Origin of the sequence: Shewanella scandinavica, assembly GCF_031932065.1 — a bacterium.
Lineage (GTDB): Bacteria > Pseudomonadota > Gammaproteobacteria > Enterobacterales > Shewanellaceae > Shewanella > Shewanella baltica.
Window position 1 is genome coordinate 57,672 of the sequence record NZ_JAUOES010000009.1, and the last position, 115,343, is coordinate 173,014.

Consider the following 115,343-nt stretch of genomic DNA (forward strand, 5'->3'; position numbering starts at 1 on the left):
TTGATTTATGGCTGGGGACGATTAATTATCAAAACGCGTAGCAGACCAGACACGGCCTTCACGCTTAAGTAGCACTACTTGAGTGCCAGAGGCAAACTCGATGCCCGAGGTTTCAGGCTCGACTAAGACATAATGTTTTTGTTGGTGTTTATCACGCACAACGGCTTCAGAGGGCATGCCTTTGATGGCGCAGCCTAAGGTAATAGTCGCGACATAGCCGCTCAAATCATCAAGCGAAATCGCGCTCGATTCATTTTTCGGCAGATGTTCGGCCAGCACTCGACCGAAATAACGGCAAGAAAAGGCACTCGCAACTATGGCTATGGGTAAAGTGAACAATTGCGGCAGTAAAAGGCCAGCGACATTGAAACTGATAAAATTGACGATATAGCCCGCTATCGCAAAACTGGTCAGCGCGAGCACAAACCAAATCAATAACGGCAGTCGATTGAGGCACAGCCAACCGGCAATACCAGTAAGTCCGCCGGGGCTCACATCTGCGTCATAATCCGCATCGATAGGCACCCATTGGTCTAGCGCACTCATCATGCTTAAGCCAATGACTAACGCGAAGGCTTCAAACACACCGAGGGCCAGAACACAGGCAAAAGCTATCGTGTAAGGTAAATTAGGCTGTTCAACTAAAAACGCCCACATAGTCATCTCCTTGAACAATATAGCATTCCATTTATTTCACTGTAATTATCGACTTATGCGCCACAGAATAGCAAGCCAAGCCTTATTTCCAAACTAAAAATTTACCCTAAAATGGATTTTCACTGTAACCCTGCTGCGCCAAAATAGCGTGGGCTGTCATCGCCGATAATGCCATATCAACACCAGGTAATAATGAGGTATTGGTTAAATCAAAATAAGCGGCGCTCTGTCCGCAGATATAAAACTTCACGCCGTGATCAACTAGAGCCTTAACCAAAGCGCGATTGGCGTTTACGGCACCTGAATGCTGCTTGGCATAAAAAACATCATCAGCTAAATCGCTGATGCCGCCACCGTGCACCACCATAGCCAGTTCGATATCAGTTTCTTTAACGCCTGCCGCCACATGCATATTGATAAAACGCGCTAAACTTTCGAGCTGACGATTCGTCTTGCCCACATCGGCCGCCTTACTCATATCAAAAGCCACTTTAAACTTCATGCCCTTAGGAATAGGCATCATGCTGTCGACTTTGGCAATCTGACCAAACTCAGGAATAGCAGGCCCTGCGACAAATTTATCGGCACCCGCCTGCGCCGTCGAAGCGATAGCGGCGAGGGTCAGGCACAGCGCGGCCTTTAGCGTTTTAGTGCTATATGATTTTGACTTCATTGTATTATCATCCTGTTATTGTTATTTATTCGCGCAGGTTTTATGCGCCAGAAGGGAAATCCCATGGGCACACCTAAGACTAAAGTACCAACGCCAAGTTACGACAAACTGACGGCACATTTCCAGAAAATTTCTCACTTTGAACATTTCAGCGCTTTGGGTGACTGGGATCAAGCGGCCATGATGCCTATGGGCGGTGGTCAAGATCGCGGCGATGCAATGGCAGAACTGGCGCTGCATATCCACGGTCTCAAAACATCAGCCGCCATAGCCGAGCACTTACACTGCGCGGCGGATGAATCACTCTCAACAGAGCAAGAAGCCAATCTGCGGGAAATACTATACCAGTATCAACAGGCCAACTTAGTGCCAGGCGACCTAGTACAAGCCAAAACCAAGATGGCTTATCAATGCGAGAATGCGTGGCGCGAGCAGCGTAAAAATAATGATTGGCTGGGCTTTAAGCCCAATCTAAAAGCGGTCATCGACCTTGCCAAGGAAGAAGCGCAGATCCGCGGCGAAGCGCAAAATATCACGCCCTATGACGCCCTGCTCAATAAATTTGAACCGGGAATGACCACGGCAAAGCTAGAACAAACCTTTGGCGGCCTGAAAGATTGGCTACCGACACTCATCCAAGAAGTGCTGGCTAAGCAGGCAAACGAGCCTAAGCTTGTGCTCAATGGCCCCTTCGATATCAGCGCGCAGCAAGCCCTTGGACGTGACGTCATGGCGTTTTTGGGGTTTGACTTTAATCACGGCAGGCTGGATATGAGTAGCCATCCATTTTGTGGCGGCGTGCCAAGCGATGTGCGGATAACGACCCGCTACAATGAGGCCGATTTCAGTAGCGCAATCATGGGCATAGTTCATGAAACAGGCCATGCCAGATACGAGCAAGGTTTACCTCAAGCGTGGCGCGGTCAACCCGCTGGGCTTGCACGTTCTATGGGCGTCCACGAAAGCCAAAGTCTATTTTGCGAAATGCAGCTCGGGGCACATCCGGCATTTCTACGTCAGTTGCAGCCCAAAATCGCGCAGCATCTTAACTGTCATTTCAGCGCCCAAGAATTAGCACAACATTATACCCGCGTAAATCCCGGACTTATTCGCGTCGACGCCGATGAAGTCACCTATCCTTGCCACATTTTGCTGCGGTTTGAGGCGGAAAAAGCCTTTGTCGACGGCAGCTTAACCGTCGATGATTTACCTGATTTTTGGTCGACGCAGATGCAACAATTACTGGGGATCAATACTGATGGCAATTACCGCGACGGTTGCATGCAGGACATCCATTGGGCTGTCGGTGAGCTAGGGTATTTCCCAAGTTACACCTTAGGTGCCATGTATGCCGCCCAATGTCGTTTTGCGATGGAAAAAGCCTTAGGACCGATTGAAGCCCTAATCGATGCAGGCAAGTTGGACTCGGTATTCCAATGGCTGCGCGAGCACATTTGGTCAAAGGGATCCTTGCTCACGACCGATGAACTGATCCGCCAAGCAACGGGCGAAACCTTAAATGGTCAATATCTTGAGCGTCACCTGCGTCAACGATATCTGGGCATTTAACCACTGCGAACGCTTAGCTCAGTTTTAATGGGTTTTAAAGCGCTTTATATTACCACCGGAGCCTGCATTTTGAAGCCGCTTGAGGTTATAATGCCGAGCTTATTTGAATCAGGGCTCTTTTAACGGAGTGCCTTCAATAGAACTCTTGAAACGGGACTCTTGAAACAGGATAAATGTCTGCCATGTTACTGCGAGCAATCACCCCACAGGATTGGGATGCCATTTTAGCAATCCAAGATGAGTGTTACTCACAACTGGATCCTGAGCCCTTGCACGTGCTGCAAAGTAAATGGCAGGTATCACCACAATCCTGTTTTGTGTTCGAAGTGGATAAGTCGGTTGTCGGTTATTGCTTGGCTCACCCATGGACCACCAATATGCCGCCCGCGCTCTATCAGCCCATCACCCATTTACCTAAGGCTGATACTTTATACCTACACGATATTGCGATTTCGGCCAAAGCCCAAGGTTTAGGCGCAGGTGCTAAAGCACTCACTCGCTTAACACTGTTGGCGGATCGTTATAATCTCAATTCCTTGTCCCTTGTTGCCGTTCAAGGCGCCGACAGTTATTGGCTAAAAATGGGCTTTAAACCTCAGGCCATAGACAAGTGCCTTGGCAGCTATACCGACGATGCCATATACATGATTTATAAAATTAATCATAGAGATGAAAGATGAATCCAACCCTGACGACTATCGGTTTACTTTGCCTAAGCAATATCTTTATGACTTTTGCTTGGTACGGGCATCTAAAAACCTTAGGCTCAAAACCTTGGATTATTGCCGCCTTAGTGAGTTGGGGCATCGCCCTATTTGAATACTTGCTGCAAGTACCTGCTAACCGAATCGGTTACACGGTTATGAACGTCGGCCAGTTAAAGATTCTACAAGAAGTCATCACCTTAAGTCTGTTCGTCCCCTTTGCCTATTTCTATATGAAAGAACCATTGAAGCTCGATTATCTGTGGGCAGGATTGTGCATCTTAGGTGCTGTGTATTTTATTTTTAGAAGTGAATTTAATTAATTTCAGACTTATTTCAGGAGAGCTCCCCATGGCCCGTCAAGTCACTTACACCTTCAAAGGTACGACTAAAACCATCGCCTTTAGCTACGACAAACACCATGATTTATATGAAGCCGTGGCCGAAGCCGAAGGTATCGATCTGACCAAATTTTTAGCCATGGAGCAACAAGTCGCCATGACGTCGCGCAAGGGTGCTAAGGCTGAAAAAGAATTCAGAAAAGTAGAATTTGCCCGCTTTGGCTTTAGCAATATCCACTTTGTTAGAGACGAAGAACCCGAAGCCTAGACAGGTATCCATATTTGTATTCGCTTTAAGCACTTTAAAAACAGGACACTGTGATGCTCAATACCGAACATGCTAACTTTCCCCGTGCGGGATTCTTTCGCCGCTTAGGTGCTGCCGTTTACGACTCGCTGTTAGCCGTGGCCGTGTATATGGTTGCTGGCGCTGTGGGCTTTGGCATTTTCTACGGCCTTACCGCTTCAGGATTGGCTGGCATGAATGGCTTTGAGCATGTCTCTGACGCGCTCAATGGCACGCCGATTTACCATGGTATTTATCAACTCTGGCTCGTCTTGTGTGTCGGCACATTCTACGCATTATTCTGGAGTAAGGGCGGTCAAACCTTAGGGATGCGCGCTTGGCGGCTTAAGATCCAACATCCAAACGGCCAAAACTTAAGCATGATCACAGCTTATGCGCGTATTGTTTGGTCACTGCTCGGCATTGGTAATCTGTGGATCCTCATCAATGGCAACAAGCTTGCCCTGCAAGATAGTATGACCCGCTCAGAAGTGGTTGTCTTGTCTAAAGAAGCCAACCAAATGCGTAACTGGCACGGCGCCTAAGTTTAGTTTCTAGTAAATTGTCAGCATAAAAAAACGACGCAAAAGCGTCGTTTTTTATGGGCTATTTTTTAGGAACTGTTCTTATAGACTAAATGGGGAGTAATAAGATGAGTATCATCGCCGGATAAAGTAGAAGGCAACGCCGGTAAACAACAAGCTTGGTGCCACAGCCCCCACATAGGCAGGTAACTCATACACTATGCTCATAGGGCCGAATATTTCGTTACTGATATAAAAACTGAAACCCGCCACAACCCCGAGCAATACCCGCGCGCCCATAGTCACAGTTCGCAGCGGCCCAAATACAAACGACAGTGCCACTAACATCATCACAGCGACCGTCACTGGCTGCATCACCTTGCGCCATAAAGCAAGCTCATAACGGCTGGGATCTTGACTGTTAGTTTTAAGGTAATCAAGATAACCGACCAGACCGCGGATAGATAACGCTTCAGGTTTAATCGAAACTACACTGAGCTTATCCGGCGTTAAACTCGACTGCCATTGGTCTTCTTCCAGATATTCAAGCACGACTTTCTCATAGCTTAAATCAGTACGTTTGACGTCGAATAAACGCCAACGGTCTTGGGAAAATACCGCTCGGTCTGCGTGAACCACGTTGGTGAGCTTAAGTTCGCTATTGAACTTATAAAGCGTAATATTGTTGAGTTTATTGATGTTTTCAACTTCACCAATGTTCACGAACAAATCACCGTCCTTTGCCCAAATGCCGCGATGGGACTTAATTAAACTCCCGCCTGAGAGTTTAATGGCTTGCAACTCATTGGCCTTTTGCTCGGCAATCGGTGCGCCCCACTCACCTAAAACCATCACCAATAACATCAAAGGCACAGCAGTTTTCATCGCTGACATAGTGATCTGCAAACGTGACATGCCAGAAGCTTGCATCACTACAAGTTCAGAGTTCGATGCCAGCATTCCCATGCCAATCAAAGCGCCAAGTAATACGGCCATAGGGAAAAACATTTCGACATCACGAGGCACTAAAAATAACACATAGATACCCGCATCCATCATGCTATAAGTACCGCGACCGACTAAACGCAGCTGGTCAACCCATTTGATGATGCCCGACAAGCCAGTTAAAACCAGCAGACACAACGCTGAAGTGCTTAGCAATACCCTAGCGATATAAAAGTCTAATATCATCATGCCGCCACCTTCTTATGGGCAAACAGAGCCGATATACGACTGAACATAGGTCTATCTTTACCGAGTAAGAACAGCCCCATCAAAAGCGCCGAAATATGGATCCACCACATACCAAGATACAAAGGGATAATCTCATCTTGCAATGCCTTACGTCCGGCGACCATGAGGCCAAAATAGCCAAGGTACAAGAGTATTGCGGGGAACATTTTAGCGAACTTACCTTGACGCACATTCACCCGCGCGAGTGGTACCGCGATCAAGGTCATGATCGGAATCGCCAGCGGAATGGCAAGACGCCAATGGAATTCGGCAACGGCTTCTGCACCTTCGATTTTCACGAGTTCATCGACAGGCAGTGCAGATAATTTACGGCGACGCTCGTCGACTTGCTGCTCTTTAATTTGCATTTTATAACCACCAAATTCGATCATTTGGTAGTCCTTCGCCTTAGGGCTGCCTTGATAACGCACGCCATCATTGAGGTTTAATTGCTGTGCGCCAGTACTATCTTCTTGCACTCGCCCGCCTTTAGCGACCACCACATTGGTGACACCCGTTTCATCATCAGGGTCTGGCAACTGGGCCACAAACACTTTATCTAACTCGTTATCTTTACCGATACGTTCGACAAATAATACCGCTCGGCCATTAGGGCTCGCCTGAAAACGCCCTTGCACTAAGGCCGCAAGACCCGCTTCAGACTGGGCTTTTTCAAGCACTTGGTTTTGCTGCTCTTCTGCCCAAGGGGCGACATATAGGGATAAATAACCGGTAAACAACATATTGATCACGGCAAGGATCAGGGTCACACGGGTGACATACCACTCACTGACCCCAACACCGTGGAGAATAACCATCTCATTTTCAGAATACATACGGCCGTGGGCCATTAAAATACCCAAAAACAAACTTAACGGCAGGACTAAGATCACCAGATAAGGCAAGTTAAGCCCAATCAGGGTCATGATTAAAGAGGCGGGAAAATCGCCGTCGGAGGCATCGGCCAGTATACGCACGAAATGCTGGCTAATAAAAATAGTTAACAGCACTAAAAGTACCGCAATTTGTGCCTTTAAAACTTCTCGAATAAGGTATTTAAATACAATCACAGGCAGGATCCGGTCTCTAAACTTATCTTTTTGCTGGTAACAGACTAACTTTCATGTAAACTGTTTACTTTTGATAGTTTTCTGACCAGCTTCAGGGGTTCTAGGTAAACTTAACGTCACGAAATGCGTGACTCAAGCGCCGAGAATAAATCACCTTTGGAGTAATAACTTAGGCCCTTTTCGGGACAAGCAGACATTATCCAATAAATATAAAAATTTGTCTTTAAGAATCTAGGAGTGCTCATGGAGTTTAGCGTAAAGAGCGGTAGCCCCGAAAAACAACGCTCAGCCTGTATCGTGGTCGGTGTTTATGAACCCCGTCGTCTGTCGGGTATCGCGGAGCAATTAGATAAAATTAGCGAAGGTTATATCAGTAACCTACTGCGTCGCGGCGATCTGGAAGGTAAACCTGGCCAGATGTTGTTGCTGCACCATGTTCCTAACGTATTGAGTGAACGTGTATTATTAGTGGGTTGTGGCAAAGAACGAGAACTAGACGAACGCCAATACAAACAAATCATCACTAAGACAATCAACACCCTTAACGAGACGGGTTCAATGGAAGCAGTTTGCTTCTTGACTGAACTGCACGTGAAAGGACGCGATACTTATTGGAAAGTACGTCAGGCGGTTGAAACCACCAATAGCAGTCTTTACAGCTTTGATGCCCTGAAGACCCGCAAAGGTGAAACTCGCCGTCCACTGCGTAAATTAGTGTTCAATGTCCCCACTCGCCGTGAGTTAACCTTAGGTGAGCGCGCTATCGAGCATGGTATGGCAGTGTCTGCCGGCATGCACTTATGTCGCGATGTGGCCAACATGCCACCAAACATCTGTAATCCAGCCTATTTAGCCTCTCAAGCTCGCCAAATGGCTGAAGTACACGACACACTGCATGTCACCACTATCGGTGAAGAGCAAATGGCCAAACTGGGCATGAACTCATACCTTGCAGTCGGTCGCGCCAGTGCCAACGAATCCATCATGACAGTGATGGAATACAAGGGCGCTGTCGATAGCACTGAAAAACCCATCGTATTAGTAGGTAAAGGGTTAACCTTCGACTCGGGTGGTATTTCATTGAAACCTGGCGAAGCCATGGACGAAATGAAGTACGACATGGGCGGCGCAGCGGGTGTTATCGGCACCATGAAAGCCATCTGTGACATGAAGTTACCTATCAACGTTGTGGGTATTCTGGCTGGCTGTGAAAACATGCCATCGGGTAATGCTTACCGTCCAGGTGACATTCTGACCACTATGTCAGGCCAAACCGTTGAAGTGTTAAATACCGATGCTGAAGGCCGTCTAGTCCTATGTGACGTATTAACCTATGTTGAGCGTTTCGATCCTGAATTGGTTATTGATACTGCAACCCTGACTGGCGCATGTGTGATTGCCCTTGGTAAACACGCATCGGGTCTGTTCTCATCGCATAACCCACTGGCACATGAGCTATTAAGTGCCGGTGAGCAAAGTGGTGACCGCGCATGGCGCATGCCATTGTGGGATGAGTATCAAGATATGCTCGACAGTCCATTTGCAGACATGACCAACTTAGGTGGTCGTCCAGCAGGTGCTATCACAGCAGCATGTTTCCTCTCGCGCTTTGCTAAAAAGTACAACTGGGCTCACTTAGACGTTGCGGGTACAGCTTGGAATAGCGGTGCTAACAAAGGTTCTACTGGTCGTCCAGTGCCACTATTGACTCAGTTCCTGATCAATCGTGCTGGCGTTGAACTCGGCGAATAAGATTATTCAGCTTTAATTTGACTCACTCAAACAAAAGACTGGTATCGCTCTAAGAGACTTGAAGTTTTCAAAAGAAGCCAGTGACATTCGGTCGCTGGCTTTTTATATGTCATTATTTCCCCAAATACAGGCTTAACTGCCATGTCTGCAATACAGAACTAATCTCCCTAATCCCTAACTCATTTGCCTTGATATAAAAGAGTATTTTAAGCCTGATGACTTAAGTTTGAGGCTATAAAACAATAACCGCATAATGAGTTCATCAGCATAAAAGGCTTCCCCCCTTATTCGCAACTTGCGAACCACAGTATTAGCAATAATACTTAATGTTCGCGCGGCGAAGCACTACCACTAGACTCCATAACTATCAGGACGAAATCACGACATTCAAACTGGGCACTGAACGCTCATTAATGGAAGAGTCTGCTAATTGCTGAATGCATTACAGGTGATCTCATGAGCGATAAACCAATAAACGATCTGCATATCATCCAACGCCTACGTAGCCAGATTGAGCAATTAGAAAATCTCGAGAAACGCATTAATACCCTTGAACAAGAACGCTCTACGCTTACTCACACGACTGAGTGCCTACAAGCAGAGTTAATCCGTCATCAGCAAATTAAAGCAGACTGGGAGTGGTTTTTTGAAAACTCACTCGATTTACTCTGCATTGCGGCACTTGATGGTTACTTTAAAAGAGTTAATCCTGCTTTTGCGGCGACACTAGGTTTCACTCAAAATGAATTATTAGCCAAACCTATTACTGAGCTTATTCATCCGGATGACCTGGAGATTACAGTGCAAGCCTTACAAGGTTTAGGTTCTGGCCAAGATTGCATTAATTTTGAAAACCGCTATATCGATAATCAAGGTCAGTGGCACTGGCTTTCTTGGCGCTGCCCCGCACTGAGCGAGAACACGAGCCAACTCTACGCCATTGCACGTGATGTTACCGATTATAAACGCAGCGCCGCTGAAATTATGTATCAAGCCACCCACGACCCGTTAACCGACTTGTATAATAGAGCCGCATTCGACAATGAACTAAATAATTGCTTGCTCAGGGCACAACGACACCCAACCAACCATGTAGCCTTGTTGCTGATCGATTTAGACGATTTCAAACAAGTTAATGATAACTATGGCCATCAGGCGGGGGACCAACTGCTGCAAACATTGGCGCTTCGCTTCAAAAGCATGCAAAGGAAAAATGATTTCGTCTGCCGTTTAGGAGGGGATGAGTTTGCTTGGATAGCCGACACTAACGACACAGACTCAGTGGAAGCCCTATTAGCTCGTATCCTCAAAGAGTTACAAAAACCAGTACCTTTAGAAAAGGTGACCCTCAAGGTAAGTTGTAGCATAGGAGCATCACTCTTCCCCAACTTAGCCCAGGATGCCAAAACCCTATTTCATCAAGCTGATAGCAGCATGTATCAAATTAAGCGCAGTGGTAAAGGTGGTTGTTTCATTTATCACTCATCTATTGATGCATAACCGACTCACATGCTAGACAGTGTCCACTCTCAGAGCCTAGATGGTAGTAATCGAGACAGAGACCTGTAATGGTCACAAGTATTTTCAATCTGTCTCTGTCGCAAATACACTGAAATAAAAACAAGTCAGCTAAGCTTGCTCACACTCTAGCATTAGGCCAATACTGCAGCATTAACCCCTAGCAACTTTTAGTGTAAACTGCTCCTTTCGTTCGCCACTAAAACAAGTGAAGCAAGGCATTGAAATCATGACTCAAGTGCTGTTTTATCTCATGCCGCCAGTGGCATCACCTGCCAAGGCCAAGGTTGATTCACCTGTTGCAACCGCGAATGCGAACCCTGCAATTTGCGAGATGCATCTTCTGGCATGCCAACTGGCGCAGCAGGCTTTTGTGAAACAACAATGGGTCTATATCCATTGCCAAGATAAACAGCAAGCACATGCAATTGATGAACTTTTATGGCAATTTGAGCCAAGTGCCTTTGTACCTCATAACCTCAAAGGTGAAGGCCCGATGACGGGATCGCCGGTAGAAATTGGTTTTGATCGCCTCGGCGCCAACAAAAGTCGCCAAGTTCTGATTAATCTTGCAGACCAAGCGCCCCCATTTGCGGTAAACTTTGGCCACATTATCGATTTTGTTGCCAATGACGATCAGCATAAAGCGGTCGCTCGCGAACGTTATCGACAGTATCGCGGCTTAGGGGTCAATTTACAGACCCAAGACTTAGCAACACATCCACTTAATTAGTTTGAGACAGACACGTTCCCATGGAAAAAACATACGATCCGCAGTCCATCGAGCAAACGCTTTACCAAAACTGGGAAGAGCAAGGTTACTTCAAGCCACACGGCGATGAATCCCAAGGCAATTATTGCATCATGATCCCGCCACCAAACGTGACGGGCAGCTTGCACATGGGTCACGCCTTCCAAGACACCATTATGGATACTTTGACCCGTTACCAACGGATGAAAGGCAAAAATACCCTATGGCAAGTCGGTACTGACCATGCGGGTATCGCCACCCAAATGTTGGTTGAGCGTAAGCTTGAAGCCGAAGAAGGCAAAAATCGCCATGACCTAGGTCGCGATGCCTTTATGGATAAAGTGTGGGAATGGAAAGCGCAATCGGGCGGCACTATCACTAAGCAGCTACGTCGTATGGGCGCCTCTGTTGATTGGGACCGCGAGCGTTTCACTATGGACGAAGGCTTATCTAAGGCCGTGCAAGAAGTGTTTGTACGTCTGTACGAAGACGAGTTGATTTATCGCGGTAAGCGTTTGGTCAACTGGGATCCAAAGCTGCACACAGCTATCTCTGATTTAGAAGTGGAAAGCAAAGAAAAACAGGGCCACATGTGGCATCTGCGTTATCCACTGGCCGACGGTGAACTGACTGCCGATGGTAAAGACTATTTAGAAGTCGCTACCACGCGTCCAGAAACCATGCTCGGCGACAGTGCGGTTGCAGTGCATCCCGATGATGAACGCTATCAAGCGCTAGTCGGTAAGTTTATTCTATTGCCGATTGTTAACCGCCGCATTCCTATCGTGGCCGACGATTACGTCGACATGGCCTTTGGTACAGGGTGTGTGAAGATCACCCCTGCCCATGACTTTAACGACTATGAAGTCGGTAAACGTCACAACCTGCCAATGTTCAACGTACTGACCTTAGATGCCGCCATTCGTGCAAGTGCCGAAGTGGTGAACTCTGACGGCACCTTTAACAAAACGCTCGATGGCAGCCTGCCTGAACGTTTTGCCGGACTTGACCGTTTTAAAGCGCGCGATGCTATCGTCGCCGAATTTGACACTTTAGGTCTGCTCGAAAAAATCGCACCTCATGCCTTGAAAGTGCCTTACGGCGATCGCTCAGGTGTGGTTATCGAGCCAATGCTGACCGACCAATGGTATGTGGCTGTTGCGCCAATGGCGAAAACCGCTATCGAAGCCGTTGAAAATGGCAGCATTAAATTTGTGCCGCAGCAATACGAGAACATGTACTTCTCGTGGATGCGTGACATTCAAGACTGGTGTATTTCGCGTCAATTGTGGTGGGGTCACCGCATCCCTGCATGGTACGACGAAAACGGCAAAGTCTATGTCGGCCGCAACGAAGCCGACGTTCGTGCTAAGCACAATATCGCCGACTCAATGACACTGCGCCAAGACGAAGACGTACTAGACACTTGGTTCAGCTCAGCCCTGTGGACTTTCTCAACCTTAGGCTGGCCTGACAATTTAGAAGATTTAAAAACCTTCCACCCAACCGACGTGTTGGTGACAGGTTTTGACATCATCTTCTTCTGGGTTGCCCGTATGATCATGATGACCATGCACTTCATCAAAGATGAAGACGGCAAGCCACAAGTCCCGTTCAAAACTGTCTACGTGACCGGCCTTATCCGCGATGAAGCGGGTAACAAGATGTCAAAATCTAAGGGTAACGTACTCGATCCATTAGATATGATCGACGGTATCGGACTTGAAGATTTAGTTGAAAAACGTACCGGCAACATGATGCAGCCACAACTGGCAGCCAAGATTGAAAAGAGCACTCGCAAAGAATTTGCCGACGGTATCGAAGCCCACGGCACAGATGCACTGCGCTTTACGCTTGCGGCAATGGCATCAACGGGTCGTGACATCAACTGGGACATGAAGCGCTTAGACGGTTACCGTAGCTTCTGTAACAAGTTATGGAACGCCTCACGCTACGTGCTGATGAACACAGAAGATCAAGATTGCGGCCCAGGCTCACCACAGCACAAAGGCGGCGAAATGGAACTGTCGTTGGCCGATCGCTGGATTATTGGCTTGTTCAATCAAACCGTTAAGACCTTTGACGATCACATGACAGCCTACCGTTTCGACTTAGCAGCCAATACCCTGTATGAGTTCACTTGGAACCAGTTCTGTGACTGGTACTTAGAATTAACTAAACCGGTATTGCAAAACGGCACTGAAGCACAAATGCGCGGCACCCGTCACACCTTAGTGACAGTGCTCGAAGCGATGCAACGCCTGATGCACCCTATGATGCCGTATATCACTGAAACCATCTGGCAGCGCGTTAAACCGTTAGCTGGTGTCGCTGGTGATACCATCATGCTGGCACCGTTCCCAACATTTGATGCCGCAAAAGTCGATAGCGCAGCAATGGCCGATTTAGAATGGGTTAAGCAAGTGATTGTCGCCGTGCGTAACATTCGCGCCGAACTGAACATTGCCCCATCTAAGCCGCTAAATGCCCTACTTCGTGGTGTTAGTGCACAAGATAAAGCCCGTGTTGAAGCCAACCAAACCTTCTTCACCACACTTGCCCGCTTAGAAAGCATGACCATTTTAGCCGATGGCGAAACTGCGCCTATGTCGACCACAGGTTTGATTGGCGAAATGGAGCTGCTGATCCCTATGGCAGGCTTGATCGATGTCGCCGCCGAAATGGCCCGTATCGATAAACAGCTTGAAAAGCTCGGCCAAGAGATCGCTCGCATCGAAGGCAAATTGTCGAACCAAGGTTTTGTGGCAAAAGCTCCAGCCGAGGTTATCGACAAAGAGCGCGCTAAGATGACCGATCTCAAGCGTGACATAGACAAGCTCAACGAACAAAAATCAGAATTCGCTAAGTTAGAAGCTTAGGCTTCTCACTTGCTATGATTGGTTCTAACTGAATGAAGGGCAGCGACTAGGCTGCCCTTCTTATATCTATGTTAAATACAAAAATTAGTCGCTTACTGTTAAATTCATATATAGCCAAATCTTTCTTAGACAATGACTGGCTTAATACTAAAACCATCTAGATTAGTGTTGTTGTTAAACCGACATCAATTTTCATACAAATAACTTGTTACGTTTAGTCATCTTATCCAGACAAAAACTGACAAAAATGCTTCTAGTACATCAAGTTAATTTGTGTACAATAGAAGCGCAATGTCACACTTCGACGCTAATTTGTGAGAATACGATGAAAAAATTACTACTTACTCTCGTTGCCAGTACTCTATTGGCTTCAGCTGCACAGGCACACAATTTCGAAGATTCTAAAGATGCGATTGAATACCGCCAATCTGCATTTGGTCTTATTGCTTATAACTTCGGCGATATGGCTGCCATGATGAAAGGCAAAAAACCTTTCGAAGCGGAAACCTTCGCAATGCGTGCAACGAATGTTGCTGCATTATCAAAAATTCCTTTCGAAGGTTTTATTGATGGCTCAGACAAAGGCGACACTGAAGCTTTAGCCAAAGTTTGGCAAGACAGAGCTGATTTCGATGCAAAAATGAAAACTTTCCAAGAGAATGCCGCCATTCTTGCTACTGTTGCTCAAAAAGGTGATCAAGCTGAAATCAAGCAAGCCTTTATGAATACAGGAAAAAGCTGTAAAGGTTGTCACGACGTTTATAAGAAAGACTAGTCTATTTAGTTTTTCGTCCATCAAAAAGCCTGCTTATTAGCAGGCTTTTTGTTACTCAAACACTCAGCGTAAAACTATAGCACTTGCACTATCGGCCACATTAAATACACAAAGACCACAGCCGCTAATACACCCAGCAGCACTAAGGCAAGCCACTCTGACTTGAATGTAAGATCACGATTCACGCTTGATGACAGTGCCACCTTAGAGACCTTCTTGTAACCACTGAGCATAGCACCAACTAACTTATCGCCCTTGATGGCATGGATAACCACTGCCAGTACATGAATGGCACTCAGCGCTAGGATAAGGTTAAAGTTCATCTTATGTAGCCAAGTCAAAAATCCACTGGTATCTGAACTGACATAGTTATAGAGCGGACCTTCGGTAAAAATATCATCGGTCGCAAAAAGGCCTGTGACTAATTGCAGGCTAATGATCCCAATCAGTGCGACAACCATGTAGCCACCAATAGGATTGTGCCCCAGCACAACGGACATTCCCTTAGTTTTGATTGCTTTCAAGTAGTCGAGCACAACCTTAGGGTGATGAACAAAATGGCTAAACCTTGCCGTATCGCTACCAATGATCCCCCAGAAGATCCTAAATCCAATGAGGATCAGCAAACTATAAGCAAAAATTTGATGCCACTGCATTTCGCCAGCGTCAGCACTCCACCATAAAAGTGCCAACAGACACACCATGCCCCAATGGAAAATTCGCGTGGGTAAATCCCAGACCTTAATCTTAACGTATTCAGTATTCATAAAATGGGCAAACTCAAAGTGAACGAATGAAATAAGTTGAGGTATTTTATCGGGATTTGGGATGAAACTTAAAGTAAATATAAGTAAATAAGGGCAAAGACTACGGAATTATCCCATCGAATATGACCCGATTTAGCAGGCAATACAAGGCTTTTTGGCCAGGAATTATTGATATTTGTCTAAGTGATCAAATATCCAACGAACAGTAACGAACTGGTACAAAAATGTGATCTAGATCTCGTTTTATAGTGCAGACCTTGGTAATCTGAAATCCAAGGAAACAACAGAAGGTTCGAAATATGCTAAAGATTACTAGCAAGCAACTTGAAGTCACATCTCCTATTCGCGAACGTATTGAAAGCCGTTTCGAAAAACTTTCAAGGCATGATGTGCAAATGATAAATCCCCATGTAATCATTACGGAGGAGAAACCTGGTTTCAAAATTGAAGCATCGGTTGGCATCCCAAATGGAGAACTCTTCGCTCAAGCAAAACATGAAAATTTATATACTGCGATTAACGCTATGGGCCAAAAATTAGAGAAGCAGCTCAATCGCATAACACACAAACCGGAAGCACAACGTTCCACATCATTAACACCGACTAATAATATTGTTGAAGTTGACGACGAGTACGAGGAGGAAGATGCGGCATAATTTACGTTTAGTGAGTGCGAGAAACGCACCACTTTGAGAGCAATAAAGTAGAAATATTTAATCAGATCACAGTTTTTACAAAAGGTTAGTGCAATCATTTTAATGATGAAAAAACAGTTCGTTTGACTAAATACCTACTACACTTTACAAAGTGACAGCAAGAATCGAAGTGGTGCGAATTTAAATCGTTTCAAATGTTGATTTACTTTAATTTTTGATTTACAAATATTGATTAAAAGATATTATTTATAAATAACGTTACTGGATATAACTAAGGAGCACGACCAATCCAACCCATATAGTCTTAAGTTCTAAGATTTACTGTTAATGATTAATTTTACTTATAATTTTCACGTTCAAAAGCTCAATGTTATACCTTCAACTAGGTTCCACTTTCAATAGTAAGTTTAGAAAGGAGGCAACACAAAAGCGAACAATTTGATAATATTGATATTGTTGATATTAGTTACAATCAAGTATGTTGGCATTCACTAAAAGTAGTGCTCAATTTTGACCGAATAACAGGATGACCACCAGAAACAGGCGGCATTGCTGAATACCAGAGTAAACATAAGGAGCCGAGTACAGCGCAACGAGTACATTAGCGAAACCTTTAACTATCCAATTTTTTATATCCACAATGGAGGCCTAGGTAAACATAAACAAAAGTCACATTAACAAAAGCTAAATTGGCAAAAGTGCTTATTGCAAAACGGGTCGGCACCAATGCGTGCTAAACACGGAGATAAATGAGCTAACAACTGTCACGCTTAGTTAGATGTAGATTAGTTATATGAAGTGAGTCATATTTACACTGATATGTAAGTTAGCGTTTTTAGCGTGAGATTTAATGTAAGCGTTTAATGCAAGTGCAATACGTTGGTTTTATTAAAAGTTATTAGTTTACTTAGTGTTATTTGCATAGTAAAAACTGTAAATCGTATAAATATTTATTTATGTAATGTGTTAACTTTTACCGTTAGTTGAGTTTTGATACTTTATAGACACCTTAAATAATGTTTAATTATCAACTAAAAAGGAGGGCATCTAGACTTGACGAAAATTGTAATAACAGTAAATGAGAGCTTTTTATACGCTCCATGTATTAACATGTTAGGTTTTAAATTAAAAAGTAATAATGGTAATAATGTAAGTAGCAAGACCTAAACGCGTGACAAGGCTAAGCTGTTCTTACAGCAAAATGTACCTAGTACAACCAATGAGCCGTAAATCGTTTATTTTTAAATGTTCGTTTTGTTAGTGTTAGTTTTTAATGTTATAGCTCCACGCAAGTGTTAATTGTTAAAATATAAGTGCAAGACATGTCAACGTAAGTTCGCTGGTACTGCAAACTGCATAGTTTCAAGGTTATACGCTATGCCGCATAAAGTACTTGTTAATGTTCATTGTAAATGCAAGTCGTTATCTAGTGAGTTGTTAACGTTTTACTGTTACACGTAAATGTAAGATAAACGAGTGTTTTACCTTGTCCCACACTGACCATAAGGAGGATAAACTCGCTTGACCATATATTCATACTCAAACCAGCGCACCCTCGGGTGCGCTTTCTTTTTAGGCTGTCTGTGAGAAAGTTTTGATTGACAGCTAAGCCCTAGCCCTTTAGTTTTAAGACCATGAAAATGATAACAGCAGCTTTTTTTACTTTATTTTTTACACCCCCACTCTAGGAGGCGGATTTACTGTGTAAAAACGAAAGTAAAAATCCAAAGCCTCCCAACTGGGAGGCTTTTTTGTCTTAAACGATTGATAAAATACATGGCGGCAATTGAGGTCAGAATGCATACACCACAGCCTTTAAATCAAACCCGAGAGCAGATCACCAATCTGGATAATGAACTGCTGGCATTACTCGCAGAGCGCCGTCGCTTAAGTCTAGAAGTGGCCCGTAGCAAAGAAGTGGATGTCAGACCCATCAGAGATACTCAAAGAGAGAAAGAACTGCTCGCTAGACTGGTGAAAGAAGGCAGAGAAAAGGGATTAGATGCCCACTATGTTATCTCCCTTTACCAAAGCATCATTGAAGATTCTGTATTGAATCAACAAGCTTACCTTCACGGCCGTGCCAACCCAGAAACACAAAAACAGCAGTATTGTATCGCCTACCTCGGTGCACGAGGCTCTTACTCTTATCTCGCAGCGACCCGCTATTGCCAACGCCGCCAAGTTGAAATGCTAGACTTAGGTTGCCAAAGTTTCGATGAAATAGTGCAAGCCGTTGAGTCTGGGCATGCTGATTATGGTTTCCTACCGATTGAGAACACTTCTTCAGGTTCAATCAATGAAGTCTACGATGTACTGCAGCACACCAGTTTATCGATCGTTGGTGAAACGACGATTGAAGTCAGCCATTGCCTTCTAGGAAAAGCTAGCAGTAAATTAGCTGATATCAAAACTGTCTATGCCCACCCTCAGCCTATTAGCCAATGCAGCAGATATTTAACTCAACACAAAGACTTGAGACTGGAATACTGCTCAAGCAGCGCAGAAGCAATGGAAAAGGTAAACCAAAGTCCAGATAACAGTGCTGCAGCGATTGGCAGCGCCGAAGGTGGTGCACTCTATCAGCTTGAGTCCATAGAAGCAGGTTTAGCTAATCAGAAGATCAACCAAAGTCGCTTTATCGTTGTTGCTCGCAAAGCCGTTGCCGTACCAGAGCAGTTACCCGCTAAGACTACATTGATAATGGCAACGGGCCAAAAAGCCGGTGCTTTAGTAGAAGCTCTGCTGGTTCTGAAAGCGCATCAGTTAAACATGAGCAAATTAGAGTCACGCCCGATTCCAGGAACACCTTGGGAAGAGATGTTCTATTTAGATATCGACGCGAATATCTCCAGTGAATCTATGCAGGCGGGTTTAAAGCAACTCGAGCGGATCACCCGTTTTATCAAAGTATTAGGCTGTTATCCTTGTGAAACAGTCAAGCCCACGCAGCTAAGCAACAGCCAGTTACTGATTGAACCTAGCACCTCTAAGGATCAAGTCATCAGCGAGAATGGAGCAAATACCAGCCCTGTTCGATATAGCAAAGCCTATAAAGAGCAAGCTAGTGAGATCAACTGCGGTGCAATGACAATCGGTGCCGGGCATGTCGGTGCCATAGCGCAAATCACGCTGAATAATGATATTTCACACTTAGCGTTATCGGCTTTCGAGCAGCAAGTGAAACAGCTTAAAGAAGCGGGATTCCAAGCGGTTCTACTTAATGCTGTTAATCAAATGGCTATGGCGGAAGTAACCCTAGCTAAACTGCGTCAAATCCTGCATCAATATGGTCTAGTGTGCATTATTGCCATAGAGCAAGAAGCTGATATGCCATTAGCCGTTCAGCACGCCGATATGCTGTTTCTAGCGGGTAAGCAGATGTTTAATCAAACCTTACTAACTCAAGCGGGTACGTTGCCAATACCTTTGATACTTGAACGTAACGATATGGCAAGTTTTGAAGAATTACTCACGGCAACAGAAGTGATCTTAAGCCAAGGCAATCAGCAACTGATCCTGTGTGACTCTGGCATTAGAACCTTAAATAACGCCAATCTACCCTCACTCGATTTGGCTAGCCTGATCCAGATTAAAGCCACGAGTCATTTGCCCATTTTGATCAACCCTAGCTATGCCGTTTCGGATGATGCCCTACTGGTTCAAACCCAAGGTATTAAGCAGCTTAAAGTGGATGGATTGATACTCAATTGCCCACTCGACAGCAATAATGACTCTGAGTCGCTTAACTTAATTAGCGCTGTAGTGCGGGAATTATATCGGGCGGTTTAAAACTTTGCTCTTGAGTGATTTAATTTAAAGTGAAATGGTGTTAGTTCGAAGTGTATTCAGGGATAAAAGGCACTTATTTTATCCCTGATTGACTGAATTAAGCCTGCTAGTCAGCGTGATGACTAACAGGCTTAATATTGTTTACTATCGTAGCGCAATCATCCTTTATGCTTTTTCAGAAGCGCCGACAGCCCTCGATGGTTCGGTAACCGCATTACTCCTGCGGATAAGCCCTGTCATAGTAGAGCCCTGCACTAAAATCGAAAATACGACGACGGCATAGGTCATCACTAACAATAATTCCCTCAGCTCCACACCACCAATAGCATCTATGATAATTCCCTCAGGTAAACTCATCGCCATCGCGAGTGCTAATCCTCCCCTTAAACCACCCCAAATCAGAATCGTCTCTGCATAGGGGTTGTAAGACTTAAACAGCCTAAAGCCGAGATAAGGCAATACCACACTCACGGCACGCGCCAATAACACCAATGGAATCGCCACAAACATAAACCACCACAATGGTGCTTTAAAAGTAACTAACAAAAGCAGTAAGCCGAGCAGTAGGAAGAGTAAAGCATTGAAGAAGGATTCAATCAGCGACCAAAATGTCAGTAACTTCACTCGCTCGTTGCGAGCAAAAAATTTAGGCACACTGAAATTACCTATGATGATCCCCGCGCTCACCATAGCTAAAGGTCCAGAAACTCCAAACACTTCCGCCATCACATAGCCCGCGGTTGGGATCAACAGTGTAACCAGCATCAATTGCGTTTCTTCCTCACAGTAGCGGAAAAAATGATGCAATAAAAAGCCAAGTATGCCGCCATAAATGACCCCACCTACCGCTTCACGAATAAATAACTCAGAGATATGGATAAATGTTAGTGGTTCAGTGGAAAAAGCAACTTGCGATATCGCCACAAAAATCACTAACCCTATACCATCGTTAAATAAAGACTCACCCTCCACTTGGATAGCAATATCTTCCGGTGCACCCATTTTCTTTAAAATAGCCAAAACGGCGATGGGATCGGTGGGAGAAATCAAGGCGCCAAACAGCAAGCAGTGGCTTAGTTGTAGCGGTAGACCCAACATAGGTGCGACCCAAAATAACAGTCCTCCTATGATAAAGGTCGATAATAAAGTGCTGACAAAGGCGAGAATTAAAATCTCCCACTTCTGATGCCTTAGTATTTTTAAACGGATCTGCAATGCGCCGGCAAAGAGTAAAAAACCTAACATGCCATTGAGCAGCAAGGCTTGAAAATCGAGCTTCTCTAAGCCTGAGACAAAATACAAATAGACATACCCGCCTAAGGCCTTTCCCCCTAGGAGTAATAACAAACTCATGCCTAGGGCGATAGCCGTAATGGCCACAGTTTCCTGCAGTTTATGGACGCGTGAAGAGACAACTGAAGTGACTAGCGCCAAGGCGCAGAGGATACACAGAATTTGGTAACTGGACATAAGAGCCTCTAAATATCATCAATTTAGAGACTCTAGCACAAGTTTAGATTTCTAAACCATCCAATAGACTTAACCACCCTTTAATGATCCTGTGGCAAAACCAAATGATCCCAAAAAGATAAATCGAAAGACTGAGCCAAGTTAACGGCACGCAATAGCCGAGCACTAACAAGCCAAGAAAGGCGACATTAGAATGCCGTTGCCAACGCAAATGCGACGCCAATAATGGGTTTCCATGAGATTGACGTTGGGAAACATTAATGAACAAACTTAGCAGCACGGGAAGTAATAATAAGGGAAAGCCCGACATCAAGGCGTACAACAAATGCCCAAGAGAACGGTCTTCAATTTTTGCGGCATAAGTGGTTGTCATTGTCATTGAGAGACTCCAGCCAGACTAATGGACTGGGCGCCAACATCATACGCCCTTGTCATTAACCTTACGTTCTCACTGAGATAAGCGCAACTAAGGATTAGAAATATTTCCATCCATTTAAGAATAAGCCTGATAAGCCCTGTATAACTATCACTAATCAGCGCGCTAGAGTTTTAGTCTCACATCGGACGTTAACGTTGTAGAGCACGCCAGCACAAACCCCGCGTCAATTTCCGCAGGACTCAGTGTCATCACACTCGTTGATGTGGTTTCTCCCTCCAAGACTTGGCATTTACAAGCGCCGCACACGCCCGAACGACAAGCCGCAATAATCGGTAATCCTTCAGACTCGATTCCCTCAAGTAAACTCAGCCCTTGTGTTAGCTTTGTGCTGCGATCCCCAATAGCTAAGTTAAAAATAGGCAAGGTAAAAGCCCCTGCTTGTGGATTATCATGCGTTTCAGTAGGTGAATTTGCTTGCATAAGCTGATGACGTGCAGCTTTCTCCGCGGTGGCAAAACTCTCATGGTGTAACTGACTCATATCAAAATTGAGTTCGGCCAATAACACTTTTACGGCCTGCATATAAGGCTCAGGCCCGCAGAGATAAACTGTTCGCTCAGTAACATCAGGCACTAAGGTTTGCAGCATCTGCGCAGTTAATCGCCCTATATCAAAGCTTATCTTTGGAGAGAATAAAAGTGATTCGGTCGCCGACTCCAGCGCATAACTGAGTTTGAATGCGTTAAAGCGGTTTGCCATCGTCTCCAATGATGATTTAAAGATAATATCGGCGTCTGAGCGCGCGCTGTGCACAAAGGCAATATCGGCATCAATTTGAGTATCAGTTAGATAACGTGACATCGAATACATGGGCGTAATGCCGCAACCTGCACTCAAAAACAAGTATTTCGCCGCAGGGATATCAACTAAGTTAAATTGCCCCGTCGGTTGCAGTACGCGCACTCGCTGGCCTGGCTGCAAGTGATCAATAAGATAATTAGACACCAGTCCACCCGCCACACGCTTAATTGTCACCATCAAGGAATAGGGTCTCGATGGTGATGACGACAAAGTATAACTGCGGCACACTTGCTCGCCGTTAATGTCGAGCACAAAGGTCATAAACTGGCCGGGCTTATAGTCAAACTTCATCGGCTCGCCCGCCTGAAAACGAAAACTCACCACATCGATAGTTTCATTCCAGCGTTCAACGCACACCAGCTCACTTAGCCCTGCTCCGATTTGCGCTGGCCCACCGTCTACTGGGTTAACACTTTTGGGTTTATGGAGCGCTTTCGCCCCTGCCATCACACTCAAATTTATCGCATTCATTACATTTTACCTGCAACACACTGCGGTTTTAACCCTCGGCAAAATCGAAATTAAAACCGCAGTTAAGCAACCACTCATTGCTGATTTAAGCCACAATATTCAGCGGACTTCAGCAATGAGCACCGACTGATTTACGCCACGTTCAACATGGTCTTTAAATCGGCCTCAACTGTGGTGGTATTGCGTAAGCCAAACTTCTCCTCCAAAATTTTGGCGAGATTGGCGGTTAAAAATGCAGGTGGTGTCGGGCCTGTGCGAATGTTTTTCACACCGAGTGACAACAGTGTCAGTAACACCACAATGGCTTTTTGTTCGAACCAAGAGAGCACTAAACTCAATGGTAATTCATTGATATCACATTCGAATACTTCAGCTAATGCAATCGCTAACTGAATCGCAGAATAGGCATCGTTACACTGGCCCACATCGAGCAAGCGTGGGATACCGTTAATATCACCAAATTCGAGCTTATTGAATTTGTACTTACCGCAGCCTAAGGTCAAAATTAATGAGTCCTTCGGCGTCGATTTAGCAAGTTCCGTAAAATAGCTTCTGTCAGCCTTGTCACCATCGCAGCCGCCAACGAGGAAGAAATGCTTAATCGCGCCACTTTTTACATTTTCAACCACAGCTGGCGCTGCCGCCATTAAGGCATTATGGGCAAAACCAATGGTGATAGTGTGAGGGATTTCATCGTAGATAAAGCCTTCTAATGCTAACGCTTTATCAATCACAGCCGAGAAATCATCGCCTTCGATATGCACCACACCAGGCCAACCCACTATGCTACGAGTAAAGATACGATCGCTATAACTGCCAACATTGGGGTCGATAATACAATTGGACGTCATCACCACAGCGCCAGGGAAATTGGCAAATTCTTGCTGTTGATTCTGCCAAGCACTGCCGTAATTACCGACAAGGTGCGGGTATTTTTTAAAGGCAGGATACGCCAGTGCGGGCAACATTTCGCCGTGGGTAAACACATTGATGCCCTTACCGACTGTCTGCTCAAGGATAAGCTCTAAATCCTTCATATCATGACCAGAAACTAAAATTGCCTTGCCCTTAACGGGCTTAGTATTCACAACTGTTGGCTCTGGATGACCAAAGGCCTGAGTTTCACCCGCATCCAGCATTGCCATTATGCGATAGTTCAACTGACCAATATCCATCGCAGTGGTAAATAGTTTATCGCCATCGACACTCGGCTCACCTAAGAAAGACATGATTTCATGGAAGCGCCCTGCAACATTGGCATCAGTCTGTCCCAGCACGCGAGCATGTTCCATATAAGCAGCCGCGCCCTTAAGGCCATACAAACACAATAGTCTTAACCCCATGATGTCTTCATGAACGTCATGCTTATCTTTATTCAGCAGTGCAATTGGTGCCTGCGCTAGCATTTCAATCTTACTGGTCCCCAGCACTAACTGAGCGACTTGCGGCACTTGCTCAACGGCAATACCCGCTTGTTCACAAGCCGCTTCGTAAGAAGCTTTTAACTGAGCACGATAATGAGCCGCCTGCTGGGTATAGGCCATAATGCGCTCGTCATCGAAATTTACGTTGGTGAGGGTCGCGAAAAAGGCTTTAGGCACAAAACTATCAATTTCAGCATCGATAATGCCCAGCTCGCGGGCTTTAACCGCATACACAGACACGCCTTGCAGCATATAAATCAACAAATCTTGCAGATCAGACGTTGCCGCCAACTTGCCGCACATACCTTGGGAATAACTACAACCATTGCCAGCGGGTGTACGAATGGTTTGCTCACACTGAATACAGAACATGGATAGGCTCCTAATTTAAATTCATGCTTTATTTTTGCATGTTTAAAACTAGTCTACCTAAACACACCATAAGCGACAGTCATTTTTAGAATGAGATGCTAAATGTTAGAGAAAGATCACTTTAAGTGATCGCTAATATAAGCAGTCAAACCTGCCAAAATTTCATAAAAAAACGCCCATCAATGATGGGCGTTTTAAAGAATAACTTGTTATTTATTAATTGGTTTTCATATCATTTACCGATTGCAGCATAATACGACTTTCACGCTGAAATTGGGGAGCAAAATCCCCAAACCATTTAGCGACGGTTTGGAACTGCTTAATAAACTCGTCCCTGTCACCGCGTTTTAGCAGCTCCAACGCCTCACGGTAGTTATCTAAGTAATCGCCGATTGCATGTTGGCTATCTTGCTGGGCAAAAATAATATCGGCGTAAAGCTCTGGGCTTTGAGCGAATAATCGCCCTACCATAGCCAATTCTAAGCGGTAAATCGGCGAGCTAAATTGCAGTAAAGTATCAATATCTGCCTCTTCCTTGCACAGATTCAAACCATACACAAAGGTCGAAAAGTGACGCATTGCCTGCACTAACTGCATCGCACTGTCGTGACGTTCAGGCTCTGCTTCGACAATCCGCGCGCCCCATATTGCGATCTGCTCGAGTAACCATTGGTATTTATCAGGCTCACGTCCGTGGCACACCACCACGACTTGCTTCGCCAGACTGCCCACATCGGGACCAAACATAGGATGAAAACCTACAACCGGACCAGAATGCGCCTCAAGCATAGCGTTAACCGGCTCAGTCTTAATGGAGGTCAAATCTGCCAGAATGCAGTCTGCCGGTAATTGGTTCAGCTTTTCACGAATAAGCTCGCAAGTAATCGCAATCGGCACAGTCACTAACACCATTCCCGCATCGGCAAATAAGCTATCTGCTTGCTGCCAATCGTCTTTATCAAGCAACTCCACTTGGTAGCCTGATAGGGTCAGCATTTGTGAAAACAGTCCACCGAGTTGCCCTTTACCGCCGACAATCACCACAGATCCTAAATCTTTTTTAACCTGCTTAAAGCCAACATCTTTTTCATTGAGATAAGACTCACGCATCAAGCGGCGTAAAATATCCTCAATTAATTGCGGCGCAATCCCCATGTTTTTCGCTTCTTCGCGGCGTTTAGCGAGCATGGCGGCTTCACGCTGCGGTGCATAAATCGGTAAACCGGCGCCGTGTTTCACTGTGCCGACTTGCGCTACGAGATCCAAGCGCTTACGCAGTAAATGCAATAATTGCTGATCGACACCATCAATCAGACCGCGAAGATGTTCTAATTCGGCCGTTGTTTTTTCATTCATACTTGAGTCCATTAAGCTGTAGCAATTTACGCATTAGCTACTTTAAGCATATCGAAACGCGTTGGAAGTATTGAAGATAACTTCGCCGCGCCGTCACGTAAAATGGTTTCTGTTTTTTCCCAGTTAATACAGGAATCTGTCACAGATACACCATAAGCTAGCTCGCTTAATGGCTTATCACAGCTTTGATTGCCTTCATTTAAATGGCTTTCTAGCATAACGCCGATGATCGATTTATTGCCGTTATAAATCTGCTCGAATACATCTTCACACACAAGCTTTTGGCGGCTGTAGTTTTTGGATGAATTACCATGGCTACAATCGATGATCAAACGTGCATTGAGTTTAGCTTTGTGAAGTTGTGCCTCACATTCTGCCACACTTGCGGCATCGTAGTTGGGTGTTGCGCCGCCACGTAAAATCACATGACCATCGGGATTGCCCGCAGTTTGTAATAAGGCGACTTGGCCCTGTTGGTTAATGCCCATAAATCTGTGACTGCTGGCCGCCGACTTTAGCGCATTAATCGCGACATCGAGCTTACCATCGGTGCCATTTTTAAAGCCAACTGGCATAGAAAGACCCGATGCCATTTCCCTATGGGTTTGCGATTCAGTGGTGCGGGCACCGATGGCCGACCAAGTCACTAGCTCAGAAATGTACTGAGGGCTGATAGGATCAAGCGCTTCAGTGGCGACTGGTAGCCCTAATTCGGCTAACCAAATCATCAGCTCACGGGCCATTTTCAGACCTTTTTCGACATCGAAGGATTCATCCATATCGGGATCGTTGATCATGCCTTTCCAACCTACCGTGGTACGCGGCTTTTCAAAGTAAACTCGCATTAATATGTAAAACTCATCACTGAGTTCATCGTGCAGGGTTTTAAGCCTTAAAGCGTATTCCTTAGCGGCGGCGATATCATGGATGGAGCAAGGCCCGGTGACGATCAATACTCGATTGTCGCGCTTATGGACGATATCAGCCACGGTTTTGCGGGCATTGAGGATATAACGATAAGCATGCTCAGAAAGTGGCAAGGCATTTTTAAGCTCTTGCGGCGTTATTAAAACTTTCTCTGAACTAATGTGTACGTTGTTAATCGTATCTTGTTGCATGCTTACCACCTAAGACTTAGTGTTTAACCCAGTTGTCGAAGCAGGACTTCAAGTCAGCTTGGGCATTCATTTCGGAAGAAAAATAGCGTAAATCCATCGCAATGTACTTTTGTAATGCTACACCATTACAGCTAGGCGACCACTATGCCTGTTCATTCTCTTTAGATCAAGTATAAATACTCAAAAAACAGCAACAAAAAACCGCCACTAGGGCGGTTTTCTGTGCGAACACTACGTCTTGTTTTCTGTAGCGGTAACTATTACTTAGTTGCCAGCTTCTCACGGATACGTGCAGATTTACCTGAACGATCACGCAGATAGTACAGTTTGGCGCGACGAACGCGACCACGACGCTTAACTTCAATGCTAGCGATCAGTGGGCTGTGCGTTTGGAAAGCACGCTCAACACCTTCGCCATTAGAGATTTTACGTACTGTGAATGCAGAGTGCAGACCACGGTTACGCTTAGCAATTACAACGCCTTCAAAAGCCTGTAAACGCTCTTTATCGCCTTCTTTAACACGAACCTGAACTACTACTGTATCACCAGCACCAAACGCAGGTACGTCTTGTTTCATTTGCTCATCGTTGAGCATTTTAATGATGTTGTTCATAACTTACTCCGTTCTAGAATTAACTGAGCTACGACTAAGCATGCTTGTTCATTGCTTCAACGAACTGCGCTAATAGAGTCGTTTGTTCGTCAGTCAGAGCTAGATTTTGCAATAATTCTGGCCGTCTCAGTAAAGTCCTACCAAGGCTTTGCTGTAAACGCCAGAGTCTAATTTGTTCGTGGTTGCCACTTAGCAGCACTGCCGGTACGTCAACACCATCAAGGCTTTCAGGGCGAGTGTAATGTGGACAATCCAGTAAACCGTCGGAGAAAGAATCTTGCTCCGCCGAAGCTTGTTTTCCTAGCACGCCAGGAACCAATCTCGATACTGAATCTATCAGAGTCATCGCCGGTAATTCGCCACCCGAAAGCACGTAATCTCCTATCGACCACTCTTCATCCACTTCCGTTTGAATGATGCGTTCATCAATACCTTCGTATCGACCACAGACCAAAATCAAACGTGATGATTGAGCCAACTCAGTGACGCCTTGCTGATCCAGCTTGCGTCCTTGAGGTGACAAGTAAATCACCTTCGCACCTTCACCCGCTGCGGCTTTCGCTGCATGGATAGCATCGCGCAAGGGTTGCACCATCATCAACATTCCGGGACCACCGCCGTAAGGCCTGTCATCTACCGTATTATGCCTATCATGGGTGAAATCACGGGGATTCCACGTGTGCAACTCGAGCAGGCCGTTTTTCACGGCTCGACCCGTAACTCCAAAGTCTGTCACGGCACGGAACATCTCTGGGAACAGGGTTATTACCCCTAACCACATCTGTTGTACCTCGACTTAGAAGTCAGGATCCCAATCCACTAAAATCTGTTTACCTTGCAGGTCCACCGTTTTGATGAACTGCTCAGGGACAAAGGGGATCATACGTTCCACTTTGCCGAAACTATCTTTAGCGTTGGCTTTAACGAGTAATACGTCGTTCGATCCTGTTTCCACGATCTGATCGACAATCCCCATGTTATAGCCTGTTGTATTGACCACTTCGCAACCGATGAGATCACGCCAGTAGAATTCATCTGCTGGCAAATCGTTCATCTGTTCCGGCAAAATCGCAATCTCACAATTTGTGAGCATTTGCGCTTGCTCCCGTGTTTCTACGCCATCAAGCAAGGCAACAACGGCCTTGCCTTGATAACGCCACTGGGTGACCTTTATTTCGCGCCATTCACCATTTTCTTTAATAAGCCAAGGTGAATAGTCAAAGATACCTTCAACAGAATCGGTATAGGCGGTGATTTTCAGCCAACCTTTAATGCCATGACAGGAGCCTAATTTCCCCAGTACGACTGGCTGTTGGTTACTGCTCATCAATCTATACCTTAACGCTATTAAGCTGTTGCTTTACGAGCGTCTTTGATCAGTTTTGCTACACGTTCTGTAGCAGCTGCACCGTTAGAAACCCAGTGCTCAACGCGAGCTAGGTCTAAACGTAAAGTTTCTTCTTGGCCACGGGCCAATGGGTTGAAGAAACCTACACGCTCAATGAAACGACCGTCACGAGCGTTACGGCTATCAGCAACAACGATGTTGTAAAATGGACGCTTTTTTGCGCCGCCACGAGCTAAACGAATGGTAACCATGCGTTTTCAATCCTCTAATGATTTGCTTTGAAGCAAAAATAAAAACTGGAACCCCGTGTTCGCGAAGAGTCCCAGATAGAAAGCCGGAAGATTTTACCTGAGTTTCCAACTAATGCAACCAAAGATGGCGATTATTACGCCTGCGTCCTTCGTAAGCGGTTCATTGTTACCAGAGTCAACCGACTGATAAAGTGCTAGGTTTAACTAAAAATGTCCGATTAACGGCCTGGAAATTTCATTCCAGGCGGCATCATGCCACGCATTCCGCGCATCATTTTTTGCATGCCGCCCTTAGCAGACATTTTTTTCATCATCTTTTGCATTTGCGTAAACTGTTTCAATAAACGGTTTACGTCTTGGATTTGCGTGCCAGAACCCGCAGCAATACGACGCTTGCGTGAACCCTTGATTAAATCAGGGTTCTTACGCTCTTTGGACGTCATCGAATTAATGATGGCTTCCATTTGGCCTGTCATTTTGCCGTCTTGGATTTGCGCTAAGGCTTCTGGGGGCAATTGACCTACACCGGGCAGTTTTTCCAGCATATTCATCATGCCGCCCATGTTTTTCATTTGCTGTAACTGCTCACGGAAATCTTCTAAATCGAAACTGCCACCCTGCTTCACTTTCGAAGCCAGTTTCATGGCTTTTTCTTTATCGACGCCGCGCTCAACTTCTTCGATAAGCGATAACACATCGCCCATGCCCAAAATACGCGAGGCAATACGGTCCGGATGGAAAGGCTCTAACGCATCGGTCTTTTCACCGACACCAAGGAATTTAATCGGCTTACCGGTAATATGACGAATCGATAACGCTGCACCACCACGGGCATCACCGTCGACCTTAGTTAAAATCACACCGGTAAGCGGTAAAGCTTCGTTAAACGCCTTAGCCGTGTTCGCCGCATCTTGACCTGTCATAGCATCCACAACGAACAAGGTCTCGATAGGCTTAACCGCAGCGTGTAAGCCTTTGATCTCGTCCATCATGGCTTCGTCGACGTGTAGACGACCCGCGGTATCGAGAATAACAACATCAATGAACTTTAATTTAGCGTGGGCAATCGCCGCTTTCGCAATGTCGATTGGCTTTTGGCTGACGTCCGATGGGAAAAACTCCACCGCGACTTCTTGCGCTAACGTCTCAAGCTGTTTAATCGCCGCAGGACGATAAACGTCGGCACTGACCACTAATACCGATTTTTTATGGCGTTCACGTAAAAATTTACCCAGTTTGGCCACACTGGTGGTTTTACCCGCACCTTGCAAACCAGCCATCATGATCACGGCTGGCGGCTGAGTGGCTAAATCTAAGGCTTCATTCGCCTCACCCATGGATTTTTCAAGTTCACTTTGAACTATCTTAATGAAGGCTTGACCTGGGCTTAAGCTTTTAGAGACTTCTTGGCCAACGGCACGTTCTTTTACATTATTAACGAACTCGCGCACCACAGGCAGGGCAACATCGGCCTCCAGCAGTGCCATACGCACTTCGCGCAGGGTTTCCTTAACGTTTTCTTCAGTTAAGCGACCACGGCCACTGATATTTTTCAGTGTGCGTGACAGTCTGTCGGTTAGGTTCTCAAACATCGTCCTGTTCTATACCTTTAAGAATCTCGATTGATGGGCTGTATTATAACGATGCATGCGCATTATGCTACTGCTGCACCCATCTTGATTGTGGTTAAGTGTTTTACTTGCGCTGAGTCATGTTTTATTGTCGTTAACACACTATTTAACCCTAACAATAAGAATCTGCTAAATTTTGCAACTCATGTCACTGCCCATTTGCCGACGGCTCATGTTATTCTAGGGAAAATATTGATCTGTATGCCCCGTTTATAAGGCACCTTTAACTACACAAATAGGTTAATTACCCATGGTCATCTTTTCTGCCTCAGCCATGTTTTTTTATTGCATTGCATTGGTACTAGTGACGAGTCGATTGTTCCACCCCGACGGTCCGAATCGCCGCGCCGTCGCAGGTATAGCAGCTATTGCGGTCATTCTGCATGCTGCAGCATTATCCCAAGTGATTTTCACCACCGATGGGCAAAACTTTAGCCTGACGAACGTGATTTCCTTAGTAAACTGGATTATCGCTTTCACTTTTACAATATTAATGTTCAGGCTGAAGGTGATTGTTGTAGTGCCCGTGGTTTACGCCTGTTCTGTGCTATCGGTCGCCCTACTCTGGTTATTGCCGCCTAAGTTCATCACGCATTTTGAGCTTTATCCTGAAGTTTTAGCCCATGTCGTCTTGTCACTCATGGCCTACAGTGCCCTGATGATTGCCGCCCTGTATGCGATACAGCTGGCGATGATCCAGAATAAGCTGAAGAAAAAACAATTTATGCTAAGCCCTGGTATTCCGCCGCTGATGACAGTTGAGAAACAACTTTATCATTTAGTGATTATCGGCGTTATCTTACTCAGTTTGTCACTCGCAACCGGCTTTATCTTTCTTGAAGACATGTTTGCAGACGGCAAAGGTCATAAGGCAATCCTGTCGATAATGGCTTGGTTTGTATACATAACTATGTTGTGGCAACAGTATTGGGTCGGCTGTAAAATTCGTACCGCGGTCATTTATACTCTGACTGGCGCCACCTTACTTTCGCTCGCTTATTTTGGCGCGCGCATTGTCAAAGAGTTAATCCTCAACTAAACATTTAGTCGGCAAAGGCAGTTAATGCTGCTGCCGACTTGACACTTTTTTTAAATGTCGGTATTTACTTAAGTTTACTGGCCACATTGGAGCCTTTTTTGGACGCTATATCGACAAGCGCACTCCTGATCGTTTTACTAGTGCTTATCCTATTCTCTGCCTATTTCTCAGGCTCAGAAACCGCCATGATGACACTCAACCGCTACCGTCTACGCCACTTAGCCAGCAATGGCCATAAAGGAGCGATTAGAGCTTTGAAGTTGCTTGAGCGTCCAGACCGTTTGATTGGCTTAATATTAATCGGCAATAACTTAGTCAATATTTTAGCATCGGCTATCGCCACTATTATTGGTATGCGCCTCTGGGGGGACTTAGGTGTCGCCATCGCTACCGGTGTGCTGACACTCGTTGTATTGGTATTTGCTGAAGTCACCCCCAAAACCATCGCCGCACTAAATCCCGAACGTATCGCCTTCCCCTCCAGCATACTGCTGCGCTGGTTGTTGATCCTATTAGCGCCCTTCGTGAAGGGCGTTAACCTCATCACGTCAGGCTTTTTACGTTTGATGGGAATTAAAACCGTCAATAGTAGCGATGCGTTGAGCCAAGAAGAGTTGCGCACTGTCGTACATGAAGCTGGGGCACTTATCCCCCAACGTCACCAAGAAATGCTGTTATCTATCCTAGATTTAGAGAAAGTCACCGTTGAAGACATTATGGTGCCGCGCTCGGATATCTACGGGATTAACGTCAATGACGAATTTAAAGTCATCAATCGTCAGGTGATCCAAAGCCCGCACACCCGAGTGTTAGTCTATCGCGACACAGTTGACGATGCGGTGGGCTTTATTCATTTGCGCGATGCCCTGCGATTACAATCGAAAGAGCAATTCAGCAAGTCATCTCTGCTGCGCGCGGTGAAAGAACTCTACTTTGTGCCAGAAGGTACGCCACTCAATGTGCAGCTGGCTAACTTCCAGCAGAACAAAGAGCGCATCGGCTTAGTAGTTGATGAATATGGTGACATTCAAGGTCTGGTGACGCTCGAAGATATTCTCGAAGAGATTGTCGGCGACTTTACTACTTCAATGTTAACCACGCCGAGTGAAGATATTAAAGTGCAGCAAGATGGCAGTTACTTAGTCGATGCCAGCATTACCATTCGCGATTTGAATAAAGAAATGAAGTGGAACTTCCCGACCGACGGCCCTAAAACCCTCAACGGTCTGATCCTAGAATACCTAGAGGAAATCCCCTCAGCTAACACGAGTTTACGTTTAGCCGGTTATCCCTTAGAGATTATCGATGTGGCAGAAAATATGATTAAAACCGTGCGTATCATACCGCTGCATTATCACCCGCCCAGAGCTTAGCTTTCGATTTCCCCCATAAAAAATCGGCCGAACCACATACTAATATGTAGTCCGGCCGACTGCTCCCCCGAGCAATACTTTTCCCAAGTGATGTAACGAGTTAAATCTTTTTCGCCTCAAGTGCACGGCGCTTTTCAATCGCCATCGGCGTTATCTGGGCATTGAGCGCCTTTTCTAGGCCAAACATAAAATACACTTCCGCCATTAAGAAAAATGGCCCAATTAGTAACTGATTCAAATCATCCACAAAAGCAGGCTTGGCTTTTTCATATTGATGGCCGATTAGCTGAAATACCCAGCCCACCACAAATACCCCTAGGGCAAGCCAAGTGGCACCGGCGATATGTGCCGCCCATTCAGTCGTGAGCAGTACAGGAACCATAAATAAGATCAGCCCCATTGAAAGCCTTAAGTGCAAACGGACATAGTAGGCCGACACTAACACGCCGACAATCACGGCTAAACTGGTCTCACCCAGACTGCCAAGCGGAATACGTACAGTGGCCAACAACAGGAACGCAGACCAAATAATCAGTGGGATACCAATAAAATGGGTCTGAATATTACGCTGATTTAAGTGCACACTTTTGTAGGTCGATAACTGCTCTGCGGCGGATTTCATTCTGGGTTCCTCTTCATTTGCCCCTGCTTTGCCTGCGCCAAATTGAGAGGCGCGCAAGCCATAAACTAACGTAAAACAATTAAGCTGAACAGCAAAAGTAAATAAATTGTTGCATTCACTGGTTTGGCACTTATTTTGATACCCATCCAGAAATGAAAAAAGGAACCCTAAGGTTCCTTTTTTACCGCCAACAGACACAAAACTCGGATTTATTGAGACTCTATGATTACCGTCGCAATCGCATAGGATTTTTCATCGGCAATAGAGATATGTCCAATCGTCGCTTTAAGCTGCTGTAAGCGCGCAAGCGCCCCTTCAGTAAAGTGAATCGTCGGCGCACCATCAGCATTATTACCAATGTGAATATGCTGAAACGACACGCCGCGGCCAATGCCCGTACCGAGCGCTTTGGCTGCAGCTTCTTTGGCGGCAAAACGCTTGGCAAGATAACGGCTTGGCTGACTATGGCCAGTATAAATGGCCAACTCAGCCTCGGTTAGCACACGTTTCGCCAGCTTATCGCCTGCGCGCGCCACATGCGCCTGAATCCGCTCAATCTCAACGATATCTGTGCCTAGGCCGACAATCGCCATTATTCGCCTCGACGACCTTCAAGCATTAACTCTTTCATGTCTTTTACTGCTGTCGCTAAACCGTCAATGGCGGCACGGGCGACAATCGCATGGCCGATATTGAGTTCATATAACTCAGGAATCGCCGCAATCGGTTTCACATTGTGATAATGCAAACCATGACCCGCGTTAACCACTAAACCTTTGCCATGAGCGTATTTGGCCATTTCGCTGATACGCGCAAGCTCAGTGGCTTCTTCTGCTTCCGTTTTCGCATCAGCATAACAGCCAGTATGGATTTCGATAAGCGGTGCGCCTGACGCAACGGCGGCATCGATTTGAGTTTTATCGGCGTCGATAAATAAAGAGACTTGAATGCCCTCAGCCGCTAAACGAGTGACCGCTGCAGTGATTTTATCTAACTGCCCCGCCACATCTAAACCGCCTTCAGTCGTGACTTCTTGGCGCTTTTCTGGCACTAAACAAACATAGGTCGGCTTAATGTCACAGGCGATGTTAAGCATTTCCTCAGTCACTGCACATTCAAAATTCATGCGGGTTTTCAAGGTTTTTGCCAGCAAATATACATCGCGGTCTATGATGTGGCGTCTGTCTTCACGCAAATGGATAGTGATGCCATCGGCGCCAGCATGTTCAGCAACGGCAGCAGCATGCACAGGATCAGGATAACTGGTGCCACGGGCTTGGCGCAGAGTAGCAATATGGTCGATATTCACGCCCAATAAGATACGGCTCATCGGGAACTCCTTAATGTTTAACGCTGATATTGCGGCCTATTGTACTTAGGCTCACGCTAAAAAACAGGAGCTAGGGCGAATTATTCCCATCTATCTTAGTTGGTACGGCAGTGCTGACGAACAATTGTCGACTCAGTAGAGGTTTCGTACCAAGTAATGGCGTTAACAGGGAGCGCATCAGCAACTTAGCGCTTAAAAAATGTGCGTCGGTGAGTTGATTATCGTTAAGCGCCGTCAACATTGCCCCTTGGTAGGCGTTGCGAGCACGGGAGTTGAGCACAAATTGAAAGCCTAACTCAGGCACGAGCTGGTAATAATCTTCAGCAACCAGTGGTTCGCCTTGAGTATCGCGGCTAAGCGATGGCATAAAACCTAATTCCCGCAGTAAGGCGAGCTCAATATAACGCAGTTGGGATTGGCAAAACTTCGCAGCAAGAGCGACTAAAGCTTGATGATAAATGAGGAACAACTCTTCGGCGTTGTGCTGCACAGACAAAGTGCGAACCAATAACTCATTGATATACATGCCAGCAAACAAACTTTGGCCTGATAGAGGCACAGCAGGCGCTGCGGCTTCGACTTGAGTTAAGGTTTTTAATTCAGACTTACCACTAAATTCGAAGATCAGCGGTTGAAAGGGCTGGAGAATACTCTTGATAGAGCGCTTACCGCTGCCAGTTCGGGCAACCACATCGACCCGTCCAATGCCGTCAACTAAAAGGTTAACTAAGACACTGGACTCACGATATGGACGATGATGCAGAACATAGCCACGTTTCATCGGTAAGCGCGCTCGCTAGAATTAATGCTTAATCGTCACCGTAACCTAAGCTACGCAGGGCGCGTTCATCATCGGCCCAACCAGATTTCACTTTCACCCACACTTCGAGGAAGACTTTATTATCAAACAAGGTTTCCATGTCTAAGCGGGCTTGAGTCGCAATAGTACGAATACGTTCGCCCTTGCTACCAATCACCATACGTTTCTGGCCTTCACGCTCAACGAGGATCAGGGCATTGATTTGATAAACGCCATTTTCCATCATCTTGAACTGTTCGATTTCAACTGTCGCATCATAGGGTAATTCATCACCTAAGAAGCGCATCAGTTTTTCACGCACGATTTCTGACGCCATAAAACGTTGCGAACGGTCGGTAACATAATCTTCAGGGAAGAAGAAAGGTCCCTCAGGAATCGATGCCGCCGCCAGCTCTAAAATTCGCTGGACGTTGGTCCCCTTGCTGGCTGAAATCGGCAAGATTTCATCAAAAGGATATTTTTTGGCGACTTCTTCCAAATAGGGGAACAGTGATTCTTTGTCTTTGATGTTGTCGACTTTGTTGATCGCCAGAATTGTCTGACGTTCTTCACCGCCACGACGTAATTTGCTGAGCACCATTTCATCATCGGCGGTCCAGGTCATGCCATCAACCACAAAAATCACCATAGACACATCAGCAAGTGAACTGGCCGCAGCACGGTTCATCAAGCGATTAATCGCCCGCTGCTCTTCTATGTGCAAACCCGGTGTATCGATGAACACGATTTGCTTAGGACCATCGGTATGAATACCCATGATACGGTGGCGCGTCGTTTGCGGCTTTTTAGAAGTAATACTCACCTTTTGGCCAAGCAAACGGTTGATTAACGTCGATTTACCGACGTTAGGGCGACCAATAATCGCTACCATGCCGCAATAAGTGACATCGTAATGGGCCGACGGCGTTGGCGCGGCCGCATTCATCCTTGCCAGTAATTCATCTAAACTCGGCTCAGTTGCCGCTTTTGCAGCATCGATACCTGACAAGTCTGTTTTTTTGGTCATTTCTTTAGTAACTCCAATACTTGAGCGGCTGCGATTTGCTCGGCTTTACGGCGTGAACTCGCCACACCAATGACGCTTTGGCTCAAGTCTTCAATACGACATTCAACGGTAAATGTCTGATCGTGGGCATCGCCTTCTATGTTGATTACTTGGTAATCAGGTAGCGGCTTTTTAAACCCTTGTAAATGCTCTTGCAGTAAGGTTTTCGCGTCTTTTTGGCTGATCCCAGGTTGGATTTCGGCCAAACGTTCGGCATACCATTTCAGCAGTAATACACGGCAAACTTCGAGATCGGAATCAAGGTAAACGGCGCCAATAATGGCTTCAACCGCATCGGCAAGAATCGACTCGCGTCTAAATCCGCCACTTTTTAATTCACCAGGACCGAGATACAAATAATCGCCGAGCTTAAATTCTTGGGCGATGATAGTTAAGGTATCACCGCGCACTAAGGTGGCGCGCATCCGGCTTAAATCGCCTTCGGTCGCCTTCGGAAACTGATGATATAACGCATCAGAAATCACAATAGATAAAATTGAATCACCTAAAAACTCTAAGCGTTCATTGTGTTTATTTGCCGCACTTCTGTGGGTCAGCGCTTGAGTCAACAGCTCAATATTCTTGAACTCATAACCTAAAGTACGACACAAACGTGGCAAATTTTTAATCGGTTCCATGCTATTTAATTCCACCTACACGCTCAAAACGCACACCGCTTGGCACCCAAGTTGGGAGGAAGTCGGCTTTTGAACGGTCAAATTCAAAACTAATCCAAATCGCTACCGCTTTACCGACCAGGTTTTCTTCTGGCACAAAGCCCCAGAAACGACTGTCGGTACTGTTATCGCGGTTATCACCCATGGCAAAATAATGGCCTTCAGGCACTAAAAACTCACCTGCAGGTAAATTACCTTCGCGCTTAAAATATCCCAGCATGTCGGGACGACTTGGGTTGATCAAAATATCGTGGGCGACTTCGCCCAGTTGCTCCGTGTAACGCAGTAATGGCACGCCATCTTGGCTATAATCACCACGGCTGATCTCAGTACGGGCGATAACTTGTGGTTCTGGGCAAGCTGTTTGCTCAACGCCACAGGCCTTCTGGATCATCAACTGCTTATTACGGTAAATAATTCTATCACCCGGTAAACCGACAACACGTTTGATGTAGTCAATTGTCGGGTTTTCAGGGTATTTAAACACGATCACATCACCGCGTTTTGGCTCGCCGGTTTCAACCAGTTTAGTGCGCCATACGGGATCTTTAAGCCCATAACTGAATTTTTCCACCAGAATGAAGTCACCTACTAAGAGGGTTGGCATCATAGAACCCGATGGGATTTGAAATGGCTCATAAATGAATGAACGCAGGATCAACACAAAGGCAATCACAGGGAAAATAGAGTGCGCGGTTTCGACTATGGTCGACTCACGGATGATTTGGTACTCGGCTTCTTCGGTTAACGTCGCTTGCGAGGCCTTGGCTAACGCTAAATTCTCACGACGCTTAGGGGCGAATGCGAGCACATCGACTAACCAAATAAGTCCCGAGATCAGGGTGATTAGCACTAGAATAATGGAAAAATACGCTGCCATTGCTTATTGAACTCCTGCTTTAAAATCATTTAAAGGTGCCTAACTCAGCGAATATCATACTTTAGTTAACTTACCGTATTCGACCTTGGTAAACCAAAGTGATAAACCAATGCGATAACCTAACTAAAGCGCCGCAAACAGCGGCGCAATAGTCAACTAAATGGTCATTTCTATGCTAACGATTACTCGTTTAGCTTAAGTACCGCTAAGAATGCCTCCTGCGGCACCTCAACGTTACCCACTTGCTTCATCCGTTTCTTACCCTCTTTTTGTTTATTTAAGAGTTTTTTCTTACGAGAAACGTCGCCGCCATAACATTTAGCCGTTACGTCTTTACGCAAGGCTTTCACGGTTGAACGAGCAATAATTTGACTGCCCACAGCCGCTTGAATCGCGATATCAAACATCTGACGTGGGATCAGCTCTTTCATCTTATCGACTAAGGCTAAACCACGGTGACGAATGTTGGATCTATGGATAACCATAGCCAAGGCATCGACTCTGTCGCCGTTGATGAGAATATCTAAACGCACCATGTCTGCAGGATCGAAACGAATAAAGTTATATTCGAGTGATGCATAACCACGGCTAGTGGATTTCAAACGGTCGAAGAAGTCCATGACCACTTCCGCCATTGGCAGATGATACGTCACAGCCACTTGGTTACCGTGGTAAACCATGTTCACTTGCGTGCCACGTTTTTCAATACACAAGGTAATCACGTTACCTAAGTATTCTTTTGGCACTAAAATGTTGGCCTCAACAATCGGCTCACGCATTTCTTCGATGTTGTTAATCGCTGGTAGATCAGACGGGTTATCAACGTAAATCGTTTCACCGCTGGTCATCACCACTTCGTACACTACGGTTGGCGCTGTAGTGATCAACTCTAGGTTGTATTCACGCTCTAAACGCTCTTGTACGATTTCCATGTGCAGCAGGCCTAAATAGCCAATGCGGAAACCAAAACCGAGTGCCGATGAACTTTCTGGTTCGAAGAATAATGACGCATCGTTCAGGCTGAGCTTATTCAGCGCATCACGGAAGTTTTCATATTCGTCAGTAGAAATCGGGAATACGCCAGCGTATACCTGTGGCTTCACTTTCTTAAAACCAGGTAACGGCTTTTCAGCACCGTTTTTGGCTAAAGTTAATGTATCGCCCACAGGCGCGCCGTGAATTTCTTTCAGACCCGCAATCACAAAGCCTACTTCACCGGTTTTAAGTTCGGTTTTATCAGTTTGTTTTGGGGTGAAAATACCGACGCGATCTGCAGTGTGGTTTTGTCCTGTAGACATTACCTTAAACTTGTCACCTTTTTTCAGGCTACCGTGTTTAATTCGCACTAAAGACACTACGCCTAGGTAGTTATCAAACCAAGAATCGATGATCAAGGCTTGCAATGGTGCGTTAGGATCGCCTTCTGGCGGTGGAATTTTGGCAACAATGACTTCTAAAACCTCGTCGACACCGACACCGGTTTTAGCCGAACAACGCACAGCATCCATGGCATCGATACCGACGATATCTTCAATCTCGGCAGCAACACGTTCTGGATCGGCTTGTGGTAAGTCAATCTTGTTTAAAATAGGTACCACATCTAGATTCATATCCAGCGCGGTGTAACAGTTTGCCAGTGTCTGAGCTTCAACGCCCTGACCCGCATCAACCACCAGCAAAGCGCCTTCACAGGCAGCTAATGAGCGCGAGACCTCGTAGGAGAAGTCAACGTGACCTGGGGTATCAATAAAGTTGAGTTGATAGACAAGGCCATCTTTGGCTTTGTAATCCAAAGTGACACTTTGTGCCTTAATCGTAATACCACGCTCACGTTCTAGATCCATAGAATCTAAAACTTGAGCATCCATTTCACGGTCGGTTAAACCGCCACAAACCTGAATAAGACGATCTGATAGCGTCGATTTACCATGGTCGATATGGGCAATAATTGAGAAGTTTCTAATTTGTTTCATTATGCTGCAATGACTAATACTGAAAATGGATACGGTTCAAAGGAGCGAAATTGTACCTGATTGCGGTTTCAATACCAATCACATTCACTCCTACTTAGGACAGACCGATAAAACAACGCCCAAAACCGCAGTTAGTTGTTATTTGATAAAAAATAACACATTGAAATTATTGAGCTAATTCTTGTAAATTGATGCTCATGCCCAAATAGGCCAAAATCACAGGTTGAGCATCGACTTCTAAGCGTTTGGCCTGTTGCTTACCAAAAGACCACGCAAGCAAGGCACCAACGGCCGCAAAGCCCATGGCACCGAGGTTAGGATTAAACTCAAGCAACTGGCCTAAAAATTGGCCTAACGCCGCGCCAACAAACAAACCAAACAGCGGCATTAAATAGATTAATGCCGCGGCTTTGAGGATCACGCTCTCGGGAAGGCCTAATTTGAGTAACTCACCCGCCTCGCAGCGACGCTCACTCTGAATCGAAAATTGCTGGGTTTTCGAGGAAAAAGCCTGAGCAACAGCAGAAGTCCCGCAAGACTCACTGTTACTGCAGCTCTTGCAGGTACTCTTAAGTTCGACTTCAACCGTCAACCAGCCTTGGCTATCACTGGCGACGACTCGAGCAATTTCTTCCATCATAATCGGCGTCCTATTCTAGCGTCAGACTTTTAGCAATGCGTGTTAGGGTTTCTGTCGGCACTTTACCCACAGCAACCACTTCGGCATTACCCACTTTTTCTGAGACTAACGACAAACCATTGCGGGTGATTAATTCTTCAGGTAATGGACTTGTCCCCGCCCGCGCCACATAAACTGAAATATTAGCTAGTCCATCGGTCAGTGCTATGTATTCCACCGCCTCATGGCTACCAATCAATCTATGGTGATCACGCACGACCACAGTAAAACCTGCGGGTAACCAAGCAAATTGCCAGTTTTGACCATCTTGGCGCTCGGCTTGATCGATAACTGCTGGCCATTCTTGCTTATAGGCTTCTTGCAAAATGGCTGGCGGCTCGCTGAATTCGATAAGTTCAATCACCATGATCTGCTCAAGTAATTGCTTATCTTGAGTCAGCATGTCGTATCGCAGCGGCAGATAAGTTTCCATATCGAGCCAAATTTGAAAGCCATAACGGAATTCATCATTGGGCAATAGGCGGATCATTTGCCCCGGACGACCAGCAATACGGGTGCGACCACCAAGCACAAACTGATAACCCACTTCTAAATCCGCCATATTGGCAGAAAAAGCTGCTGGCCAAACACCTTGGATATGACTAGAAACAATACTGTATGCAGGCTCGTCGTGCTCAATAAAGGTGACACGATTGCCGACACGCACAGCATTTTTAGGTGGACCGTTAAGGTATTCTAGAAAGGCAACTTCTTGATTATTCACCTTACCGTGCAGGTAAACCAAAGGCCGAATATGATCGGCCTGAAGTTGAATAATCGATGCTTTAAACTCTTTCTCTCGTAAGGCCTGACTCATTTTCTCGAGCCAGACTTTGGCAGGCATATCTTCCTGCGCCATCGCAGGAAAGACCAAGGCTAATAAAGCCAACAGGATTAGACGCAAGCTAACTCCTCGTTATTGATTGACCGGAACGGGTACGACCTCGGTATTGTCCTCTACAACCGCACCGGTATTCAATCGTTGTTGCAACATATGATCTTGAATATAAGTATTAATTCGGCGACGCTGCTCGTTCACCTGATCATTGGTATAACCTTGATTCTGTTGAACTGGACCCGTTTGTAGGCTCACAGGTGATGCGCTACCAATTAGCGGTCTGGTAATCAATACGGGCGATGGTGACGCGGCGTCATCGGCGCTCTGATTGTAATTCTGCACACCAACAATCGCAAACATAGCAACCGTCGCAGCAATGGCATATTGGCCAAATTGCTTAAACAAAGGTACGACGCGGTTTTGCTGCGCATTGGCGGCAATTTGCGGGGTTACAGGTGCAGCAACCTTAGACGCATGATGCTTAGGCGCAACTATCGCTGGCTCAAGCTCAATGGCGGCGGCAATGCTAGCAGAGAGATCTAACACAATATTCTGCGGCAACTCGCCACGCATGGCATCGCCTATCATATGATAGTTATGCCATTTATCATGTGAATGTGTATCAGCAGATAACTCTGCCATGGTCTGCGCATCAGTCTCTCCATCGACTGCGGCAGATACCCATTCTTGACCTAATTTATCCATTTTTCACCTGTCTAAATATAAGGGTTTCTTAAAATAAGAATTTAGGCTTCCAGCAACGGCTGGAGCTTTTTATCGATTGCCTCTCGAGCTCGGAAGATACGCGATCTTACGGTCCCTACGGGGCAATCCATGACTATGGCAATGTCTTCGTAACTCATACCATCAAGTTCACGCAACGAGATGGCCATTCGTAATTCTTCTGGCAGCGTTTCTAAGGTATCGAAAATCACTTTTTTGATTTCTTCCGATAACAATAGCCGTTCTGGGGAGGCGAACTCCTTCAGCGCGTCACTGCCTTCATAATATTCGGCATCTTCTGCATCAACATCATTAGCGGGCGTTCTACGCCCCTGTGATACGAGATAATTCTTCGCAGTGTTTACTGCGATGCGGTACAACCAAGTATAAAATGCACTTTCACCGCGAAAGTTTGGCAAAGCTCGATAAGCTTTGATAAACGCTTCCTGTGCGACATCTGCAACGTCCGCTTGGTTCCGTACATAACGGGATATCAAGCTAATGACTTTACTTTGATATTTAAGCACTAACAGGTTAAAAGCGTTTTTATCACCTTGTTGTACGCGCTCAACTAATTGTTGATCACTTAATTGTCCACTCATCCGAGCCGACTTCTCCTAAATCTAAAATGCTGATTTCTCAGTCGCTCGAATCATATTCACTTATGTAGACTCGCGTACTTTGAAAAAGTTCTAAAAAATATACAAAAAAAGTAAGGTTAAAAGGAAAGTACCCATAATCCGTGAGTTGGTTTACCATAGTTGGCACTCTTCAGTCACATCATGATACCCGATGAAACAAGTAGTTGAACACCAATCTGACATATTAGTCATAGGTAGCGGTGCCGCAGGTCTGACACTAGCTTTGCATCTTGCTGAAAAAGCAAAAGTAATTCTGCTTTCAAAAGGCCCACTCTCGGAAGGGTCGACTTACTACGCCCAAGGCGGTATCGCCTCCGTCTTCGACGAAAGTGACACTATCGAATCCCATGTTGCAGACACATTAATCGCAGGTGCGGGTTTATGCGACAAAGATGTCGTCACTTTTACCGCTGAAAATGCTAAGAGTGCGATGCAATGGCTTATCGAATGTGGCGTCGCCTTCGATAAAGAAGAAACCACTGACGGTAATGCAAAAGACGCACCTTACCATTTAACCCGTGAAGGCGGCCATAGCCACAGACGTATTTTGCACGCTGCCGATGCCACAGGCAAAGAAGTGCAAACCACGCTACAAGAGCGTGCACTCGCCCACCCCAATATCCAAGTTTTAGAACGCTATAACGCCATCGACCTTATCACCACCCGTAAATTAAATCGCCCAGGAAATCGAGTGTTAGGCGCTTATGTGTGGAATCGCAACGAAGAACACGTCGAAACCGTTAAGGCCAAGTTTGTTGCGTTAGCGACCGGCGGTAGTTCTAAAGTTTATCAATATACCTCTAACCCCGATGTCGCTAGCGGCGATGGTATTGCCATGGCATGGCGTGCAGGTTGCCGCGTGGCGAATATGGAGTTCAACCAATTCCATCCGACGTGTTTGTACCATGCCGATGCGCGCAACTTCTTACTCACCGAAGCCCTGCGTGGTGAAGGGGCTTATTTGCGTCGTCCTGACGGCAGCCGTTTTATGCCGGACTTTGATGAACGCGCTGAACTCGCCCCACGTGACATTGTTGCTCGCGCTATCGACTATGAGATGAAACGTCTCGGTGCCGATTGTGTGTATCTGGATATCAGCCATAAAGATGCTGACTTTGTGATGAAGCATTTCCCGACCATCTATAGCCGCTGCTTAGAGCTGGGGATTGATATCACTAAAGATGCTATCCCTGTCGTGCCTGCGGCTCACTACACCTGCGGCGGCGTGATGACAGATATGCACGGTCAAACGGATCTCAACGGCCTCTATGCCATTGGTGAAGTGGCCTATACGGGCTTGCATGGCGCGAATCGTCTGGCAAGTAACTCGCTACTCGAATGTTTAGTGTTTGCCCGTGCGGCGTCACATGATATTGAGAGCCAGCTGTATAAAATTCAAATGCCGGGACAAATTCCAGCATGGGATGAAAGCAAAGTCTCTAACTCGGACGAAGAAGTGGTCATCGCCCATAACTGGCACGAACTGCGGTTATTCATGTGGGACTACGTCGGGATCGTGCGCTCGGATAAACGTCTGGAGCGTGCTCTGCGTCGCTGCCTGATGTTACAGCAAGAAATTCAGGAATATTACAGTAACTTCAGAGTCAGCAATAACTTGCTCGAATTACGTAACTTAGTGCAAGTGGCCGAGTTGATTATTCGCTGTGCCATGGAGCGTAAAGAAAGCCGTGGTTTGCATTTTAATATCGATCACCCTGAGAAATTAGACGCGCCGCGCCCAACAATTTTACTACCAGAAAAGTAACCGCTTATGTGTTTATAGGCTTAGGTTCTTATTTGGCTTGCAGAAAACAGACTAAACCTCGGTATCAGGTTTAGTCTGTTTTATTTTAGCCCGTAGTAACAGCCGGCATAAATGCCGATAGTCAGTATCGTCTAGCATATCCGCCCAAACTATCAAGAGCCGCAGCTGAGTATCCACTTCGATATACATCAAACATACAAAGGGTGTCACCCAAGTGCGCTTTAATACCTTAAAGTGCTCCCCCGTTGATAAACGTCCCTCGCCTTTATCACTAAGCACAAAATCTAAACGCCAATGCTGCAGTCGCCACAACTGCGACAGCAAGAAAATACAAACTAGCAGGATAAACATATATTTAAGCAGGGATAAGGTGAGATTATCGCTTTGAGGCCAGAGCAGAAATGAGCTAGAGCAGACACAAATAAAAACGACCAACGAGAGTCGTTGGTCGAAGGAGGCTTTTACACTGAAACTATGGTGCCGGTCTTCCACGGACTTTCACTACCATGCGCGCAAGCTCAGCATCAGGGCACACTTCATGACCCATAAACCATGCAAACAATTCGGGATCTTCACATTCCAACAAACGGATAAACACGGTTTTATCTTGATCGGACATTTCTTGATAGAAATTTTCAACAAAAGGTTGAAACAAAACGTCTAATTCCAGCATCCCGCGGCGACATGCCCAGCGAACCCTTGCGATGTTCATTAATTCCAAGGTATTTCTCCCAACACAGATTTGGCATTAGTCTATCAGTTCAGTGACTAAAGTGTCGATTAACCCTTCACATTGGCTCACAAAATTAGCATTGTTTTACTTGCATATCGCGTCCAGCAAAGAGATCGCTGAAATCTGTATCTAACAAGCGCTTTACCGCAGGATGTTGGATCATACGTTCGGCAAACATCACATGGTATTCCTCTTTCACATCCGTGGTTTCACCGAGCAAATTCATCCCATGGGAAATCACTTCTTGGCGATAAATCGACGGCGTGACAAATATCCCCCGTTTAAGGTAACCAAAGGCCTTCATCATGGCCGCATCGTCGAACTCACCCAAGATACTGACTTTAAGATTTTGTTCGTCAAACCAGCGATATAACTGCTGTCCAAGTGAGGTTCTGCGGCCGGGGATCAATAGCTGGCCTTGCTCTAAACAGGCTGGGAAATCAGCACTATAAGTATCAGCGGAGAAAAAACTCACACCACACTCGCCTAACTTTTTAGATAAGATTTCGGGATACTTCAGTGATTCACCGGCACAATCGGAGAGGATCATATCCAGTTTATGCTCACGCAAACGCGCCATCAGGCTCTCGTGGGTCGCCTCATAGCAAGCTAAATGCATAGAACTGTCATTGGGGACGACGGATAACAAGACACGGCTGACTAAGGCTTTAGACAAAGCATCGGCGATACCCACTTCGAAAAGCATGGCATCATCTTTTTGATAGTTAAGTAAATCGAGCATTTCATAGCTAAGACTAAACATCTTATCTGCGTAGCGAAATACTAACTCACCTAACTCAGTGGCTTCCAGTGTCCGCCCTACTCGCTTGAATAAACTGCCATTCAACCTGTCTTCTAGGGCACGAATTTGCCCTGTTATCGTTTGCGGCGTTAAACAGAGGGCTTCAGCCGCCTTAGCAACCGAGCCCTTTTTCTTAATCATCCAAAAATAATACAGGTGGTTGTAATTCAAGTGCAGCATGCTCATCCGTTTTGAATCGCCCCTCATACGCCCAAGGCGCAGAGGGATTATAAATCTATTGTTTTAAATCAGTTTATTGCAAACGCTGGCAATCAAGCAAGTTTGTGACTATGCCTTGTAATTGCTCCAAATCAGTCGCATTACCCAGACTTACCGCTTCAGTGACACCTGAGACTAAAACATGACGTTCAGGGATACGTTCAGCGCAATAGGTCCGATTCGCCTCTTGGAAACGTTTACCGCCGCGATATTTAAGCGCCCTTGATTCATAACCATTGGTTTCTAATCTCGCCCCTAAGGAATCAGATTTAAACATCAGAGCGCCATCCACTATCCCTTCAAGATAGCTTTGGCAAGTCTGAGAGTTCGCATCCTGATTACAGGCCGCTATTTGTGATGCCGTTGCGGTTGTCGATAGACATAAGAGTGTTGCCATTCCCATTAATTTCAACTTTATCATAGTTATACTCCTTTATTAGGTAACACTTTTGATAACCAGAAATACCCGACTAGCGCCGCCATAATCGAACCGATTAAGGTTCCTAGGCGTGCTAAGTCACCGTACATAGGGTCTGCATGTTCAAAGGCTAACGACGCAATAAACATAGACATAGTAAACCCAATACCGCACATGGCCGCGACTGGGGCAATTTGCTTCCAACCTACACCATCGGGTAACTGAGCGAGTTTAAGTTTCACCGCAATATAGCTAAACACCATCACACCAATAGGCTTGCCTAACATCAGGCCCAGTGCAATACCGACAGGTACCGGAGAAATTAACGTCTCCAAATTCATATTGCCGACATAAACACCCGCATTGGCGAAAGCGAACACAGGCAGAATGAAGAAGGTGCTCCAAGGGTGCAAACTGTGCTCTAAGCCTTCTGAAGGTGAGCTGCCATCCTTTGCCCGTAATGGAATACAGAAAGCGATGATGACGCCAGCCAGAGTCGCATGCACTCCAGACTTAAGTACGGCGACCCAAAGGATTAATCCTAAGATGCCATAGGGTAAAAGTGAGGTGACCCCTTTGCGGTTTAATCCAACCAAACCCGCAATCGCTAAACTGGCAATCACTAAACTGATGGTTGATAGGTCGGTGCTGTAGAACAGCGCGATAATCACTATGACGCCTAAGTCATCGATAATCGCTAAAGCAAGTAAGAAGACTTTCAGTGAAACGGGAACTCGGCTCCCAAGCAGCGCCATAATACCTAAAGCAAACGCAATATCCGTCGCGGCAGGAATCGCCCAGCCCGCTTGTGTGACCGGATCGCCATAGTTAAACAGCAAGTACACCCCAGCAGGGACTAACATGCCGCCAATGGCCGCAAAGGTAGGCAGAGAGGCTTGAGCGACACTCGATAAGGCGCCTTCGAGTAACTCACGTTTAACTTCTAAACCAATAAGCAAAAAGAATACGGCCATCAGGCCATCGTTGATCCACAGAATTAGCGGCTTATGAATATCGAGCTCGCCAATTTTAACTTGTACGTCAGTGCCTAAAAAGCCTTGATAAAGTCCAGATAAAGGGGAATTGGCCATCAGCATAGCTAAGGCAACAGCAACCAATAATAGGATACCGCCAGCCGATTCTTGGCTCAGAAAATTTCTAATTGCTTTTTCCATCGTGCACTCCTAAAAATCATAATGAATTGAGTGTAGACGAATTGTAACAACAAATATAATCGTAAGTTTCGACCTAACACCTCGGCTATTCCGAGGTATTAGTCGAAAAATTGCACGTTAGACGGCGACAGGTGCTTTGATATGGGGATGTGGAGCATAGTTTGTTAGCTCGAAATCGTCGAATTGATAATCAAAAATTGACTCAGGTCTGCGTACAATAGTCATGGTCGGCAACGGTTTTGGATCACGGCTTAACTGCAGTGCCGTCTGTTCCATATGATTAGAATATAAATGGGTATCGCCACCCGTCCATACAAAATCACCTAAGGCCAAGTCACATTGCTGGGCGACCATCATAGTTAACAAAGCATAACTGGCAATATTAAATGGCAAACCAAGAAACACATCACAACTACGCTGATACAGCTGACAAGATAATTTGCCATCGGCTACATAGAACTGAAAAAACGCGTGGCACGGTGCCAAAGCCATTTTATCCAGTTCGCCCACGTTCCAAGCAGAAACGATAAGACGGCGAGAATCTGGTTGAGATTTTATCTGGGCGATAACTTGCGAAATCTGGTCGATAGCATCACCACTCTGGGTTGGCCAACTGCGCCACTGGGCACCATAAACTGGGCCCAAATCGCCATTATCATCGGCCCATTCGTCCCAAATACTGACCTTATTTTCGCGTAAATAGGCAACGTTAGTTTCACCCTTCAGGAACCACAGCAATTCGTGGATGATAGAGCGCATGTGGCATTTCTTGGTGCTTACCAAAGGAAAACCTTTGCTCAAATCGAAGCGCATTTGATAGCCAAATACTGAGCGAGTCCCCGTACCTGTGCGATCCGATTTATCCACACCTTCGGCTAAGATGTGCTTCATTAAGTCTAAATACTGTTTCATTGCTGCTTACCTTGCTTACGAAAAATCAAGTACAAACCGATTAACACCATAGGGATAGAGAGTATCTGCCCCATGGTCATCAATCCCCAGTAGAGTCCCAACTGTGCATCGGGTTGTCTCACCGTTTCAACCATAATACGGAAAATACCGTAACCGACTAAGAACATACCAGAGACGGCACCAACTTTATCGGTACGTTTACTAAACCAGTAAAGTAAAAGAAATAATGCCACACCTTCAAGTGCAAATTGGTACAACTGGGAAGGATGGCGCGGTTCGGGGCCTCCAGTTGGAAACACCATGCCCCATGGGACGTCTGTGGTTCGGCCCCAGAGTTCACCATTAATAAAGTTACCAATTCGCCCTGCGCCTAAACCGATAGGCACAACAGGTGCCACCATATCGGCTACTGCAAAGAAGGTGCGCTTTTGTTTCCAGGCAATATAAATCATCGCCGCTATCACGCCCATCAAACCGCCGTGGAAGGACATGCCGCCTTCGGAGATTTTAAATAAATACATAGGGCTGGCGAGGAAATAATCGAAATGATAAAAAAGCACATAACCGACACGCCCGCCCAATATCACCCCAAGAAAACCATAAAAGAGTAAATCTGACACTTGCTCCCGCGACCATACTCCCTTGGAGCGGTCAGCTTGTCGATTGAGCAACCACATAGCCGCAACAAATCCGACTAAATAGGTAAAACCATACCAACGCAGTGCAGGTTCAAAGGTTTGTCCAAACAGATTAAAGGGTCCAAATGATACGATCACGGGATCGATATTGGGGAAACTCAACGCCATAACACATCCATTAGCAGCCTCAAATAGAGGTAAACATAAAAACTAGGTCAGAATTAACTTAAGGCCGACACACAGCAATAACAGTGCAAATATCTTTTTAAGTACCGATGTTGGCCAAGTGCTTGCCGCTTTCACGCCAACGGGCGCCATCAGGACAGAAGTGATCACTAAACCAAACAAAGCAGGTAAAAAGATAAAACCTAAGGTGCCATAAGGTAACTCGGGCGCATTAAGGCCTGCGATGATATAGCCGAAACTGCCCGACAGGGAGATCAACAAACCTGTCGCCGCCGAAAACCCAACCGCGTAACGCATCTGCAGACCAAAGAAGGTTAAAAACGGCACTAACAATACTCCGCCACCAATTCCCATTAATCCTGCAATTACAGCGACGATTACAGCAACCACAAACAGAATAATTGAACTAGGTAATTCTCGGTTCGATTCAGTTTTAAGGGGATACGCCATCTGAATCGCCATTAAAATCACAAAAGCCGCAAAGCCTTGTTTAAGAGTTGCAGCAGGGATCTGTTCGGCAATGAAACCTGACATCAACGCACCGAGCACAATCCCAGGGAACATAGTACGAAACAATCCCCAGGGCACGTTCCCCCGCTTGTGATGCGCTCGCATCGATGAGATGGAAGTGAGAATAATGGCCGCCAGCGAAGTGGCTATCGCAATATGGGGTAATTGCGCAGAAGTAATCCCAACGGAAGGCAGAATATAAAGCAGCGCAGGCACTACAATCAAGCCGCCACCGATACCTAATAATCCCGCCATAAAGCCGACAAATGCACCTAAAGCTAAGCAAATAAAAAACACCGACAACAAACTATCCACACGAGTACCTACAGCGTGATAAATTGAGGGCCTTAGCTTAAAGCAAAAGACAAGATTAGTTAATTAAGAATTGTCGAGAGACCTTGCTGGTTTAAATATTCTTTAACCAACTCGCGCACTTGGAAGCCATTTGATAGGCTCAAGGATTTAGCTAGCAATTGATCTAAATCGGCCCTTGCAACGCGGCGCAATAGATAATTGATCCGCGCTAAACTGCCCTGATTCATACTCAATTGATCGTATCCCATGGCCACCAACAAAATGGCGCCCATAGGCTCGCCCGCGAGCTCTCCACAAATACTGATATCAAGCTTATGATATCGACAATCTAAGTGAGCCTGATGCAAAGCCCGCAATATCCCAGGGTGATAACTGTCAAATAACGAGCTCACCCGTGGATTGTTACGGTCAACCGCAAGCAAATACTGGGTTAAGTCATTACTGCCAACGGAAACAAAATCTACCCGTTTTGCCACATCATCCAATTGATACAACATAGCCGGCACTTCGAGCATAATGCCGATGCGTGGCATCACTATGTTGCTGTTTACATCGTTCTTAAGTTCAACATAGGCTTGCTGCAGATATTCTAAGGATTGATCGATTTCATCTAAGTTACTGACCATGGGCAGTAAAATACTTAATTGCTTACCATCTCCACCCGCCTGCAACATGGCCCGTAACTGCACCAAAAATAACTCAGGATGATCCAGCGACAAACGGATCCCGCGCCAACCGAGGAAAGGATTGTCTTCTTTAATTGGGAAATACGGCAGAGGTTTATCACCGCCAACATCCAAAGTGCGCATCACCACAGGTCGACCCGACGCCGCCGATAAGACCTGTTGATAGACTTTGACTTGCTCAGACTCACTCGGGAAACGTTGTTGTAGCATAAAAGGGATTTCGGTGCGATATAGCCCAATTCCGTCAGCGCCTTCGGCAATTTCTGAGGCCACGCCACTGAGTAAGCCCGCATTGAGATACAAGCGAATACGTGAGCCATCGAGGGTTACAGAAGGCAGTGCTAATTCTTGAGCATACTGGCGTTGCAGCGCTTTTTGCGCCGAAATTAAGCTGCGATACTCGCCGACAATAGCAGGGGATGGCGATACCAATAGCTGGCCACGACTTGCGTTTACCACTAAGAGCTTTTGGTCAATATTGGCGGATAACAGTTGTTCTACACCAGTAATGGCCGGCACACCTAAGGCGCGGGCTAAAATAGCGGCATGGGAGTTTACCCCGCCAAGCTCAGTGACAATCCCCGCAAGTTTCTGCCTTGGGAACTCAGCCAGCATAGTCGCATCGGCTTCGCGGGTAATTAAAATTACAGGTTTATCGGGTTCAAGCTCTAAACGCTCTGGCTCAATCAGCTGGCGCAATACTTTTTGGCCTAAGTCGCGGATATCGCTTGCCCGCTCCTTAAGATAAGGATCTTCCATCGCCAAAAATTGCTGAATATAACGCAAGGACACTCGGCTTACCGCCGATTCAGCAGCCCAACCTAATTGCACCTCGCGGGCATACTCTCCGCCTAAACTGGCGTCATCAAGTAATAGCTGTAATGCATTGAAAATAGAGACGACTTCGTCATCTTGCTCGCGGTCAAACCGCTGAGATAATGCGCCAATCGCTTCTTTACAACGCACCATAGCCGTCGTTAAGCGGCTGGACTCATAGGCAATATCATCAGAGCGCACGTCGGGCTGCTCAAGGGGGATTTCTCCACCGAGCACAAAGGCATACGCAATGGCGATACCGTTTGATGCCGACGTACCTTGAAATAGAATTTGTTGATGATGGGAACTGACTTGGGCTTTTTGTTTTAAGCCGCGCACAGCCATTGCTAACTGGGCGGCGAGCGTCATCAGGAAGGCTTCTTCGCCTTCACTGAATTGGCGCGCACTCGCCTGCTGAACCACTATCACTCCGACCACGGCTTTCTGGTAGATGATAGGTACGGCTAGAAAGGCGCGGTATTCTTCTTCGGCGACTTCAGGGAAAAGTTTGAATCGAGGATGAAGCCGTGCATCCGCTAAGTTAACCGCCTCTTCTCGCTGGGCAGCGAGTCCCACTAAACCTTCGGTCAGCGGCATACGTACCCGACCAACGGCGCTTTTTTCAAGACCGTCGGTTGCAGATAACACCAGTTCTTGCTCTTCTAGGATATAGATGGAGCAACATTGGGTTTCCATCGCCGCTTTAGTCGATGAGACTAAGACTTCTAATGCGGTTTCCAAACTGTGGGCAGATGCCACAGCCTGAGTAATATCCCTAAGCGTATTTAACACTGTTTTCAATCCTCTTTTGAAAATCAGCCCGTTGTTTTTTGTCTTCCCCGTTTCCTAGGTATTTCTAGGGTCTGGAATGACAATGCCGTTACCGCAAACTCTTTCATCACCTTACGATAAACATCACGCTTAAATGACACGACTTGCCGCACAGGATACCAATAACTTACCCAGCGCCAATCGTCAAATTCAGGATGCCCAGAGGAGCTTAAATTAATCGCACTATCTTGGCTTTTCAGTTGTAACAGAAACCACTTTTGTTTTTGCCCAATACACACAGGTTTACTGTCTTGCCTGACTAAACGCTTTGGCAAACGATAGCGTAACCAAGAACGGGTCGAGGTTAGGATATGCACGTGTTCGGGTCTTAGGCCCACTTCTTCATATAACTCACGGTACATTGCCTCTTCTGCTGTCTCGCCATCATCGACACCACCTTGAGGAAATTGCCATGAGTGTTGACCGAAGCGTCTGGCCCACATGACTTGGCCATATCTGTTACAAATTATAATGCCCACATTTGCGCGAAAGCCGTCGCTATCAATCACATGGACTCCAAATCACATTAAATTTTAATAAACTGATTGTTTCATAAAGCTAGTCTCTCAGCAAACCTCTATTTCACCCTAGGCCTTGGATAAAATCACACTTAAAAGACATTTATCAACAAAGCTAGGGGATGAAATGCGGGGATATCCACATTTTCTGTGGATATCTCTGTTTGAAACTCAGGTAAACTTGTTATAACGCTCAAAAAACATCTGTTTACCGCCATTTAAATAATTTAGAGTTAAAACTTAATTAAAATTAAATTCAACAACTTAAATAGATCCCTTCATTTTAAAATGGCAAAAAAAACAATAAAGCTCATTATTTAACCAGCCAGAGGTATTTCTATAGTTCTCACAACACTACACAACTTTATACACAAATAGTGTCCACAACTGTCCACAAAAGCCAGAATAAATGCCCTTTATTCGCATTGACTTGGGGTTTTTATTAGGTTAGGGGACGCATTTTACTGAGTTATCCATAATATCTGTGGATAAGTGTGTGAGGAACGCAAGGGAAAGCAGAGAGTAACTTTGAACACTTTTTTGCAAAACGGGGAGTAACTCAGATATAAAATTTAAAATCAGGCACTTAGTTCAAAAGCATTCGTTATAATTTTACCCGAACTTTGGCGCTCACTTTTTAACCGCCATTGCTAAGCGGTTATTTTTAAGTAAAATCCAACCATGAATCAAATTATCCCGCCCGAAAATCTCCCTGAGTTACTCGAACGCGCCCATCTGATGGCTGGCGTGAGTTTGGCGCAAATAGCAGCACAAAGAGGCTTAAATGTTCCCAGGGATCTTAAACGCGATAAAGGCTGGGTCGGCCAATTAATCGAAATGGAATTGGGCGCAACGGCGGGGTCTAAACCTGAGCAAGATTTTCTACATTTAGGGGTAGAACTTAAAACCATCCCCATAGATTCACAAGGGCGACCACTGGAGACCACTTATGTCTGCGTGGCACCGCTGTCAAATATCCAAGGGTTAACCTGGCAAAATAGCTTAGTCTGCCATAAGTTACAGCGCGTCCTTTGGGTACCTGTAGAAGGTGAACGGCACATTCCTGTAGGTGAGCGCCGTATTGGCACCCCGATATTGTGGGAGCCTGATCCACAGGAGTTGCAATTACTGCAACAGGATTGGGAAGAGATCATGGAGCTTATCGCCCTCGGCAAAGTCGAAAAACTCACCGCACGCCACGGCGAAGTACTGCAATTACGTCCCAAAGCCGCCAACAGTAAAGCATTAACGCAAAGCATTGCCGAAGATGGCAGCCTCAAAATGACCAACCCTAGGGGTTTTTATTTAAAGACCAGTTTCACCGCCATGATACTTAATAAGGTTTTTGGTTAATATTTAGTGACGATATAGACTTAGATTGATCCAGATCACAAATTTCACTGGCACTAAGGTGACTCTTTTCTATAAACTACGGCATTCTGAAATCACAGCCGTATTCGGATACCCATCACGCAGTGAGAGCACGTAGACAAGCGAAAAAACTCCTTTTTGCGATTTTAGCTTGGGCGATTGCCATGGCTGCATTCGTGTTTTTTCGATATGCCCAATCACCAGAACTGCCCCAATGGGCGGTAGGTTCGGCCGATCTCGCGACACTTGCTATCTATATGGGGATAATTTTTGGCAGCCTGCATTGGATGTCGAACGTTATTGCTGATTTCAGTGCTATCAATCGCCTCCCCTATGTGTTTTCTGTCATCTTTAAAGGCTTGTTTTTATTACTGGGGGCGACGACATTAGCTTACATGACCCAGTTCTTGAATATGTGGGCCATCGAAAATCACATGTCGACCCTAAGACAAATGCTGACGGCGCACATTCTCTACAGTCCTTCATTCCAAGCATTGATCGTCTATCTGGTGGTCGTGCGAGTCAGTTTAGCCTTCGTCGAGCAAATGGCGCTGTTAGTTGGCCCACGTATTCTGCTCAACATTGGCCTCGGTAAATACCATAAGCCAAGGTACGAACAACGATTATTCCTTTACTTAGACATGGTCGCCTCGACCACACACGCCGAATCACTTGGGGATTACCGTTTTAGCCGCTTGATCCAAGATAGCTTTAGTTTGCTGTCTGATACTGTGACCAACAACGAAGCCGAGATTTATCGCTATATGGGCGATGCCGTGTTGATCCACTGGCCTTTAGAAGAAGGGATAGTCCACGACCGCTGCATGAATATCTATTTTGAATTTAGTCAGCAGCTTAATTGGCAAAGACGTTACTTTGAAGAACACTATGGCTTTGTGCCTAAGTTTAAAGCGGCGGCCCATTGTGGCCAAGTCGTAGCAGCGGTTGTTGGCGTGCAAAAACAGGAGATTAGTTTCTTTAGTGATGTGCTCAATACCCTAGCGAGACTGCAAGATCAGTGTAATCCCTTGGGGCAACGCATGTTGATCTCGGGCGCACTCGCGGGACGTTTAGATAATCCCAACACGCAATATCACCTATCGAATCTAGGCCCAGTCAAACTCAAAGGGAAACAACACTCCATCGAAGTGTTTGGCGTTTCCCCACTCTAATTTCTCATCATATTTAAGCGTTGAGTTGCATTAACACTTTACAGTTGCAGCGAGCTTATTGTGCTTCTTTAGTTAATAACTTTTGGATCATTAAACCTAAGGTGCGGAAGGTTAAGATCCGACTGGTCGTTTGACGCCAGACAAGGCCGATATCACGGTAAGGCGCTTCACCTGGCGGCGTCATCACCACCAAATCAGTGTCGTTCAAAATACCCGCATCGATTGCCATTTGCGGCAGGAATGTGGTGCCCAGCTTACTGTTCACCATCTGCACTAAGGTATGCAAACTGGTGGCGGCAAACGGATTCACTTTCGCGCTATCCCCAAGCTGACAGGCTGTGATGGCATGCCCCGTAATGCAATGCTCGCTTTGCAGCAGGAAAATACTCTCGTCTGGCAAGGCTTGGTAATCGATCGGCTGATGGATTTCTCCGGCTAAATCCTTATGGATCACCATTTTGAATGGATCTTTACCCACTTTCATACTGTGATAACCGCTGGTATCTACAGGCAAAGCAAGGATCAATAAATCCAGCTCACCCTTACCTAAGGCATCCAGCAAACGCTCAGTGGTATCTTCTTTCAGTAATAAACTCATTGCAGGATAAGATTGCTGGCATTGGCGAATAACACGGCTCAATAGGAAAGGCGCAATCGTAGGAATACACCCTAAACGAATATCGCCTGTCATCGGCTCGCCTTGGTTTTTCACCAATTCAACCAAATCATCCACATCGGTGAGAATTTTACGGGCGCGCTGCACCACCTCTTCACCAATAGCGGTAAACATAAACGACTTATGGTCTCGCTCAATCAACTGATGCCCTAACTGCTCTTCTAAGTTTTGGATCCCACTCGAAAGCGTCGATTGGCTGACAAAACACACCTTAGCCGCGCGGTTAAAATTCTGCTCTTGATGGAGATTCACCAAATAGAATAAGTTTTTTAAGCTAGGTAAACTTTTCATTTTCTCGATTGCCATTAAGGTTATGAATTAAGAAATTAAATCTACTCTAGCATAACTGAAAGCCAATAACGCGGCATTAGATTCAAGAGTGTGAGCCGAATCGACATTCAACCGATTAGCCGTAAAACTTAAGTGGGAGTAACAAACAAAGAGGAGAAAAGCACTCGCGGGGAAACGTAGAAGGCAACAAACTCAGCCGTAAACTAACGCAATATCTAACGCAACAATCTGACGCAATCATTCACTCAATTGGGCGCAACAACAGACGTTATTGCTGCGCCTTAGCGTATCAATATCTTATGCTTTAGCTTGGAGGAACAACTTTAACTGTTGTAGATCCGCACTCGCATGTTCGACGATCTCAGCAACCCAAGCGCCGTGTTCAGCATCCCATCTTGGCTCTTCACCGTGCTGTAATAACTGGGCGATTTGCTGAATGCGTTTTAAACCTACCGAACCTGCGGCACCTTTAAATTTATGCGCTTCTGAACATAAGGTATCTCTGTCTGCAGCGTCGTTAGCCTTCACTAGATTTCCTACATATTCAGGCATTAACTGCTCAAATAACACCACACTCTTAAGTAAAGTACCGGCACCAATGGCGCTACAGTACTGTTCGAGAGTATTGAGATCTAGGATTACTTCTAATTCAACTGTGGCCATGAGGCCTCCCTTAAGTGGTCCAATGCTTAAAACGAATTTATCACATGATACCCGCTAAAATTGTCTGTGCAACTTATAGCGATATCCATAGTCAAATTCAGATTAAAATTAACAAAAAACAAACTAATAGTCGTAAGTAAACCCTTACAAAATAATAGCGACGACATAGCATTTAAGGAGGAAATGTATCCCACTAACTTGCCTCTATCGTTGCGCTAATACGTGCCCTTGTCCACCATAAAGCTGTAAATTATCCACAATTGCCACCAATCCATCCCATCGATAGGCACACCAATCTGGTGCTAATAGCATAGGTTTTTTCGCATAAGCGGTGACGCGGTGGAAAATCACTTCCGCGGGTGTATGGCGGATCATCTCACCAACACTGCGAGCATAATCTTCAAGACTCAGTAAAGGTAAGCGCCCACTTCGCCACGCCTTGGCCATAGTGCTACCTTCGACGATATGCAAAGGATGCAACTTCAAGCCATCAACGCCCTGCTGCAATACCGCCGCTAAGGTCGCCATATAATCGCTATGGATTTCATCGGGCAAGCCAAGAATAAGATGAGTGCACACCTTAAGACCGCGAGCTCTCGCCCTCGACACAGTGTCGCAATAACAGGCGAAATCATGGCCACGATTGATCTTGCGCAGCGTTTCATCTTTAGCGGTTTGCAACCCAAGTTCTAACCACACATCAACGCGGTTTGCCTGATAACTTGCCAGTAAATCCAGTACATTATCTGGCACACAATCGGGACGAGTTCCTACACACAGACCCACTATCTCGCCATCTTTAACGGCTTCATCGTACTTAGCCATTAACACCTGATACTCATCATAAGTGCTCGTATAAGCTTGGAAATACGCTATAAATTTATCGGCTTGCACCTGAGGTTTCGCCTCACGATAACAACTCTTACCCTGTTCGAGCTGCTCGGTAATACTCAACACATCAGCAGTTTGGTGGCTAAATGAGGCCACATTGCAGAAAGTACAACCTCCACGCCCCAAGGTGCCATCACGGTTGGGGCAAGTAAACTTGGCATCTATGGTGAGTTTTCGCAGTCGCGTACCATATCGCGCCTTGCAAACGGCACCAAAGGTGTTCACATATGCATCAAGCCCCATCAGAGCACCCACCAAATTTCATATCGCTTCATTAAGAATAACCAAGATAAAATCACACATAGAAAAGAAAATACGTGAACAAATAGAAGAAAAAGCTTAGTGTAAACAAGGTAGCGAGTGGTTTCTTGGCGCTACATCAAATTCCCGCCTGACTTATACCCTTATTGTCATAAATGTGCGCATCCTCAAATTAACACACTAACCACTGAGATCTTGCTCACACTGGTGATGAATAATAATTCAACAATTATAATTTTTTATTTAATTACTGTGTTTGCAATAAAAATCACTATTTCTAAATCAAAAACAATCCCACCCGAATGTTACATTTTGGTAAATCCACAGTTTCCTCATTTTTAAAATTCTTTTTATTCATAATGTTATACAGCACTTTTTGCTGTTGACGTTAACGTAAAGCAATTGTGATTTGTGTATAAAACATGAATTAATACCCATGTTTTATGCAAATTTTTGGTTTGACCTTTATTGAATCTCAGGCTAATTTGGGTGGTTCGGGTGCATATCTATAGAAAGTCTTTACATTTTCTCCCCGAGTAGTAATCAGTTGAGGTCTAGGGAGGTTTTTGTATGAGCTTATATCATCCCAGTTTTGAGCGGGACAATTGTGGTTTTGGGTTGATAGCACAGATGGATGGCGAAGCCAGTCATCGTATAGTGCGCACGGCAATCCATGGTCTAGATCGTATGAAGCACCGCGGTGGCATTGCCTCCGACGGTCGCACTGGCGACGGCTGTGGCTTATTAATGCAATTGCCAGTGCAATTTTTTGAAGCGATTGCCGCGGAAAATGATTGGCATTTGAGCCGTAAATTTGCGGTAGGTATGCTGTTTTTAAGTCAAGATGATGAACTGGCTGACCAAGCTAAGTTTATTCTTGAGCGCGAACTCGAGCGTGAAACCTTAAGTATTGCAGGCTGGCGCAAAGTGCCGGTCAATCCCGATGTATTAGGTGAAATCGGCAAAGCTAGCCTGCCACAAATCTACCAAGTGCTGATCAACGCCCCTATTGGCTGGCGCGAAAAAGACTTGGAACGCCGCCTTTATATGGCGCGTCGCCGCTTAGAGCAGCAAATCACCGACGACAAAGACTTCTATGTCGCGAGTTTGTCTGGCCAAGTTATCGTCTATAAAGGCTTGATGATGCCTGTAGACTTGCCCGCGTTTTATCCCGATCTCGCGGACATTCGCTTAAAAAGCTCTATCTGCCTATTCCATCAACGTTTCTCAACGAATACTTCTCCTAAATGGCCATTAGCTCAGCCGTTTAGATATTTAGCCCATAACGGCGAAATCAATACGATTACGGGTAACCGTCAATGGGCCCGCGCCCGTGCCTATAAGTTTAATTCACCACTACTGCCAGATTTGCAGCAGGCCGCTCCCTTTGTGAATGAAACAGGCTCAGATTCTTCTTCCTTAGATAACATGCTGGAAATGCTGTTATCCGGTGGCATGGACTTATACCGTGCCATGCGTCTATTGATCCCGCCTGCTTGGCAAAGTAATCCAGAAATGGATGACGAGTTAAAAGCCTTCTACGACTTTAACTCCATGCACATGGAGCCTTGGGATGGTCCGGCAGGTATTGTGATGACCAACGGTCGCCATGCCGCCTGCGCAGTTGACCGTAATGGTCTGCGTCCATCGCGTTATGTGATCACAAAAGATCGTATTTTGACCTTGGCCTCCGAAGTCGGCATTTGGGATTACGCCGCCGATGAAGTGATTGAAAAAGGCCGAGTTGGGCCTGGTGAGCTGCTGGTACTCGATACCTTGAACGGCCGCCTGTACCAATCCTTTGAAATTGATAACGACTTGAAACGTCGCCACCCTTACAAAGAGTGGATGGCGAAGAACAGCCGTACTTTAACGCCAGCGGAAGATTTAGCCTCTGAACAACATGGTGCCAGCGAGTTAAGCCCTGAGCTTTTGCTGCAATACCAAAAACAATTTGGCTATACCCGTGAAGAATTAGAGCAAGTCATTTGGGTACTGGCAAAACAAGGCGAAGAAGCCACAGGTTCTATGGGCGACGATACGCCTATGGCGGTATTGTCGAAAAAGTCACGTTCACTGTATGACTATTTTAGGCAAAAATTCGCTCAAGTGACTAACCCACCCATAGACCCATTACGTGAAAAACACGTTATGTCGTTGACCACTTGTATTGGCCGTGAGCAGAACCTCTTCAATGAAACGACTGGGCATGCTTACCGGGTAATGTTCAATTCACCTATTTTATTATTCAGTGATTTTAACCAGTTACTGGGATTAGATAGCACTTACTACCGCGCCAATATTGTCGATTTGAATTACGAGCCACAGGAAGGATTAGAAAGTGCCATTCGCCGCATCACAGCCGAAGCCGAGCGTTTAGCCCGCAGCGGCACGACTTTGTTGATCCTTTCGGATAGAGCCATAGGTAAAACGGCGCAAGTGATCCCTGCGGCCATGGCGGTCGGTTCTGTGCAACAAATGCTGGTGAATAAGAGCCTGCGCTGCGACACCAACATCATAGTTGAAACCGCATCGGCGCGAGATCCGCATCACTTTGCCGTCTTGCTTGGCTTTGGTGCCACCGCGATTTATCCGTACTTAGTGTATGAATCAATCTCTGAACTGGCGAAACGTCACCAGTTAACCGACACCACAGCATTGATGCTGAACTTCCGTTACGGTATCGAAAAAGGTTTGCGTAAGATCATGTCCAAAATGGGCATCAGCACTGTCGGTTCCTACCGTTGTAGCCAACAGTTTGAAGCCATCGGCATCGCCAGCGATGTGATTGAACTGTGCTTTAAAGGCGTTATCAGCCGTATCGAAGGCGTCAGTTTTGCTGAAATAGCCCAAGACCAAGCGATTCTGCACAAAGCGGCCTACCGCGCCCATGTGCCATTGCCACAAGGTGGCCTGCTGAAATACGTTGAAGGGGGTGAGTATCACTGCTTCAACCCTGATGTGGTCAACACTTTGCAGGCGTCATTGATTGACAAAAATTTCGCGACCTATAAAAAGTTTGCCGATCTCGTCGACAATCGTCCAATAGCCACGCTACGTGACTTAATCGGTATCAAGGGTGCGCAGACATCAATTGATGTCGCTAACGTCGAAGGCGCAGCGGGCTTGTATCAACGCTTTGACAGCGCAGCCATGAGTATCGGTGCCTTGAGCCCCGAAGCCCATGAAGCGCTGGCTATTGCAATGAACCGCTTAGGCGGCCGCTCGAACTCAGGTGAAGGTGGTGAGGATGCTCGCCGCTTTAATACTGAACGCAACTCTGCGATTAAACAGATTGCCTCGGCGCGCTTTGGCGTTACGGCGCACTACTTAGTCAATGCCGATGTGTTGCAGATTAAAGTCGCCCAAGGGGCAAAACCCGGTGAGGGTGGTCAGTTACCCGGCCATAAAGTCAGCGTTGAAATCGCAGGACTGCGTCATGCGCGCCCAGGTGTAACCTTGATTTCACCGCCGCCGCACCACGATATTTACTCTATCGAAGATTTAGCCCAGCTGATTTTCGACTTGAAGCAAATCAACACTAAAGCACTGATTTCAGTCAAACTTGTGTCTGAACCCGGCGTGGGCACGATCGCCACCGGCGTAGCGAAAGCCTATGCGGATATGATCACGATTTCAGGGTATGACGGCGGCACAGGCGCCAGCCCAATCACCTCAGTAAAGTACGCGGGGAGTCCGTGGGAGCTAGGTTTAGCCGAAGTGCATCAATCGCTCGTAGAAAACGGTCTACGCCATAAAATTCGCCTGCAAGTCGATGGCGGCTTAAAAACCGGTACAGATGTGATTAAAGCCGCGTTGTTAGGCGCAGAAAGCTTTGGATTTGGCACTGTGCCTATGATCGCCCTAGGTTGTAAATACCTGCGTATTTGCCACTTGAACAACTGCGCAACTGGCGTAGCAACGCAAGATAAAAACCTGCGTGACAACCATTACCATGGCCTGCCAGAGCGAGTAATGACTTACTTTGAGTTTGTCGCCGAGGAAGTACGTGAATGGATGGCGACCTTAGGGGTGAGTAAGTTTGAAGACTTAGTCGGTCGCAGTGAATGGTTATATGCCCTCGAAGGCCAAACCGCTAAGCAACAAGGTTTAGATCTGTCACCGATTTTGTATCAACCCAAAGTGCCGGCAACCTCGTCACGCACTTGGCAAGAAACCAATCCACCAGCGGATTTAGGGTTGCTTAACCAACATTTATTAAACGAGTGCCAAAGCGCCGTCGATAAGGGCGAGTGTTTCGATGCCGCTTACAGCATCAACAACACCGACCGCTCCGTTGGCGCGACCTTGTCAGGCTATATCGCGAGCACGCTCGGCGTCAAAGGCACCAAAGCGCCGGTTAAACTGAGCTTTAACGGCAGTGCCGGCCAAAGCTTTGGCGTGTGGAATAGCCCAGGCCTTGAGTTAAAACTCTGCGGCGATGCCAACGACTATGTGGGTAAAGGCATGTCTGGCGGCCAAATCGTCATCTACCCGCCAATTGGCAGCCCGTTCCAAAGTGAGCGCAGCGCCATTGTCGGTAACACCTGCCTTTACGGCGCGACGGGCGGCAAGTTCTTCGCCGCAGGTCAAGCGGGCGAGCGTTTTGCGGTCCGTAACTCAGGGGCGATTGCTGTGGTCGAAGGACTCGGTGATAACGGCTGTGAATACATGACTAGCGGTATTGTGGTTGTCCTTGGTAAAACAGGGGTGAACTTCGGCGCGGGGATGACAGGCGGCTTTGCCTATGTGTTCGATCAATTTGGCCGTTTCAATCGCCGTGTGAACACTGAGCTTGTCGATACTCAAAAACTTGAATCACCTATTCATCAACAACATTTGAAAGGTCTGATTGAAGCCCACGTGGCCGAAACGGGCAGCGAACATGCCAAGATGATTTTAAGTGATTTTGGTAACTGGTTAGATTGCTTCGTATTAGTAAAACCTAAAAATATTGCCGTGGCCGATCTGCTCAAGTTAGAGAAATCGAGCCCAGAATTAGTTGTAAAAGCGGGGTAATGGCGCATGAGTAACGATTTTCAATTTATTGAAGTGGGTCGCAAAGACCCCACCAAACACCCTGCGGCTAAACGTGCGACTCAGTTTATTGAGATTTATCAGCCTTTTGCTCAGCCTCAAGTGGCTGAGCAAGCGGACCGCTGTTTAGATTGCGGCAATCCATATTGTGAGTGGAAATGTCCGCTACACAATTATATTCCTAACTGGCTCAAGCTAGCGGAGCAAGGTCGCATCATGGAAGCGGCAGATTTAGTGCATGAGACCAACACGCTACCCGAAATCTGCGGCCGTGTTTGCCCACAGGACAGACTCTGCGAAGGCGCTTGTACTCTGAACGACGACTTTGGCGCTGTCACTATCGGTAATGTCGAAAAATACATCACCGACACAGCGATCGCCCAAGGCTGGCGCCCCGATATGAGCAAGGTCACGCCACGCCCTGAACGAGTGGCAATTGTCGGTGCAGGTCCTGCAGGGTTGGGCTGCGCGGATATTTTGTCTCGCAACGGTGTTAAAGCCGTGGTCTTTGATAAATATCCACAAATTGGTGGCCTACTCACCTACGGTATTCCGTCTTTTAAACTCGACAAGGCCGTCATGGCGACCCGTCGTAGTGTATTAGAAGGCATGGGCATTGAGTTCAAACTCGGGGTTACTGTCGGTAAAGATATCCCATTTACTAAACTGCTCGAAGAATACGATGCCGTATTCCTTGGTATGGGCACCTATACCGCGATGAAAGCCGGCCTTGAGGGTGAAGATGCCCAAGGCGTATACCAAGCCCTGCCCTATTTGATTGGTAACACCCATCATTTAATGGGCACGCAAGATGCGCAAACGCCCTACCTGAACCTTGAAGGTAAACGTGTCGTGGTATTAGGCGGTGGTGATACCGCGATGGATTGCGTGCGCACAGCCGTCAGACAAGGTGCCAGCAGCGTAGTCTGTGCTTACCGCCGTGATGAGGCCAACATGCCGGGCTCACGTCGCGAAGTGCAAAATGCGCGGGAGGAAGGCGTTAACTTCCTGTTTAACCGTCAACCTGTGGCGATTAAGACCCAAGATGGCAAAGTGATCGGCATTGAATGCGTTGAAACCGCCATGGGCAAGGCCGATGCAAGCGGGCGTCAACGCGCCGAAGCGATTGCGGGGAGCGAACAGTTGCTCGAAGCCGATGCGATTATTATTGCCTTTGGTTTCCAACCTAGCCCAGCACCTTGGTTTGCCGAGCATGGTATCGAGCTCGATCAATGGGGCCGTGTTAAAGCGAGTAAGTTAGACGAAAATCCTTTCCAAACCACCAACCCGAAAGTGTTTGCCGGTGGTGATATGGTGCGCGGTTCTGATTTAGTCGTGACAGCCATTGCCGAAGGTCGCGATGCCGCCCAAGGTATTCTTAATTACTTGGACTAAGCGCTAAGCTTAAACGCCAATGTGTTAGTTTTATCGCTAAAAAACTGTTTTACCGCTGTCATTTAACAAGCACTACAATGGCTGGACTTAGTCAAACAAGTCCAGCCGTTTGTTTATGACTTGTCGCCATCGGTTGATGGAAAATAGATAAGTAAAATAGACAGGTGAAATAAATAGATAAAAGTGCACCTCTTAATGGGTGCACTTTTTTCGTTAACCCTTCCCGCTTTTTACCCAGTCATTATTAAGCAATCCCAATCTCACCATAACGACAGCACAAAACTGTGTGGTATATTAGCCAGCATTCTCGTGTCCCACTCTTAAGTGTTGAATCAAAAAGGTCTCCCATGAAAATTGGAATTATTGGCGCAATGGAGCCAGAAGTCGCTCACCTGATCGCCGCCATGACAAATGCGACATCGCAAACTATTGCTGGTATTGAATTTATTGCTGGCACACTCGCGGGTAAAGACGTTGTCGTAACTCGCTCTGGCATAGGTAAAGTGGCCGCAAGCATTGCAACCACACTGCTCATCGAAAAATATGCGCCGGATGCCGTGATCAACACAGGTTCTGCCGGTGGTTTTGTCGATACGCTGGCCATTGGCGATATCGTGATTTCTTCTGAAGTACGTCACCACGATGTGGATGTCACCGCCTTTGGCTACGAAATTGGCCAAATGGCACAGCAACCCGCTGCGTTTATCCCAGCCGCTCATTTAGTTGAAGCCGCCAACAAGGCCATTGCGCAACTAGGCGAAGTCAAAGCGATTGAAGGGTTAATCTGTACTGGCGATAGCTTTATTTGCGATCCTGTTCGCACCCAAGCCATGCTCAAAAACTTCCCAACAATGGCCGCCTGCGAAATGGAAGGCGCTGCAATCGCTCAAGTTTGTCATCAGTTTGGTGTGCCATTTGTGGTAATCCGCTCTTTATCGGATAACGCCAACAATGACTCGCCAGTGGATTTTGATTCTTATATTGTCAAAGCGGGTTACCACTCGGCGTTGATGGTGATGCTGCTACTTGAGCAACTGAATCCTAGCGCAGTAAAATAATCTCTTAAGCGGAAAGTACCGAATGCACACCTCTTTTTATCAACAACTTGTCGAGATAGATGGCGCTTTGTTTGAAGGCTTTTTGGTACTTTTTTTTGCTTTGTTATTGGCGCGGTTAGCGCCATTGCCACGGGAAATGCAACCGCTTATTTGGTTTGGCCATTTAGCGAAGCAACTCGCCGCCAAGGTAAATCGTCCAGAACGCTCTCCAAGCCAACAAGCCACTGCAGGCTTTTTAGCTATGATGCTGTTACTGTTTCCGTTTTGGGCCATTATCACCTTTTTGCTCGAACTGGCCGCCTTTCCATGGTTTTTCGAATTTTTGGTGCTTTATCTATGCTTAACCGATGCAGGGTTTAGCCAAGTCGCCGATGAAATCGCTAAAGCCTTAAAACGTGGAGACAATGCCAGCGCAAAAAAGCTTTTACAGCCTTGGGTAGTGCGCGATACCGATAGTTTGTCGGAAATCGGCCTAGCCAAAGCCACCATAGAAAAACTCGCCACAGCGCCTATTTACGGCACAGCATCGACCATTTTCTTTTTCGCTATCGCCGGAGCACCTTTAGTGCTGGCAGTGCGTATGCTCAAACAACTCGAATTGAGCTGGCCACCCATTCAGCCTAAGTATCAACATTTTTGCAGCACTGTGAATGGTGTATCCATTATCTTGCTGGCGATTCCGGCTTGGTTGTGGAGCCTGTCGCTCGCCATTCAAGGCGGGCCTAAGGCGTTTACAAAACTTTTTAGAGCCCCTAAAAATCATCACGCTATTCGAGGTTATGTTCTCAGTGTGAATCTGGTGGCGAGTATTTTGAGAATCGAACTCGGTGGACCACAGAAGTTTGCTGGCGTGCGTATTAATGTGGACAAACTACGTTATGGTCCGCAGCCAACCAGTGATGACATCACGCCTGCAATCAAGCTGACCTCACGTGCCTGTGCTATCTGGTTTAGCTTTATCATTATACTGCCCTTGTTATGGGCAAGTTTACGTTGGTTACAAAGCCTGTGATATGATGCCGCATTATCTCAACGTGAAGTTAAAGGCTGACTATCTTGCTCGAAAACATGCATGTTTCATTAACAACACCTGCGTTGTTATTTCCTGCTATCTCATTGTTACTATTAGCTTATACTAATCGTTTTTTTGCCCTCGCGGCATTAATACGGAGCTTAAGCAGTGGTGAGAAACCCGTTCATAAAGATCAAATCAAAAACCTGAGTCAACGCATTTCCATTATTCGTCGTATGCAAGAAGCGGGCGTATCTAGCTTTGCCCTGTGCGTACTGTGCATGATTTTCATCTATGTCGGCTTTAATAAAACTGGCTCAGTGATTTTTGGCGCTAGCCTGCTATTACTGCTCTATTCACTGATTTTATCTGTGATTGAAATCCGCATCTCTGTGGACGCATTAAATATCCATATCAAAGAGATGAGTAAATGAGCCAGTGGATCTACTTTTTTGATTTATGGGGTACCGCTGTATTTGCACTTTCTGGCGCACTCGCCGCTGGACGCCATAGAATGGACCCCTTTGGTGTAATCGTGCTCGCCTCGGTTACCGCTGTGGGCGGTGGCAGTATTCGGGATGCCTTGATTGGCGCGACGCCTGTGTTTTGGATCCGCGATCCCAATTACATCATAGTGATCCTCGCAACTGTGCTCGCCTGTTTGCTGTTAGTGCGTCGACCTCGTAAGGTGCCCGAATATATTTTGCCGGTCGCCGATGCCTTTGGATTAGCCTTGTTTACTGTGATTGGTGCCGAAAAAGCCCTCAATATGGGCTTAAGTGGCATGATTGCCGTGGTTATGGGCTTGATCACAGGCGTGGGAGGAGGCATTATTCGAGACTTACTGTGCAGACAAGTTCCTATGGTCTTACGCACAGAAGTCTATGCCACAGCTTCAATCATTGGTGGTATCGGCTATACCGTGAGTTTAGCCTACGGTATGGGCGAAAAAATGGCGCTGTTTCTGGCGATGGCCAGTGCCCTGTTAATCCGCTTAAGCGCCATCAAGTGGCATCTGTCGTTACCGGCCTTTGATCTCAAAACCAAGAGGGAATAGTTTGCGAATATTGTGTCTTATTTTGTGCCTCATTTTTGTTCCAGCCCTCAATCCTGCAGCGGCGCAAGCCAACTCAGGTGAAATGCCGCAAGAACAGCTGTTAGCCGTAAAGTATATGAATGCGCTAACCGAACACGACTATAAGACACTACGAAAATTCTATAACCGCGACAGTATCTTCTTCGACAAAACCGCTAACCGTAAATACACCGGCGGTCGCTTTATCATCGACTTTCTTGAGCGCGCCCATGAGGGCGTACTCGAGTACGACTTCAACATAGAACATATGTATAACGCTGGCTCTTTGGTAGTAATGATAGGTAACTATCACTTCAAAGGGCCGGGCGAGCAATTCGGCAAACCTGGCAAAATCATCGACATCGCTATTCCTGGCGTCACTAGCCTTAAACTCGATATGCTCAACCATAGGGTGACTGAGCATGTGGATCTTATCGATTACCAGACCATGTCTGATCAATTAGCGATGCAGTAGTCACAAAATTTCCCCGTCTTTGAAACTTGATCCCTAAAAACGGGTCGAAACTAACAATGAGTCAATACCACTACGTATTTCACCTTAGCTAGGTTGACTGAGTCGTTTCGTTTCAATGAGGTTTGTATGAAGTTTTTTGGATTGATAGTCCTACTCGCCCTTAATGGCTTAATGCTGGCACCCAAAGCACAGGCCTTACAGCCCATTATCGTGTCCTACGCCGTTCAGCCAGTCAGTCATTTTAATCAGCAGCTGCGCGTCGCTCAGGCACAACATCAACCCTGGTCGGAAGACCCAAGTCAGATCAGCAGCCAATACGCAGGCAACAAATTTACCTTAGTGCGAACCCAAACCAATAAAGACAGCATTTTGACCTATCAGGTGAGCGAGCTCTCCAAGCAACATCCACAAATGCTGTTGATTATTTCCTTGAAGCAGAATGCTAAACAATGGCAGGTGAGTTCGGCGCAACTGGCGTGGAAATGCAGCGATGGGCAACACTTTGGCACCGAGAGATGTAATATCGCCGAGCACGAGGCCAACACAGCGCCTTAATCTTATGGGGTGAAACAGATTTAAAAACAAAGAGCGCCCTAAGGCGCTCTTTTTGTTCGATTAACGACTTTTTTCATTTAACAGACAATGGCTTAAACCAAAGTCACTTTGGCAAACTTACGTTTACCGACTTGGAATACCGCAACAGTACCAGCAGACAAAGTCATACGGCTATCGTCTAGCTTTTCGCCGTCCATCTTCACCGCGCCTTGCTTGATCATTCGCATGGCTTCTGAAGTCGATGCCACTAAATCAGCGTCTTTCAACAGATTAGCAATCGCCAGACCTTCACCCGCCACTAACTCGACAGCGTCGATATCGTCAGGGATCATGCCCTTAGCGCGATCAACAAAGGCTTGGTGTGCGCTTTCTGCAGACGCTTCATCGTGGAAACGTGTGATGATTTCCTTCGCCAAGGCGATTTTAATGTCGCGTGGGTTAGACCCATTTGCCACATCTTGCTTAAACTGCTCAATTTCAGCCAGTGGACGGAATGATAGCAGCTCAAAGTAGCGCCACATTAAATCGTCCGAAATTGACATCAGCTTGCCAAACATTTCGTTGGCAGGTTCGCTCACGCCAATATAGTTGTGTGCCGACTTAGACATTTTCTTCACGCCGTCTAAACCTTCGAGCAGCGGCATCATGATCACAGCTTGTGGCTTTTGGCCTTCCGCTTTTTGCAGTTCACGGCCCATTAACAGGTTGAACTTTTGATCTGTACCACCCAGCTCAACATCGGCCTGCAGCGCAACTGAGTCATAACCTTGCAGTAAAGGATACATAAACTCATGGATAGCAATAGATTGGCCCGAGGCATAACGCTTCTTAAAGTCATCGCGCTCCATCATACGAGCCACAGTTTGCTTCGAAGCAAGGCGGATCATCCCCGCCGCCCCCAATGGCTCTAACCAGCTTGAGTTAAATTCGATACGGGTTTTAACTGGATCAAGTATCTTATAAACCTGTTCTTTATAGGTTTCTGCGTTCGCTAATACTTGCTCACGGGTTAGCGGTGGACGCGTACTGTTTTTTCCGCTTGGATCACCCACCATACCGGTAAAGTCACCGATCAAGAAAATGACTTCATGACCTAACTCTTGGAATAACCTTAGTTTATTTAAGATTACTGTGTGTCCAAGATGGATGTCCGGAGCGGTAGGATCGGCGCCTAACTTAATACGGAGTGGACGTCCTTCTTTGAGTTTTTCCAGCAGATCCGCTTCGAGTAAAATCTCATCGGTACCACGTCTAATTTCTGCTAATACTTGGTCTAAATCAGCCATCTCGGCAGGGACTCCTAAGGCCATGATCATAAAATGAAGAGACTTATGTTACTTGTTAGCCACCACAATTGAAAGTGTGTACACTAACAGGATTATTTAAGTCTCTGGTTATCGGTATCGGCGTCAATGGGAAAGGTTATAACGTTATTTAAATTGTTGCCTAAAAAGCATCAAATTCTCCTCAGCATTCTTTCAGTTATCACTATGATAACCATGCTACTCCCTTCTGAAGAAGCGCAAGCTTCAAGACAAACCACCAGCATAGATGACCAAGCTCAAATCAACACCCGTTATGATGTGCCTTTAGCGTTTCGCTCGCCTGAACGTCCTGAGTTATTAGAGGGCCAAACAGACAATGCGTCCACAAATGCTACGCCATTATCGTCAACCGACGCGCTTGCCGCGGGTGATGCTAATAATCCAGCCACTGAATCCTTAGAGAGTGCCCATCACAGGGATGTCGAGCATTTTAACGTGAAAAATGGTGATACCTTAGCCGCAGTATTTGATCGCGCAGGGTTAACCAGTAAAGACGTGTATGAAATCACCCAACTCCCCTTAGCCAAGCAAAACTTACTTAAGATTATGCCGGGCGAAGAAATCGTGATTTCGAAAGATATAAATGGTGATTTGACCGAAGTGCGTTATCGCGTGAATGCAATTTCGACGCTCATCATCACCAAGAATCAAAATCAATACCAAGAAAAAATCTCCGAGAAGGATGTGGAAATCCGCAACCATTTCACCAGCGCTAAGATTAAGAGCAACTTCTGGAACGCTGCCGTCGATGCAGGCATGACAGCAAACCAGATCATGCAGTTATCGACCGTATTCGGCTGGGATATCGACTTTGCCTTAGATTTACGCGAAGGCGACAGCTTTGCCATTATTTATGAGCAAGAATATGCCGATGGCGAATTTTTGCGTAACGGCAATATCTTAGCCGCAGAATTTGTAAACCAAGATGAGCGCTATACTGCCATTCGCTATACCGACGGTAACTATTATTCCGAGAATGGCACTAGCATGCGTAAAGCCTTCTTGCGCTCGCCAGTCGATTTTAAATATGTCAGCTCAAACTTCAATCCAAGACGTTTGCACCCAGTAACAGGCCAAGTCAAAGCCCATCGCGGTGTGGACTACGTCGCCGCCATTGGCACGCCCATTAAAGCGGCGGGTAGCGGACGCGTCATAGAGGCGGGCTACAATCAATTCAACGGTAACTATGTGTTTATCAAACACAACGATACCTATACCACCAAATATCTTCACCTCACTAAGCGCAACGTCAGCAAAGGAGCCAGCGTTAAGCAAGGGCAAATCATAGGTACTTTAGGTAAAACGGGGCGCGTCACGGGTGCACATTTGCATTACGAATTTATCGTCAATGGCGTCCATCGTAACCCAAGAACCATAACGCTACCTAAAGCCGAATCGATTGCGAGAAAAGAAAAAAATCAATTCGATGCACTTAGCCAGCAATTGATGACTACACTTTCGCAAAACAAGCAAACGCAATTGGCAATGCAATAACGACGGACGGATTCCTCCCAATGAAAAACGCTTATTATATTGGACTTATGTCAGGCACCAGCATGGACGGTGTCGATGCCGTATTGGTCGACTTTTCTGGCGCGCAGCCACAGCTTATCGCCAGCCATACCGAAGCCATACCGAGCCATTTGCTCAAAGGCCTACAGCGCCTTTGTTCACCCAGCACAGATGAAATTAACCGCCTCGGCCGTTTAGATCGTAATGTGGGTGAACTGTTTGCTTTAGCAGTGAATAATCTACTGACCAAATGCGCCATTGCCAAAGAAGAGGTTATCGCCATTGGTAGCCACGGCCAAACCGTGCGCCACATGCCAAACCTTGAAGTGGGCTTTACCCTGCAAATTGGCGACCCGAATACAATTGCGACCGAAACCGGTATTGATGTGATTGCCGATTTTCGCCGTAAAGATATTGCCCTAGGTGGCCAAGGTGCGCCCTTAGTGCCAGCATTCCACCAGCAAACCTTTGCTGAAGTCGGCAAAAAACGCATCATTTTAAATATTGGCGGCATAGCCAACATTACTTATTTACCAGGCAACAGTGACCAAGTACTGGGTTTCGACACGGGACCTGGCAATACCTTGATCGATGCTTGGATCCAGCAGGTGAAAAGTGAGCCCTTCGATAGAGATGGTGCATGGGCTGCGTCCGGCAAAACCGACCAAGACCTGTTAACGCAACTGCTTTCGCACCCGTATTTCTCCCTTGCTTACCCTAAAAGCACTGGGCGAGAGCTATTTAACCAAGCTTGGTTAGAACAGCAATTATCGCCTTTTAATCATTTAGATGAAGAAGATATCCAATCGACGTTATTGGATTTAACCTGCCACAGCATAGCCCAAGACATTATTAAACTATCCAATGAAGGGGAATTGTTCGTCTGTGGTGGCGGCGCGCTCAACGGCCAACTGATGCAGCGTCTTGCCGCCCTATTGCCAGGTTATACCTTAAATACCACCTCAGCCCTTGGCGTCGACCCTAAATGGGCCGAAGGCATCGCCTTCGCGTGGCTCGCCATGCGTAACCACTTAGGCTTACCCGCCAACCTCCCTGCTGTCACAGGCGCCTCCCGCGAAGCTGTACTCGGCGGAAGATTTAGCGCTAAGTAATTTACCTTCTCAAAAGATCAAGTGATAACCTAACCAAGAGCTTCTACATGAAGCTCTTGCTGTATTTACGCCTCAACGTATCGATTTCTCCTCTTCCTGCCTAAATTAATCAAGAAAATCAGCAACCCATTTAAAGCCATCTATTATTAATGACAGATAGTGGTAGCAACAGAGTGTGGTAGCAACAGAGTGTGAGTAAACAACTCCGTCACTGAAGCTTAATCAAATCTCACTATATTGGAGCTGATGCTGAATATTGCTCTAAAACAACTCAAACACTTGGTCATTGCCTCACAAGCGTTCGACAAAAAACTGCTGTTAAGGGAACTCATGTCACGCGCGCGATTTTGCTCACTCAGACAAAATCCGCCAATAGACAGGTAAATAAGGAATAAAGACGCACTCGTTAACAAACAAGTGTCTTTAACATAATAGGAAATCAATCAATGAATATGTCACAAAAAATGGCGGCGGAATTTCTTGGCACCTTATGGTTAGTTCTTGGAGGCTGTGGCAGTGCGGTACTTGCCGCTGCATTTCCCGAGGTGGGCATAGGTTTACTCGGTGTCGCGCTCGCATTTGGCTTAACAGTTCTCACTATGGCCTTTGCGATTGGCCATATTTCAGGTTGCCACCTTAACCCAGCGGTGTCATTCGGCCTTTGGGCTGGCGGACGTTTTCCAGCGGCAGAATTATTGCCCTATATCATAGCCCAAGTCGCGGGCGGGATTGCTGGCGCGGGTATCTTGTATCTTATTGCTTCTGGTCAGGAAGGATTTTCACTTGCGGGTGGATTTGCCTCTAACGGTTTTGGTGAACATTCACCGGGTGGCTACAGCATGCTGTCGGTCATGATTTGCGAAATCGTTATGACACTGTTCTTTTTGATCATTATTTTAGGTGCCACCGATGAACGCGCGCCCAAAGGGTTTGCCCCGATTGCGATAGGTCTAGGCTTAACCTTGATCCACCTAATAAGTATTCCAGTGTCTAATACTTCGGTGAATCCTGCGCGCAGTACAGGTCCTGCGTTGTTTGTCGGTGACTGGGCGGTATCGCAGCTCTGGTTATTCTGGGTAGCCCCGATTGTCGGCGCCATTTTGGCAGGCTTTATCTATCGCTACTTCCGCGCGGCAGAATAAACATCGAAGATCTAACACAACAGCGCCCTCTTGGCGCTGTTGTTCTTTTTCTAATCCCGCTCTAATGTTACCATTTAGCCAACTGGTGAATTTTGCTGTGCCCTAGGTTTTTACATTAGAGACACAACAGGCTTCGCCCTATTCAAGCAAAAGAGATATTTTTCATGAGCAAGACTGTTAAAACCCTCGCTGAGACAGCAGCAATGACACCAGAAGCCCGTTACGATTACCTCGTTGATCAAGTCAAAGAACATAAGGTTCTTTGGACATTACAAGACCAAGACGGTTGCGTCATGCTGACCACTGAAGAAGAAGATTGCATTCCAATGTGGCCAACCGAAGAAGCGGCTGAATCTTGGGCTGTGGATGAGTGGAGCGATTGCCAAACATTAGCGATCCCATTCGATGAATTTCACGAAAGATGGGTGCCAGGCATGGAAGATGACGACCTGTTCGTTGCCGTGTTCCCAGTATTAGATGATTTAGGTGTGGTTATCCCACCTTATGAGTTAGATCAACGATTAGCGCCTAAGCAAAGCCATTAATCTCAATCGCTAAGCGAGAATGTCTATGAGCGAGCAAGAATCGGCGATACCGACACCTAAGGCTGACGCGGCCGTGAGTTCACGTTTACCCAAACGACTGATTGCCCTGCTGCTAGTGTATGTTGTTGCGTCCGTGAGTGGCTTAGTCGCTAAACAAGGCGTGTTATTTTGTCTACTGACACTTTTAATGGTGATTGCCATTATTGGTCGACAAAAGGCGGCGCTTATTATGCTGCGTGGCTACACAGTCGTGCAGCTTGGCTTGATTAGCATGCTGCCAGTGATCATGTACGATCCCGGCAATTTAGTGGTAGGCCCGACGACGGTGCATTTAGGTGAATGGCAGGGCAAACTGCCTGACTATGTGATTTTTATCGCGTTAATCATCTTGTCATTACTGCAAGTCTGGGTCGCTTTTGATAAAAAGGTAAAGGCGTGGTTTAAACCTAAGCTTAACCTGAACATCATGAGTTAAGTTCGTAGCATACTGAATTTTGCCCAACAAAAAGCCGTCATTGCGACGGCTTTTTTGCTCTCACTTCACACCTTAAAGGCGCTAAGTGAGCAGTCTTTATAGAGAAACTCTTTACACAGAGAAACTGGCACCACAGCCACAAGTTGTGGTTGCGTTAGGGTTTTTCACAAAGAAGCGAGAACCTTCGAGTCCTGAAGTGTAATCCACTTCACCACCGACTAAATATTGTAGGCTCATAGGATCGACAACTAAGAGGACGCCTTGTTTTTCTATCGTAAAATCGCCGTCATTGACCTTTTCATCAAAGGTAAAGCCGTACTGAAATCCAGAACAACCACCACCAGTCACATAGACTCGTAGCTTAAGTGCAGGATTCTGCTCTTCTTCCAGCAAACCTTTCACCTTAGCGGCTGCCGCATCGGTAAATTGGATTGGCATTGCTGTATCAGCTTGATCAGTCATTACTACCTCTTACATCAGTTTTCTGGGGCAAATTATCCTTTACCTGACTGTTTTGTTCAAGTATTACCCGTGGTTCTTTTTCACCCTGTAATAACTCAGGGGCACTATAGACATGTTCTGTCTGCGAATTCTTGGTCCAGCGGCTCGAAGGCACAAGCACTTTGACTTTCACTTGCTGTAAACTAAAGCCTGCAGGAACAGTGACCTTGGTATCTATGACCTGAAAATAGCGAAAATCAAATTCCAACTTAGAACCCGTGAGTTTGTTCACACTCAAGCTAACGGATTTACCCTCCTGCACGCCAATTAATGTCAATTCGACTCGACCTTGAATCGCTTGCTTGCGCTTTTGCAGCTGAGTTAATACCAGTTTGAGATTGTACTCATCGGCTAAAACGCCCGGCGTCATTTCAAGTCCGTGGATGGCGACACCTTCGGCATTATCATCCGGTGTCATAATGCTACGGTAAAACGCCAGCTCATGTTCCAATTCTTTTTGCTTTTTCATCTGCTGGCCAAACATATCTTGCATTTGGGCGTTAGCCTCACGCTCGACGGACAGCTCTAGATTTCGGGTCGCTAGTAATTGGGTCTGTGTTTCTAATTCAGCACTCAAGCGTTGGGCTTTGCTGCTGATGTGTTTAACCACGGGCTCATCACTGCTTAGTAGCAGAAAACTTATCCAAGCCCCAAAAAGAATAGAAACTAACACTAAAAGCGATAAATACACTGAAGATGGACGATACTTGAGATCCATCACTTGCAGCCGATCTAGCCAACGATGATAATTTGGCATTAGGTAACAGCCCCTTATATAAAATACAATCAACTCAAGAACGAGTTCGATACAATACAACTCAGGCCAATGCAGTGCAATTAACGATAAATAAAGTCGCTATTCAACATGCCATAGTCACAGCCAAAAAGTATTTAACCAATGAGCTACGTGACCATTTATCCCAAGCGAGGATCAGTGCACAACTGTGCATACTGGCACTGCTGTTTGCCATTTTCGCATCCTGCGTGATCTTACTGTTTCGACTCTTGCTCGTTTGGGCCAATCATTACACCCAAATACAGGCGCTGGATTTTACGGGGAACGTTGCCGACTGGCGAGCCCTGTTACCACTTTTAGGCGCAATATTAATTTGGATTGTGGCTAAGCTAGGCTCCAAACGTTATAAGCGTATGGGAATAGCCTATGTGTTACATAGAGTTAAACTGCACTACGGTAAAATTCCGCTGCAATCTGCCGTAGGGCAATTTTTTCAAGCATTATTCGCCCTCGGCACCAATTTCTCCGTCGGCCGCGAAGGCCCTGCTATTCATCTGGGTGCTGTCAGTGCCAGTTTTCTCGCCGAAAAATTCAATCTTCCCGATAACAGTGTGCGTATTATGTGCGCCAGTGGCATTGCCGCAGGGATTGCCGCGACATTTAACGCGCCCTTGGCGGCAGTGATTTTTGTTCTCGAAGTGATTGTCCGCGAATATAAAGTCCATTACTTCTTCCCGATTATGCTCTCCGCGATTTGTGGCGCGGTTTCAAGCCAATTAGTGTTTGGTAATGTGCACGAATTTGACCGTATTCAAGTGATCCACATTCCCTTAGATCACTACCCTATTCTCGCTATCGGCGGCGTGGTATTAGGCTGCGCTGCGGCGCTGTTTAATTACTCACTCTTAAAAGTCACCGCGACGGGGCAAAATTGGCCACTGATTTACCGACTATTATTGGCGGGCAGCGTCACCACGCTAATCGGTCTAGTATTACCGCAAGCCCTTGGCACGGGCGATCTCGCCATTAGCGAAGCCATTAGTCAACATCCAAGTCTGTTGCTGTTAATTGCCCTATTATTTGCCAAAATCATTGCCACTATTGCGGCGATTGGCTTAGGTATTCCAGGTGGTTTGATTGGTCCACTCTATGGCATCGGCGCGCTGCTCGGGGCGATTTTGGCGCTGATCAGTGCCATCTTATTCCCGTCGATCGCTCCATATGTAGGGCTTTACACTGTGATCGGCATGACGGCCATGATGGGCGTATGTTTAAGCGCGCCGCTGGCGGCGTTAGTCGCCCTGCTAGAAATGACCAATGATGCCAGTATTATTCTGCCAGCGATGTTTGTGACTATTCCGGCATTTTTGATTGCCTATCAAGGTTTTAAGACTAACTCTATTTTCTTTAAACAATTAGAAATCATGGGGCTAGGCTATAAAGTTGCGCCAGTAAATTTAGCGCTGCAGAAAAAAGGCGTGCGAGCCTTGATGGATAAACGCTTTGTTATCGTCAATAACAACGATGAATTGTTACTCGAAGTGCTTAAACGGGCAGAAGGTCGACCTGTGCTGGTTCGCAATGCCGATGGCGTTATCGAAATGCTCAGCCTTGAAATGCAATCCTACGATGACAGTACCACGCTATCGCGCCATCCCATGCAAGGCTTAAGCGACAGCACTACGCTCAATGAAGCCTATTTACTCTTGTCACCCAAGCGCAGCGGTGAGGTGTTTATCTATCAAGATACGCCCGATAACGTGGTCGGGGTGATCAGTTGGTCAAACCTGCAACAGGAAATTCGCTTAGGCCAAGCCTAACGTCAATTTAAAACATCGATTTAAAACCTGATATCAATTTAAAATCTGATAGTGATGCAAAACCTAATATCGATGCCAAACCTTGATACCAAACCTAAGGCGGCAGATTAAAAGCTTTGGGCTTCATCGCAAAAATCTAACACAGTGGCAATGTGGCTATTTCGTTGCCCCTGTGCTTCTGCTACAATCGCGCCTCAGCCACCCTACATAACATCAGGGCAGATAAGCGCGATACCGCAGCTTAAAATGCCCCCTAGCAAATTGGAAAACAGGCTGATGAATCAGTTCGAAGGATCCCATATCCTCTCCGTAAACCAGTTAGATCTTGACTCAATCCAAACTATTTTTAATGTCGCTAGCCGTATGATGCCCTATGCACTTCGAGAGAAGCGCAATAATGTGCTCGATGGCGCCATTTTAGGTAACCTGTTTTTCGAACCCAGTACCCGTACCCGCGTAAGTTTTGGCTGTGCCTTTAACTTGCTTGGCGGCCATGTGCGTGAAACCACAGGTATGGCTTCGTCGTCTTTATCTAAGGGTGAATCCCTGTACGATACGGCGCGCGTGTTATCCACTTATTCCGATGTGATTGCCATGCGCCATCCAGACTCTTATTCAGTGAAAGAGTTTGCCGAAGGCAGCCGCGTCCCAGTGATCAACGGTGGCGATGGTTCGAACGAACATCCAACCCAAGCTCTACTCGATTTATACACTATCCAAAAAGAACTCAAATGTGCCGGCCGCGGTATCGATGGCATGCACATAGCAATGGTCGGCGACTTAAAATTTGGCCGTACCGTGCATTCACTATCACGCTTACTCTGCATGTATAAGAACATCAGTTTCACACTGATTTCACCTGCTGAATTAGCGATGCCTGATTATGTGATCTCCGACATTGAAAATGCTGGCCATAGCATCAAAATAACCGACCAGCTTGAAGGCCATTTAGATAAAGCAGATATTCTGTATCTCACTCGCATTCAGGAAGAGCGCTTCCCTTCACAGGAAGAAGCGAATAAGTATCGCGGCAAGTTCCGCTTAAATCGCAGTATTTACACTCAGCATTGCAAATCTAACACTGTCATTATGCATCCGCTTCCAAGGGATTCACGCGCGCAAGCCAATGAGTTAGATAATGATTTGAACAGCCACCCTAATCTCGCCATCTTCAGACAGGCGGATAATGGGCTGTTAATTCGCATGGCTTTGTTTGCATTGACACTCGGCGTTGATCATCAACTCGAAAAATATGAGTGTCCGGTTAATTGGTATTCACGTAAAGCCGATCGCTAGTTGGCTACAGACTTTAAGGACTAAACATGACCCGTTCCGAAGCGCTATTTGAACAGGCTAAAAAAACCATCCCCGGCGGCGTTAACTCTCCGGTTCGTGCATTTAATGGTGTAGGCGGTTCGCCCCTGTTTATTGAAAAAGCAAACGGCGCTTATATTTACGATGCCGATGGCAAAGCTTATATCGACTATGTCGGTTCTTGGGGCCCGATGATCCTCGGCCACAATCACCCTAAAATCCGTGCAGCGGTATTAGCGGCAGTGGAAAATGGCTTGTCTTTTGGCGCACCAACAGAACTTGAAGTGCAAATGGCCGAGAAAGTCATCTCTATGGTGCCTTCTATTGAGCAAGTACGTATGGTGAGCTCTGGTACAGAAGCTACGATGAGCGCCATTCGTTTAGCACGCGGTTTTACTAATCGTGACAAGATCTTAAAATTCGAAGGTTGTTACCACGGCCATGCGGATTGCCTGTTAGTTAAGGCAGGTTCTGGCGCACTAACTTTAGGCCAACCTAGCTCACCCGGTATTCCAGAAGATTTCGCCAAGCACACCTTAACGGCTGTGTATAACGACTTAGATTCTGTAAGAACCCTGTTCGAGCAGTATCCAACTGACATTTCTTGCATCATCATCGAGCCCGTTGCTGGCAACATGAACTGCATTCCACCTATCCCAGGTTTCCTTCAAGGTCTGCGTGATATGTGTGATGAGTTCGGCGCCTTAATGATCATCGACGAAGTGATGACAGGGTTTCGCGTATCACAAAGCGGCGCTCAAGGTTACTACGGCGTTACACCAGACTTGACCACGCTGGGTAAAGTGATTGGTGGCGGTATGCCAGTGGGTGCCTTCGGTGGCCGTAAAGATGTGATGCAGTTTATCGCGCCTACGGGTCCGGTTTACCAAGCGGGAACGTTATCTGGTAACCCAATTGCGATGTCAGCTGGTCTGGCGCAAATGGAAGCCCTGTGTGAAGAAGGTCTATACGAAAAGTTAAGCGCGAAAACTAAACGTATTGCAGAAGGTTTTAAAGCGGCAGCTGACAAGCACGGTATTCCAATGGCGATCAACTATGTTGGCGGCATGTTCGGTTTCTTCTTCACAGAACAAGCGGAGATCACCCGTTTCGACCAAGTGACCCAATGTAATATTGAGCAGTTCCGTATTTTCTACCACGGCATGTTAGATGAAGGCGTGTACTTGGCACCTAGCGCTTATGAAGCCGGTTTCCTGTCTATGGCCCATGGCGAAGAAGAAATGCGCTTGACCTTAGAAGCGGCTGACCGCGTATTAGCGAGCATGAAAGCGGCAAGCTAAACCTAGATTTTAGGGTTACTGCACCTTAAAAATAACAAAGGGACGCAATAGCGTCCCTTTGCTTTACTGAGATTTAGCTAGCCTTACTTAGATTCAGTTAGCTTTGTTTAACGTTAGTAGCTATCAGACTTTTTAGAACCTAAAGCCGATTTAAATATTATCGCTGCCACGACCAGCTGTTTGGTCAAATTGATATGCTCAATGGCGAGCTCAGGCTGACTCATCACACCCAGCGCAATAAGCTGCTTGCCCGAATACGTTAACCAAACCAGTGAGCCTAAAAGCAAAAGGCTCCGAATAACAAATGTCATTTACCTCTACTCCAAAAACACAACATCCGGTGTTAACACAACATACTGTGCCTAGATAAGAAAACAGCCACAAGATAGCGCTCGCTTTGTATCCAGTCAAGATTTTGGCAAAGACATTTTTGTGACACGCTAATCGATTAAGCCATTAGAGGTCAGTAACAAAGGAAAGTGTGAAAAAGCAACACTACTCAGGCCGCAGCATTCATGAATATCTTGCTGAACAAAAATTAATTGAAGGATCGACAAACTGACTGCTTAGACTTTAATCGTAGATCTCACTTTTAACCTAGTAATCAAATCAAACAATACAGTTAATAAAACTGATAAATACAAATAATTCGATATATAAAACCAGTTTACCACCCAAAAGCATGAGATCAACATCACAAAGCAGCAGCAAATTGAGTCACAGCTAACAGTTGCGTTCTTTAGCCCATTATGTTCTGATCCGCACGCGCTAACACGGCTGGCTTAATTCAGCCTTGATATGCTCAATCTTTAGGTTGACTCAAGTCGCCCTACGACATTAAAACAGCAGTTGGAATTGCAGTTATGTTAAATACCTTTCTCATCATACTGGCCGTGCTCGCATTGCTCAGTATTATTTTCGAAGAAGTGACCCACCTTAATAAAGCAAAAACCACCTTATTCTTTGGCTGTATTTCTTGGGTAGCGCTGTTTATGGCTGCTGGAGAACCGGCCCACGAGAAACTCGTTGCCCATCAACTCAATGAAAATTTGCTCGAAATTGCCACACTCTGGCTCTTTCTGATGTCGACCATGACCTTCGTAGCGTATTTGAACGCTAAAGGCATGATCCAAATCATGGTGCAAAAGCTGTTCCCGCAGAAAGTGTCGGTGCGCATGTTGATGATCCAAGTTGCCCTGTTTGCACTCGTGCTCTCGGCATTTTGTGATAACGTCACTGCGACGTTAGTGTCATTAGGTTTATTAACCACCTTTAAACTCGACAAACAAATGCGCCGCAGAATGGCAGTGTTGATTATCTTCGCAGTGAACTCAGGCGGTGTCGCTTTGATCACCGGCGATGTGACAACATTGATGATCTTCTTAGGCGGTCATGTGCATATGTCCGAACTGCTGATGTTGTTTATCCCATCGGCCGTAAGCGTGATTTTGTTGGCAACCCTGTTCTCACTCAAAGCCGAAGGCGTGGTGAGCACGACCCCCATCAAACACACCTATCAAACCGTTGATGTCATGATTGCCCTCGTGTTCTTCTGCACGATTTTAATGACCATGTTACTGAACATATTGTTTGGTATCCCGCCAGTGCTGACCTTCCTAACGGGTCTGTCAATCATGTTCCTGATTGGCCACACCACGCGTAGCGATAAAGAAGAAATCAAAATCCTTGAGTATATTCGCCAAGTTGAATACGACACCCTGTTGTTCTTCTTAGGTATTTTGCTGCTCGTGGGTATGCTTAAAGAAATCGGCACCTTAGACATGCTGACCGAAGCTTATACTATGTTTAATCCAAACATCTCTAACTTCGTCACAGGTATCGGCTCAGCCTTGATTGATAACGTGCCATTAACGGCGGCATTGTTAAAAGCAAGCCCAGTCCTGAATACTCCAGAATGGCTTGGCTTAACCTATAGCGTTGGCGTGGGTGGTTCACTGCTGATTATCGGTTCAGCATCGGGTATTGTTGCCATGAGTAAAGTGAAAGAACTGACGTTTGTGAGTTACTTAAAATACGTTCCAGCACTTTTCCTTTGCTACAGCGTCGGTTACGCATTGACCCTATTCTTAGCCTACAGACTGTTTGATTAAGTTGAGATTCACTAAGATCAAAAAAGGCGCCTAGGCGCCTTTTTCATTTCTACTCTTTAGCTATGACTTGCACAGATAACCGCTAGCATTACTCATCGTAAAGCCAGATTAAATTGCAGGCACTTTAAACTGGGTACCTTGAATATCTAACACTATGTCCCGCGGACGAATGGAGATAATCTTCAGCTTACCCGCAATCATATCCCCTTCCTGTAACTCTGCACCGTCCACATTCAGCCACCTTTGGGTCGGATCGCTGGAATAAACATGGGCAACGATATTAAATTCAGGCACTTGTAATTGCAGCCCAGCAGGTAGTTGACCGTATTTTGGGATATCATCCGCAGCCGTTTTTGGTATAGGATCTAATTTTGCTTCAGTGACATTCGTCTCCGCCGCATTGGTGTATTCCACATCCTTTAGCGCACTTTGAAAGGAAGCCACTAACTTATCTTCATCGCGACTTTTGTTGGTTTCTAAACCGACATCTTCCGCCGCCGCACTCACTTGCTGACGCAGCGCCTCAAGACTCGCAAGACCCGACTCATTGGCATTAGCACCTAACATCATAGGTTGCTGTGTTTGCGTGTCTGTAGACATAGACGTAACTTCGCGACTTGCTGCGTCCACTTGGGCTGACGTCGACATATAGTCTCCGTAGCTGGAATCGCTATTATTCGGATCGCTGTTGTTAGGAACACTATTTTTAGGAACATTGTAACTTTGAGCAGCATTGCTGTTCATATTCGCGCTAGAAGCCTGAGCCGAGTTTGCTACCGCCCCGCCCTGATATTGCGATGATGCAGTCAACTCGGGCAAAGTCTGTGCCCGAGGCAGCGCCACTTTGCCTGCGAGTCGAACACCTGTATCAGCACTGCCCTCAGATTGCGGCTGAGTAACCGATTCTATCGAGGCAGTCTGAAGCGCATTTTTAGCCGCTGTCGAAACAGCTAATGAAGATGCAGTTGGTGGCAATACCTTTGTCACCGCCACATTGTGAGTTGAAGTTTGTTCGGTTGAAATATGACGAGTTTGGTCCCACACACTTAATCCCCAAGCGACGCCAATTCCGGCGGCGACGGCGACAACAAGTAAAGACAGTTTACCTATCGGCACGCCTGATTTACGTGGCTGAGGGTAATTCGCCCTTGGCGTCATCACTGCATCGGGTAAAGGCGATTGCTGCTGTTGTTTATTGCGGGTCACGGCATCGAGTAAAATGGACATCAGCTGCGCGCCCCATTATCGGTTAAACGTGGACCTTGCTGACTTAAATACAAATTTAATCTCACTAATGTCTGATTTCCGGCAATACCATCGGCTTTTAAGCCATGCTGGCTCTGGAAGCTTTTAAGATCGTTTTCCAGCTGCACATCGAATTGATTTACCCTGCGAGCATTGCGATTATTCACATGGGCCAAGGCATTCTCTAACCACTGCAGTTGACCTGGACTCGATTTTTGACTGATATCCATCATAGGCAAATTAGGGGCTTGCCATAAAATTTCGAAGGTGCCACTGAAATGTTGATTGAACCAAGCTCTATCGACCCAAAGTTGTTGTTCACCTAACTGCATCAGTAACTGCTCGCCATCCACCGCAATCACAGCGCCATAAAAATCCTGTTGGTTGTCATCAACCAAATACACCACAGCCGGATAATTAAGCCGAGTCAGTGACATCCAGTTACCTTGCTGCTGATAACAAGACAATCCTTGCTCAACCGCAGACTGACAGGCGGTTAAGCCTTTATAGGGTACTTTGCCCCACACGCTAAACAAACCCGCAAAGGCGGTATCGATATCGCGACTCTGATTAATCGCATCATTAAGTAAGCGCTGATTGGGATCTGGAATAGACACCTGACTGCTTTGCTGATCTACGGGTTGTACTAACTTGCTCATTCCTTCGGTCGCACTCAAAGCTTGAGTGTTTGATGCAGCAACATTTGCTGACGTTGACTCAAGGGCCATACTAGACGCTGACGCGGCATTGACAGGCTTGTCGGTAAATAGCCAATAGGAAACACCAAAAGCGACAAATAACGCCGCAGCGGTCGCTGTCGGCCAAAGATACCTATTCTGAGTTGGCTCCTCTTCACCTAATACTTCAGCCGCAGCTTGCCGCACCATATGATGATCGATGGGCACCCGAGATTGCGCATAGCCCGCCATCAGCGAACGTTCACATAAGAGGTTAATTAATCGAGGGATGCCGCCACTGTACTTTTGTAACACCTTAACGGCTTTGCGAGTAAACAAAGGTTCAAATCGTCCCGCCACTTGCAAGCGATGCAATACATAAAGGGCGATTTCATCTTCATTTAGCGGTAATAAATGGTAGCGAGCAGTGATCCGCTGGGCTAACTGGCGCAACTCTTGGCGCTTCAATAACAGCTGTAATTCTGGCTGACCGATTAAAATGACCTGCAGTAACTTCTTGGTGTCCGTCTCAAGATTGGTCAGAAGGCGCAGTTGCTCCAATACCTCAGGGCGTAAATGCTGCGCTTCATCGATGATGAGCACGGTATTACGACCTTTGCTGTGATTGTCCAATAAAAAACGACTCAAGTGGTCGGTCAACTGCTTGAGCGTGGGATTGTCTCCGTAGGAAATCTTAAGTTCATCGCAAAGCGTGGCGAGCAACTCGAGCTCTGTTAGCGATGGATTAAGGATAAATGCGGTGTCGGTATTATCGGGCAATTGCCCAAGTAAACAGCGTGATACCGTCGTTTTACCCGTGCCAACCTCCCCTGTTAGCAACACAAAGCCGCCCGTTTCCCCTAACCCGTAGGTTAAATGGGCCAACGCCTCTCTGTGCCTATCACTCAAAAACAAATAATGGGGATTGGGTGCAATCGAAAAAGGGTTATCGCTGAGTCCGTAAAAGGCCTTGTACATACCACCAATCATCCTAATTTAAAAATAACGCCCCACGTTAAAGCGTCCCAATGTTATTGTCAAAATATCCGCAACATCAATGTGACACATAAGTGCGCAAATATCTCGCGACGACTTTATCTATCACCTTAATGGGCATGATAAGCTATGTTTATGACACATTAGCCGAATCTTGCCTGTGAAAATATATCTCGTCGGCGGTGCTGTGCGTGACAGCCTGCTCAATCTCCCTATCAAGGACAAAGATTACCTCGTCGTTGGTGCGACTCCAGAACAAATGTTGCAACTGGGATACCGCCAAGTCGGTAAAGATTTCCCGGTATTTCTGCATCCTAAAAACCAACAAGAATATGCGTTAGCCCGAACAGAACGAAAAATTGGACTAGGTTATGGTGGTTTTAGCTGCCATGCCAGTCCCGATGTGACTTTAGAGCAAGACTTGTTGCGCCGAGATCTGACCATCAATGCTATCGCCCAAGATGAAAAGGGCAACTTATACGATCCTTTTAATGGCATTGAGGATATTAACGCGCGCCTATTGCGCCATGTGTCGGATGCTTTCGTTGAAGATCCGCTTCGCATATTGCGTGTCGCCCGCTTTGCCGCAAGGTTTCATGCCTTAGGATTTCACATTGCCGCAGAAACTCTGGCACTGATGCGCCAAATTAGCGCAAGCGATGAGCTTAACGCGTTAACAGCGGAGCGAGTTTGGCAAGAAGTCGATAAAAGCTTAGGCGGACCTCACCCCGAGGTCTTTTTCGAGGTACTCCACCAATGCGGCGCCCTTGAAGTACTCTTTCCTGAGATCTTTGCCTTATTTGGCGTTCCTCAACCAGAAAAATGGCATCCTGAAATTGATACCGGTGTGCATACTTTAATGGTGCTCGCCCAAGCCGCCCTTCTGACTGATGATAAAAGCGTTCGTTTTGCCGCTCTCGTACATGATTTAGGCAAAGCCCTCAGTCCAAAAGAGCATTTACCTAAACATCACGGTCACGGCCAAAAGGGCTTGCCGCTGATAAAAGCGCTCTGCACCCGCTTACGAGTGCCGAACGAAACCCGCGATCTTGCGTTACTCGTCAGTGACCAACATCAGAACGTTCATCAGGCCTTCGAGCTTAGAGCCGAAACGATCGTAAAAATATTCGATAAAGCTGACTTTTGGCGTAAGCCAGAGCGCTTGACGCAGCTTATATTAGCCTGCATCGCCGATATGCGTGGTCGCACAGGATTTGAAAACAACCCCTACCCTCAGGGTGAATATTTAACTCAATGCTTCCTTGCCGCCAATAATGTCGATATTGCCGCCATTATTGCCGCAGGTTTCCAAGGCGCAGAGATAAAGCAGGCGTTAAATTTACGTCGAATTGAAGCGGTCAGTCAGTTTAAACAAAAAATGCAAACTTAACTGCCGACGGATGAACGGTAATTTGTAAAGGATTTGTAAGTGGCGCATCACTTTATAGTGAAGAATGCCCTCCTTTACGATTAGAAATGTCGATATAACTTATAAAAAAAGCTTTTAAAAAAAATTTATATGCCTATAGTGGTTAAACACATTAATATTCGTAGCAAATTAAAATAGCTATGTCATAATTAGGCAGTTTCGCTTACAAAGTAACGAAACATTCAAATCCAACCTATTTTAAGGGATTTTTTACAATGAACAAAAAAGTACTGATGATTGCTGGTTTAGCAATGACTGCCCTACTAGGTGGTTGCGCGAACACTACTGCTCTGGAAGAAAGCGTTGCAACTCTGGGCAACAAAGTTGATCAATTGTCAGCTGATGTTGGTTCTCTGAAATCAGAGCAAAGCAAACTGTCTGCAGACGTTAAAGATGCAAAAGCAGCATCTATGGACGCACAAGCAGAAGCTAAACGCGCAAACGACCGTTTAGACAACGTTGCTTCTCGTTACAAGAAGTAATGAAAGGTAATTTAGCTTACTGTTTAGTAAGTTAAGACAAAAGGCTTAAGAAAGATGAAAGCGATAAGCACATCAATCTAAGCCTTTTTTTATGCCTGTCATTCAAGGTATTGATACCCAAGATTGCCAATCCCGTAATACAAAAATGCAAAATTGACTTTAAATTTCCAAACGCATCTTTAAAGGCTATACCCTTAAAAAGTTAACTTTTGTATGCGCCTGTATAAACGGATCCCATTCGTCTTTTAATTAAAACCTTCGTTATTAATCTAAGCTTCTCATTTAAACTTTTAAGTATTCTTAAAAGCCAGTCTCGTTTATCTTAAAAAATGGTTTTTTATAAAATAATAATATTTCTCTTTTAAAGAAAAGCTATTGACAAAAATCGAGGCTACATGGGAAACAAAGGCAATAAGAAGGTTGTATTTGTCACAGAACAAAAAGGCCTAAAGTTAAAAATAATAACAGCTTCGGCCCATCCAACATAAAAGCAACATAAAAACGTCAAACAGAATCATAGACTTGAGTAATATAGCCTTATTAAACATCTCAAAGCTATCGAGCCAAGCCTATGAATTGGTTTAAAATTAACCGCATCAACTGCAGATTTTAACCTATAACGACTCACTCACACGTTTATGTGCTAAGACTAATACATAGTCAATTTCCAGCGACTCAAAATGATTAGCCTGAATATCGTGCTTCATCTTGTCATTTGCACGCCATGCATAAGGTGCCATATCCAACAGCGTTAATGCCTGCTCACCGGTAACAGATAAGGTAAAGCTCAGTGCCTGAGTCTCTTTTACCGATAATGCTGAGGGTAAATTCACTTTGAAAGGTTTTTCAGACAAGTCAGAATAAATATATTCCCTGAGTTGCCATAGGTGTCGTGGCCCAGGCATAACCAGTAACATGGTCCCATCGTCTTTCAATATCCTAACAGACTCTTTTCCCTTTAACGGCCGATCAATAACAGTAATAAAATCCACACAATTATCGGCAAAGGGTAATTTTTTAGAGGAACTTAAACACAAGATCCCAGGAGTCTGCGCCTTCGCTGCAGCAAAAATAGCATTTTCTGCGTCCGCTACGCCCACGTACTGGACGTTTAGCGGATTTTCGACCTCAGCCAGCTTGGAAGCTAAAGCACGCAAGAAGAAGCCCTCAGCGCATTCATAATCCAATAAACAAGCATCAGGTATGATAGAACTGGTGATTATCTCAGCCAGTTTATCGATTAAAGGCGAAAAGATGCCTGATTCGAGCAGAAAACGCTTAGCTCTAACTTGCTCGCGCGTATCACCAGTCGGCTTTTGACGTTGTGGTTTAGTAAAAACCCAATATCCTTGCTCATTTCGATCGAAGTGATGCTTATTAACACAATAAAAACCTTGGGAGGCTTTGTGTTGTTTTAACGCAAGTCCGCAGGTTGGACACTGATATTCGAGACCCATATAAAGCTCCAAAATGAGTTAAGCTTCAGAAAATGAGGAAGCTCCAAAAATAAAAATCGGGTACTTGACCCGATTCTATTATTTATTATCTGCCTATGATGACCAAACTCGTGTAACTACAAGAAGATAAATCCACACAAGATGGCACCCAGTGCTAAACGATAGATTACAAATGGGGTCATTCCCATGCGGCTGATGATTTTTAAGAAGTAATGAATACAGGCATAAGCGGCAACAAACGAAATCAGAGTTCCTAGAATTAACGCTTGATAATCAATCGGAAGCTCACTTTTCGCCAGATCTTTACCCACTAAAATCGCCGCCCCTAAACTCACAGGCACTGACATTAAGAATGAAAAGCGGGCCGCAGCATCACGACTCAAGCCTAACATCAGCGCCGCTGTCATAGTGGCACCAGAGCGCGAAGTCCCTGGGATCAAAGCCAGTGCCTGCGCGAAACCAATTAACAAGGCTTTACGCCAGCCAGTCTGATAAACCGTTAAATCGCGGCGCGACATCTTATCGGCCCACCACAACAATAAACCAAATACCACTGTCGTGACCGCGATAACCTCAGCATTACGTAGATGAGTCGCGATAAAATCCTTTGCCAGAAAACCAAAAAATACCGCAGGCAAGGTCGCCAGAATAATCCACCATGCCAGCTTACTGTCTTCAGATTGTTGACCTTTGAAAATGCTCGCAATCCAAGCATTAAACATAGCCCATAACTCGTGTCTAAAATAAATCACCACAGCAAATAACGACCCCGTATTCACCGCTACATCGAAGGATAAGCCTTGGTCTTCCCAACCTAAAAGCTGTGCGGGTAAAATTAAGTGGGCCGAGCTAGAAATAGGTAAAAACTCGGTTAGCCCTTGAATAAGCGCTAAAATAATGACCTGAAACGTATCCATGACAATCCTATCAATAAATTAAAACGTCAGCCCTGGGGGCCATTCAAACGTCACAGGCCAAAGTCGCTGTGAATCTTTGTCATACTCTTGCCACAAACTTGCATAGCTTTTATCTACCACGGGATGAATCAATTCCGGCGCTAACTCGGCTAATGGCCATAACACAAAGGCATTATTGACTATCTCAGCACGGGGCAGCACAACAGGCGTTTGGCATACCACATGGTCATAAAGCAGCAGATCCAAATCTAAGGTTCTTGGGCTAAATTTCTTTGCCCCGGCAAGCCGGCCGTGATTCTGCTCGATTTGCTTAAACTGTGCAACTACCGCCGCTATATTAAGATCCGTTTCAGCGCTAGCAACCATATTCAAAAAATTAGTGCCACTAAAACCTACCGCTTCACTTTCATACATAGAAGAGAGGCGCAGCGGCCCGAAACACGCTCGCAGCGATGTTAATCCTGCTTGCAGATGCTGTTCAGGCTCGATATTGCTACCCAGACTGATATAAATACGTGCCATGTTAATGTCCGATTTATCTGAAGATAAACACTATTTCTCAATCAATAGCGCAGTTGATCAAGTACTCATCTAACGTGAACGTTCAATCTCGACGCCAACCGAAGCTGCAGTTGCTACCGCGCCTGGCTTCATCACGACAACTTTCACCCAAGTCACGTTAAATTCTTGAAGTAGGCAATCGGCCACTCGCTCGGCAACCGTTTCGATTAACTCGATTGGATGCTCAGTAACAAGTTGGGTTAATCGATTGGAAACAGTCTCATAGCACAGCGCATATTGATAATCATCCGTCGCTGCGGCAGGTTTATTATCCCACGCCATGTCTAAGTCTAATAACAGGCTCTGATGGATTTTCTTTTCCCACTCATAGACACCAATCACAGTATCAATGCGCAATTGCCGTATAAGTACCTTATCCATGCTTTCTCCAACTAACTGACTACTATGAGGTCTGATAAGCTAAAAGCGATCCTAGCTGTATAATCTGCAATCTTCTGACAGATAACTAATTTACTTTCTACTCGAGCCAATCCACAGTAGGATAACGCCCTAAAAGGATTTGCTCATTCAGAAAATATCTCAGCCCCAACTGGGCGAGTTATCGCATAAACCTATAGCGGGATTGACAACTGAGTCAGCTTTTTAAATTGTTGCGCGATAATACCTTAAGACGCGTAAGGAAACCAATGTGAGTCCATTAACACAGACACTTTTGATGATTTTGGCCGCCTACTTGGCGGGTTCAATCTCAAGTGCCGTGCTGGTTTGTAGGATGAGAGGTCTACCTGATCCAAGATTGCAAGGTTCAGGCAATCCAGGCGCCACCAATGTACTAAGAATTGGCGGCGCGAGTTCGGCTGCCATGGTGCTGTTTTTCGACATGCTCAAAGGTGCCGTGCCTTCTTATTTAGCTTATCTCATGGGCATAGATGCAGTGTCACTCGGGCTCATCGCCATCGCCGCATGCCTTGGGCATATTTATCCGGTATTTTTTGGCTTTAAAGGCGGCAAAGGCGTTGCTACCGCCTTTGGCGCTATGGCTCCCATCGGCGATGATTTAGCGATTTGCTTAATGGCATCTTGGGTCGTCCTATTGTTAATTAGCCGCTACTCGTCCCTTGCAGCAATCCTTACCGCTTTACTGGCGCCCCTTTATACTTGGTGGCTAGACGACAGATTCACCATTCCCGTTGCCATGTTGTCGACACTTATCATCATTCGCCATAAAGACAATATTCAGCGCTTACTCAAGGGTGAAGAATCTAAAGTGTCACGCAAGAAGCGTCCTAAAAAATCTTGAGATGACATTACGCCCAATAAAATTACCCCAATAAAAAACTGCGCTAAAAGCGCAGTTTTTTATTTCAGCATCAATACATCGGCATCAAAGGCGTGTTATGCCACAGGTGGCAAGGTATCTAATGGCCATCGAGGTTGACCTTTTACCGCTAAATCTTCGTGTTGTCCCGCCTTTAAACGCTGCAATCCCGCAAAGGCAATCATGGCGCCGTTATCGGTACAAAACTCACCGCGGGGATAAAACACTTGTCCACCTAGCGAGTTCATCATTTCAGCCAAGGTTTCCCTTAAACGCGTATTCGCGCTCACGCCACCGGCGATCACTAAGCGGTTATAGCCAGTTTGCTTCAGCGCACGGCGACATTTAATCGCTAGCGTATCAATCACGGCTTCTTCAAAGGCACGGGCAATATTGGCGCGCGTTTGTTCATCGTCAGGTTCAGCGGCAATGGTATTGGCGGTAAAGGTTTTTAAACCCGAAAAACTAAAATCGAGTCCGGGTCTGTCGGTCATAGGACGCGGGAACTTATAGCCTGCAGGTAAGCCTTTAGCGGCCAGTTTCGCTAAGCGCGGACCGCCGGGATAATCCAGCCCCATTAACTTGGCCGTTTTATCGAATGCTTCACCCGCGGCATCGTCAACGGACTCACCTAATACTTCATAACGGCCAATACCCTCGACTTTAACCAACATTGAATGGCCACCAGAAACTAATAAGGCCACAAAGGGGAACTCAGGCGCGTCATCTTCGAGCATAGGCGCCAGAAGGTGCCCTTCCATATGGTGCACACCGATTGCAGGCTTGTCCCAAGCGAAAGCCAGTGAGCGCCCCACACAGGCACCGACAAGCAAAGCACCAATCAAACCTGGGCCCTTGGTGTAGGCAATCCCGTCGAGATCAGCCATTTCTGTATTCGCATCTTTCAGCGCTTGACGAATAAGCGGCACAATTTTGCGTACATGGTCACGCGACGCCAACTCAGGCACCACACCACCATAGTCGGCATGCAGCTTAACTTGACTGTATAAAGTGTGCGATAATAAGCCCAGTTCATCGTCATAGACGGCGATACCTGTCTCGTCACAAGATGTTTCAATACCTAGAACCCGCATGGTGTCTCATCAATTGCTAACAAAAGGGCGCTAATTCTACCTGCAAGCGCTCGATTACTCCAGTCGCGCAGACCATATTGAGTCCACTATAGGACTGAGCTCAGTTTTAGGGCTTTACAAGCCTAGGTGTCTCGGTATAAAATTCCGCACCATTTTAAATAGACTTGGTTCGAGTAATTGAACCAGAACAACCTACACCTAAGGGGTGATGGCGTATGCCAATTATTAAAGTACGTGAAAACGAACCATTCGACGTAGCTCTGCGTCGTTTCAAGCGCTCTTGTGAAAAAGCTGGTATTTTAGCCGACGTGCGTGCTCGTGAATTCTACGAGAAGCCAACTACTGCACGTAAGCGCGCAAAAGCAGCTGCAGTTAAACGTTTAGCTAAGAAGCTTTCTCGCGAAAACGCACGTCGCGTACGTTTATATTAATCTCATATGAGCCTAATTGATCAGCTAAAAGACCACATGAAGCAGGCCATGATCGCCAAAGAGAAGGCGCGCTTGAGCACTATTCGTATGGCATTAGCCGCCATCAAACAGATTGAAGTGGATACCCGCGAATCTCTGACTGATGAACAGGTTATAGCGGTCTTAACCAAAATGGTGAAACAACGTCGTGACTCGATTGCTCAATTTGAAGCAGCGGGTCGTAACGAGTTGGCCGACGTGGAAGCAGCAGAGATTCAAGTTATTGAAGCTTTCCTGCCTACCCCTCTTACAGAGGCGGAAGTCGCGGCGCTCATCGATGCAACTATTGTAGAAGTAGGTGCATCCGCCATGGCGGATATGGGCAAAGTAATGGGAGCATTGAAATCTAAAGTGCAAGGACGTGCAGACATGGGCGCTATCGGCGCTATGATCCGTGCTAAATTGCAATAATTAGCGTTTCACTGTATGAACAAGCCGTGCCTATGCGCGGCTTGTTTGTTTAAATTCGCGCAAGGCGGGATTTTAAGCACTCAATGGCAATACCTCGTGATTTTATCAATGAGCTAATCGCTCGCACTGACATAGTCGAACTTATCGATCGTAAGGTGCCCTTGAAAAAGGCGGGTAAGAACTACTCGGCCTGTTGTCCTTTTCATAGCGAAAAATCACCTTCGTTTACCGTCAGCCGTGATAAACAGTTCTATCATTGCTTTGGCTGCGGTGCTCACGGCAACGCCATCGATTTTGTGATGGAGTATGACCGACTCGATTTTATTGATGCCATTGAAGATTTGGCGGGCCAGCTTGGATTAGAGGTTCCCAGAGAACAAGGCACAGGCAAGCGACATGATGACGGTTTAAGTCGTGACTTATACCAACTCATGGAAGAAGCGAGCCTTTACTTTCAAAACCAACTTAGACAACACCAAGATAAACAAAAAGTTATCGATTATCTTGCCTATCGCGGTTTATCCTATGATGTAGTCGAACATTTTGGTATTGGCTTTGCGCCAGACGGTTGGGACGGCTTATTGGGCCGCTATCGTCAGAATCAAGATGCGCAGGATAAGTTACTGACTGCGGGTATGTTAATTAGCAACGACAGTGGGAAACGTTACGACAGATTTCGTGACCGCCTCATGTTTCCTATTCGCGACAGACGCGGACGAGTCATTGGTTTTGGTGGCAGAGTTTTAGGTGATGGCACACCCAAATACTTGAATTCTCCAGAAACGCCCATATTTCATAAGGGCAATGAGCTTTATGGTCTCTATGAACTAAAGCAACGCTATCGCGATCCTGACAAAGTACTGATCGTTGAAGGCTATATGGATGTGGTGGCGTTGGCGCAATTTGGTGTCGATTATGCTGTCGCATCATTAGGCACCTCGACGACGGCGGAGCAATTTCAGCTTTTGCTGCGCAGCGCTAAAGAAGTGATTTGCTGTTACGACGGCGACAGAGCGGGTACTGAAGCGGCTTGGCGTGCCTTGGAAACGGCATTGCCATTATTAAAGCCAGGCGATCAAGTGCGATTTATGTTCCTGCCTCAGGCCGAAGATCCTGATTCTATGGTACGTAAGATTGGTAAAGATGCATTTGAAACCTTAATGGTTTCAGCCATTGCACTACCCGAGTTTTTGTTTGATACGTTAGCGACAAAATACGGTACAGATAAAGGCAACTTAGCGAAACAAGCTTTTATCTTAATTGAAAAAATTCAAGACACTGTGCTGCAAAATTTACTGCTTGAGAACTTAGCTCACAAGTTAGGAATGAACAGCTCAGAAGATATGAAAAAGAAGCTAGGCTTTAGCGTGAAACAAGCTAAACCAATGGCAAATAAAGGATTAAAAGGACGCGGTACACCATTGCGACTCGCCATCGCACTGCTAGTACAACATCCTAAACTGGGTATGGGCTTACCCCCACAACCCGCACTCGCCCACTTGCAGATGCCAGGCATAGAATTGCTGCCACTGTTATTGGAGATGACTCGAGAGCAAACGTTAAACAGCGCACAACTACTTGAACAATTCAGAGAGCACCCTTACAGCGGCACTCTCCATAAATTGGCCCAATGGGACCATCAAGTGGCGGATGAAAACTTGCTCGAAAAGTTTAAACAAACCCTGGTTTGGTTGAACAATCAATATATTGAACAACGATATCAGGAATTGAGTCTAAAACAGACTCATACTAAAGAAGAGAAGATGCAGCTCTCGAAGCTGATCTCAGTCATGAAAGGGTTAAACTGAGGCAAAAATGTCCTCATTCACTGTCCCAGTGACTAGCACAGACATGTGCACACGGCTATAATTGACGATTTGCGCGGCACTTAGCTCATGCTAAGTGTCCGTCGTTGTAACAGTTTCCCAACTTGGATGATATCTATGGATCATACTCCGCAGTCGCAACTTAAGCTGTTGCTTGCCAAAGGTAAAGAGCAAGGTTACTTAACCTATGCAGAAGTGAACGATCACTTACCTGCAGACATGGTCGATTCTGACCAGATCGAAGATATTATCCAGATGATAAATGACATGGGTATCCGGGTATTCGAAGAAGCCCCAGATGCCGATGACATGATGATGTCGGAAGACAACACAGACGAAGATGCCGCTGAAGAAGCCGCTGCCGCACTCGCAACAGTAGAAAGCGAACTTGGCCGCACAACCGATCCCGTGCGCATGTACATGCGTGAAATGGGTACCGTTGAGCTTCTGACCCGCGAAGGCGAAATTGTTATCGCCAAACGCATCGAAGAAGGCATCAACACAGTTCAAAGTTCAGTCGCCGAGTACCCGCAAGCGATCGCGATGATCCTTGAGCAATTCGACCAATTTGAAGCCGACGAACTGCGCCTATCTGATATTATCTCTGGATTTGTTAACCCGGACGAAGAAGACGTCGCACCGACAGCAACTCACATCGGCTCAGAATTATCTGAAGAAGAGCTGGACGATGAAGATGACGAAGATGACGAAGACAGTGAAGATGAAGAAGAAGGCAACAAAGGGCCAGATCCTGAAGAAGCACGCGAAAGATTCGCTCAACTGAGAACCGCCTACGAAAGTGCACTGAAAATTATCGAAGCTAAGGGCCGTGAACACCCAGAATCGGTAAAAGCACTATTCGAAATTGGTGAAATCTTCAAAGAATTCCGCTTAGTACCTAAACAGTTTGACCGTTTAGTAAAAAGCATGCGCACTATGATGGATCGCGTGCGTGTTCAAGAACGTTTAGTGTTAAAACTATGCGTTGAACAAGCCAAAATGCCGAAGAAAAATTTTGTTAAATTCTTCACTGGCAACGAAACCAACCTCGATTGGTTCAACACTGAAAAAGCCTCAACTAAACCTTATGCCGAAGGCCTAAGAATGGTTGAAGACGACGTGATCCGTTGTCGTACTAAGCTTGCAGCAGTTGAAGAAGAAACCGGCTTAGCGATTTCAGCCATTAAAGACATCAACCGTCGTATGTCAATCGGTGAAGCTAAAGCCCGCCGTGCGAAGAAAGAAATGGTTGAAGCAAACTTACGTCTGGTAATTTCTATCGCGAAGAAATACACCAACCGTGGTCTGCAATTCTTGGACTTAATCCAAGAAGGTAACATTGGCTTGATGAAGGCCGTGGATAAATTCGAATACCGTCGTGGTTACAAGTTCTCGACCTATGCAACTTGGTGGATCCGTCAGGCGATTACTCGTTCTATTGCCGACCAAGCGCGTACCATTCGAATTCCAGTACACATGATCGAAACGATCAACAAGCTGAACCGTATCTCTCGCCAAATGCTACAGGAAATGGGCCGCGAGCCTTCTCCTGAAGAACTGGCTGAGCGTATGATGATGCCGGAAGATAAGATCCGTAAGGTACTGAAAATCGCCAAAGAACCTATCTCCATGGAAACTCCAATCGGTGACGATGAAGATTCGCATTTAGGTGATTTTATCGAGGATACGACCCTCGAACTACCACTGGACTCAGCGACCAGCGAAAGCTTGAAAAACGCCACACACGAAGTGTTAGCAGGTCTAACCGCCCGTGAAGCGAAAGTACTGCGTATGCGTTTTGGTATCGATATGAACACTGACCACACTCTTGAAGAAGTGGGTAAGCAGTTCGACGTAACCCGTGAACGTATTCGTCAGATTGAAGCTAAGGCACTGCGCAAACTGCGTCACCCTTCACGCTCAGAAATCTTAAAATCATTCCTAGATGAATAGGCCGTTACCAGCCTAAAGTCAGCTAAGTAAGATTTGAAGCCCTGCCTATGCAGGGCTTTTTATTGCCTCTCATACGCTAATATCGACATCAGCACAGTATCGAAGCCCTAAATTTAGGCGACGATTACATTTAAGTTGATTAACAGATAACCAATTGAATCAGTTGTGTGTATTTCAAGCCAAAACACGGGTGACAAGCGTAAGTAAGCTTAGTATACTTCCACCCGCTTCAGGTAATGACGATTACCTTAAGTCGGCCCCTTAGCTCAGTTGGTTAGAGCACACGACTCATAATCGTTAGGTCCACGGTTCAAGTCCGTGAGGGGCCACCACCCAATACAACGAAGAAGCCCATTGATTCAATGGGCTTTTTTGTATCTAAAGCACACCCATTCTCACCTTCGAAATACCTGAACCTAGGAACGATCGCACCTATATCGCACAAACTGCATGCAACCCCATGCAAAAGGGTGCAAAACATCAGTCTAGCCAATCTTCAAGGCAATTCAAGCTACAAATTTATTCTGCCTAAAATGGAACACGCATTAGGTCGTGTCAGCATCTTAGAATGATAAAAGTTAGGGAGTTAATAGAGTGCAAAAAAACGAAGCTGAAGATGACCCGAAAAGAGTAAAGCGACGCTCTAACGCGTCGCTTAAGATGAAAGTATCAATCTTGACGAGTCCAGTGTTCAACTCGTCCAATTACAGCATTTTTTAATAATGCTTACTTACCTGATAAAGCGTATGCAACTTATAGAAGTTCAATGGGCCTGAGAGCAAAGAAATAAAGGATTAGGCCCAATATCAACATGCTATAAGCCAATACCCGTCAGCCAACATTTAGGTTTTTTTTCCTTTATCAGCCGCCCCTCCATAGAGTCTTCAACTACCATTTCTACATGTTGACTATTATCTGTCCTCTCATTCCCCCCCGTATTTCCCCACATCACGGTTCCAAGATTTTGCTCTTTGGTCGAGGACTTCGATTCTGACTCAAGTGCATATTGCTTTGCTGAAGAAATAAAATTTTCAATATCCTCGGCCGTGTAGCGTACAAGACTACCAATCTTAATAAAGCTTGGTGCATGCCCCAGCTCAATTGCAGTTGAGCCCTTAGCTCGACTCTTCTGTAATGCGCTAACTGACATAGACAACCTCATCGCGGTTTGTTTTTCGGTGTATAGCCTTACATCTGACATCAAATAACTCCTAGTGGGTAGACCCGCGAAGAATATCTGGTGCGTAAAAAAAACAAAAAAAACGATTATGTTTGGTCTAGAAATCTTGTGCACACTCCTCATTAATTTTTTTATGCATAATCGAAATTTCTGCCTTTTGAAAAAAATTTGCATGCTATTGCCATCTTAAACAACAAAAGGCAAAACAAATGAAACTCTACCAACTTATGTGGGATCTTCTACTTCATACATTCAACCTGATTATTGTGGGAGCGCCAAACGACGATGTCATTCAACAGTTTCACAAAACCTTCAATGTCAGCGGGAGCGGAAATGAGCCGCAGAACAAAGACCTTAAATTGATCCAGGTTGTTCACGAATGGCACTCAAGTAAACGAAAGTTTCTGACCGTTTCAGTAAAAGATATACCTAACTTTTACATTCGGATTTTAGATATCAAAAACTTCCAAAATAACGATACTAACGAGCTAGTCCCCAACAGCCTAGCAGCCATGAGTTTTTATAGCAGAGTGAGAGAAAGCGGCACGGGGAAATTGAAAACAAGGAAAATTTGCGACCTTACGCCAAAACAAGATTTGGATAACGTTATTTCAGCTCATCTACTTAAACTCGCCAAACCTCAATTCCACTTGACCTCCACAAATCTCCTAACGCTTGATGAGTATCTGAAAGAATATGAAGTGGTTTTGATATCAAAAAACCCAAAAACAGCGCGAAATAAAATCAATATCATCCGTTATCACTTCAAACAATTCCTAGCATATCCTATTGATAAAATAGACTTAAAATTACTAATTCTCTGGAAGGAAAGCCATATCAGAAAGCTAACAACAAAACAGAAACAACAAAGTGAATGTCCATATGATTTGGCAGAATCAACACTTAAAGGCGCAATTTCATCACTCAGAGCAGCTTTACGATCCGCTTCCGCATCACCATTTCATAATTATAAAATTCCGGAGGAGATCATTCACACCAGCGAGCTTAAATTTATTCCCAAAAACTTGGTGCATAAATATTACAGCCAAGAAGAGCGAGTAGAAATTTACCAAAAATTATTTGTACGAGACCGGAACAAACTGCTTGGAAAAATAGGTTCCTGCCCGTTCTACGACTACCTGACACCTCTAATTTTAATTTGCATCTACTTAGGGTTAAGGCCGAGCTATGCACTAAAAATCAAAAAAACAGATATTTATTGGGAAAGTAACATGCTGATTATTCGAGGAGATAAGGGAAAAGTTAAGCAGCCACAATACACTCCATTGTGTAATGGCCTCGATGTTATTATTAAAGAATGGTTACAACACCCAATTCACTCCTCAAAAAGTCAATGGCTTTTCCCTAATCCAATTGATCATAAATCACACCTAGTAGACTACAGTAAATTAGTCAAAAACTTCAAAAAAACGCTGAGTTTTGAACACTTTGACTTTACAACTGTTCGTCATACATCTGCGACACATTTTCAATCTGGGGGCCATGATATCTTTAAAACGCAACGGTTCCTTGGCCATGGAAATGTCACGACAACGTTGCGATATTCGCATCATACGGATTTGGATATCAAGCGTTGTTACACTCAATACTCCGAGATGGTAGATAACGAGATCCTTCAGGCCAGAGCACTAGTAGCAGGTACGAAGTAACGTCAAAATCTCGTAACTCAGAATATGACGGTATAAATTTAACGACAGAACAATGAAATTCTCATCGTGCGTTTCTAGTTATTCAGGACATACTTTCCTGCAAAGCGAGAAACCACGATGATGCAATCGACTGCGTTTGAACAACAAGCCCACAATCTGCTGATGGTCTTCGAATTGATGACCTATGTAATTAAAAAAGAGATGCCTGATAGCAACACCTTTTCTTACGAGGACAACGTTGAGCAAGAAATACTCCTGCACATGCTTAAACAACGCTTAGTGCGTGAAAAAATGTCCGTCGTTCAGATTGAACTCGCAATTTCATTTGCTGAGCAATTTATGCAAACAGGGCTAATTTCCATGGTGCAGACCTAAGTAAAAGTTGAAAGGCCAAACCAATAGGAGTAACAAATGGAACACTCAACTTTTATTCATGTAAATCAGCTTAAAACATTTAGTCCTCGGAATGAACACTGCAAAGTCGTGTTGCTTGCAGATATTAAACTGAACGACCAAACATCAATAGAGCTGCTGTTTACACGCTACATTTATCTTCACTTAAATATAGATGGACATGTTCTATTAGCCAATCTATTTTTGAGGAGCATCCTGAGTTTAGCTCTCAGTTTTTAAACGACTTAGAAATGATGCAGCTTTTGCTCATGTATGTTGATGATATAAAAAATTTTTGCCAATTATTTGCCGCAGAGTTTGAGTATGTCTTAGGGTATCACCCGACAGTCTACTTTGAAGCCGCGGAGCAATATTGGGAAAAGCAGATTATTGAAGTGCAATCTAACGCGCCTCAATAATCACCTACTCGCGAACCTCACGGTTCGCTTTTTTTATTTGCTTATTGCCTTAGCTCAATCTAAGTCGCCAACGCCCACAAACAGCGAACTATCAGATAAAATCGGCAATACACTGCACATTACAGTATCCGACCTGCAACCCACGTCTCCAATACATCAGCCAGTTTAATGAGTTGTTCTTGATGCTTGGATTTATTTTTCGCTAGGTTTTGGATATTCAATAACTTCCATCTCACCGCAGGTAGTGCCGCGACGCTCGGTTCATCAAACAATGACCAATCAGGCTGACCCTGTTTAAAGGATAATAAAAAGTCTCTGTCTTTTGCAGTAAAGTGATGCTGCAACGCTGTCAGCATTTCTGAGCGAGTTAAAATAAGCTCATCGAGTTTAATCGGCTTTGTCGTCATTCCATTGAATTCAGTTTGAAAGCTTTCATCAAGCGGTTTCCAGCGTGGAGACATCACTTCATTAATGGGCCTTGGATGGCTAAGTGTATAAGTGAGAAAGCCGACTAAAATCTCTCGACTGATCCCCTCTTCCGCCAGCAGCATTTTCACATCGAAAAGATCCCTTGGGTGCTGCCTATCCATCGCTGCACATAACTTACCACCGTATAGATCAGGCAGGCTTACGACGGGGATCTCTGCATACCCAAATTCTTCTTCAACTAACTCAACGACTGGCATTAATACCGCTTTGTGTAGCGTACCTCTCGCAACAGGAGAGACTTCAATTTTTATTGTGACTCTATCACTTGTCACGACAACCCTGAGCTCATCATATTTATTGTCTTGAAATACTGCACTAAGGTTCGGTTGTAGATTGATCTGCGCAGTCAAACGACCAAGCGCTTCCTTCACACTTTGTAGCGCTTGTTCCCTTGGCTCCAAAGGAAGATAAGCCAAATCGATATCGACCGATAAGCGTGGGAAGTTGCGCACAAATAGGTTGATAGCCGTACCGCCCTTTAGGGCAAATACCTTCTCTTGGGCGACGAGCGGCAGCATCCGAATAAGCAAGGTCACTTGCTGGTAGTATATCGATGACTTATTCATACTGATTTTCTTCTGCCTTAATAAACGATGCAGGCACTGTTATTTGATACCGTCCATCGTAACGGCCATGAGCCACCACCTGACGCTTTCCCGCACCAAGCGTGATTTGCTGCTCATCTAGCCTTTTGCTCCACTGGTGTTGATAGTAGTGGCCTAAAAAGAGAAATACGCGATTAGCTTGTACGGCTTCACTTCGATTCAGTATTGACTGTATTTTACGTGGGCTGAGATTCACTAACCCTTGAAACAGCTCCGCGGCATGCTCAAAACTAATATGTTTGCCAATGGCATTGACGACCTCATAGGCTGCAAGCTCCGCACAACTTGCCTTAACTTCCCTATTGTTCACCCCTATAGTAATAAAGTCTTTTTCCAACGTTTGGGTCAGCTTGCTACTGGTATAGAAAAGCCAATTTTGCTCCTCCAATTCGCGGAACCACTTTGGCAACGCCTGCTTACTTTGACAGCCAACCCAAACTTGCTCGCTGCTTAGTTGAAGATAATGACTAAGCCCTTGATGCGTTAGGCTACTGACTCCCGCAAGGTGAACAGGAAGCTTTAGCTGCTCATTCACAGCCTTGAGCGCTTCAACCCAATGAGGCTGTAACTTGCCTGTTGACTCAGGACGAACGTAAACCCCCGCACTTATCTTGTACAACCAACCACTCTGCACATATTTTCTCACCAAAGATGAGCTGATCTCATTTTGTGTCAACCACGACTGAAGCACTACCGCACCAGGACTCGTATGATTAATAAGCCAGTTTATTTTTGATGACATAGTTGCACCATAAGTACCAAAATATAGAGTAAATTAAACCAACTATAGAAGCAGAGTTTATAAATTGCAATTACTTAGTACCCTAGGTACATGTTTGTTGAAAAATACAAACTAGCAGATTGAGGGGAAGATTAGTTACCAGCAAAAGGCTAAGAAGGGATTCTTACTTAAAACGTTAAACTTAACCCCTGAACCGACAGAATTTCCGGTGCCCAATTCTAGTTATTGATAAGGACAATAACGAGGAGTTAATAATGAGTCAGTCACCGTTTATTCGCGTATATCAACGAAAATCAAAAAGCCCTTGGGATGATCATAGTACCGTCTTGTTACTCGCTGACATTGACGAAAATGATAACGATCCTAGAGCCTTACAATTCACTCGATATATCTATCTTCATCGCGACATCAAAGGACAACACTTAGGCATTAGCATCAGTAAATCGCTTCTTGAGGAACATGCTGAGTTTGATACTCAGTATTTAATGGGCTTGGAAATGATGATGCTATTGTTGATGTATAAAGATGATATTTCTGCCTTTTGCGAGTTGTTCACCGCGGAGTTTCAACAGATATTCGGGTTGCCCCCGATTCTCTATTTTGACGCTGCCGAACAATTCTGGGCTGAGCAGATTATTGAAGCCGAAGCTTAAGCTAACATTCAGCAGTAATGTTAAGCGTTAGCCACTTACTTGCGAACCCGAAGGGGTTCGCTTTTCATACCTAATCAAACTTGTCTACGAATTAAGTCCATATTCATATTTAATTAGGCTCTAACAACATGTGACAACACAAACATTTTTGGACAGAAACGAGTCAACAGCATTACTAAATTAGTAAGGTGTGAGCTAGTAGCAATATGGCACCTCTTCACTATTTCTCTATATTTTGCTATCATTAAACATTGACAAAAAACAGCATTCTGATGATAACCGAATGAAATTAGCTTACCTCTATATTGAAAATCATAGAGCACTAGAGAACATTGATATTCCAATTAATGGTTCCCATAAGTGTAAGTATTTAAATGAAGAATTAACTTTAAATTTCTGTCCTAATGAGCTTGATTATTATCGAGGGTTAGAATGTAGTGCCATAATCGGTAAAAATGGTGTTGGTAAAAGCACTATACTTGATTTTATAGAAGTGGCATATGGAGGTACAGATTCTAGTGGCATTATTGTATGGTTCGATAGTTCTAATAAAAAATACCATATCTGTGCTATAAATCTATACCTGAATGAAAAATCAGTATTAAGTAATGAATACTATGTTTTTGAAAAAGATATATCCAAACTCACTAAGCGTCATAAAATAAAACTTATTAAAGCAAACAATTTAACAGGCGTAGAGACTAATGATTTTTCAATCAAGCGAAAATCGAATTCTTTTATTTATGACATGTCTCTGTCGCAATATGTAAAAGGGAGTAAAAAAATAATTGCTCAACGGACAAATCGATTAATTAGATACTTTAATAAAAGTGCATCTTTCAACAAGCTTGATCAACCTAAAGTTAAATTTACATTTCAATTCAGCAACTCCTCAACAGCTTACCTGAAATCTTTATTACAAAATGATGATTTTGTTTCAAAAAATATAGAATCAAAAAACGATTTAGAACTATTGCATCAACAACTAACTGGTTTTTTTACTAATGTAGATTTAAACGAATATAAAAATTTTGGTTCTCAGCTTTTAAAAGCTAATCTTTTATCAATTTGTAACTATTTGTCAAAGCTAACAATTATTAGCAAAAGTCATAGGGATGAGTTTTTCATTAAACTTCTTATCGGTATGTTAAGAGGAAGCTTCAACAATGCTTATGTAATAAAAATACTGTCAGAAGCGAGAGAATATTCAAGCATTACTAATACCGAGAGCATTTTGAATTTTGATGCTAGTATAATCTTTATAAAATACCAAAAAATATTCGGTAATTTTGGAAGGATATCACACGTAATAGATATATTAAGGAGTGAATACGAGTTGTTCGATGGTAATGAATTATCAACTTTTAATGCTGATTTGATAATTGAACTTACAAGCTACATTTCTGACCTCCCATCTTTATTGTTAAGTAACTTTAAATATGGTTGGGACGGATTTAGCACTGGTGAATTTGCCAAGCTAAACATATTCTCTGAATTATATAATTATATTCACGCCAAAAACAATGAAAATATTGATAGTCACATAATAGTTATGGACGAAGTGGACTTATATTTACATCCAGACTGGCAGAGAACATTTTTTTCTGAATTACTCGAATTTACAAAAATTGAGTTCCCAAGCAATACTGTTCAAATCATCTTAAGTACACACTCACCTATAATAATTAGTGATTTTTTGCCAGAAGATATAGTTTCACTTGATAGGCAGAATGGTAAAACTAAAGTGGTAGAGTCTTTTGGGTTTGCTTCTCATATAACTGATCTTTATGTAGAAGGTATGCACCTTAAGTCAACGTTCGGAGAACATTCTAAGAAAGCGATTAATCAATTACTAATTCGCTCCAGCAAGAAAGAACTTACAAAGCAAGATTTTGGTTTGATTAAAAAAATTAAAAGTGAAAACATACAGAAGATGATACTAGGCTCCTATGATAAAAATTAATTTTTCACATAGCGAAGATTTTCTTAACCGCTATGAAAATAGTGTAATAACAGAAATATTGCTTCCTTCATTTAATGCTATGGTCTTAACAGTACCAATAGTTGTTCAAGAGCGGATATCAGAAATATTCACTGACGAATTTATCCGAGATTTAATCTTGTGCAGCGCTGATGAACTATATGAAAAAATAATCACCATTTACGATCATTTACACGAGTTATCAGAAAGATATTGTCTTGAATATTACCTCAAAGATATTAATTTAGACTCATCTGTCATATCAATGCCGATTAGAAGAATTATTGACCAGAGACGAATAAGAGATGTACATGAAAGAGTTATTGCTGAACTTCAATTATTATCAAATGAACGTCAATCTATACACCTTCCTTTATTAATTAATAATATGCGAGGTACAACTGTAGCATCTGAAATTAAAATTCAGCTAACTTTATTAAACTCAATGAAGTCAGGATATTATAAATTGACTGATGATATAAAATCACTATACCCTAACTGGGTAAATGAATTTGCTAATTTATTTAATTACAATTCAATGTCACGAGTTTTTGGACGAGAGATCACTAATGGCATAAATTTGGATGTATGCCCATATTGTAACAATGAGGATATAGAAACTATTAATGAGAAAGGCGCAGAAGCAAGACCAGATCTAGATCACTTCTTCCCAAAATCAAAATTCCCGTTCCTTGCATTAACACTTTCAAACCTCATACCTGCTGGGACTCGATGCAATCAAAAATATAAAAAGTCCAAATCAATGTTTGGCTATATCCATCCATATATAGATGGTATAAACCAGTACACACTTTTTAACTTTAACTATTCTTTTGATGAAGGTCGAAACATTGATGCAATAAGTATAACAATAAACAATACAAACAGTGAGCTGGATAATAACTTATCCCTATTTAGAGTTGAAGCCACTCATAATAAAAACAATGTTAAGAATTGGTTTTTAAAACTAGAAGAGCGCTACCAACTATTATCTAACACTGACCAACTCAATGAAACGCTAAATAACAATAATTCACTTCTAACTATATTAGATGTAGATATTCAACAATCACCAACAAAAGAACAATATCAAAAATTAAAAATTGATGCTCTTAATTTTTTATCAGGACGGAATTACGAAATGGCAGATTGAATAATCAAGATAGCGAGCAAATCGGAAGGCCGTTATTAAACGACTGACGTTTTATATTATTCTTTAATTATATCTTTAATATGAAACTTCGTTTCGTTTTATGCATCAACTAAGAGCAATTAAATAAGACAACTTCTATCACAGCGTTGTCGTTGTAGAAAAATATAGCCCTGATTGTCAAATAGTGTTTTGTAGTTCCTAACTTAAAAACCTAAAAATTGAAGGAGTTAAGTAAAAAAATGACATACTAATGGACTAGCATTCGCTTATCTTTTCAACTAATCAGAAAAAGGACTGATGTTGTATTGAATAGAATGCAGGTTCTAACAATAAAATAGGACATAACTTTTTAGATTATCAAACCCTCTCACATTAGCTTTCTATAGCTAAAGCTTTTTCGGCCGATTTACTTTTTGAACTGCGAAACTCATTTTGGGGCATTAGCTTGTTAGGATAGATCGCCTAGAATCTTATCGAAGTGAAGTGAATAGAAGTTCATACAACTTCAGCTCGCACGGACATTATTCATTTAGATACTTATATTTCCATGTATGCTGAGAAGTTAGCGATCATATTGCGGCTTTAGGTGTTCCATTTCATTGAATATGTAGTCATTCAATATCACACATTTGAAAAGTAACTTTCGCGTTACTTCAGGGACATCTACTTCGTTACACACGGATTCAAACTCTTGGATAATCGTATTAATCTGCGATCTGATAATTTCTTCTGCTTTTTCGGCCTTAATATTGAAGCTTGGTGCTGCTCTCAGACAAAGTGATAACAGAGACAAATTTGAATTGTCGAAGAGCTTCATTCCATGATTTGCCTCCCCACCGCTACGGTTTTGTGGACAAATATCATAAGCAGGTGATAGAGATATTTTATCCCCTTCGACAAAGAAAGCGTAATTGCGAGCATGGTCATCCGTATTGCCGATCAGCACATTAAATACCATTCGTGCAAATAGCTCTTGGCTATCAGAGGCAAATGCGATGCAATACTGCTTCATAACGTTTACTAGGTCTACATAAGAAGCCTCGCTAGCCCATGCTTCATCTAAGCCTAAAACTGTCAGTCCGGACACCATAGAGCGACGACACCAAATACCACCAATCAACTCTCTATCGAATCGTTTAACAAGAAGAACATCCTTGCCTAATGCTTTTTTTAATACAACTTCGGCCACATTGAGTCCAGCTAACTTAGCTAACTTCATGGCTACGTATTCTGAATAGACAACCTCGTAAGTATCATTTTGGGATGAAAACTTAGCAATATACTTAACTTCGCCAGCAGTGATCATCGCTTTCGGACGAGCGCCTCCCAGCGATGTACAATGCATAAGTGCTTTATCCAAATCCAACGGGATTTTCTTACCTTGAGCGACGATTTCAGACACCAGGTATAACTCTTCAAGCGTGGCTGCATCAGTAGAACGACCAACATACTCAGTGGCCGATTCTTGAAAGTCGAGAGAACCGAACCGGTCTGAAGCGGAATGCATCAAATACGTCATTTCGTTAAACTCAGCATCGTAGCTTTTGCTCATCAGCCGAGAAATAATGGCCCTACGTCCCCAAGCATCAGGAGCAGCATCACGCAAGCATGAGAATATAGACATACCTTGAACTGGCTGCATAGTACCAGCAGAAAGCGGTAATTCATGTGAGTAAATTGGCTCTGCATCTGGACGCTTCAAGTAAGACTGACCATAGGTAAAATGTTGGCCAGATTCATCAATAGTGAGTCTACCGGCTACCACAGGTTCTGAATGTCCTCTAAGCCATTTCCAAACGAAGCATTGGTTACTAGAAGTCGTCATCCAAAATTACCTTTTTCCTTCTCACTCGATTAGGCAGCAGTTCTTCTATTTTCGCATTTGTTTTATGTTTAATAGCAAACCGATTTTCATCGGTTTCAAATAAGGAAACACCTAACACCCAAGCAGTTTCGAAGTAAAGTCCGATACTTACAGACGGATCACCCTTAAGAATCTTTATCATAGTGGGCTTAGATGCCCCAACTCGTGAACACAGCTCTTCTACTGTGATTTTCTTTTCCTTACGCTGGATTGAAAGCAGAGTGGCGAAATGAGCTAGTGCAGCACTAGCAACAGTGCCAACTTGAATTTTATTCCTTCCCATAGAAAATTACTCTTCACCATAAACAAATTAGAGTAAACAGTAATTTACCAAAACCTAAATGTCAAAGTAATAGGTCAGAACTAGATTGGTAAAAACTAATTTACCGTAACAAATTTAAAGTAAACTATATTTTACTAAGTGAACAGTCGTTGAGATTGCAGTAAATGAACAACAGAGATCCAATCTGAACTCTTTATTGAGTGATTGGTTTAACACGCTTCGGGGCAAAACGTTTTAAGGCAAAAATCTACTTTTGGACAAAAACGCGTTAGATAATTCACTCTTAATAGCCAGATTCGGATTAGCTATTCTATTAGTAATGCTTCGTTTGGCTACAAACTAATCAATGCTCGATATAACCAGTCGGAATAGGCATAACAGGGACATGAATCAGTTCTCTAGAGATTTGATTCATCTTAAGAGAAAAAACCGCCTCAGAATAGCCGCAAACAGGGCGTGAGTGCGGTTTTTAGGGGGTAGCGTGAATCAGTCTGGTGTAGAGTGATTCACTGCCACGATTTTCGGCTAAACGACCATGAGGAAATTTATGGTTGACGCTCTGCTGTCTGATTTTATGATGCTAACGTTTAAAATCCTCGACTAACCATAGTTTTAAATCGGCGAGTTTCATCGGTTTAGCAACCTTGCTCTAGCACCATCAAGACGGCTTCATCTTTAAATGCCTGCGGATAACTCTTATGTGATTTTTTCAGACTCATATAGACCTCTTAATTTATTGACCATACTGTCTCAAAATTAAGTGTCCGATGGGATTAGACCAGAACATACTGACACCCTAGCACTTACCCGACTTGTGGTTAACAGGAAGAACGTCCTCTCACGATTCTGTTCCCATTCGGCATAAAGCCAAATATCGTTACATTGTCAGACTCGCTGATTTATTCAGAGTCTTAGGGTCATCTGGTGATACAGACGGTTCACTCTTATCGCGGTGAACAGCGCTTCATACGACCTCAGGTCGCACGGACATTTCCGAGTTAAAGACTTAATTTTAACTCGTCAGTTTCGGATTAAGATTTCTATGGGTAACGCGGCAATAAACGGCGCGAGTTTACGAGCATCCGGCGACCGAAGGGAGCGTATTTGATGGCCTTGTTAAACATTTACTGCAACAACTTCTTAGCAAGATCAGTGAGGATTTCCCTACCTTCCTTAGACTTCAATATTCCTTTCATTACTGTCAGCAGTTTTGTGCCGGCAGTTTTGTACCAAACCCCTTTTGGGTACACCTTTAGATCAGCTTTACTTTTCTCAATTGTTTTTTCGATTTTCTTCGTTTCTTCAGGCGTAAAGCCGAGCTTCTCTTCTAACTCTGAAACCCTTTTATGAAGTTCATCTAGTTTAGACTTGATAGCATCTTCTTCATGGTTTTCAAAGTAAGATTCTGGATCATCAATATTTTCATCAATGCTTTTTTGAAAGTTCTCAGTTAATTCATCAATAGTTGAGCGCAATGTAGCCCTTGAATTAATCAAATCATCTCTGATACTGCGAACCCAGTCAGATATTCTGCCGATAGCAGAATCAATATCTTCATGTGTCCTTGTTTCATGGTTTTTGTATGTTCCTGGCTTTTCGATAGTTCTAATGACTCTTTTTGCGTTACCCTGCCCCATGACTGCAAGGGCGGAGCCAATAGAACCACCTGAATATGTTTCATCTAGAACGAAGGTGTATTTGGGCAATGCTTTGAAAGTAATTTGTGCAAGCACAGTTGAATCATCTGGAAACTGAGAGTCAAAGTCCTCAACACAAAAATCTCCGTACTCTAGATAATCGATTATTTTATTAATGACTGAATTTCTAAGCGTTGACATGAAGCACTGAGTTCCTTTTGATGTTTAACGCTGCGTGCAGCGGCAGTTTTTAAGTTGTGGTTTTGTGGAATATTTTTGCGCAGCAAAACCACAAATCTGCGACTTACAAACTGTCCAGCACACGAAGTGTGCGAGCTACTATGCCTTGTTAAGCACTGAAGTACGTTGCCAATTCTTGCTGTGACCAACCGCCACGCCCGGGCTTACCGGGTACGCCAGCAAGGCCGGGACGCCCCGGCCTACCTGCAAAACCTGGTGTGCCCGGTGTACCGCCTATTCCCGGCCTGCTTGGTAAATAACCCGTTGAATTACGGAGAAAGCCCAACGCTTGGTTTCGGTTATCATATAGAACTCCGCCCTCAAACCAGCCGATGTGCTGCCCACGCAGTGAATAAACATTTTCTCCGTTTATCCAAGCCATAACTTGCCCACGATTATTTCGAAAACAATCATTATCAAAAATTATTGTTGCTTGACCGTTTCTACTAAACATCCAATCTGACACGTTACTCTCCTTGATGCTTAACGCCCGCTTAAGGGACAGCCAACGCTACTACCAACTTTCCGCATAACACCGTAATCACAGAAACCAACGCATAATAAAAATGCAACGCGTTGGCAGTCCCTCTTGAAGCGTTTGTTATGCGCCAATTGGTTTCACCGTTTTATCGTCGTATTCTTTGTCTTTCATTTCTGAAAGTTCTTTTTGTAACTCATTAATTCGCTTTTGGTCTTTCAGCTTTTGAATTCGTGGGTTCCACAAGAAAAAAAGTCCCATAATATGCTTGCACTCTTCCTTGTAAAACTTCATCACAAGCAATGGTATGAGCTTCTCAACCAATCGACAGTAAGATGAGCCAAGTGAATGATAAGCCAATTCTTCATCAGCAATTCTGCTAGTAAAATACATTGCAAAAAGTTCAAGTTTATTAAATAGCTCATGAAAATGTTCGAGCTCTGCCACGAGTTTTTTTAGTTGCTCTTTATCTTTACTCGGCTCAAATTTGATCTTTTTACCGTCAATAGTAACTTTGCACTGACTGAGAAACTTAATTTCTTTCTCTTTTAGTAATCTAGAAAACTTCTCAATTTCAGGTGATACTTCCTTATGAAAGTATTCACATCGTTCTGCGGCTAGACGGTATGATTCTCGCTCGCTAGACGTCTGCGTTGCTTTCTTACCTACTTTAATTTGTTCTAACGCCTTGTATGCACAAAACGCTACTACTGGGGCACTTAAAAAGTACACAAACTCAAGATACGGTGACACCGCATCAATCCACTGAATTGCCATTGGCTTTACAGCCTCAACTTTACCTTCGACTGAACTCAAATTTACCTCCTATTCTCTGGCGCATAACGCTTTAAACAGCGGAAAACACGCGCGCTTTGGCCGTCTTTTGGCCTGCAGGTGGTTTTCCGATGATTTAACTTGTTAACTGCTTTTACAAACATCATAGATCCCCTTTGTATCAACTGACTTTTGCACTTGAGACCAGTTTTGACCGTCATAATAATTAACGACTACGCCATACTTATATACATGAATCGTAATATCGTCTGATTTATAAAAATAACCAGGAGCAGCAGTTGCTACATAGTTTTGCCAATTTGAGTTATTCAGTTGTAACCATTTATTAAGCTGAGCATATTCAACTGAATCCTTGTTGATTTTTCCGTTGCATGTAACCCAAGGATCAGGATGGTAAACGGTAAAATCTATATCTTTTGAGCGGTCAAACCACAAAAGCAATGCGCCAACTATGACCACTCCTCCAAAAAGAACATATGCAATTACTTTCAGAAACTTGACCATGCTAATCCATGCAGTTAACGCCCGCTTAAGCGGACGGAAATAGTTGGCTATACTGTGTAGCGGAGCGAAACGTAGCCAACTGTTGACGTTCCGTTTAAAGCGCTTGTTATGTGTTTAATTCTACATTCATAGATTCAAGCCAGTTGAGCTTTTGATCTTTTTTATATGGGCTAGGATATCTAAACCAAGGGCTTTCAAGTGGCAATCCTCTTACATTTTGTATTTCTTTAAGAAAGGTTTTAGCGGACTCTCTGAGCACTTCAGTTGAGCCCCAAGCTACAATTACTGCATTACTTTCAGAGCAATATTGTTTCAATTCCTCACTTCTATCTTTATGTGTCAAACTATGAGGATTAGATCCATCCAGTTTTTCGGCTTTTTTAAATTCAATTGAGAAATCGCCGCTATTTCCATTCCTTAAATCAGATAAGTTCAGAATTCGCACATGCTTCCAAGCATTAAGTAACATAAGGCGCATGATCTGATATTGAGCGTTATCTGGTCGGGTTGGAATTATTTCCTTATCCCAAGAACTAGACATGATTTGCTTGACAGAATATTTTTGCGGAACGTAGTCAGATCTTAATGGTCTTGATGAGCCAGGGTTCATCATGACAACGACAGCACAGGGCTTTGAGTTAGATATGTCATCAACTGTTTTGGATACAATTTCTAAAACACTTCTACAGTTGAAAATTTCATCCTTGATTTTCAGGTCGTAAAAATGACCATAAACTGAGAATTTAGTTTTTAACTCATCTGCATAGATAAATTCCATTTACACTCCAATTTTACGGAAACACATTTTATTAGTGCGCATGCGCGTTTTCCTCATTAGACCAGTGAAAACGCGCACAGTTAACTTCCTGTATGCAAACAATTTATCAGCTTTTTATCAAATACACTATCCGGAAAAACGCGCATGCGTGTTTTCCAAACCTATTAACTAATTTTGGAAAATTATATACAGATGATTTTAAAGGGTTTTGTTAATTTTAGGCTGGATAAACGCGCAAACTAATGAGTGTAAAACACTCAAAAGCATCTAAATTTAAATACTACTGTATACCCATAAGGGCTATCCACTTAGCACGACCAACCACTATATATTGTGGTTATCGATTTTTAATTGATTGGTACGTTATCGGCTTAGAACGCACAGCTTGCTCAAGCAATCTGTAGAATAATAATCCCCGTGAATCTGACTTTCTTCTGTTGAAGCGAAATG

General features: G+C 45.0%; 109 protein-coding genes, 1 tRNA gene and 1 other annotated feature (1 of these 111 only partly in view). Of the genes, 47 read left to right on the forward strand and 63 right to left on the reverse strand.

What is annotated here, in order from left to right; genetic code table 11:
• Nucleotides 1–21: 21 nt before the first annotated feature.
• Together Q4Q50_RS09840 and Q4Q50_RS09845 are read right to left on the reverse strand one after the other, a co-directional pair.
• Nucleotides 22–657: a YqiJ family protein gene (locus Q4Q50_RS09840; protein ID WP_006085764.1), complete on the reverse strand. Its 636-nt coding sequence runs from the start codon at nt 655–657 to the stop codon at nt 22–24.
• A 106-nt stretch (nt 658–763) separates the two neighbouring features.
• Nucleotides 764–1,330 (reverse strand): DsrE family protein, encoded by a 567-nt coding sequence (locus Q4Q50_RS09845; protein ID WP_311899185.1) that lies wholly within the window; start codon nt 1,328–1,330, stop codon nt 764–766.
• A 63-nt stretch (nt 1,331–1,393) separates the two neighbouring features.
• On the opposite strand from Q4Q50_RS09845, the gene Q4Q50_RS09850 reads away from it, so the two are divergent.
• The 5 genes from Q4Q50_RS09850 to Q4Q50_RS09870 all read left to right on the forward strand — a co-directional run bounded on the left by Q4Q50_RS09850 (nt 1,394) and on the right by Q4Q50_RS09870 (nt 4,775).
• The gene (locus tag Q4Q50_RS09850; RefSeq protein WP_311899186.1) at nt 1,394–2,899 is read left to right on the forward strand and encodes a carboxypeptidase M32; all 1,506 of its coding nucleotides are present in this window, start codon (nt 1,394–1,396) and stop codon (nt 2,897–2,899) included.
• 182 nt (nt 2,900–3,081) lie between these two features.
• Entirely contained in the window at nt 3,082–3,579 is a 498-nt protein-coding gene (locus tag Q4Q50_RS09855; protein ID WP_311899187.1) for a GNAT family N-acetyltransferase, read from the forward strand.
• Nucleotides 3,576–3,926 (forward strand): DMT family protein, encoded by a 351-nt coding sequence (locus Q4Q50_RS09860; protein ID WP_006082592.1) that lies wholly within the window; start codon nt 3,576–3,578, stop codon nt 3,924–3,926. Before Q4Q50_RS09855 ends, Q4Q50_RS09860 begins: the two co-directional genes overlap by 4 nt.
• Before the next feature lie 28 nt (nt 3,927–3,954).
• On the forward strand, nt 3,955–4,212 hold the full coding sequence (locus Q4Q50_RS09865; RefSeq protein ID WP_071938330.1) for a DUF2960 domain-containing protein: 258 nt from the start codon (nt 3,955–3,957) through the stop codon (nt 4,210–4,212).
• A gap of 53 nt (nt 4,213–4,265) precedes the next feature.
• Complete coding sequence (locus Q4Q50_RS09870; RefSeq protein WP_311899188.1) at nt 4,266–4,775, forward strand: RDD family protein; 510 nt, start codon at nt 4,266–4,268, stop codon at nt 4,773–4,775.
• A 114-nt stretch (nt 4,776–4,889) separates the two neighbouring features.
• On the opposite strand, the gene lptG is transcribed toward Q4Q50_RS09870, so the two are convergent.
• The gene (lptG, locus tag Q4Q50_RS09875; RefSeq protein WP_311899189.1) at nt 4,890–5,948 is read right to left on the reverse strand and encodes an LPS export ABC transporter permease LptG; all 1,059 of its coding nucleotides are present in this window, start codon (nt 5,946–5,948) and stop codon (nt 4,890–4,892) included.
• A complete protein-coding gene (lptF, locus tag Q4Q50_RS09880; RefSeq protein ID WP_220592352.1) occupies nt 5,945–7,057 on the reverse strand; it encodes an LPS export ABC transporter permease LptF in 1,113 nt (370 codons plus the stop codon). Before lptF ends, lptG begins: the two co-directional genes overlap by 4 nt.
• A gap of 243 nt (nt 7,058–7,300) precedes the next feature.
• Here lptF and pepA point away from each other — a divergent pair, with 243 nt between their 5' ends.
• The 5 genes from pepA (at nt 7,301) to Q4Q50_RS09905 (ending at nt 14,732) form a co-directional block, all read left to right on the forward strand.
• Nucleotides 7,301–8,809, forward strand: a complete 1,509-nt coding sequence (gene pepA / locus Q4Q50_RS09885; RefSeq protein ID WP_012197436.1) for a leucyl aminopeptidase — start codon at nt 7,301–7,303, stop codon at nt 8,807–8,809.
• Nucleotides 8,810–9,265: 456 nt separating this feature from the next.
• On the forward strand, nt 9,266–10,309 hold the full coding sequence (locus tag Q4Q50_RS09890) for a diguanylate cyclase domain-containing protein (protein ID WP_311899190.1): 1,044 nt from the start codon (nt 9,266–9,268) through the stop codon (nt 10,307–10,309).
• Nucleotides 10,310–10,556: 247 nt separating this feature from the next.
• Nucleotides 10,557–11,060, forward strand: coding sequence for a DNA polymerase III subunit chi (locus Q4Q50_RS09895; RefSeq protein WP_259510695.1), 504 nt, complete (start codon nt 10,557–10,559; stop codon nt 11,058–11,060).
• Between the two features lie 20 nt (nt 11,061–11,080).
• Entirely contained in the window at nt 11,081–13,957 is a 2,877-nt protein-coding gene (locus tag Q4Q50_RS09900; RefSeq protein WP_311899191.1) for a valine--tRNA ligase, read from the forward strand.
• Nucleotides 13,958–14,282: 325 nt separating this feature from the next.
• The gene (locus Q4Q50_RS09905; protein WP_006080801.1) at nt 14,283–14,732 is read left to right on the forward strand and encodes a c-type cytochrome; all 450 of its coding nucleotides are present in this window, start codon (nt 14,283–14,285) and stop codon (nt 14,730–14,732) included.
• Between the two features lie 74 nt (nt 14,733–14,806).
• Here Q4Q50_RS09905 and Q4Q50_RS09910 read toward each other — a convergent pair whose 3' ends face one another.
• On the reverse strand, nt 14,807–15,499 hold the full coding sequence (locus Q4Q50_RS09910) for a cytochrome b/b6 domain-containing protein (RefSeq protein WP_311899192.1): 693 nt from the start codon (nt 15,497–15,499) through the stop codon (nt 14,807–14,809).
• 299 nt (nt 15,500–15,798) lie between these two features.
• On the opposite strand from Q4Q50_RS09910, the gene hpf reads away from it, so the two are divergent.
• A complete protein-coding gene (gene hpf / locus Q4Q50_RS09915) occupies nt 15,799–16,155 on the forward strand; it encodes a ribosome hibernation-promoting factor, HPF/YfiA family (protein ID WP_006080799.1) in 357 nt (118 codons plus the stop codon).
• A gap of 1,639 nt (nt 16,156–17,794) precedes the next feature.
• Nucleotides 17,795–17,911 (forward strand) — a sequence feature (Phe leader region).
• A gap of 41 nt (nt 17,912–17,952) precedes the next feature.
• Nucleotides 17,953–19,947, forward strand: a complete 1,995-nt coding sequence (locus tag Q4Q50_RS09920) for a chorismate mutase (protein ID WP_311899193.1) — start codon at nt 17,953–17,955, stop codon at nt 19,945–19,947.
• Nucleotides 19,948–20,112: 165 nt separating this feature from the next.
• On the opposite strand, the gene Q4Q50_RS09925 is transcribed toward Q4Q50_RS09920, so the two are convergent.
• From Q4Q50_RS09925 to ffh, 11 genes are all read right to left on the reverse strand, one after another.
• Nucleotides 20,113–21,417 (reverse strand): cation:proton antiporter, encoded by a 1,305-nt coding sequence (locus Q4Q50_RS09925; protein ID WP_311899194.1) that lies wholly within the window; start codon nt 21,415–21,417, stop codon nt 20,113–20,115.
• 43 nt (nt 21,418–21,460) lie between these two features.
• Nucleotides 21,461–21,796 carry a hypothetical protein gene (locus Q4Q50_RS09930; RefSeq protein ID WP_006080796.1) on the reverse strand — a complete coding sequence of 112 codons (336 nt, stop codon included), beginning with the start codon at nt 21,794–21,796 and terminating at the stop codon, nt 21,461–21,463.
• A 162-nt stretch (nt 21,797–21,958) separates the two neighbouring features.
• Entirely contained in the window at nt 21,959–23,128 is a 1,170-nt protein-coding gene (locus Q4Q50_RS09935) for an FAD-binding oxidoreductase (protein WP_311899195.1), read from the reverse strand.
• A gap of 131 nt (nt 23,129–23,259) precedes the next feature.
• Nucleotides 23,260–24,924 (reverse strand): hydroxylamine reductase, encoded by a 1,665-nt coding sequence (gene hcp, locus Q4Q50_RS09940; RefSeq protein WP_311899196.1) that lies wholly within the window; start codon nt 24,922–24,924, stop codon nt 23,260–23,262.
• 216 nt (nt 24,925–25,140) lie between these two features.
• Complete coding sequence (tyrA, locus tag Q4Q50_RS09945; protein ID WP_311899197.1) at nt 25,141–26,280, reverse strand: bifunctional chorismate mutase/prephenate dehydrogenase; 1,140 nt, start codon at nt 26,278–26,280, stop codon at nt 25,141–25,143.
• A 26-nt stretch (nt 26,281–26,306) separates the two neighbouring features.
• The gene (locus Q4Q50_RS09950) at nt 26,307–27,398 is read right to left on the reverse strand and encodes a 3-deoxy-7-phosphoheptulonate synthase (RefSeq protein WP_311899198.1); all 1,092 of its coding nucleotides are present in this window, start codon (nt 27,396–27,398) and stop codon (nt 26,307–26,309) included.
• Nucleotides 27,399–27,658: 260 nt separating this feature from the next.
• Nucleotides 27,659–28,012, reverse strand: a complete 354-nt coding sequence (gene rplS / locus Q4Q50_RS09955) for a 50S ribosomal protein L19 (RefSeq protein WP_006080791.1) — start codon at nt 28,010–28,012, stop codon at nt 27,659–27,661.
• A gap of 34 nt (nt 28,013–28,046) precedes the next feature.
• Nucleotides 28,047–28,793, reverse strand: a complete 747-nt coding sequence (gene trmD / locus Q4Q50_RS09960; RefSeq protein ID WP_006080790.1) for a tRNA (guanosine(37)-N1)-methyltransferase TrmD — start codon at nt 28,791–28,793, stop codon at nt 28,047–28,049.
• 15 nt (nt 28,794–28,808) lie between these two features.
• The gene (gene rimM / locus Q4Q50_RS09965; RefSeq protein ID WP_006080789.1) at nt 28,809–29,339 is read right to left on the reverse strand and encodes a ribosome maturation factor RimM; all 531 of its coding nucleotides are present in this window, start codon (nt 29,337–29,339) and stop codon (nt 28,809–28,811) included.
• 20 nt (nt 29,340–29,359) lie between these two features.
• On the reverse strand, nt 29,360–29,611 hold the full coding sequence (gene rpsP / locus Q4Q50_RS09970; protein ID WP_006080788.1) for a 30S ribosomal protein S16: 252 nt from the start codon (nt 29,609–29,611) through the stop codon (nt 29,360–29,362).
• A 218-nt stretch (nt 29,612–29,829) separates the two neighbouring features.
• Nucleotides 29,830–31,203: a signal recognition particle protein gene (gene ffh / locus Q4Q50_RS09975; RefSeq protein ID WP_006080787.1), complete on the reverse strand. Its 1,374-nt coding sequence runs from the start codon at nt 31,201–31,203 to the stop codon at nt 29,830–29,832.
• 289 nt (nt 31,204–31,492) lie between these two features.
• Here ffh and Q4Q50_RS09980 point away from each other — a divergent pair, with 289 nt between their 5' ends.
• A complete protein-coding gene (locus tag Q4Q50_RS09980; RefSeq protein WP_220592342.1) occupies nt 31,493–32,281 on the forward strand; it encodes a cytochrome C assembly family protein in 789 nt (262 codons plus the stop codon).
• Between the two features lie 98 nt (nt 32,282–32,379).
• Entirely contained in the window at nt 32,380–33,654 is a 1,275-nt protein-coding gene (locus Q4Q50_RS09985; protein WP_006080785.1) for an HlyC/CorC family transporter, read from the forward strand.
• A gap of 100 nt (nt 33,655–33,754) precedes the next feature.
• On the opposite strand, the gene Q4Q50_RS09990 is transcribed toward Q4Q50_RS09985, so the two are convergent.
• The 12 genes from Q4Q50_RS09990 to rpoE all read right to left on the reverse strand — a co-directional run bounded on the left by Q4Q50_RS09990 (nt 33,755) and on the right by rpoE (nt 43,843).
• Entirely contained in the window at nt 33,755–34,276 is a 522-nt protein-coding gene (locus tag Q4Q50_RS09990; protein WP_311899199.1) for an Mpo1 family 2-hydroxy fatty acid dioxygenase, read from the reverse strand.
• Nucleotides 34,277–34,485: 209 nt separating this feature from the next.
• Entirely contained in the window at nt 34,486–34,869 is a 384-nt protein-coding gene (gene acpS / locus Q4Q50_RS09995; RefSeq protein ID WP_220592340.1) for a holo-ACP synthase, read from the reverse strand.
• Nucleotides 34,869–35,606, reverse strand: coding sequence for a pyridoxine 5'-phosphate synthase (gene pdxJ, locus Q4Q50_RS10000; RefSeq protein ID WP_220592339.1), 738 nt, complete (start codon nt 35,604–35,606; stop codon nt 34,869–34,871). Before pdxJ ends, acpS begins: the two co-directional genes overlap by 1 nt.
• A gap of 70 nt (nt 35,607–35,676) precedes the next feature.
• Complete coding sequence (recO, locus tag Q4Q50_RS10005; RefSeq protein ID WP_220592338.1) at nt 35,677–36,387, reverse strand: DNA repair protein RecO; 711 nt, start codon at nt 36,385–36,387, stop codon at nt 35,677–35,679.
• Nucleotides 36,388–36,415: 28 nt separating this feature from the next.
• Nucleotides 36,416–37,432, reverse strand: a complete 1,017-nt coding sequence (gene era, locus Q4Q50_RS10010) for a GTPase Era (protein ID WP_220776557.1) — start codon at nt 37,430–37,432, stop codon at nt 36,416–36,418.
• Nucleotides 37,429–38,109, reverse strand: coding sequence for a ribonuclease III (gene rnc, locus Q4Q50_RS10015; RefSeq protein ID WP_220592336.1), 681 nt, complete (start codon nt 38,107–38,109; stop codon nt 37,429–37,431). The genes era and rnc overlap by 4 nt, the downstream gene beginning before the upstream one ends.
• Nucleotide 38,110: 1 nt before the next feature.
• Nucleotides 38,111–39,028 carry a signal peptidase I gene (lepB, locus tag Q4Q50_RS10020; RefSeq protein ID WP_311899200.1) on the reverse strand — a complete coding sequence of 306 codons (918 nt, stop codon included), beginning with the start codon at nt 39,026–39,028 and terminating at the stop codon, nt 38,111–38,113.
• Nucleotides 39,029–39,210: 182 nt separating this feature from the next.
• Complete coding sequence (gene lepA / locus Q4Q50_RS10025) at nt 39,211–41,001, reverse strand: translation elongation factor 4 (RefSeq protein WP_006080777.1); 1,791 nt, start codon at nt 40,999–41,001, stop codon at nt 39,211–39,213.
• Between the two features lie 166 nt (nt 41,002–41,167).
• Complete coding sequence (locus Q4Q50_RS10030) at nt 41,168–41,641, reverse strand: SoxR reducing system RseC family protein (protein WP_006080776.1); 474 nt, start codon at nt 41,639–41,641, stop codon at nt 41,168–41,170.
• A gap of 10 nt (nt 41,642–41,651) precedes the next feature.
• Nucleotides 41,652–42,584, reverse strand: a complete 933-nt coding sequence (locus Q4Q50_RS10035; RefSeq protein ID WP_311899201.1) for a MucB/RseB C-terminal domain-containing protein — start codon at nt 42,582–42,584, stop codon at nt 41,652–41,654.
• A 12-nt stretch (nt 42,585–42,596) separates the two neighbouring features.
• Nucleotides 42,597–43,223, reverse strand: coding sequence for a sigma-E factor negative regulatory protein (locus Q4Q50_RS10040; RefSeq protein WP_006080774.1), 627 nt, complete (start codon nt 43,221–43,223; stop codon nt 42,597–42,599).
• Between the two features lie 41 nt (nt 43,224–43,264).
• Complete coding sequence (gene rpoE / locus Q4Q50_RS10045; RefSeq protein ID WP_006080773.1) at nt 43,265–43,843, reverse strand: RNA polymerase sigma factor RpoE; 579 nt, start codon at nt 43,841–43,843, stop codon at nt 43,265–43,267.
• 190 nt (nt 43,844–44,033) lie between these two features.
• Here rpoE and nadB point away from each other — a divergent pair, with 190 nt between their 5' ends.
• Nucleotides 44,034–45,647, forward strand: a complete 1,614-nt coding sequence (gene nadB, locus Q4Q50_RS10050) for an L-aspartate oxidase (protein ID WP_006080772.1) — start codon at nt 44,034–44,036, stop codon at nt 45,645–45,647.
• A gap of 51 nt (nt 45,648–45,698) precedes the next feature.
• On the opposite strand, the gene Q4Q50_RS10055 is transcribed toward nadB, so the two are convergent.
• From Q4Q50_RS10055 to rppH, 10 genes are all read right to left on the reverse strand, one after another.
• Nucleotides 45,699–46,139 carry a protein YgfX gene (locus Q4Q50_RS10055; RefSeq protein ID WP_311899202.1) on the reverse strand — a complete coding sequence of 147 codons (441 nt, stop codon included), beginning with the start codon at nt 46,137–46,139 and terminating at the stop codon, nt 45,699–45,701.
• On the reverse strand, nt 46,120–46,368 hold the full coding sequence (locus tag Q4Q50_RS10060) for an FAD assembly factor SdhE (RefSeq protein WP_126492496.1): 249 nt from the start codon (nt 46,366–46,368) through the stop codon (nt 46,120–46,122). The genes Q4Q50_RS10055 and Q4Q50_RS10060 overlap by 20 nt, the downstream gene beginning before the upstream one ends.
• An 85-nt stretch (nt 46,369–46,453) precedes the next feature.
• A complete protein-coding gene (gene nhaR / locus Q4Q50_RS10065; protein WP_063884532.1) occupies nt 46,454–47,362 on the reverse strand; it encodes a transcriptional activator NhaR in 909 nt (302 codons plus the stop codon).
• Between the two features lie 73 nt (nt 47,363–47,435).
• On the reverse strand, nt 47,436–47,822 hold the full coding sequence (locus Q4Q50_RS10070) for a hypothetical protein (protein WP_220592329.1): 387 nt from the start codon (nt 47,820–47,822) through the stop codon (nt 47,436–47,438).
• A 2-nt stretch (nt 47,823–47,824) separates the two neighbouring features.
• The gene (gene nhaA, locus Q4Q50_RS10075; protein ID WP_006080767.1) at nt 47,825–48,994 is read right to left on the reverse strand and encodes a Na+/H+ antiporter NhaA; all 1,170 of its coding nucleotides are present in this window, start codon (nt 48,992–48,994) and stop codon (nt 47,825–47,827) included.
• A 117-nt stretch (nt 48,995–49,111) separates the two neighbouring features.
• On the reverse strand, nt 49,112–49,906 hold the full coding sequence (thyA, locus tag Q4Q50_RS10080) for a thymidylate synthase (protein WP_105249861.1): 795 nt from the start codon (nt 49,904–49,906) through the stop codon (nt 49,112–49,114).
• Nucleotides 49,903–50,712 carry a prolipoprotein diacylglyceryl transferase gene (gene lgt / locus Q4Q50_RS10085; RefSeq protein ID WP_006080765.1) on the reverse strand — a complete coding sequence of 270 codons (810 nt, stop codon included), beginning with the start codon at nt 50,710–50,712 and terminating at the stop codon, nt 49,903–49,905. Before lgt ends, thyA begins: the two co-directional genes overlap by 4 nt.
• Nucleotides 50,713–50,754: 42 nt before the next feature.
• Nucleotides 50,755–51,555 carry a sulfite exporter TauE/SafE family protein gene (locus tag Q4Q50_RS10090; RefSeq protein WP_106649843.1) on the reverse strand — a complete coding sequence of 267 codons (801 nt, stop codon included), beginning with the start codon at nt 51,553–51,555 and terminating at the stop codon, nt 50,755–50,757.
• 59 nt (nt 51,556–51,614) lie between these two features.
• Nucleotides 51,615–53,849 (reverse strand): phosphoenolpyruvate--protein phosphotransferase, encoded by a 2,235-nt coding sequence (gene ptsP, locus Q4Q50_RS10095; protein WP_311899203.1) that lies wholly within the window; start codon nt 53,847–53,849, stop codon nt 51,615–51,617.
• Between the two features lie 23 nt (nt 53,850–53,872).
• On the reverse strand, nt 53,873–54,397 hold the full coding sequence (gene rppH / locus Q4Q50_RS10100) for an RNA pyrophosphohydrolase (RefSeq protein WP_006080762.1): 525 nt from the start codon (nt 54,395–54,397) through the stop codon (nt 53,873–53,875).
• Between the two features lie 690 nt (nt 54,398–55,087).
• Between rppH and mutH the strand changes: the two genes are divergently transcribed.
• Both mutH and Q4Q50_RS10110 read left to right on the forward strand, forming a co-directional pair.
• On the forward strand, nt 55,088–55,759 hold the full coding sequence (mutH, locus tag Q4Q50_RS10105; RefSeq protein WP_311899204.1) for a DNA mismatch repair endonuclease MutH: 672 nt from the start codon (nt 55,088–55,090) through the stop codon (nt 55,757–55,759).
• Nucleotides 55,760–55,881: 122 nt separating this feature from the next.
• On the forward strand, nt 55,882–56,949 hold the full coding sequence (locus tag Q4Q50_RS10110; protein WP_006080760.1) for an adenylate/guanylate cyclase domain-containing protein: 1,068 nt from the start codon (nt 55,882–55,884) through the stop codon (nt 56,947–56,949).
• Nucleotides 56,950–57,004: 55 nt separating this feature from the next.
• Here Q4Q50_RS10110 and oxyR read toward each other — a convergent pair whose 3' ends face one another.
• The 3 genes from oxyR to mnmL form a co-directional block, all read right to left on the reverse strand.
• Nucleotides 57,005–57,916, reverse strand: coding sequence for a hydrogen peroxide-inducible genes transcriptional activator OxyR (gene oxyR / locus Q4Q50_RS10115; protein WP_086010628.1), 912 nt, complete (start codon nt 57,914–57,916; stop codon nt 57,005–57,007).
• A gap of 297 nt (nt 57,917–58,213) precedes the next feature.
• Nucleotides 58,214–58,579 (reverse strand): Hpt domain-containing protein, encoded by a 366-nt coding sequence (locus tag Q4Q50_RS10120; protein WP_006080758.1) that lies wholly within the window; start codon nt 58,577–58,579, stop codon nt 58,214–58,216.
• A gap of 204 nt (nt 58,580–58,783) precedes the next feature.
• Entirely contained in the window at nt 58,784–59,713 is a 930-nt protein-coding gene (gene mnmL / locus Q4Q50_RS10125) for a tRNA modification radical SAM protein MnmL/YtqA (protein ID WP_311899205.1), read from the reverse strand.
• 588 nt (nt 59,714–60,301) lie between these two features.
• On the opposite strand from mnmL, the gene gltB reads away from it, so the two are divergent.
• The 8 genes from gltB to Q4Q50_RS10165 all read left to right on the forward strand — a co-directional run bounded on the left by gltB (nt 60,302) and on the right by Q4Q50_RS10165 (nt 70,338).
• Nucleotides 60,302–64,750, forward strand: a complete 4,449-nt coding sequence (gene gltB / locus Q4Q50_RS10130) for a glutamate synthase large subunit (RefSeq protein ID WP_311899206.1) — start codon at nt 60,302–60,304, stop codon at nt 64,748–64,750.
• 6 nt (nt 64,751–64,756) lie between these two features.
• The gene (locus Q4Q50_RS10135; protein WP_311899207.1) at nt 64,757–66,163 is read left to right on the forward strand and encodes a glutamate synthase small subunit GltD family protein; all 1,407 of its coding nucleotides are present in this window, start codon (nt 64,757–64,759) and stop codon (nt 66,161–66,163) included.
• A 347-nt stretch (nt 66,164–66,510) separates the two neighbouring features.
• Nucleotides 66,511–67,221 (forward strand): 5'-methylthioadenosine/adenosylhomocysteine nucleosidase, encoded by a 711-nt coding sequence (locus Q4Q50_RS10140; protein ID WP_006085054.1) that lies wholly within the window; start codon nt 66,511–66,513, stop codon nt 67,219–67,221.
• Nucleotides 67,222–67,243: 22 nt separating this feature from the next.
• Complete coding sequence (locus Q4Q50_RS10145) at nt 67,244–68,233, forward strand: cobalamin biosynthesis protein CobD/CbiB (RefSeq protein ID WP_311899208.1); 990 nt, start codon at nt 67,244–67,246, stop codon at nt 68,231–68,233.
• Nucleotides 68,234–68,289: 56 nt separating this feature from the next.
• Nucleotides 68,290–68,667, forward strand: coding sequence for a DUF2721 domain-containing protein (locus Q4Q50_RS10150; RefSeq protein ID WP_126493519.1), 378 nt, complete (start codon nt 68,290–68,292; stop codon nt 68,665–68,667).
• The gene (locus Q4Q50_RS10155) at nt 68,664–69,290 is read left to right on the forward strand and encodes a trimeric intracellular cation channel family protein (RefSeq protein ID WP_259582912.1); all 627 of its coding nucleotides are present in this window, start codon (nt 68,664–68,666) and stop codon (nt 69,288–69,290) included. Before Q4Q50_RS10150 ends, Q4Q50_RS10155 begins: the two co-directional genes overlap by 4 nt.
• Before the next feature lies 1 nt (nt 69,291).
• The gene (locus Q4Q50_RS10160; protein WP_012088589.1) at nt 69,292–69,783 is read left to right on the forward strand and encodes a nuclear transport factor 2 family protein; all 492 of its coding nucleotides are present in this window, start codon (nt 69,292–69,294) and stop codon (nt 69,781–69,783) included.
• Nucleotides 69,784–69,909: 126 nt separating this feature from the next.
• A complete protein-coding gene (locus tag Q4Q50_RS10165) occupies nt 69,910–70,338 on the forward strand; it encodes a hypothetical protein (protein ID WP_311899209.1) in 429 nt (142 codons plus the stop codon).
• 92 nt (nt 70,339–70,430) lie between these two features.
• Here Q4Q50_RS10165 and tyrS read toward each other — a convergent pair whose 3' ends face one another.
• Complete coding sequence (tyrS, locus tag Q4Q50_RS10170) at nt 70,431–71,624, reverse strand: tyrosine--tRNA ligase (RefSeq protein ID WP_107402375.1); 1,194 nt, start codon at nt 71,622–71,624, stop codon at nt 70,431–70,433.
• 126 nt (nt 71,625–71,750) lie between these two features.
• Between tyrS and Q4Q50_RS10175 the strand changes: the two genes are divergently transcribed.
• The 5 genes from Q4Q50_RS10175 (at nt 71,751) to Q4Q50_RS10195 (ending at nt 76,449) form a co-directional block, all read left to right on the forward strand.
• Nucleotides 71,751–73,157 (forward strand): peptidoglycan DD-metalloendopeptidase family protein, encoded by a 1,407-nt coding sequence (locus Q4Q50_RS10175; protein ID WP_311899210.1) that lies wholly within the window; start codon nt 71,751–71,753, stop codon nt 73,155–73,157.
• Between the two features lie 20 nt (nt 73,158–73,177).
• Nucleotides 73,178–74,287, forward strand: a complete 1,110-nt coding sequence (locus Q4Q50_RS10180; protein WP_311899211.1) for an anhydro-N-acetylmuramic acid kinase — start codon at nt 73,178–73,180, stop codon at nt 74,285–74,287.
• 446 nt (nt 74,288–74,733) lie between these two features.
• Nucleotides 74,734–75,429 (forward strand): aquaporin Z, encoded by a 696-nt coding sequence (aqpZ, locus tag Q4Q50_RS10185; protein ID WP_311899212.1) that lies wholly within the window; start codon nt 74,734–74,736, stop codon nt 75,427–75,429.
• Between the two features lie 164 nt (nt 75,430–75,593).
• Entirely contained in the window at nt 75,594–75,974 is a 381-nt protein-coding gene (locus tag Q4Q50_RS10190) for a DUF2750 domain-containing protein (protein ID WP_106649827.1), read from the forward strand.
• 25 nt (nt 75,975–75,999) lie between these two features.
• Nucleotides 76,000–76,449 (forward strand): hypothetical protein, encoded by a 450-nt coding sequence (locus Q4Q50_RS10195; protein WP_006080743.1) that lies wholly within the window; start codon nt 76,000–76,002, stop codon nt 76,447–76,449.
• Nucleotides 76,450–76,560: 111 nt separating this feature from the next.
• Here Q4Q50_RS10195 and erpA read toward each other — a convergent pair whose 3' ends face one another.
• Together erpA and Q4Q50_RS10205 are read right to left on the reverse strand one after the other, a co-directional pair.
• Nucleotides 76,561–76,911, reverse strand: a complete 351-nt coding sequence (erpA, locus tag Q4Q50_RS10200; RefSeq protein ID WP_006080742.1) for an iron-sulfur cluster insertion protein ErpA — start codon at nt 76,909–76,911, stop codon at nt 76,561–76,563.
• Nucleotides 76,904–77,707 (reverse strand): DUF6776 family protein, encoded by an 804-nt coding sequence (locus Q4Q50_RS10205; RefSeq protein ID WP_011846148.1) that lies wholly within the window; start codon nt 77,705–77,707, stop codon nt 76,904–76,906. Before Q4Q50_RS10205 ends, erpA begins: the two co-directional genes overlap by 8 nt.
• A gap of 74 nt (nt 77,708–77,781) precedes the next feature.
• On the opposite strand from Q4Q50_RS10205, the gene Q4Q50_RS10210 reads away from it, so the two are divergent.
• The 3 genes from Q4Q50_RS10210 to hemL all read left to right on the forward strand — a co-directional run bounded on the left by Q4Q50_RS10210 (nt 77,782) and on the right by hemL (nt 82,121).
• Nucleotides 77,782–79,506 carry a chloride channel protein gene (locus Q4Q50_RS10210; protein WP_006080740.1) on the forward strand — a complete coding sequence of 575 codons (1,725 nt, stop codon included), beginning with the start codon at nt 77,782–77,784 and terminating at the stop codon, nt 79,504–79,506.
• A 276-nt stretch (nt 79,507–79,782) separates the two neighbouring features.
• Nucleotides 79,783–80,802 (forward strand): aspartate carbamoyltransferase, encoded by a 1,020-nt coding sequence (locus tag Q4Q50_RS10215; RefSeq protein WP_006080739.1) that lies wholly within the window; start codon nt 79,783–79,785, stop codon nt 80,800–80,802.
• Between the two features lie 26 nt (nt 80,803–80,828).
• Nucleotides 80,829–82,121, forward strand: a complete 1,293-nt coding sequence (hemL, locus tag Q4Q50_RS10220) for a glutamate-1-semialdehyde 2,1-aminomutase (protein ID WP_311899213.1) — start codon at nt 80,829–80,831, stop codon at nt 82,119–82,121.
• Nucleotides 82,122–82,234: 113 nt separating this feature from the next.
• On the opposite strand, the gene Q4Q50_RS10225 is transcribed toward hemL, so the two are convergent.
• Nucleotides 82,235–82,432, reverse strand: a complete 198-nt coding sequence (locus Q4Q50_RS10225) for a hypothetical protein (protein WP_311899214.1) — start codon at nt 82,430–82,432, stop codon at nt 82,235–82,237.
• 552 nt (nt 82,433–82,984) lie between these two features.
• Between Q4Q50_RS10225 and nhaD the strand changes: the two genes are divergently transcribed.
• Nucleotides 82,985–84,232, forward strand: a complete 1,248-nt coding sequence (gene nhaD / locus Q4Q50_RS10230; RefSeq protein ID WP_311891823.1) for a sodium:proton antiporter NhaD — start codon at nt 82,985–82,987, stop codon at nt 84,230–84,232.
• Nucleotides 84,233–84,340: 108 nt separating this feature from the next.
• On the opposite strand, the gene Q4Q50_RS10235 is transcribed toward nhaD, so the two are convergent.
• Nucleotides 84,341–85,459 carry a general secretion pathway protein GspB gene (locus Q4Q50_RS10235; protein WP_311899215.1) on the reverse strand — a complete coding sequence of 373 codons (1,119 nt, stop codon included), beginning with the start codon at nt 85,457–85,459 and terminating at the stop codon, nt 84,341–84,343.
• Nucleotides 85,459–87,132 carry an ExeA family protein gene (locus Q4Q50_RS10240; RefSeq protein ID WP_311899216.1) on the reverse strand — a complete coding sequence of 558 codons (1,674 nt, stop codon included), beginning with the start codon at nt 87,130–87,132 and terminating at the stop codon, nt 85,459–85,461. Before Q4Q50_RS10240 ends, Q4Q50_RS10235 begins: the two co-directional genes overlap by 1 nt.
• 178 nt (nt 87,133–87,310) lie before the next feature.
• Here Q4Q50_RS10240 and Q4Q50_RS10245 point away from each other — a divergent pair, with 178 nt between their 5' ends.
• Nucleotides 87,311–88,540: a multifunctional CCA addition/repair protein gene (locus Q4Q50_RS10245; RefSeq protein WP_311899217.1), complete on the forward strand. Its 1,230-nt coding sequence runs from the start codon at nt 87,311–87,313 to the stop codon at nt 88,538–88,540.
• Nucleotides 88,541–88,794: 254 nt separating this feature from the next.
• Complete coding sequence (locus tag Q4Q50_RS10250; RefSeq protein ID WP_006080732.1) at nt 88,795–89,061, forward strand: Lpp/OprI family alanine-zipper lipoprotein; 267 nt, start codon at nt 88,795–88,797, stop codon at nt 89,059–89,061.
• Between the two features lie 614 nt (nt 89,062–89,675).
• Here the strand turns inward: Q4Q50_RS10250 and Q4Q50_RS10255 are convergent.
• The 4 genes from Q4Q50_RS10255 to folB all read right to left on the reverse strand — a co-directional run bounded on the left by Q4Q50_RS10255 (nt 89,676) and on the right by folB (nt 92,377).
• Nucleotides 89,676–90,518, reverse strand: coding sequence for a putative RNA methyltransferase (locus tag Q4Q50_RS10255; protein WP_311899218.1), 843 nt, complete (start codon nt 90,516–90,518; stop codon nt 89,676–89,678).
• A gap of 116 nt (nt 90,519–90,634) precedes the next feature.
• Nucleotides 90,635–91,435, reverse strand: a complete 801-nt coding sequence (locus Q4Q50_RS10260) for an undecaprenyl-diphosphate phosphatase (protein ID WP_106649817.1) — start codon at nt 91,433–91,435, stop codon at nt 90,635–90,637.
• 18 nt (nt 91,436–91,453) lie between these two features.
• Nucleotides 91,454–91,957 (reverse strand): 2-amino-4-hydroxy-6-hydroxymethyldihydropteridine diphosphokinase, encoded by a 504-nt coding sequence (gene folK / locus Q4Q50_RS10265; RefSeq protein ID WP_006080729.1) that lies wholly within the window; start codon nt 91,955–91,957, stop codon nt 91,454–91,456.
• Nucleotides 91,958–92,026: 69 nt separating this feature from the next.
• The gene (folB, locus tag Q4Q50_RS10270; protein ID WP_006080728.1) at nt 92,027–92,377 is read right to left on the reverse strand and encodes a dihydroneopterin aldolase; all 351 of its coding nucleotides are present in this window, start codon (nt 92,375–92,377) and stop codon (nt 92,027–92,029) included.
• Between the two features lie 268 nt (nt 92,378–92,645).
• On the opposite strand from folB, the gene plsY reads away from it, so the two are divergent.
• The gene (gene plsY / locus Q4Q50_RS10275) at nt 92,646–93,257 is read left to right on the forward strand and encodes a glycerol-3-phosphate 1-O-acyltransferase PlsY (protein ID WP_006080727.1); all 612 of its coding nucleotides are present in this window, start codon (nt 92,646–92,648) and stop codon (nt 93,255–93,257) included.
• Between the two features lie 95 nt (nt 93,258–93,352).
• Here plsY and tsaD read toward each other — a convergent pair whose 3' ends face one another.
• Nucleotides 93,353–94,369: a tRNA (adenosine(37)-N6)-threonylcarbamoyltransferase complex transferase subunit TsaD gene (gene tsaD, locus Q4Q50_RS10280; RefSeq protein ID WP_311899219.1), complete on the reverse strand. Its 1,017-nt coding sequence runs from the start codon at nt 94,367–94,369 to the stop codon at nt 93,353–93,355.
• Between the two features lie 215 nt (nt 94,370–94,584).
• Here tsaD and rpsU point away from each other — a divergent pair, with 215 nt between their 5' ends.
• The 5 genes from rpsU (at nt 94,585) to Q4Q50_RS10305 (ending at nt 99,361) form a co-directional block, all read left to right on the forward strand.
• Nucleotides 94,585–94,800, forward strand: coding sequence for a 30S ribosomal protein S21 (gene rpsU, locus Q4Q50_RS10285; RefSeq protein WP_006080725.1), 216 nt, complete (start codon nt 94,585–94,587; stop codon nt 94,798–94,800).
• A 6-nt stretch (nt 94,801–94,806) separates the two neighbouring features.
• Nucleotides 94,807–95,250 carry a GatB/YqeY domain-containing protein gene (locus Q4Q50_RS10290; RefSeq protein ID WP_006080724.1) on the forward strand — a complete coding sequence of 148 codons (444 nt, stop codon included), beginning with the start codon at nt 94,807–94,809 and terminating at the stop codon, nt 95,248–95,250.
• Nucleotides 95,251–95,333: 83 nt separating this feature from the next.
• Nucleotides 95,334–97,058, forward strand: a complete 1,725-nt coding sequence (gene dnaG, locus Q4Q50_RS10295) for a DNA primase (protein WP_311899220.1) — start codon at nt 95,334–95,336, stop codon at nt 97,056–97,058.
• A gap of 135 nt (nt 97,059–97,193) precedes the next feature.
• Nucleotides 97,194–99,029 (forward strand): RNA polymerase sigma factor RpoD, encoded by a 1,836-nt coding sequence (rpoD, locus tag Q4Q50_RS10300; protein ID WP_311899221.1) that lies wholly within the window; start codon nt 97,194–97,196, stop codon nt 99,027–99,029.
• Nucleotides 99,030–99,284: 255 nt separating this feature from the next.
• Nucleotides 99,285–99,361, forward strand: a tRNA-Ile gene (locus Q4Q50_RS10305).
• A gap of 482 nt (nt 99,362–99,843) precedes the next feature.
• Here the strand turns inward: Q4Q50_RS10305 and Q4Q50_RS10310 are convergent.
• Nucleotides 99,844–100,230 (reverse strand): helix-turn-helix transcriptional regulator, encoded by a 387-nt coding sequence (locus tag Q4Q50_RS10310; RefSeq protein WP_242326116.1) that lies wholly within the window; start codon nt 100,228–100,230, stop codon nt 99,844–99,846.
• A gap of 188 nt (nt 100,231–100,418) precedes the next feature.
• Here Q4Q50_RS10310 and Q4Q50_RS10315 point away from each other — a divergent pair, with 188 nt between their 5' ends.
• Together Q4Q50_RS10315 and Q4Q50_RS10320 are read left to right on the forward strand one after the other, a co-directional pair.
• The gene (locus Q4Q50_RS10315) at nt 100,419–101,879 is read left to right on the forward strand and encodes a tyrosine-type recombinase/integrase (RefSeq protein ID WP_311899222.1); all 1,461 of its coding nucleotides are present in this window, start codon (nt 100,419–100,421) and stop codon (nt 101,877–101,879) included.
• Between the two features lie 117 nt (nt 101,880–101,996).
• On the forward strand, nt 101,997–102,254 hold the full coding sequence (locus Q4Q50_RS10320; protein ID WP_311899223.1) for a hypothetical protein: 258 nt from the start codon (nt 101,997–101,999) through the stop codon (nt 102,252–102,254).
• 556 nt (nt 102,255–102,810) lie between these two features.
• On the opposite strand, the gene Q4Q50_RS10325 is transcribed toward Q4Q50_RS10320, so the two are convergent.
• Nucleotides 102,811–103,746, reverse strand: a complete 936-nt coding sequence (locus tag Q4Q50_RS10325; RefSeq protein ID WP_220778073.1) for a nucleotidyl transferase AbiEii/AbiGii toxin family protein — start codon at nt 103,744–103,746, stop codon at nt 102,811–102,813.
• On the reverse strand, nt 103,739–104,527 hold the full coding sequence (locus Q4Q50_RS10330; protein ID WP_311899224.1) for a type IV toxin-antitoxin system AbiEi family antitoxin domain-containing protein: 789 nt from the start codon (nt 104,525–104,527) through the stop codon (nt 103,739–103,741). Before Q4Q50_RS10330 ends, Q4Q50_RS10325 begins: the two co-directional genes overlap by 8 nt.
• Nucleotides 104,528–104,781: 254 nt before the next feature.
• Between Q4Q50_RS10330 and Q4Q50_RS10335 the strand changes: the two genes are divergently transcribed.
• The 3 genes from Q4Q50_RS10335 (at nt 104,782) to Q4Q50_RS10345 (ending at nt 108,314) form a co-directional block, all read left to right on the forward strand.
• On the forward strand, nt 104,782–105,180 hold the full coding sequence (locus tag Q4Q50_RS10335) for a hypothetical protein (protein WP_115334746.1): 399 nt from the start codon (nt 104,782–104,784) through the stop codon (nt 105,178–105,180).
• Between the two features lie 283 nt (nt 105,181–105,463).
• Complete coding sequence (locus Q4Q50_RS10340) at nt 105,464–107,143, forward strand: AAA family ATPase (RefSeq protein ID WP_311899226.1); 1,680 nt, start codon at nt 105,464–105,466, stop codon at nt 107,141–107,143.
• Complete coding sequence (locus Q4Q50_RS10345; RefSeq protein ID WP_311899227.1) at nt 107,130–108,314, forward strand: hypothetical protein; 1,185 nt, start codon at nt 107,130–107,132, stop codon at nt 108,312–108,314. The genes Q4Q50_RS10340 and Q4Q50_RS10345 overlap by 14 nt, the downstream gene beginning before the upstream one ends.
• A gap of 562 nt (nt 108,315–108,876) precedes the next feature.
• Here Q4Q50_RS10345 and Q4Q50_RS10350 read toward each other — a convergent pair.
• The 8 genes from Q4Q50_RS10350 to Q4Q50_RS10385 all read right to left on the reverse strand — a co-directional run.
• Nucleotides 108,877–110,139 carry a type II toxin-antitoxin system HipA family toxin gene (locus tag Q4Q50_RS10350; protein ID WP_311899228.1) on the reverse strand — a complete coding sequence of 421 codons (1,263 nt, stop codon included), beginning with the start codon at nt 110,137–110,139 and terminating at the stop codon, nt 108,877–108,879.
• The gene (locus Q4Q50_RS10355) at nt 110,126–110,461 is read right to left on the reverse strand and encodes a helix-turn-helix transcriptional regulator (protein WP_311899229.1); all 336 of its coding nucleotides are present in this window, start codon (nt 110,459–110,461) and stop codon (nt 110,126–110,128) included. Before Q4Q50_RS10355 ends, Q4Q50_RS10350 begins: the two co-directional genes overlap by 14 nt.
• A 1,124-nt stretch (nt 110,462–111,585) precedes the next feature.
• Complete coding sequence (locus Q4Q50_RS10360) at nt 111,586–112,299, reverse strand: BAR domain-containing protein (RefSeq protein WP_311899230.1); 714 nt, start codon at nt 112,297–112,299, stop codon at nt 111,586–111,588.
• A gap of 148 nt (nt 112,300–112,447) precedes the next feature.
• Nucleotides 112,448–112,804, reverse strand: a complete 357-nt coding sequence (locus tag Q4Q50_RS10365) for a 4-fold beta flower protein (RefSeq protein WP_311899231.1) — start codon at nt 112,802–112,804, stop codon at nt 112,448–112,450.
• Nucleotides 112,805–112,939: 135 nt separating this feature from the next.
• Entirely contained in the window at nt 112,940–113,632 is a 693-nt protein-coding gene (locus Q4Q50_RS10370; RefSeq protein WP_311899232.1) for a hypothetical protein, read from the reverse strand.
• A gap of 102 nt (nt 113,633–113,734) precedes the next feature.
• Nucleotides 113,735–114,115 carry a hypothetical protein gene (locus tag Q4Q50_RS10375; RefSeq protein ID WP_311899233.1) on the reverse strand — a complete coding sequence of 127 codons (381 nt, stop codon included), beginning with the start codon at nt 114,113–114,115 and terminating at the stop codon, nt 113,735–113,737.
• A gap of 106 nt (nt 114,116–114,221) precedes the next feature.
• Nucleotides 114,222–114,893 carry a DUF1643 domain-containing protein gene (locus Q4Q50_RS10380; RefSeq protein WP_311899234.1) on the reverse strand — a complete coding sequence of 224 codons (672 nt, stop codon included), beginning with the start codon at nt 114,891–114,893 and terminating at the stop codon, nt 114,222–114,224.
• A 337-nt stretch (nt 114,894–115,230) separates the two neighbouring features.
• Nucleotides 115,231–115,343, reverse strand: partial view of an IS1595-like element ISSod11 family transposase gene (locus Q4Q50_RS10385; RefSeq protein WP_311899235.1) — the end only. It continues 844 nt past the right edge of the window; the window shows 113 of its 957 coding nt (coding positions 845–957); the start codon falls outside the window, past its right edge — the gene reads right to left on this strand; the stop codon is at nt 115,231–115,233.

Coding starts and splice junctions, on each gene's coding strand:
- Q4Q50_RS10320 (WP_311899223.1), top strand. CDS start 101,997: ATGATGCAATCGACTGCGTTTGAACAACAAGCCCACAATCTGCTGATG.
- Q4Q50_RS10195 (WP_006080743.1), top strand. CDS start 76,000: ATGAGCGAGCAAGAATCGGCGATACCGACACCTAAGGCTGACGCGGCC.
- Q4Q50_RS10155 (WP_259582912.1), top strand. CDS start 68,664: ATGAGCCAGTGGATCTACTTTTTTGATTTATGGGGTACCGCTGTATTT.
- Q4Q50_RS10140 (WP_006085054.1), top strand. CDS start 66,511: ATGAAAATTGGAATTATTGGCGCAATGGAGCCAGAAGTCGCTCACCTG.
- rpoD (WP_311899221.1), top strand. CDS start 97,194: ATGGATCATACTCCGCAGTCGCAACTTAAGCTGTTGCTTGCCAAAGGT.
- Q4Q50_RS09855 (WP_311899187.1), top strand. CDS start 3,082: ATGTTACTGCGAGCAATCACCCCACAGGATTGGGATGCCATTTTAGCA.
- Q4Q50_RS10360 (WP_311899230.1), bottom strand. CDS start 112,299: ATGTCAACGCTTAGAAATTCAGTCATTAATAAAATAATCGATTATCTA.
- Q4Q50_RS09935 (WP_311899195.1), bottom strand. CDS start 23,128: ATGAATGCGATAAATTTGAGTGTGATGGCAGGGGCGAAAGCGCTCCAT.
- pepA (WP_012197436.1), top strand. CDS start 7,301: ATGGAGTTTAGCGTAAAGAGCGGTAGCCCCGAAAAACAACGCTCAGCC.
- Q4Q50_RS10375 (WP_311899233.1), bottom strand. CDS start 114,115: ATGGTCAAGTTTCTGAAAGTAATTGCATATGTTCTTTTTGGAGGAGTG.
- nhaA (WP_006080767.1), bottom strand. CDS start 48,994: ATGGAAAAAGCAATTAGAAATTTTCTGAGCCAAGAATCGGCTGGCGGT.
- lgt (WP_006080765.1), bottom strand. CDS start 50,712: ATGGCGTTGAGTTTCCCCAATATCGATCCCGTGATCGTATCATTTGGA.
- Q4Q50_RS09905 (WP_006080801.1), top strand. CDS start 14,283: ATGAAAAAATTACTACTTACTCTCGTTGCCAGTACTCTATTGGCTTCA.
- acpS (WP_220592340.1), bottom strand. CDS start 34,869: ATGGCGATTGTCGGCCTAGGCACAGATATCGTTGAGATTGAGCGGATT.
- Q4Q50_RS10350 (WP_311899228.1), bottom strand. CDS start 110,139: ATGACGACTTCTAGTAACCAATGCTTCGTTTGGAAATGGCTTAGAGGA.
- tyrA (WP_311899197.1), bottom strand. CDS start 26,280: ATGAATGAAAAAACAACGGCCGAATTAGAACATCTTCGCGGTCTGATT.
- folK (WP_006080729.1), bottom strand. CDS start 91,957: ATGGCACGTATTTATATCAGTCTGGGTAGCAATATCGAGCCTGAACAG.
- Q4Q50_RS10070 (WP_220592329.1), bottom strand. CDS start 47,822: ATGATAAAGTTGAAATTAATGGGAATGGCAACACTCTTATGTCTATCG.
- Q4Q50_RS10345 (WP_311899227.1), top strand. CDS start 107,130: ATGATAAAAATTAATTTTTCACATAGCGAAGATTTTCTTAACCGCTAT.
- Q4Q50_RS10255 (WP_311899218.1), bottom strand. CDS start 90,518: ATGGGTCTCGAATATCAGTGTCCAACCTGCGGACTTGCGTTAAAACAA.
- Q4Q50_RS10290 (WP_006080724.1), top strand. CDS start 94,807: ATGAGCCTAATTGATCAGCTAAAAGACCACATGAAGCAGGCCATGATC.
- mutH (WP_311899204.1), top strand. CDS start 55,088: ATGAATCAAATTATCCCGCCCGAAAATCTCCCTGAGTTACTCGAACGC.
- Q4Q50_RS10215 (WP_006080739.1), top strand. CDS start 79,783: ATGAATCAGTTCGAAGGATCCCATATCCTCTCCGTAAACCAGTTAGAT.
- rimM (WP_006080789.1), bottom strand. CDS start 29,339: ATGAGCAGTAACCAACAGCCAGTCGTACTGGGGAAATTAGGCTCCTGT.
- Q4Q50_RS10135 (WP_311899207.1), top strand. CDS start 64,757: ATGAGTAACGATTTTCAATTTATTGAAGTGGGTCGCAAAGACCCCACC.
- Q4Q50_RS10260 (WP_106649817.1), bottom strand. CDS start 91,435: ATGGATACGTTTCAGGTCATTATTTTAGCGCTTATTCAAGGGCTAACC.
- Q4Q50_RS09925 (WP_311899194.1), bottom strand. CDS start 21,417: ATGTCCAGTTACCAAATTCTGTGTATCCTCTGCGCCTTGGCGCTAGTC.
- pdxJ (WP_220592339.1), bottom strand. CDS start 35,606: ATGAGCCGTATCTTATTGGGCGTGAATATCGACCATATTGCTACTCTG.
- hcp (WP_311899196.1), bottom strand. CDS start 24,924: ATGTTCTGTATTCAGTGTGAGCAAACCATTCGTACACCCGCTGGCAAT.
- Q4Q50_RS09850 (WP_311899186.1), top strand. CDS start 1,394: ATGGGCACACCTAAGACTAAAGTACCAACGCCAAGTTACGACAAACTG.
- nhaR (WP_063884532.1), bottom strand. CDS start 47,362: ATGCTGCACTTGAATTACAACCACCTGTATTATTTTTGGATGATTAAG.
- Q4Q50_RS10235 (WP_311899215.1), bottom strand. CDS start 85,459: ATGTCCATTTTACTCGATGCCGTGACCCGCAATAAACAACAGCAGCAA.
- Q4Q50_RS09950 (WP_311899198.1), bottom strand. CDS start 27,398: ATGCAACAAGATACGATTAACAACGTACACATTAGTTCAGAGAAAGTT.
- Q4Q50_RS10145 (WP_311899208.1), top strand. CDS start 67,244: ATGCACACCTCTTTTTATCAACAACTTGTCGAGATAGATGGCGCTTTG.
- Q4Q50_RS10355 (WP_311899229.1), bottom strand. CDS start 110,461: ATGGGAAGGAATAAAATTCAAGTTGGCACTGTTGCTAGTGCTGCACTA.
- Q4Q50_RS10325 (WP_220778073.1), bottom strand. CDS start 103,746: ATGAATAAGTCATCGATATACTACCAGCAAGTGACCTTGCTTATTCGG.
- hemL (WP_311899213.1), top strand. CDS start 80,829: ATGACCCGTTCCGAAGCGCTATTTGAACAGGCTAAAAAAACCATCCCC.
- oxyR (WP_086010628.1), bottom strand. CDS start 57,916: ATGAAAAGTTTACCTAGCTTAAAAAACTTATTCTATTTGGTGAATCTC.
- nhaD (WP_311891823.1), top strand. CDS start 82,985: ATGTTAAATACCTTTCTCATCATACTGGCCGTGCTCGCATTGCTCAGT.
- rnc (WP_220592336.1), bottom strand. CDS start 38,109: ATGGAACCGATTAAAAATTTGCCACGTTTGTGTCGTACTTTAGGTTAT.
- Q4Q50_RS10250 (WP_006080732.1), top strand. CDS start 88,795: ATGAACAAAAAAGTACTGATGATTGCTGGTTTAGCAATGACTGCCCTA.
- Q4Q50_RS09920 (WP_311899193.1), top strand. CDS start 17,953: ATGCATACACCACAGCCTTTAAATCAAACCCGAGAGCAGATCACCAAT.
- dnaG (WP_311899220.1), top strand. CDS start 95,334: ATGGCAATACCTCGTGATTTTATCAATGAGCTAATCGCTCGCACTGAC.
- Q4Q50_RS10330 (WP_311899224.1), bottom strand. CDS start 104,527: ATGTCATCAAAAATAAACTGGCTTATTAATCATACGAGTCCTGGTGCG.
- Q4Q50_RS10310 (WP_242326116.1), bottom strand. CDS start 100,230: ATGTCAGATGTAAGGCTATACACCGAAAAACAAACCGCGATGAGGTTG.
- Q4Q50_RS10120 (WP_006080758.1), bottom strand. CDS start 58,579: ATGGCCACAGTTGAATTAGAAGTAATCCTAGATCTCAATACTCTCGAA.
- mnmL (WP_311899205.1), bottom strand. CDS start 59,713: ATGGGGCTTGATGCATATGTGAACACCTTTGGTGCCGTTTGCAAGGCG.
- Q4Q50_RS10240 (WP_311899216.1), bottom strand. CDS start 87,132: ATGTACAAGGCCTTTTACGGACTCAGCGATAACCCTTTTTCGATTGCA.
- Q4Q50_RS10205 (WP_011846148.1), bottom strand. CDS start 77,707: ATGCCAAATTATCATCGTTGGCTAGATCGGCTGCAAGTGATGGATCTC.
- gltB (WP_311899206.1), top strand. CDS start 60,302: ATGAGCTTATATCATCCCAGTTTTGAGCGGGACAATTGTGGTTTTGGG.
- Q4Q50_RS09910 (WP_311899192.1), bottom strand. CDS start 15,499: ATGAATACTGAATACGTTAAGATTAAGGTCTGGGATTTACCCACGCGA.
- Q4Q50_RS10150 (WP_126493519.1), top strand. CDS start 68,290: ATGCATGTTTCATTAACAACACCTGCGTTGTTATTTCCTGCTATCTCA.
- folB (WP_006080728.1), bottom strand. CDS start 92,377: ATGGATAAGGTACTTATACGGCAATTGCGCATTGATACTGTGATTGGT.
- Q4Q50_RS10380 (WP_311899234.1), bottom strand. CDS start 114,893: ATGGAATTTATCTATGCAGATGAGTTAAAAACTAAATTCTCAGTTTAT.
- Q4Q50_RS09990 (WP_311899199.1), bottom strand. CDS start 34,276: ATGAAATCCGCCGCAGAGCAGTTATCGACCTACAAAAGTGTGCACTTA.
- Q4Q50_RS10340 (WP_311899226.1), top strand. CDS start 105,464: ATGAAATTAGCTTACCTCTATATTGAAAATCATAGAGCACTAGAGAAC.
- Q4Q50_RS09870 (WP_311899188.1), top strand. CDS start 4,266: ATGCTCAATACCGAACATGCTAACTTTCCCCGTGCGGGATTCTTTCGC.
- Q4Q50_RS09895 (WP_259510695.1), top strand. CDS start 10,557: ATGACTCAAGTGCTGTTTTATCTCATGCCGCCAGTGGCATCACCTGCC.
- Q4Q50_RS10225 (WP_311899214.1), bottom strand. CDS start 82,432: ATGACATTTGTTATTCGGAGCCTTTTGCTTTTAGGCTCACTGGTTTGG.
- lepB (WP_311899200.1), bottom strand. CDS start 39,028: ATGGCAGCGTATTTTTCCATTATTCTAGTGCTAATCACCCTGATCTCG.
- Q4Q50_RS09840 (WP_006085764.1), bottom strand. CDS start 657: ATGTGGGCGTTTTTAGTTGAACAGCCTAATTTACCTTACACGATAGCT.
- Q4Q50_RS10180 (WP_311899211.1), top strand. CDS start 73,178: ATGAAAAACGCTTATTATATTGGACTTATGTCAGGCACCAGCATGGAC.
- rpsU (WP_006080725.1), top strand. CDS start 94,585: ATGCCAATTATTAAAGTACGTGAAAACGAACCATTCGACGTAGCTCTG.
- Q4Q50_RS10030 (WP_006080776.1), bottom strand. CDS start 41,641: ATGATGGAAGAAATTGCTCGAGTCGTCGCCAGTGATAGCCAAGGCTGG.
- aqpZ (WP_311899212.1), top strand. CDS start 74,734: ATGAATATGTCACAAAAAATGGCGGCGGAATTTCTTGGCACCTTATGG.
- Q4Q50_RS10190 (WP_106649827.1), top strand. CDS start 75,594: ATGAGCAAGACTGTTAAAACCCTCGCTGAGACAGCAGCAATGACACCA.
- recO (WP_220592338.1), bottom strand. CDS start 36,387: ATGAAACGTGGCTATGTTCTGCATCATCGTCCATATCGTGAGTCCAGT.
- tyrS (WP_107402375.1), bottom strand. CDS start 71,624: ATGGCTGATTTAGACCAAGTATTAGCAGAAATTAGACGTGGTACCGAT.
- ffh (WP_006080787.1), bottom strand. CDS start 31,203: ATGTTTGAGAACCTAACCGACAGACTGTCACGCACACTGAAAAATATC.
- hpf (WP_006080799.1), top strand. CDS start 15,799: ATGCTAAAGATTACTAGCAAGCAACTTGAAGTCACATCTCCTATTCGC.
- rpsP (WP_006080788.1), bottom strand. CDS start 29,611: ATGGTTACCATTCGTTTAGCTCGTGGCGGCGCAAAAAAGCGTCCATTT.
- rpoE (WP_006080773.1), bottom strand. CDS start 43,843: ATGAGTGGACAATTAAGTGATCAACAATTAGTTGAGCGCGTACAACAA.
- Q4Q50_RS10335 (WP_115334746.1), top strand. CDS start 104,782: ATGAGTCAGTCACCGTTTATTCGCGTATATCAACGAAAATCAAAAAGC.
- trmD (WP_006080790.1), bottom strand. CDS start 28,793: ATGTGGTTAGGGGTAATAACCCTGTTCCCAGAGATGTTCCGTGCCGTG.
- erpA (WP_006080742.1), bottom strand. CDS start 76,911: ATGACTGATCAAGCTGATACAGCAATGCCAATCCAATTTACCGATGCG.
- Q4Q50_RS09865 (WP_071938330.1), top strand. CDS start 3,955: ATGGCCCGTCAAGTCACTTACACCTTCAAAGGTACGACTAAAACCATC.
- tsaD (WP_311899219.1), bottom strand. CDS start 94,369: ATGCGGGTTCTAGGTATTGAAACATCTTGTGACGAGACAGGTATCGCC.
- Q4Q50_RS09900 (WP_311899191.1), top strand. CDS start 11,081: ATGGAAAAAACATACGATCCGCAGTCCATCGAGCAAACGCTTTACCAA.
- Q4Q50_RS09980 (WP_220592342.1), top strand. CDS start 31,493: ATGGTCATCTTTTCTGCCTCAGCCATGTTTTTTTATTGCATTGCATTG.
- Q4Q50_RS09930 (WP_006080796.1), bottom strand. CDS start 21,796: ATGACAATGACAACCACTTATGCCGCAAAAATTGAAGACCGTTCTCTT.
- era (WP_220776557.1), bottom strand. CDS start 37,432: ATGACCAAAAAAACAGACTTGTCAGGTATCGATGCTGCAAAAGCGGCA.
- Q4Q50_RS10165 (WP_311899209.1), top strand. CDS start 69,910: ATGAAGTTTTTTGGATTGATAGTCCTACTCGCCCTTAATGGCTTAATG.
- thyA (WP_105249861.1), bottom strand. CDS start 49,906: ATGAAACAGTATTTAGACTTAATGAAGCACATCTTAGCCGAAGGTGTG.
- lepA (WP_006080777.1), bottom strand. CDS start 41,001: ATGAAACAAATTAGAAACTTCTCAATTATTGCCCATATCGACCATGGT.
- Q4Q50_RS10175 (WP_311899210.1), top strand. CDS start 71,751: ATGGGAAAGGTTATAACGTTATTTAAATTGTTGCCTAAAAAGCATCAA.
- Q4Q50_RS09890 (WP_311899190.1), top strand. CDS start 9,266: ATGAGCGATAAACCAATAAACGATCTGCATATCATCCAACGCCTACGT.
- rplS (WP_006080791.1), bottom strand. CDS start 28,012: ATGAACAACATCATTAAAATGCTCAACGATGAGCAAATGAAACAAGAC.
- Q4Q50_RS09860 (WP_006082592.1), top strand. CDS start 3,576: ATGAATCCAACCCTGACGACTATCGGTTTACTTTGCCTAAGCAATATC.
- lptG (WP_311899189.1), bottom strand. CDS start 5,948: ATGATGATATTAGACTTTTATATCGCTAGGGTATTGCTAAGCACTTCA.
- Q4Q50_RS10040 (WP_006080774.1), bottom strand. CDS start 43,223: ATGGATAAATTAGGTCAAGAATGGGTATCTGCCGCAGTCGATGGAGAG.
- Q4Q50_RS10315 (WP_311899222.1), top strand. CDS start 100,419: ATGAAACTCTACCAACTTATGTGGGATCTTCTACTTCATACATTCAAC.
- Q4Q50_RS09845 (WP_311899185.1), bottom strand. CDS start 1,330: ATGAAGTCAAAATCATATAGCACTAAAACGCTAAAGGCCGCGCTGTGC.
- nadB (WP_006080772.1), top strand. CDS start 44,034: ATGAAACAAGTAGTTGAACACCAATCTGACATATTAGTCATAGGTAGC.